Below are 113,515 nucleotides of genomic sequence, written 5' to 3' on the forward strand. Positions count from 1 at the left end.
CGAAACAGGCTTTGATATCGTCTTGCGAGTGCCCACACAGATTGTCTGATAAATTGTTAAAGAGCAGTGAGTTAGCAACCTTTCGGTGGGTAACTCGAGGTGCGCATATTACGCTTTCCTCACTCAGAGTCAACTACTTATTTCGTTGAATTTCTCTGTTCTCTTTGCCGGCCACTCAGTGACTTGATTCGCTGTGTGCCGTCTCGATGGATGCGCATTATAGGGAGTCGAATTTTTTGCACAACTCTTTTTTCGCCTTTTTCTACTGTTTGAATACTTTTCGCTCCTTACGGGCAGATCTTGCACGATCTCCGCGATTTTCGGCCCGAACCAGCAGGCTGTCTGGTTGTAATTCCACCAGCAAAGGATAGTATTGCCGGTAAATTATGATCTTATTACGAGGCTTTTGTTATGTCTGACCCTATTCGTCCTTACCTAAATTACACTCCGATCCTTGGCCAGAAGGTAATGATCGATAGATCGAGCGTAGTGATCGGCAATGTTTTGCTCGGTGATGACGTCAGCGTGTGGCCGTTAGTTGCTATTCGTGGCGATGTAAACCAGGTCAAAATTGGTGCTCGCACCAATATTCAGGATGGAAGCGTCTTGCATGTCACCCATCAGTCCGAATATAACCCTGCAGGTAACCCTCTTATCATCGGCGAAGACGTGACCATCGGACATAAAGCGATGCTTCACGGCTGCACGATTGGTAATCGCGTATTAGTCGGGATGGGTTCGATTCTGCTGGATGGCGCGGTAATAGAAGATGATGTGATGATTGGCGCTGGTAGTTTAGTTGCGCCTAGTAAAAAATTAGCCAGCGGTTATCTTTATATGGGAAGCCCAGCTAAGCAGATTCGTCCGTTAACCCCCGCAGAGCTGGAAGGATTGATTTACTCGGCAAATAACTATGTGCGCTGGAAGGATGATTACCTCGCTGAAGAAAACTAATGCCACCTTTTCTTCTTGTCTTCTATCTATATAGAGGGAAACAATAGACTCTCTCTATATAGACATATATCTGATACCTAAATAAAACGCTGCCCGATACCAATCAGTGGCTAAGTTCTTCGCTCAAAAGCGCTAATACCGGCGTAATCTCCGGCATCACTCCATGCCAGAGATAAAACGCATGTGCTGCCTGCCCTACCAACATTCCTAAACCATCCGCATACTGCGTTGCTCCCAACGCGGAGGCCCATGCAAGGAAGGGGGTATCTCCCTGTTGATAGAACATATCGTAACAACGAGTGTTTGGGGCAATAAGGGAACCAGGGAGTGCGGGAACGTCGCCATGAATACCTGAAGCTGTGGCATTAATAACAAGATTGAAACGCTGGCCTTCAAGATCTGCCATTTCTCGTGCTTCTATTTCGCCAAGGTGCCTAAACACTTCGGATAACTGCTGCGCCCGACTAAAAGTTCGGTTAGTCATAACGATCTTACAACCAAAAGAAAGCAGAGGCAGGATCACGCCCCTCGCAGCGCCACCGGCACCGACCAGCAGGATACGATCCTGTGGTCTAATCAGATCCAAACGTTCCAGATCGCTGAGCAAACCGATACCATCGGTGTTGTCTCCGAGTAAACGACCATCTTCCAATACTTTTAACGTATTCACCGCACCAGCAAATTCGGCACGCTCAGTTAACTCCGCCGATGCCGCATAAGCCCGCTCTTTAAATGGCGTGGTGATATTTGCACCTTTCGCCCCCTGAGCAAAAAAGCTCGCCAGCGTTGTTTCGAAATCATCGTGAGGAGCCAGCACCGTTCCGTAATGATGCTCGATCCCCGTTTGGGCGGCAAAAAGGGCATGTATACGTGGCGACTTACTATGGGCTATCGGATTGCCAAAAACTGCAAACGGTTGTTCCAATTTCTTTCCTTAACCTTGACGGTAACGTTCACCGGTGAGGGCATCACGAATTTCAGATGGATTTAAACGCCCCCCCACCAGCCCAGACAATACTGCCAGTTCGGTTCCAAGTTGTTTTCGGACCTCTTCTTCCGTACGGCAAGGCTCTAGCCCACTAAGGTTCGCGCTGGTTGAAACCAGAGGCTTTCCATAATAGGTACATAACTGTTGTACTAAAGGATGGTCGCTAACCCGAACGGCCAGAGAGTCAAAGTGCCCCGTCAGCCAACGCGGCGTGGTTTCCCTAGCTGGAATAACCCATGTCACCGGACCGGGCCAGCTAGCAAAGAGTGTTGCTCGTTGCGTTTCATCTAACTGCGAGTCATCAATATAAGGCAAGAGTTGCTCATAATTGGCTGCAATCAGAATCAGCCCTTTCTGCCAAGGACGCTGTTTTAACGCCAGCAAAGCATTTACCGCTTTTTCACTATCGGGATCACAACCCAGGCCGAATACAGCCTCAGTTGGATAGGCAATAACGTCTTCTTGCTGCAAAGCTTGCAGCACACCTTCAAAAAGGGAGATATCTTCTTTACACATGGGTTCTTACTCGATTGCCACTGGTTTTCCACATAACTTGCTGGCACAAAAACGCTTCACGCCTTGCGCAGTGCGTTTTTCCATCAGAAGCGGGTAGTGGCAATGAGCACATTCTCCGGCTATAGGTTGCTGATTAAGCGCAAATTGGCAGTCAGGATAGCGATTACAAGCGTGAAAAACCTTCCCAAAACGAGATTTTCGCTGCAACAGTTTTCCCTTACCGCATTGTGGGCAAGTAATAGATGTTTCATCAGGTTTATCGATAACTTCGGTATGGTCGCATTCAGGATATTTACTACAGCCAATAAACATACCGTAGCGCCCTTGTCGTAACACCAATACCGCCTGACACTTCGGACATTCCTGCCCTTCCAACACTTTAACTATGTGTCCGTCCGCCTGCGCCTTTAACGGCCGCATATATTGGCATTCGGGGTAATGGGAACAACCAAGGAACGGGCCATGACCACCGCTGCGGATCACTAATGCTGACCCACACTCAGGGCAGGACCCATTATCCTTCGCAGTTGCAGTTTTTGTCATAACGCTTTCTCTAATCGATTAATCTGCGCCAATATTACCACTTAGTGCAGATAACCCTCATTGACTTCAAAGAGCAAGTCTTCCATCTGCTGATAGGCATTTTCATATTCAGGCACGTTGAACAGCACCATCAGCACCACCCATTTAAGATCTTCCAGATCAAACTCGGCTGAATCGAGCGCCATGATACGATCAATAACCATTTCACGGGTATCGAGTTTTAGCACATTAATTTGTTCTAGGAATAGGATAAAACCACGGCATTGGACGTCCAATTTCATGATTTCTTCAGGAGTATAGATCCGAAGCGCCAATGGGTCGGCACTGTACTGATAAGGCGCTATTTCACCTTCCTGTAAATCAGCCAACGCCTCCAGCCAATTCAATGCGTTATAGATGTCTTCGCGATAGAAACCCGCGTCCGCAAGATCGTCAGTAATTTTGTCCTGATCGGCGAGCATTTCGGTGTCGTTATGCATGTATGTTTCAAATAGGTACATCAAAACGTCGAACATGGCCTGCCCTCCTTATTCGGACATAGCCGCCGGGTACAGCTGCGATCCACCCTGCTAACTCCAGCTCGAGTAATTTCACTACGATTTCTGGCACAGTATGGCCGGCACGTTCGGCGACGACATCAATGGGTGTCACCTCATATTCTACGTTAGCCAACACATCGGGAAATGGCAATTCAAGTTGCGGTTCTGGCGCAGAAATAATTTCTTCCATAGGCAAAGGTAGCCAATGTAACGAACTTCCCAGTTGCTCAATTACCTCTCGCGGATGGCAAACCAAGTTCGCTCCTTGCTGAATCAGCCAGTGTGTCCCTTCACTCCCAGAGCTATCGAGTGAACCAGGTAAAGAGAAAACTTCCCGACCTTGTTCCAAAGCATACCGAGCCGTAATCAAAGAGCCACTTTTACGCGTTGCTTCAACGACGATCACCCCCGCGCTTAACCCACTTATAATTCGGTTTCTCCGAGGAAAATGAGCTGCAATCGGTAATGCCGTAGATAAAAATTCAGAAACCAGCGCTCCCCCATTTACCTCAATTTCTTGTGCCAATCGCCCGTGCCGCCTGGGATAAATATTGGCAAGGCCACTCCCTAAAACCGCAATAGTTTTACCGCCACAGCTCAATGCTGCCTGATGGCAAATACCATCAATTCCTAACGCCAACCCGCTAGTGATCGCTAGGCCACTTTGAGCAAGTTCCGCAGCAAAATAACGCCCCCAACGCTCCCCGTAATGGCTGTAACTCCGACTGCCAACCATCGCTATCTGCGATGCAATCAATACCTCTTTATCTCCAGAAACAAACAACAGCAAAGGTGGCGATGAGATCGACATTAACTGTGCTGGATAGCCAGGCTGCCCATAAACCAGTAAGTGGTGGTCATACTGCTCCAGCCAGGATAACGTCTTCTCAATATAACTAGGGTTTACGCCCCAGAATTGTTGAATTTGTTTATCATAAAGCCCCGATTTCCGCAGGACTTCAGCGCTGATATCACGGAGTTTTAGCAACCCTATCCCTAGTAAGTGACTTTTGCTCGTATCAAGCCCGCGAACTCCGTTGATCCTTAACCATAGCTCCGTTGCTAACATTCCCCCTCCCTGGCGGATTTGTCTGTCAACACCAATTTGTTCAATTGGTAGCCGATGCTGTCAATCGGAGCCAAAAATGTCTAGAATAGAGACTGAATATCATTCACCAATCGGACGCAGATCTAGATATTTATGTCAGTATTACAGGTGTTACATTACCCAGACGACCGGCTGCGCAAAGTTGCTGCGCCGGTAAAAGAAGTCAATGCAGAAATCCAACGCATCGTGGACGATATGTTCGATACCATGTACGCAGAGGAAGGCATTGGGCTTGCCGCTACGCAAGTAGATGTCCATCAGCAGATTATCGTTATCGATGTTTCTGAAAACCGCGATCAGCGCCTGGTCTTAATCAATCCTGAGTTGCTGGAAAAAAGCGGTGAAACCGGTATTGAAGAAGGCTGCCTTTCTATTCCTGAGCAACGCGCCTTGGTTCCTCGTGCAGAAAAAGTCAAAGTCAGAGCCTTAGACCGTGATGGAAAACCTTTTGAACTGGAAGCAGACGACCTGTTAGCAATCTGTATCCAGCACGAAATGGATCATTTGGTTGGCAAACTGTTCGTGGACTATCTGTCGCCTCTGAAGCGTCAGCGTATCCGCCAAAAGCTGGAAAAACTGGCTAAGCTCAACGCGCGCGCCAACTAATCCTTTTTATGCAGGAAACCAAACGTGTCTGATTCATTGCGGATTATTTTTGCCGGAACTCCTGATTTTGCAGCGCGTCATCTTGACGCGCTGCTTTCTTCTAAGCACCTGATTGTCGGGGTTTTCACTCAACCCGATCGCCCTGCTGGTCGAGGTAACAAACTCACCCCAAGCCCAGTAAAGGTTTTAGCTGAGCAACACAATATTCCTGTTTTTCAGCCAAAATCTCTGCGGCCAGAAGAAAATCAGCATCTGGTAGCCGATCTTAACGCCGATATCATGGTCGTGGTGGCTTATGGCCTCATCCTGCCAAAAGCGGTGTTGGATATGCCACGTTTAGGCTGTATCAACGTACACGGTTCTCTGCTGCCCCGCTGGCGTGGGGCTGCGCCAATCCAGCGTTCACTCTGGGCTGGGGACAAAGAAACCGGTGTCACGATTATGCAAATGGACGTCGGCTTAGATACCGGCGATATGCTGTATAAAATTGCCTGTGATATACAGCCGGAAGATACCAGCGCGAGCCTATACGACAAACTCGCTAAACTTGGGCCACAGGGTATGCTGGCCACGCTACAGCTGTTAGCGGAAGGTAAAGCCAAACCGGAAGTACAGGATGAAAGTCTGGTCACTTATGCGGAAAAACTGAGTAAAGAGGAAGCCAGGCTGAACTGGTCACTTTCTGCTGCTCAGCTAGAACGCTGCATTCGCGCCTTTAATCCCTGGCCGGTTAGCTACTTTGTCATCGACGAACAGCCGGTGAAAGTTTGGCAAGCTCATATTCTACCCGCAGCATCTCATACTTTACCCGGCACCATAGTACAGGCTGATAAACAAGGTATTCAGGTAGCAACGGCTGACGGCGTACTGAATATGACTCAGTTGCAGCCAGCAGGGAAGAAACCGATGTCGGCGGCAGATTTGCTCAATTCACGACGCGAATGGTTTACCATCGGTAATCAGTTGGCATAACCGACAAGTTTTAACAACGACTTCATCGCCCGATACTTCACTATCGGGCTATTCTTTCCCTTTATTTTGCTGACATTTGTCAGCTTTTTTGGCTATGAAAAACACATATAACCTCCGCAGCATCGCTGCCAAAGCAATTAGCCAGGTACTGGATCAAGGGCAATCCCTCAGCACTGTCCTTCCTGGCCTACAAAAAAATATCTCCGATAAAGACCGCGCGCTGTTGCAGGAGTTGTGTTTTGGTACTTTACGCGTGCTGCCGCAGCTGGAATGGTGTATTCAGCAACTAATGGCACGCCCGATGACAGGTAAACAGCGGGTCTTCCATTACCTGATCATGGTGGGTATTTACCAATTGCTACATACCCGGATTCCACCTCATGCGGCATTGGCTGAAACGGTAGAAGGCGCCGTAGCCCTAAAGCGACCACAGCTTAAGGGTTTGATTAATGGCGTATTACGCCAATTCCAACGCCAACAGGTAGAATTGTTGGAACGCGCGGCCAATAATGATAGCCGCTATTTGCATCCAAGCTGGTTACTGGCTCGAATTAAAAAAGCCTACCCGGAACAATGGCAGCAAATCATCGATGCCAACAATCAAAAACCGCCGATGTGGCTGCGCGTTAGCCGCTTGCACCATAGCCGAGCTGATTATCTGGAATTGATGAAACAAGCGGATATTGAAGCGGAACCTCACGCTGAATACGCCGATGCCGTTCGTTTGATCACGCCATGTGCGGTAAACGATCTGCCTGGTTTTGCGCAAGGTTGGGTGACGGTGCAAGACGCCTCGGCTCAAGGTTGCGTTGATCTGCTCGATCCGCAGAACGGCGAACAGATCCTCGATTTATGCGCTGCGCCCGGCGGTAAAACCACCCATATTCTGGAAGCCGCTCCCAAAGCGCACGTATTGGCAGTAGATATTGATGAACAACGTCTTAGCCGCGTAAAAGAAAACCTGCAGCGCCTGCAACTGAATGCGGTGGTTAAAGTCGGTGATGGTCGTACACCTGATGACTGGTGCGAAGATAAGCTATTTGATCGTATCCTTTTGGATGCGCCTTGCTCTGCCACTGGCGTCATTCGTCGTCATCCAGATATCAAATGGCTGCGCCGTGACAGCGACATTGCCGATCTTGCCCAATTGCAGTCAGAAATTCTTGAGGCTATTTGGCCGAAGCTGAAGAAAAATGGCGTGATGGTTTACGCAACCTGCTCAATCTTGCCGGAAGAAAACCAACAGCAGATTGCCGCATTCTTGCAGCGCCATCCGGAAGCACGTTTAGTCGATACAGGCTCAGAGGCTCATCCCGGCAAACAAAACCTTCCTCACCCGGAAGACGGTGATGGCTTCTTTTACGCTAAGCTAATTAAAGGCTAATCAAACCTCAGAGTAGCGGTTATTGTTAGGCCTTCGAGCCTACTTTCAGGGTAAACAGAGAACGCGATGAAAATAATTATTCTCGGTGCGGGACAGGTTGGCGGGACGCTGGCAGAAAATTTGGTCGGTGAAAACAACGATATTACCGTTGTGGATACCGATACCAATCGGCTTCGTCAATTACAAGACAAGTTCGATCTGCGCGTAGTTCAAGGTCACGGTTCGCACCCACGAGTGCTGAGAGAAGCCGGCGCAGAAGATGCAGATATGTTGGTTGCAGTCACTAACTCTGATGAAACCAACATGATCGCCTGTCAGATCGCCTACTCATTATTTAATACGCCTAACCGTATCGCTCGTATTCGCTCTCCTGAATATATCCGTGAATCTGAGAAGCTTTTCCTACCGGAAGCCGTCCCAATTGATCATCTTATATCGCCGGAACAGCTAGTAATCGAATATATCTATAAGCTGATTGAATATCCTGGCGCACTTCAGGTAGTTAACTTTGCCGAAGGTAAAGTCAGTATTGCCGCAGTAAAAGCTTATTACGGCGGCCCTCTGGTGGGTAATGCCTTATCTTCACTACGCGAACATATGCCGCATATTGATACACGAGTCGCAGCTATATTTCGTCAAGACCGACCTATTCGTCCACAGGGTTCAACTATTATCGAAGCTGGGGATGAAGTCTTTTTTGTCGCCGCCTCCCAGCACATTCGCGCAGTAATGAGTGAATTACAGCGACTGGAAAAACCCTATAAGCGAATTATGATTGTTGGCGGTGGTAACGTCGGCGCCGGATTGGCACTGCGATTAGAAAAAGACTACAGCGTAAAATTAATTGAACGTGACCCGCAGCGAGCCGCTGAATTAGCGGAGATGTTACACGACACTATCGTATTTTATGGTGATGCCTCAGATCAGGAATTATTAGCCGAAGAACACATTGAGCAAGTCGATGTATTTATTGCCATCACCAATGATGACGAAGCTAATATTATGTCTGCCATGCTAGCCAAACGCATGGGGGCAAAAAAAGCCATGGTACTCATTCAACGCAGTGCTTATGTAGATTTAGTGCAAGGCAGTGTGATTGACATTGCCATTTCACCACAGCAAGCCACGATTTCCGCACTGCTCGGCCATGTGCGTAAAGCAGATATTGTTAGCGTATCTTCGCTGCGACGTGGCGTAGCTGAAGCTATTGAAGCCGTCGCTCATGGTGATGAAAGTACATCTAAAGTAGTAGGACGAGTGGTTGAAGATATTAAATTACCGCCGGGTACAACGATTGGCGCTATTGTGCGTGGAGATGAAGTTCTTATTGCTAATAGCAGCTCGGTTATTCAACAAGGTGACCACGTTGTGATGTTTATTACCGATAAAAAATTCGTTCCTGACGTTGAACGCTTGTTCCAGCCAAGTCCATTCTTCTTATAAGGCTATAATCTTAATTTCAGGGACGAGTGAATTAATTAAAACTATTCCCATGGGAAAGGATGAAAAATTTCCTATAATTCTTGAGGTACAGGGACTTCTGTTAGTTAAGATTGTTTCGTTTAATTTTGAAGGGGTGTTGCTATGAGCTTTATGAAAGAATTTCGTGAATTCGCCATGCGTGGAAATGTGGTTGATTTGGCGGTCGGTGTTATTATCGGTGCCGCTTTTGGGAAGATTGTTTCCTCGCTGGTAGCAGATATTATCATGCCACCTCTAGGACTGTTATTAGGCGGCGTGGACTTCAAACAATTCCATTTCGTACTACGTGAAGCCCAAGGTGCGATTCCTGCAGTTGTCATGAATTATGGTTCATTTATTCAAAGCATTTTTGATTTCGTTATTGTTGCACTAGCAATCTTCTCTGCAATTAAGCTGATGAATAAAATGCGTCGCGAAAAAGCAGAAGAACCAGCGGCCCCTCCGGCCCCAACTACGGAAGAAAAGTTATTAGCCGAGATTCGTGATTTATTAAAAGAACAACAAGCTAAATAATCACAACTCCAGTACGCCAAAAGCCATCGTTAGATGGCTTTTTTATTCCTTAAAACCAGAAGGCCAGTGGTAAAAAATCTGCTGATTGTTTGCCACTGGCCTCCCAGTTACCGCCTTTCGCGTGTTTTGTTTTACGCTGATAACTGCCTTTCCCTTTACTATTTTTCTCTATTCTCTGCCTGAACAGTGGGTCATGTAGCAAAGCTTCCAGAGCATTATCTTTAATTTTGCCTTTTGTATGACGATAAGCAGTCATGGTAGATCCTCATTGTGATAAACATTGTTTGAAAACGTTCGAATGATACTGCTGTTCGCTCAGTAATGAAATAACCTGACAAACAAATTTAGCTTCGCGTGGTTTCGTCCGTAGCGCCTTGCTCCAGCGCTTCTAAGATCGAACAATACGTGCTGGTATGGTGGCTACCGCAACAGGCATCGCTTAAACGTTTGAGAGATTCTCGCATTTTTTGCAATTCTTTAATTTTCCCCTCAACTTCACTGAGTCTGGAATCGACGATCGATTTGGATTCCTGACAGGTATGATGCTCAGGATCGACTCGGATCGATAATAGTTCCGCGATCGTTTCCAGCGTAAAACCTAACTGTTTGGCATATCGGATAAAGCGTAAACGTTGCAAATCCTGCTCGTCATATAAGCGATAGCCGCCTTCAGTACGAGTACCGTGTTCCATCATTCCCTGTTTTTCATAATATCGCACCGTATCAGGTGTGACATCGGCTAGCTTGGCCAACTGCCCTATTTTTAACATTCTGATTCTCCAGACAGCTTTTCGGATAATGACAGCTGATAATCACCGCGCAAAAAATCGGTATTCAAGCCCACTTGTTTTAACTTCAATTCGAGTAAAGCCAGTCGCGTCGCTAATTTCCGATACTCGGCCTCATTGCGATCTCATTTCGCGAGTAGATGAACAATAGTCAGTGCTTCTTGCCGATCTTGTAACTCGACGGGAATATAACCAGCATTTTTCAGAATTCGAAAACTGGCCCTAAGCTCAGTAGGAATATGAGTATCAGGAGCACACCAAAGCCGGGCAAATTTTCAAGTTCACCTTTTTTCTGCGTATCCAGTATGCACCTTTCAGACCATTCATCAATTAATGACATACACGTAGTACCCCCCCGCTTTAGCCGATATACATAGCATAACGTATTAGGATGCAGATAATAAGCGAGAGAAATAATCAGGAAGAACAGCGAAGAGGGCCTGACTTTAGACTGGGCTTTCAATAGACGTAAAAAAACCGGGCAAGCCCGGTTTTTTTACGCGTTCACAGATTACTCTGCAGCTACTACTTCTGCTTCAGACGCAGCACGATCAACCAGCTCGATGTAAGCCATCGGAGCGTTGTCGCCTGCACGGAAGCCACACTTCAGAATGCGAGTGTAACCACCGGCGCGGCTCGCGAAACGCGGGCCTAGCTCGTTAAACAGTTTTGCCACGATCTCGTTATCACGAGTACGGCGGAATGCCAGACGACGATTAGCAACGCTGTCGGTCTTGGCAAGAGTAATCAGCGGTTCAACAACGCGACGCAGCTCTTTCGCTTTCGGCAGGGTCGTCTTGATGATCTCATGACGAACCAAAGAGCCGGCCATGTTACGGAACATAGCCTGGCGATGGCTGCTGTTACGGTTCAGTTGACGACCACTCTTACGATGGCGCATGACCTTATCCTTCTCAGTAAAACCTTAACCTGTGATCCGGTTACTCGTCAGCAATACTTGCTGGCGGCCAGTTTTCCAGGCGCATGCCCAGAGACAGACCACGTGACGCAAGCACGTCTTTAATCTCAGTAAGAGATTTTTTACCCAGGTTCGGCGTTTTCAGCAACTCAACCTCGGTACGCTGTACCAGATCACCGATGTAGTGTATAGCTTCTGCCTTGAGGCAGTTAGCAGAGCGGACAGTCAATTCCAGATCGTCAACAGGGCGCAGCAAGATCGGATCGAACTCTGGCTTCTCTTCTTTAACTTCCGGCTGACGTACATCACGTAGGTCAACGAAAGCTTCAAGTTGTTCAGCCAAGATAGTGGCCGCACGGCGGATCGCCTCTTCAGGATCGATCGTACCATTGGTTTCCATCTCGATGACCAGCTTGTCCAAGTCGGTACGCTGTTCTACACGCGCTGCTTCAACATTGTAGGCAATACGCTCTACAGGGCTATAGCATGCGTCTACTAACAGACGACCAATTGGGCGCTCATCTTCTTCCGAATGAATTCGGGCAGAAGCCGGCACATAACCACGACCGCGCTGAACTTTGATACGCATGCTAATAGATGCGTTTTCATCGGTCAGGTGGCAGATCACGTGTTGCGGCTTGACGATTTCGACATCACCATCATGGGTGATATCGGCTGCAGTCACAGGGCCAATGCCAGACTTATTCAGGGTAAGAATAACTTCATCTTTTCCTTGAACTCTCACCGCCAGCCCTTTCAGGTTGAGCAGGATCTCCAGGATATCTTCCTGTACGCCTTCTTTGGTGCTGTACTCATGCAGTACACCATCAATCTCAACCTCGGTCACCGCGCAACCCGGCATAGATGAAAGCAGAATACGGCGCAGTGCGTTGCCGAGAGTATGGCCAAAGCCACGCTCTAACGGCTCAAGGGTCACCTTGGCGTGCGTCGAACTGACTTGCTCGATATCTACCAGGCGCGGTTTTAGAAACTCTGTCACAGAACCCTGCATTGTGTCCTCTCTTTGGTACTAAGCTTTACTTGGAGTAAAGCTCGACGATCAGGTGTTCGTTAATGTCCGCAGACAGATCAGTACGTTCAGGAATACGTTTGAACACACCTTCCATCTTAACAGCATCAACTTCCAGCCAAGTCGGCTTTTCACGCTGCTCAGCCAGCTCCAAAGCTGCCTTCACACGAGACTGCTTTTTAGCTTTCTCACGGATGCTGACTACGTCATTCGGAGATACCTGATAAGAAGCGATGTTAACAACGCGACCATTTACCATGATAGCTTTATGACTAACCAGCTGACGTGATTCAGCACGAGTTGCGCCAAAGCCCATACGGTAAACTACGTTGTCCAGACGGCCTTCCAGCAATTGCAACAGGTTTGCACCTGTGTTGCCTTTCAGACGTGCTGCTTCTTTATAGTAGTTACGGAATTGACGCTCCAGAACACCATAGATACGGCGAACTTTTTGTTTTTCACGTAACTGCACACCGTAATCAGACAGACGCGGTTTACGCGCACCATGCTGACCAGGTGGTTGTTCAATCTTACACTTGGTGTCAATCGCGCGAACGCCAGACTTAAGGAACAGGTCTGTGCCCTCACGACGGCTCAGCTTGAGCTTAGGACCCAAATATCTTGCCATTTTCTCTCTCCAACAAACCTAAAAGCAACGTTATACGCGGCGCTTTTTCGGCGGACGACAACCGTTATGAGGAATCGGAGTCACATCAGTAATATTAGTGATGCGGAAACCAGCCGCGTTTAACGCGCGAATAGTTGACTCACGACCAGGACCAGGTCCTTTAACCATAACTTCCAGGTTCTTAATACCGTATTCTTTCACTGCTTCTGCGCAGCGCTCTGCTGCAACTTGCGCTGCAAACGGAGTAGATTTACGAGAACCACGGAAACCGGAACCACCGGCTGTTGCCCAACCCAAAGCGTTACCCTGACGATCAGTAATGGTAACGATGGTGTTGTTGAAAGAAGCATGGATATGAGCCACACCGTCAGAGACTGTCTTTCTTACACGCTTGCGTGCACGAATAGGTGCCTTTGCCATTATTCAATCACCCCGATTATTTCTTGATCGGTTTACGCGGACCCTTACGGGTACGTGCGTTGGTCTTAGTACGCTGACCGCGAACTGGTAGACCACGACGATGACGCAAACCACGATAAGTCCCAAGGTCCATCAGACGCTTGATGCTCAGGGTCACCTCACGACGCAGATCACCTTCTACAACGTACTTGGCAACTTCGTCACGCAGCTTCTCGATTTGCTCTTCAGACAGCTCACTGATCTTAACATTTTCAGCAATACCCGCAGCGACACAGATAGCCTGTGAACGGGTCTTACCGATACCGTAGATCGCGGTTAAAGCGATAACAGTATGTTTCTGATCAGGAATGTTAATGCCTGCTATACGGGCCACTATGCACTCCTACTATTTTATACGGCAATACCATTCTGAAAAGCCCGTTTTCAGGATACTCAAATAGCATTGCTGTCACATACAAAAGATTGGCTGGCTAATCTAGCCAGCTCAACCCAACTTTGCAAGAAAAATATGCAAGATAAATCAGCCTTGACGCTGTTTATGCTTTGGTTCGGCACTGCAGATTACGCGAACGACACCGTTACGCTTAACAATTTTGCAGTTACGACATAATTTCTTGACGGAAGCACGAACTTTCATTTTTACTCTCCGTAACTTCTCAAACATATCTGATTAGCGATTATAGCCTTTCAGATTTGCTTTCTTCAATGCAGACTCGTACTGACTCGACATCATTAGAGTTTGCACTTGAGCCATAAAGTCCATGATGACCACAACTACGATTAGTAGTGAGGTACCACCAAAGTAAAATGGTACTTTCATCGCGTCACGCATGAACTCCGGGATCAGGCAGATGAAAGTAATATACATCGCACCAATTAAGGTCAGACGCGTCATTACTTTATCGATGTACTTCGCCGTTTGCTCTCCCGGACGAATTCCTGGCACGAATGCACCGGACTTCTTCAGGTTATCTGCTGTTTCACGCGGGTTAAACACCAACGCCGTGTAGAAGAAACAGAAGAAGATGATTGCAGACGCATAGAGTAACACATAAAGCGGCTGTCCCGGCTGCAAATACATCGAAATAGTCGTCAGCCAGTTCCAACCTGTCCCGCCCCCAAACCATGATGCAATCGTGGCAGGGAACAGAATTATGCTGGAAGCGAAGATTGCGGGAATAACCCCAGCCATATTCACTTTCAACGGTAAGTGTGTGCTCTGTGCTGCATAAACACGACGACCTTGTTGACGTTTCGCATAGTTAACGACGATACGACGTTGACCACGTTCGATGAAAACAACGAAGAAGGTTACTGCAAACACTAATACTGCAACCAACAGCAACAGGAGGAAGTGCAGGTCGCCTTGCCGAGCTTGCTCGATGGTATGACCAACTGCCGGCGGGAGACCCGCGACAATACCAGCAAAGATTATGATTGAGATACCGTTACCGATACCGCGTTCAGTAATCTGTTCACCCAGCCACATCAGGAACATAGTCCCGGTAACTAGGCTCACAACAGCGGTAAAATAGAAGGCAAAGCCTGGATTTAATACCAAACCTTGCATCCCAGGCATATTCGGTAGACCGGTAGCAATACCGATCGACTGGAATATAGCCAATACCAACGTGCCATAACGGGTGTACTGACTAATCTTACGACGGCCAGCCTCCCCTTCTTTCTTTATTTCAGCTAACGCTGGATGAACCACCGTCAGCAGCTGGATAATAATTGACGCCGAAATATACGGCATAATACCCAGGGCAAAGATCGAAGCACGACTGAGAGCACCACCAGAGAACATGTTGAACATTTCAATGATGGTGCCTCTCTGCTGCTCGAGCAATTTGGCAAGCACAGTGGCATCGATACCAGGAATCGGAATAAAAGAGCCGATACGGAAAACAATAAGCGCACCGATAACAAACAAAAGTCTGCGCTTCAGTTCGCCTAATCCGCCTTTAGCACTTTGAAAATCTAATCCTGGTTGCTTAGCCATCTGCTACTTATTCCTCAATTTTACCGCCAGCAGCTTCGATAGCAGCACGAGCGCCTTTGGTGACACGCAGACCACGCAGAGTTACCGGACGAGTGACTTCGCCTGAAAGCATAACTTTCGCGAATTCAATCTGGGTACCAACAACGTTAGCGGCTTTCAGCGTGTTCAGGTCGATTACGTCGCCTTCCACTAAAGCCAGTTCAGACAGACGAACTTCTGCCGTGATCATTGCTTTGCGAGAGGTGAAGCCGAATTTCGGCAGACGACGATATAACGGCATCTGACCACCTTCAAACCCACGACGTACGCCACCGCCAGAACGTGAGTTCTGACCTTTGTGACCACGACCGGCGGTTTTACCCAGGCCAGAACCGATACCACGACCTACACGCTTAGGCGCATGCTTGGCACCATCAGCCGGAGACAGAGTATTTAAACGCATCTGTTACTCCTCAACTTTAACCATGTAGGAAACCAAGTTGACCATACCACGCACAGCAGGAGTATCCTCACGCTCTACAGTATGACCAATACGACGCAGACCTAAACCGAGTAGAGTTGCCTTATGCTTTGGCAAACGACCGATGCTGCTTTTTGTTTGAGTTACTTTAATAGTCTTTGCCATGGTTATTTCCCTAGAATTTCTTCGACGGACTTACCACGCTTGGCAGCGACCATTTCTGGGGATTTCATATCTTCCAGAGCTGAAATAGTTGCACGAACCACGTTAATCGGGTTAGTGGAACCATAGGCTTTGGCCAATACGTTATGAACCCCTGCAACTTCCAGAACGGCGCGCATTGCACCACCGGCGATGATACCGGTACCTTCGGAAGCTGGTTGCATGAATACGCGAGAACCCGTGTGAGCACCTTTAACAGGGTGCTGCAGAGTGCCGCCATCCAGAGCAACGTTAATCATAGCGCGACGGGCTTTTTCCATCGCTTTTTGGATCGCTGCTGGAACTTCGCGTGCTTTGCCGTAGCCAAAACCAACGCGACCGTTACCATCACCAACTACTGTCAGTGCGGTAAAGCTGAAAATACGGCCACCTTTTACGGTTTTAGATACGCGGTTTACCGCGATCAGCTTTTCCTGCAGTTCGCCAGCTTGTTTTTCGATGTGTGACATCTTACACCTCTACCTTAGAACTGAAGGCCAGCTTCACGGGCAGCATCTGCCAGTGCCTGGACTCGACCATGATATTGGAAACCGGAACGGTCAAAGGATACTTTAGTAATCCCTTTTTCCAATGCGCGCTCAGCAATAGATTTGCCTACAGCTGCTGCGGCATCTTTGTTGCCGGAGTACTTCAATTGCTCATTGATAGCTTTTTCTAAAGTAGAAGCTGCTACCAAAATTTCAGAACCGTTTGGTGCAATAACCTGCGCGTAAATATGGCGTGGGGTACGATGTACCACCAGGCGAGTCGCACCCAGTTCTTTGAGCTTGCGGCGTGCGCGGGTCGCACGACGGATACGAGCTGCTTTCTTATCCATAGTGTTACCTTACTTCTTCTTAGCCTCTTTGGTACGCACGACTTCGTCGGCGTAACGGACACCCTTGCCTTTATAAGGCTCAGGACGACGGTAGGCACGCAAATCTGCCGCAACCTGACCAATCACCTGCTTATCAGCGCCTTTCAGCACGATTTCAGTTTGGGTCGGGCACTCAGCAGTGATGCCAGCCGGCAATTCATGGTCAACTGGATGAGAGAAGCCTAAGGCCAAATTCACCACATTGCCTTTAACTGCGGCACGGTAACCTACGCCTACCAGTTGAAGCTTTTTAGTGAAGCCGTCGGTAACACCAATAACCATTGAGTTCAGCAGTGCACGAGTGGTACCCGCTTGGGCCCAACCGTCTACAGCGCCTTCGCATGGAGCGAAAGTCAGTGTATTTTCTTCTTGCTTAACAACAACGGAGCTATGGATGGTACGAGTCAGCTCGCCGTTTTTACCCTTTATCGAAATAACCTGACCGTTGAGTTTTACCTCTACGCCGGCAGGAATGACGACGGGTGCTTTTGCAACACGAGACATTCTTTCCTCCCGAATTAAGCTACGTAGCAGATAATCTCGCCACCAAGACCAGCTTGGCGAGCTGCACGATCGGTCATAACACCTTTAGAGGTAGAAATAACAGCGATACCCAAACCGGCCATAACTTTTGGCAGCTCATCTTTTTTCTTATAGATGCGCAGACCTGGACGGCTGATACGTTGAATGCTTTCTACCACTGCCTTGCCCTGGAAGTACTTAAGTACTAAAACCAGTTCAGGCTTGGTGTCGCCTTCGATTTTAAAATCTTCAATAAAACCTTCTTCTTTCAGAACTTTGGCAATTGCCAGTTTCAGTTTGGAAGAAGGCATGGTGACCGCTACTTTGTTCGCGGCTTGACCGTTACGGATACGGGTCAGCATATCCGCGATCGGATCTTGCATGCTCATCTGTATTTACTCCCGTGATTCAATTGGTGAAATTACCAGCTAGCCTTTTTAAGGCCCGGGATTTCACCGCGCATTGCGGTTTCACGGACTTTAATACGGCTCAACCCGAACTTCCGCAGGAAACCATGCGGACGACCAGTTTGGTTGCAGCGGTTACGCTGACGGGACGGGCTGGAATCACGCGGCAGAGACTGCAGCTTCAGAACAGCATCCCAACGTTCTTCATCGGATGAGTTCACACCAGAGATAATAGCTTTTAATTCCTCGCGTTTAGCGCGGTATTTGTTAGCTAGTTTCACGCGAACTACTTCGCGTGCTTTCATTGATTGCTTAGCCATCAGTAACCCTACCTTACTTGCGGAATGGGAAGTTAAAAGCAGCCAACAATGCACGGCCTTCATCATCGGATTTCGCAGTAGTGGTAATGGTAATATCCAAACCACGCACGCGATCGACTTTATCGTAGTCGACTTCCGGGAAGATGATCTGCTCGCGCACGCCCATGCTGTAGTTACCACGGCCATCGAATGACTTAGCGGACAAGCCACGGAAGTCACGGATACGTGGAACAGCAATGGAGATCAGTCGCTCTAAGAATTCCCACATGCGTTCGCCACGCAGGGTTACTTTACAGCCGATCGGATAGCCCTGACGGATTTTGAAGCCTGCAACAGATTTGCGGGCTTTGGTGATCAACGGTTTTTGACCGGAGATTGCTGTCAAGTCAGCTGCTGCGTTATCCAGCAGTTTCTTGTCAGCGATCGCTTCACCAACACCCATGTTCAGGGTGATCTTCTCGACCCGAGGGACTTGCATGACAGAGTTGTAGCCAAACTGAGACATCAGTTGTTTGACCACCTCGTCTTTGTAGTAATCATGCAGTTTCGCCATCGTATTACTCCAAATTACTTGATAGTTTCGCTATTAGACTTGAAGAAGCGTACTTTTTTGCCGTCTTCGAATCTAAAGCCTACACGGTCAGCCTTACCGGTTGTCGCGTTGAACAGCGCAATGTTAGAAACCTGAATAGCAGCTTCTTTTTCAACAATGCCGCCTGGTTGGTTCAGGGCCGGAACCGGCTTCTGATGTTTTTTAACCAGGTTGATACCTTCAACAATGACCTTACCAGCAGACAGGACATTCTTTACTTTACCGCGCTTACCTTTGTCTTTCCCGGTTAGCACGATAACTTCGTCATCACGACGGATTTTCGCTGCCATGGTTCGCTCCTTAGAGTACTTCTGGTGCCAGAGAGATAATTTTCATGAACTTCTCATTACGCAGTTCACGAGTTACCGGCCCAAAAATACGCGTGCCGATTGGCTGCTCGCTGTTATTATTTAAAATAACGCAAGAATTGCCATCGAAGCGAATGACAGAACCGTCCGGGCGACGTACACCCTTCTTGGTGCGCACCACTACCGCCTTCAGCACATCGCCTTTCTTCACCTTGCCACGAGGAATTGCTTCCTTAATGGTGATCTTGATGATGTCGCCGATGCCTGCGTAGCGACGGTGCGAGCCACCTAGAACCTTGATACACATTACGCGACGTGCACCGGAGTTGTCGGCCACGTTCAGCATAGTCTGTTCTTGGATCATGTTAGTGCTCCGCTAATGTCAACTACTACTTTAGGACCCAGAATAGGTCGTTTAAAAGCCCCACTAATGAGGGCGCGGCATTATAACACCGGTTCCAAATTATGGGTAGAAAAAATAAACGGCTCACTTTCTGAGCCGTTTATTCTATGCGAGTTGGCTACTCTATTACAGAATCGCTTTCTCTACAACGCGAACAAGGGTCCAAGACTTAGTCTTTGACAATGGACGGCATTCGCGGATTTCTACCACGTCACCGATTCCACATTCATTGTTCTCGTCATGTACATGCAATTTCGTCGTACGACGGATGAATTTCCCGTAAATAGGGTGTTTCACCACACGTTCGATAGCAACAACCATGGATTTCTCCATTTTGTCACTAACTACGCGACCTTGCAGAGTACGAGTTTGGTCAGTCATTACGCACCCGCCTTTTCAGTCAGTAAAGTCTTAACACGTGCGATATTACGACGCACTTGTTTCGACAGGTGAGTTTGTTGCAGCTGGCCACTAGCCGCCTGCATGCGCAAATTAAATTGCTCACGCAGCAGGTTGAGCAGCTCAGTGTTCAGCTCTTCAACGCTTTTTTCACGCAGCTCTTGTGCTTTCATTACATCACCGTCTTAGTTACAAAGGTGGTTCCGACAGGCAGTTTTGCTGCCGCGAGCTTGAATGCTTCGCGAGCAGTTTCTTCCGGCACACCAGCCATTTCAAACAACATTTTTCCTGGCTGGATCAGGGCAACCCAATACTCTACGTTACCCTTACCTTTACCCATACGCACTTCGAGCGGCTTCTCAGTGATCGGTTTGTCCGGGAATACACGGATCCAGACCTTACCTTGACGCTTAATTGCACGTGTCATCGCACGACGGGCTGCTTCGATTTGACGAGCCGTCAGGCGGCAACGGCCACAAGCTTTCAGGCCGAACTCACCGAAGCTAACATCCGTACCCTGCGCCAGGCCACGGTTACGGCCTTTGTGCATCTTACGGAATTTTGTACGCTTTGGTTGTAACATCAGCGATTCTCCTTACTTGCGGCCTTTACGCTGCTGCTTTTTAGGTTGAGCAGCCGGTTCCGGTTGTTCAACAGCAGCCATACCACCCAAGATCTCACCTTTGAAGATCCATACCTTAACGCCGATTACACCATAAGTGGTGTGCGCTTCAGATGTGTTGTAATCGATATCCGCACGCAGAGTATGCAACGGAACACGACCTTCACGGTACCATTCGGTACGCGCGATTTCAGCACCGCCAAGGCGGCCGCTTACTTCAACTTTGATACCTTTAGCGCCAAGACGCATTGCGTTCTGTACAGCACGCTTCATAGCACGACGGAACATAACGCGACGTTCCAGCTGTGAAGTGATGCTGTCAGCAACCAATTTTGCGTCCAGTTCCGGTTTACGGACTTCGGCGATGTTAATCTGCGCAGGAACGCCAGCGATATCCGCTACGACCTTACGCAGTTTTTCGACATCTTCACCTTTCTTGCCGATAACGATGCCAGGGCGAGCAGTGTGAATAGTCACACGGATACTCTTCGCTGGACGTTCGATAACGATGCGAGAAACGGAAGCTTTCACCAGTTCCTTAGTCAGGAATTGGCGAACTTTAAAGTCGCTGTCCAGGTTGTCAGCGAATTCTTTGGTATTCGCATACCAAGTAGAGTTCCAAGGTTTGACAATACCCAGGCGAATACCGTTAGGATGTACTTTCTGACCCATTGCTAGTCTCCAGAGTCTCAGCGATCGGACACAACCACAGTAATGTGGCTGGTGCGCTTCAGGATGCGATCTGCACGACCTTTTGCACGAGGCATAATGCGCTTCATGCTTGGGCCTTCGTCTACGAAGATCTTCGTGACTTTCAGATCATCGATGTCAGCGCCATCGTTGTGTTCTGCGTTAGCAATGGCAGACTCCAGTACCTTCTTAACCAAACCAGCAGCTTTCTTGTTGGTATAGGCCAGAGTTTCCAGAGCTTGCGACACTTTCTTACCGCGAATCAGGTCCGCTACCAAGCGAACCTTCTGAGCAGAAGAACGAGCGTGGCGATGTTTAGCGATAGTTTCCATCTCTTCCTCCTACCTTAGCGCTTTTTAGCCTTTTTATCGGCCGCATGGCCGCGATAAGTACGGGTCGGCGCGAATTCACCCAATTTGTGACCGACCATTTCATCGGAAACAAAGACAGGAACGTGCTGACGACCATTATGGACAGCGATGGTCAAACCGATCATATTTGGAAAGACCGTTGAACGACGGGACCAAGTCCGAATAGGCTTCTTGTCTCCGCTTTCCACCGCTTTCTCTACCTTCTTCAGCAAGTGCAGGTCAATGAAGGGACCTTTCTTGAGAGAACGTGGCATGGCTTATCCTCTAATTATTTTTTACTACGGCGACGTACGATGAACTTATCAGTACGCTTGTTGCTACGGGTCTTCTTACCTTTGGTTTGAACGCCCCACGGGGTTACCGGGTGCTTACCAAAGTTACGACCTTCACCACCACCGTGTGGGTGATCTACCGGGTTCATCGCAGTACCGCGAACGGTAGGGCGAATACCACGCCAACGACTTGCACCTGCTTTACCCAGCACACGCAGCATGTGTTCAGCGTTACCGACTTCACCTAAGGTGGCGCGGCAATCAGCTTGAACCTTGCGCATTTCGCCGGAGCGCAGACGCAGAGTAACGTAGGAACCGTCACGAGCAACGATCTGAACGTATGCACCAGCAGAACGAGCCATCTGGCCGCCTTTACCTGGTTTCATCTCTACGTTATGAACCGTTGAACCAACTGGGATGTTGCGCATAGGCAGGGTGTTACCTGTCTTGATTGCAGCATCAACGCCAGATTGGATCTGGTCACCAGCTTTCAGGCCTTTTGGCGCCAGGATGTAACGGCGTTCGCCGTCTTTGTACAGAACCAGCGCGATGTTCGCGGAACGGTTCGGATCGTATTCCAGACGCTCAACCACTGCAGGGATACCATCTTTGTTGCGTTTGAAGTCAACCAGACGATAATGCTGCTTGTGGCCACCACCGATATGACGGGTGGTGATACGGCCATTGTTGTTACGACCACCGCTTTTGCTTAATTTCTCAAGCAGCGGGGCATAAGGTTTACCCTTGTGCAGCTCAGGGTTAACCACTTTAACAACGTGGCGACGACCCGGAGATGTAGGTTTACATTTAACAATTGCCATTGTTTACTCCTCCGACTTACTCTGCGCCGCCGATGAAGTCCAGATTCTGGCCTTCTTTCAGGGTGACGTAAGCTTTTTTCCAGTCGCTACGACGACCAACACGCTGACCGTGACGCTTACTCTTGCCTTTAACCAGCAAGGTGTTAACGTCTTCAACTTCGACTTCAAACAGTTTCTGCACTGCAGCTTTAATTTCTGCTTTGGTCGCGTCGATGGCAACTTTGAGAACGATGGTGTTACTTTTTTCCATCGCAGCGGACGCTTTTTCAGATACATGCGGCGCGCGCAGTACTTTCAGCAGACGTTCTTCACGAATCATGCCAGCATCTCCTCAACTTGCTTCACAGCATCAGCAGTCATAACCACTTTGTCGAAGGCGATCAGGCTAACTGGATCGATACCTGCTACATCGCGAACATCAACCTTGTACAGGTTGCGAGCTGCCAAGAACAAGTTCTCGTCAACTTCACCAGTTACGATCAGCACATCTTCCAGAGCCATATCTTTCAGTTTCTGTGCCAGCAGCTTAGTTTTAGGCGCTTCTACAGAGAACTTCTCGACAATGATCAGACGATCTTGACGTACCAATTCGGACAGGATGCTTTTCAGCGCGCCGCGGTACATCTTTTTATTTACTTTCTGACTGTGGTCCTGAGGCTTAGCAGCAAAGGTCACACCACCTGAACGCCAGATCGGGCTCTTTACAGAACCTGAACGCGCACGGCCAGTACCTTTCTGACGCCACGGTTTTTTACCGGAACCAGTTACTTCAGCGCGGGTCTTCTGAGCACGAGTACCTTGACGGGCACCTGCTGCATAAGCAACAACAACCTGATGTACCAGCGCTTCGTTGAAATCACGACCGAAGGTAGTTTCGGAAACAGTCAGCGCGCCTTGCGCGTCTTTCAATACTAATTCCATTGCTATCCCCTTACGCCTTCACAGCTGGTTTAACGATCAGGTTGCCACCGGTTGCGCCCGGTACAGCACCCTTAACCAGCAGCAGGTTGCGCTCAGCGTCAACACGTACTACGTCCAGGCTTTGAACGGTTACACGCTCGTCACCCAGGTGGCCAGCCATTTTCTTGCCTTTGAACACTTTGCCCGGAGTCTGGTTCTGACCGATAGAACCCGGAACGCGGTGAGACAAGGAGTTACCATGGGTAGCATCTTGGGTACGGAAGTTCCAGCGCTTAACAGTACCGGCAAAACCTTTACCTTTAGATGTACCTGTAACATCGACTTTCTTAACGTCTGCGAAAATTTCAACGCTAATTTCTTGACCAGCAGTGAATTCTTGACCTTCTGCAAGGCGGAATTCCCACAGACCACGGCCAGCTTCTACGCCAGCTTTAGCGAAGTGACCCGCTTCCGGTTTGGTAACGCGGTTAGCTTTTTTAGCACCGGTAGTTACTTGAACGGCACGGTAACCGTCGTTCTCCAGGTCTTTGACCTGAGTTACGCGGTTTGCTTCAATTTCGATAACGGTTACTGGGATTGAAACGCCATCTTCAGTGAAGATACGAGTCATGCCCACTTTTTTACCGACTAAACCAATCATTGTTTCAACCTCTCAATCGCTCAATGACCTGATTAACCCAGGCTGATCTGCACGTCTACACCGGCAGCCAGATCCAGACGCATCAGAGCATCAACGGTTTTCTCGGTTGGCTCAACGATGTCAACCAGACGCTTGTGAGTGCGGATTTCGTACTGATCGCGCGCATCTTTATTGACGTGCGGAGAAACCAGAACGGTAAAGCGCTCTTTGCGGGTCGGCAGCGGGATCGGACCGGTGACCTGCGCACCAGTGCGCTTGGCAGTCTCGACGATTTCCGCAGTTGATTGATCGATCAAACGATGATCAAACGCTTTCAGGCGGATACGGATTCTTTGGTTCTGCATGAGACCAGAGCTCCAATTATTTATAAACATAAATGATTACTACTCAGACCCATTTCGATTGATGGGAGAGTGTAATCGTTCAACATATAACCCCCAAATCGGGAGTATTGTTCGGAAGTATCACTTAGCTACTCCCGACAGATTAAATTCAATCTGACCAACCAAGATTAGGCAGGCACGCGCATTATACGTAAATTCGGGCAGTAAGCAAGTCACTGTTGAAAATCTATGCGAGAACTTACGTATTTAGCCATTCACCGCAAGTTTTAGTGAATTTATTTATTATCACATCACGTTACTATAGGTGAGTAACAATTATTGGCCAATACAGGGAGAGTGAGAGTTGGTCATCCATCATATTCGCAAAGGGACTATGCCATGGCTCATCATTGCCGGAGTATTCTACTACTTGTTATCGCATGTTTCATGACTCAGGCAATAGCGAGTACGCGCTCGCTTTTTCCCCTTCAGGCCTACAACCAAAGCCCAACCTATTGGTTTCCACCCAACGCCCCCGATTATATCAAACCGTTAGTTCCCGCCAGACTTCAGCAACAGGCTCATCAAAACCTGCTCAAACACTATTTCGGCGGTAACCCTACCTCTTCTTCACCTTGGGATGAACACTATGTTCAGCAAAGGCTACCGGATAAAGGAACGGATAGTATCGCTTCTTCTATAAAGAAAATGCTAGAGCGCTTTGACAATGTAGATGCCAAGGGAGATAGCATTAATTACGGCAGTAATTATCGTCCCTATACACAAACGTGGATTGATGCCATTCGTACCAATGTGCAGCTGACTCAGTTCAAGAGCCTGTATTTTCACGCGGAACAGAGAGGAATAACTGTACGTCCAACGATGGTTAGAGTGCTCCCTACCAATGATCCCAGCTTTTATAGTGATACTATAGCTGGTGAAGGTTACCCTTTCGATAACCTGCAAGAATCGCGGCTGCACATTGGAACACCCATTTATGTCATTGGGCATAGTACCGATACTCTGTGGAGTTTCATTATGAGCCCAGACTTACAGGGATGGGTGCTGTCTGATTCTATTGCCTTTGCCGATGATGCTTTTATCCAACTATGGCGAAGTGCCGCAAGAAAAAAGATGGCGGTAATAACCGACTTCAACGTAGCGTTAACTGAACCACATCAATCTCGTATTTATGCTAGCGATGACATAGGCAGCATTCTCCCGCAGCTTGATGCCCAACACCTGATGATTCCGGTGGTTAACAATCGGCAGCAGGCAGTTATACACATCGCCAGAGTAGCACCCGACAAAATAAGCACTCTACCGCTCACTGCAAACCGTAAGAATTTTTCTTTACTGATTCAGCGTTCACTAGGTCGCCCCTACGGATGGGGAGGTTTATACGGATACAACGATTGTTCGAGCGAATTAAAGAATCTGATGACCGCATTCGGGTTTTGGTTACCCACTCATTCCTCAAAACAAATCACTCAGGGAAAAACCGTTGATTTAAGCCAATATCCACCAAGCGAGCGCTTGGATTTTCTGGCTAAGCATGGTCGGCCGTTTATGACTCTCATTCATATTCGGGGACATATTATGCTGTACGTGGGAAACACTGATACTGATGAAGAACGACCGATGACCTTTCAAAACATATGGGGCTTAGGGCCGGAAGACCATAGCAGGAGATCTATTATTGGGCAGTCAGTTCTGTTCCCTTTATTGCTTTCTTATCCAGAAGATCGCTCTCTGGCATCTTTGGCGGCAGGACCGATATTTCAGATCAGTTATCTCGACCAGCCTACCTATATCGATAAATCATAGTGCATAGTACTAGTAAGTTAAGTACCGCAGCCTGCCTCATTAAATAGACAAAAAGTGAGTACCGATGAGATACTCACTTTTTATTATCCCGGCATTGGCACAACATCTTAGTTAGCTCACCCTAGCTGCGCCTGAGAATAATTCTGTATTCCTAAGCGTTCTATCAGGCTCAGTTCTGTTTCCAGCCAATCAATATGTTCTTCTTCATCAACCAGAATTTCTTTAAGCAGATCACGCGTGACATAATCATGTATCGAATCAGCATAAGCGATACCTTCACGTAAATCTTTGGCGCCGCTTAATTCCAGAGCTAGATCTGACCTGAGCATCTCCTCTACGTCTTCGCCAATATTGATTTTGCCTAAATCCTGTAGATTAGGAATCCCCTCGAGAAACAAAATTCGCTCAATGTAACGATCTGCATGTTTCATCTCATCGATAGATTCGTGGTATTCCTTATCATTCAGACGGATAAGTCCCCAGTTTTTAAACATTCGCGCATGCAGGAAGTATTGATTGATGGCAACCAGCTCGTTTCCGAGTAGTTTATTGAGATGAGAAATTATTTTTTTATCGCCTTTCATAGATAAACCCTCCGCTTCCAGTACTAAAAGTGTAGTACCAGATGGCAAAGAGTGGGGAATCTTATCCCGCCTATGTATTAAGCAACGTCATTCATTTCTGGAATATTGGCACACTCCTCGATCAAAATCTCTCTCGCCTGCCGAATACATTTTCCGCAATCAGTTCCGATTGGAACCAGTTGGCGTAGTTGCTTCAAAGTATGGGGATGATGCTGTCGAACAGCATTGCGGATGACTTTATCAGACACTCCATTACACAAACATACGTACATATAAGGCTCACTTCTTAACCAATGCCGTAAGTGTAAATGGGAATGCTTTTTATTTCAATTAAGATTATTTTCTTTTGATATAAAAAAAGGGCGCCTGAGCGCCCTTCTAACTTAATCAGTAAAGAAATTAAGCGATTACTTTAGCAACAACACCAGCGCCTACAGTACGGCCGCCTTCACGGATTGCGAAACGCAGACCGTCGTCCATCGCGATTGGGTGGATCAAGGTAACTTTCATGTTGATGTTGTCACCTGGCATTACCATCTCAACGCCTTCTGGCAGTTCGATAGTACCGGTCACGTCAGTTGTACGGAAGTAGAACTGTGGACGGTAGCCTTTGAAGAACGGAGTATGACGGCCGCCTTCGTCTTTGCTCAGAATATAAACTTCTGAATCAAAGGTAGTGTGTGGTTTGATAGAACCTGGTTTAGCCAGAACCTGACCACGTTCGATATCTTCACGCTTAATACCACGCAGCAGAACACCAACGTTCTCACCAGCACGGCCTTCGTCCAGCAATTTGCGGAACATTTCAACGCCAGTACAAGTAGATTTAACAGTATCTTTGATACCGACGATCTCTACTTCTTCACCAACTTTAACGATACCGCGCTCTACACGACCAGTTACAACAGTACCACGGCCGGAGATGGAGAATACGTCTTCGATAGGCAGCAGGAATGGCTTGTCGATAGCACGTTCTGGTTCTGGGATGTAAGAATCCAGGTAGCCAGCCAGTTCGATGATTTTAGCTTCCCACTCAGGAGCGCCTTCCAGTGCTTTCAGCGCTGAACCGCGAACTACTGGAATGTCGTCGCCTGGGAAATCGTAAGTAGACAGAAGTTCACGAACTTCCATTTCTACCAGTTCCAGCAGCTCTTCGTCGTCAACCATGTCGCATTTGTTCATGAATACGATCATGTAAGGAACGCCAACCTGGCGACCCAACAGGATGTGCTCACGAGTCTGTGGCATAGGGCCATCAGTTGCAGCAACAACCAGGATAGCGCCATCCATCTGCGCAGCACCGGTGATCATGTTTTTAACGTAGTCGGCGTGACCTGGGCAGTCAACGTGCGCGTAGTGGCGAGTCGGGGTGTCATATTCAACGTGAGAAGTGTTGATGGTGATACCACGAGCTTTTTCTTCCGGAGCGTTATCGATCTGGTCGAATGCACGAGCGTTACCGCCGTAGGTTTTAGCCAGTACGGAAGTGATTGCTGCAGTCAGGGTAGTTTTACCATGGTCAACGTGGCCGATAGTACCGACGTTTACATGGGGTTTGGTACGTTCAAATTTTTCTTTAGACACGACTATATTCCTTACTCTTGTGCTCTCCCACTTATGAGAGAGCACTGGATCATTGTTTTAAACCCGAAAGCTTATTTGCCACGGGCTTCGATAACGGCTTTAGCGACGTTGCTAGGTGCTTCAGCATACTCCAGGAATTCCATGGAGTAAGAAGCACGGCCCTGAGTCTGAGAACGCAGGTCAGTAGCATAACCGAACATTTCAGACAACGGAACCTTGACGCGAACGGTTTTACCGGTAGCAGTATCTTCCATACCTTCGATGATACCGCGACGACGGTTAAGGTCGCCCATTACGTCACCCATGTAATCTTCTGGGGTTTCGACTTCAACCTTCATGATTGGCTCAAGCAGAACTGGTTTAGCTCGTTTGAAACCTTCTTTAAAGGCGATAGAACCGGCTAATTTAAACGCCAATTCTGAGGAGTCAACGTCATGGTAAGAACCGTAATGCAGACGAATTTTAACGTCAACAACCGGATAACCTGCCAATGGACCAGCTTTCAGCTGTTCCTGGATACCTTTATCAACGGCTGGGATGAACTCTTTAGGAATAGAACCACCAACGATTTCGTTGACGAACTCATAACCTACGCCACCCGGTGGCAACGGAGACATGTCGATAACAACATGACCGTACTGACCACGACCGCCTGATTGTTTAGCGTGCTTACCTTCCACGTCCTTAACGGTGTCGCGGATGGTTTCACGGTAAGCAACCTGAGGTTTACCGACGTTTGCTTCCACGTTAAATTCGCGGCGCATACGGTCAACCAAGATATCCAAGTGCAGCTCACCCATACCAGCGATGATAGTCTGACCAGATTCTTCGTCAGTCCAAACGCGGAATGATGGATCTTCTTTTGCCAAACGACCCAATGCCATACCCATTTTTTCTTGGTCGGCTTTGGTTTTTGGTTCAACAGCAACAGAGATTACTGGCTCTGGGAACTCCATACGTTCCAAGATGATAGGATTAGCTGGGTCACACAGAGTGTCACCAGTAGTCACATCTTTCAGACCGATCGCTGCTGCGATGTCGCCTGCGCGAACTTCTTTGATCTCTTCACGTTTGTTGGCGTGCATCTGTACGATACGACCCAAACGCTCACGCTGTGAACGTACTGAGTTCAACACGGTGTCGCCGGAGTTTACAACACCAGAGTACACGCGGAAGAAGGTCAGGTTACCCACAAACGGGTCGGTAGCAATTTTGAACGCCAGTGCAGAAAACGGCTCGTTGTCAGATGAATGACGAACAGCCGGGGTATCTTTACCATCGTCCAGAATACCGTTGATAGCTTCAACATCAGTTGGAGCCGGCAGGTATTCGATAACCGCATCCAGCATCGCCTGTACGCCTTTGTTTTTAAACGCAGAACCACAGGTAACCAGAATAATTTCGTTGTTCAGAACGCGTTGACGCAGAGCTTTCTTGATTTCTACCTCGGTCAGCTCTTCGCCGCCCAAGTATTTGTCCATCAGCTCATCTGAAGCTTCAGCTGCAGATTCAACCAGGTTCTGGTGCCATTCTTTAGCCAGCTCAACCATGTCAGCAGGGATATCTTCGTATTCGAAGGTAACGCCCTGATCAGCATCGTTCCAGTTGATCGCTTTCATTTTCACCAGGTCGATAACGCCGGTGAATTTCTCTTCTGCGCCGATTGCCAATTGCAATGGAACTGGATTCGCGCCCAGACGAGATTTGATCTGACCAACAACTTTCAGGAAGTTAGCACCCATACGGTCCATTTTGTTAACGAACGCGATGCGTGGAACTTTATATTTGTTAGCCTGACGCCATACGGTTTCAGACTGCGGCTGAACACCACCAACAGCACAGTAAACCATTACAGCACCATCAAGAACACGCATGGAACGTTCTACTTCAATGGTGAAGTCAACGTGTCCTGGGGTGTCAATGATGTTGACGCGGTGTGGCTCAAACTGCTTAGCCATACCAGACCAGAAGGCCGTGGTTGCAGCAGAAGTGATGGTAATACCACGTTCCTGCTCCTGTTCCATCCAGTCCATGGTGGCAGCGCCGTCATGAACTTCACCGATTTTATGGTTTACACCGGTGTAGAACAGAATACGTTCGGTAGTGGTGGTTTTACCGGCGTCGATGTGAGCACTGATACCGATATTACGATAGCGCTCAATGGGTGTTGTACGAGCCATTTGATTCCTCTATTCCTAGGGCGTTCAAGTTCAGTTAACCCATGCGGGTTGGCTAATTGAAGCGCCCGCATGGTTAGCATTACTACTGCGTGGTAATTACCAGCGGTAGTGGGCGAACGCCTTGTTGGCTTCTGCCATGCGGTGAACGTCTTCACGTTTCTTAACAGCAGAACCTTTGTTCTCTGCTGCGTCAGACAGTTCATTCGCCAAGCGCAGAGCCATGGATTTATCACCGCGTTTACGAGCAGCATCAACGATCCAACGCATTGCCAGGGCATTACGACGAACCGGACGAACTTCTACTGGTACCTGGTAGGTTGAACCACCAACGCGGCGAGACTTAACTTCTACAGTCGGGCGCACGTTATCAAGAGCAGTTTCAAACGCTTCCAGGTAGTCTTTACCAGAACGCTGAGCCAGGGTTTCCAGCGCGGTATAGACGATTGCTTCTGCAGTAGATTTTTTACCATCTACCATCAGGATGTTTACAAATTTGGCCAGTAACTCAGATCCGAACTTAGGATCTGGCAAGATTTTACGTTGACCAATAACACGACGACGTGGCATGGAAATACTCCGTTGTTAATTCAGGGTTGTCCAAAACTCTAAGAGTTTATTTTGACATTAAAGTGAAAATGTTTGGCCTTACTTAACGGAGAACCATTAAGCCTTTGGCTTCTTCACGCCGTACTTAGAACGAGCTTGCTTACGGTCTTTAACACCTGAGCAGTCAAGCGCGCCGCGAACGGTGTGGTAACGCACACCTGGCAAGTCTTTAACACGACCGCCACGGATCAGGATCACGGAGTGTTCCTGAAGGTTATGACCTTCACCGCCGATGTAGGAGGTGACTTCAAAACCGTTAGTCAAACGCACACGGCAAACTTTACGCAGTGCGGAGTTAGGTTTTTTCGGGGTGGTGGTATATACGCGGGTACATACACCACGTTTCTGCGGGCAGGCTTCCAGTGCAGGAACGTTGCTCTTAGCAACCTTCATGCTACGTGGCTTGCGAACCAGCTGGTTAATCGTTGCCATTATTAAAAAAGCTCCTGGGTTTTTGCTTCGTAAACACGTGATAAATCCCCCTCGTATGCACTAAGGGCAGAGTACGAGGACGCAGAATTTTATGGCTGACTACCTAAGGTGTCAAGAAATATACAGCATTAGTCGTATTACCATGCCAAGTGTTGACGATGTTTAGTGGTTAAATCGACGAAGTGATTATAGCTGATTGCCGGTATTTTGTCTGAATTTTGACCAACCAAACCTCGCGCGGCCAGATCATTTTCCAGAACAAAGAGAGAAGCTGAGTTATTTAACAATATGTTAAGAACATCAGCGTCTTTTAACGTCGCTAGAACGCCATCCTGCAAAAACAGAATGGCATCTTCGTCGGAGGTCAATCTCAACAGCGCGGATAAATCGCATTGAAAAGGCGAACGGCTGACGGTATACAACATATTTAGTATCCTGATACGGTCAAAATGTCAGCACAACGTCGTAAGCGGCTAACTGTTGGAGTAACTTTTCTGGCGCTAAGACTTCAACATCCAACACCCAATCTTTGACCTGAGCCAGACCGCGTTGCCGTAATGCCTCTGCGCACATATAACACTTTTCTACGTCATAAAGAGGTAAGACACCGAAAGTGGCAATATAGTTTCTGGCCAGAATTTTTTCCGGCTGTTGCTGCGGAAGTAACTGGAATACGCCATCCGAGACAAAAAACACGCCGATATCTTCGCAGAGAGCCGAAGTCGCCAAAAGCGCGTCTAGTCCTTCCCGGCCGCTCGCGTTTCCGTGTGGGCCTTGAGTGAAAACAAAAGCGATAGATTTCATGCCCATCTCTAAAATTGCGCGATCAAAATTGAACAACGCGGTCACAGGTCAGCGCTGCTTCCGCCAGCGAACCCAATCCACTCAGAGTAAAACCGGGCTGTAGATTGGCGGCGGCCAGATCAAGCTGCTCAGCCTCATGCCGATCGCAAACTCCTCTCCGCAGCGCCGCTGCCACGCACACATTGAGCTCAATCCCATTCTGCTGCGCCAGTTGTTGCCACGCACGCACCAGATCAAACTCATCGCTGGCAGGCGAAGTCAGTTGATTGGCGTTCAACACCCCTTCCCGATAAAAAAAGATGCTGACCAATTGATGGCCCGCCGCCAGTAACGCCTGCGCAAACTGATAAGCACTGCTGGCCTGCTGAGTGCCATAGGCAGGGCCGGTAACCAATAGGCAATAACGCAGCATTAGCGCTCGTGCCCGATAAGATCGCCACTTTTGAACTGACGAATATACAGATAAACCGTATGCTTCGAGATATTCAGCCGCTCCGCCACCTGGTTAATGGCATCTTTAATATCAAAAATACCCTTCTCATAAAGATTGAGCACCACCTGGCGATTTTTCGCATTGTTGGACACATTGCGATCCGCATTCACCTCTTCAATGGTGAATTCCAGCGTTTGTGCCACCAAGTCATCCACCGATGAAGCAAAGTTGACGGAAGAAGGAACTTCCTGCGTTTCCGGTGGCATAAATGTCTGAATAATTTGTGAGAAAGGTACATCCAGATTCATGTTGATGCACAGCAAGCCGATCACTCGCTGATCGCGATTACGAATTGCGATAGTGACAGATTTCATCAATACGCCGCTTTTTGCGCGAGTGAAATAGGCACGGGAGACGCTACTGTCCGCACCGGCCATATCATGCAGCATACGCAGCGCGAGATCGGTTATCGGCGAACCAATCTGACGACCAGTATGCTCACCGTTGGCAATTCTGACGGCTGAACATTTAAGATCTTCCAGCGAATGCAGAACAATTTCACAATGTCCGCCAATCAACATGGCCAGGCCATCAACAACGGCCTCGTATGATTTCAGTATTTCATAATCCGTTTGACTGAACGGACGTTCATCCAGTAAATCCAGTTCACTGGTTTCGCCAGTTAAAAGCGAATTAGACATCGAAGACACCACCCTCTAGGTAGAGCCTGTCTCAATAGCAACGGGCAGACTCATAACTCAATATCTTGGAATATAAGCTTAGCAAATATGCCAAAGCTAAATCCTTGCGTTTGTGCGTGGTATTGACGTTAAGCCCACAACCCATAAGCGTCAAGTTATCAACGAGCAGAAGCGCAAAATGAATCAACAGAATACAAAAAAAAACCGCCGCGAAAGCAATTCGCAGCGGTCTGTGCTGTTCGCCAAAGCGACACTAAGCTATTTCTGAATTATTTTTTGGCTTTAGCTTCAGCTTCTGCCGCAGGTTTTTCAGCAGCGGCGTCGGCTTTAGGTGCGGCTTTCACATCTAGCAATTCAACGTCGAATACCAGAGTAGAGTTAGCAGGGATCCCCGGAACGCCGGTTTTACCGTAGGCCAGTTCTGGTGGGATGACCAGAGTGATTTTACCGCCTTTCTTGATTTGCTTCAGACCTTCAGTCCAGCCTGGGATGACGCCGTCCAGACGGAAAGACAGTGGCTCGCCACGTTTGTATGAATCATCAAAGACGGTGCCGTCAGTCAAAGTACCTTTGTAGTTAACTACTACGGTATCGCTGTCTTTCAGTGCGTCGCCTGCGCCTGGTTTTTCAACTTTATACAGCAGGCCGCTTGCGGTTTTCTTCACGCCTTTTTCTTTAGCAAAGGTATCGCGGTACTTGGTGCCTTTATCTGAATTTTCTTTCGCATCTTGTTCCATCTTGGCCTGAGCCGAGGATTTCACACGAGCTTCAAAACCTTGCAGGGTTTTTTCAATTTCTTCGTCAGTCAGCTTAGATTTATTGGCAAAAGCGTCCTGAACACCGGCGATCAGCTGGTCTTTATCCAGTTTGATACCCAGTTTTTCTTGTTCTTTCAACGAGTTGTCCATATAACGACCTAAGGATGCACCTAGTGCATATGCAGATTGTTGGTCGTCATTTTTGAACTTGCTGTTAGTCGTTGCTGCCGCGTCAGGAGTTTTTACTGCTTCAGCAGCCATAGCCTGAGTTGCATTCAGGGTCAATGCCATGGTTGTAGCCAGCAAGGTTACTTTAAACAATGATTTCATCCATTTCTCCAATGGCCCAGGGCTTCTTACCCCAAGCAACGATTGTGTAAGTTTCAGTACTATAACTGCCGGAGCGAAGACAAAACAATCTCCGAATCTACAGTATGCAGTGATATTTCGACTTTTTTTATCACAAGAAGTTTCCTTTTTATTGTTCTCAGTCTCTGCGCAAGGCATTCCGCAGCGTTTAGAGGTAGAATCTCTGGCATCGCTGTCGTTCCGGCATGCGGCCATCGCGGCAGGAATCGATGACAGAATCGTCGTTAGTAGTTATGAGAGGAAATACTATGGAAGCGTCTTTGTTCGAACAACGGCTTGAAATGCTGGAAAGTCGTCTGGCGTTTCAGGAAGTGACAATTGAAGAATTGAATTTGATTGTGACTGAACACCAGATGGAAATGACCAAACTACGGGAACACCTGCGTTTGCTGACCGATAAATTACGGGCCTCTCAGCCTTCAATGTTGGCATCACAGGCAGACGAAACGCCCCCGCCTCACTACTGAGGTTGATTTGCGGCACAAAAAAGCCAGCCTTACGGCTGGCTTTTTCATTGACGAGCGTGATGCCTTAGTGGCAACCACAACCGCCTTTACCGCAACCGCCGCCCTGTTGAGCTTGGTCATGACCGTGATCATGGTCGTGATCGTGGTCGTGACCGCCGCAGCAGCCGCCGCCGTGTTCATGGTGATGATCGTGCTCACCGTGTACGTGACCGTGTTGCAGTTCTTCTGCCGTCGCTTCGCGAATGGCAACAACTTCAACGTTGAAGTTCAGATCCTGACCCGCCAGCATATGGTTACCATCAACCACAACGTGCTCGTCTTCCACTGCGGTAATTTCTACCGGTACTGGACCCTGATCGGTGTCAGCCAGGAAGCGCATACCGACTTCCAGCTCGTCAACACCCATAAATACGTCTTTCGGTACGCGCTGAACCAGATTCTCATCATAGTTGCCGTAACCGTCATCAGCACTTACACGCACATCAAAACGGTCGCCCGCTTCGTGGCCTTCCAACGCTTTTTCCAAACCAGAAATCAGGGAGCCGTGTCCGTGCAGGTAGTCCAACGGCGCACTCACCGGAGACTCATCAACTAACACACCGTCTTCTGTACGTACCTGGTAAGCCAGGCTGACCACTAGGTCTTTTGCTACTTTCATGACATCTCCTACCCTTGGAACAAAAATTGGCACAGATTGTAGCGGAAATCTGAACCCCTGTACCCTTCAGCATAAAAAATCGCTGAGGATAACGCTACTTTGGATCAAAAATACCGATAACTTGCTCTTTCGGGCGGACATGCTGATTGACCTGCTCGTCAGTTTGACGCTGATGATGGCCACACTTCACACATTCCACGACTTCCACCTGATCTTCACGCCATAAAGCGAGAGTATCCATAGCTTTACACTGCGGGCAGGTAGCACCAGCAATAAAACGTTTACGGGTTACAGACATGCTGATTTCTCCGGTTTACTCGTGTTCATCCCAGCCATCAAGCTGCCTGCTTTCATGCAGCATTTCTCGTTGGAAAATATCTTCCAGCTCGCGCCGGGCCTCTTTGACTCTGGAAATCTGCGCCACATCGCCATGGTGCGGCGGCATCAGCTCACGCAGCATACGCATATCTAAACGACGGAAATGCTGCTGCGCCCGATAAGCCTGATGCGGGTGCATACCCAGTTGTCGTAATGTTTTGCGCCCCAGTTCCAGCGCACTGGAGAAAGTTTCGCGGGTAAAATCCTTCACGCCGCTTTGCAATAATTCATGTGCTTCCACACGGCCTCTGGCACGGGCCAGAATATGCAGATTGGGGAAGTGTTGCTGACATAAATGCACCAATGTCATGGTGTCTTCCGGCTCGTTACAAGTAATCACTATGGCTTTGGCTTTCTCTGCGCCGGCGGCGCGCAGCAGTTCTAGTTCGGTTGCATCGCCATAATAAACCTTATAACCGTACTTGCGCATCACGCCCACGGCGCTAACATCCCGCTCCAATACGGTAATTCGCATTTTGTTTGCCATCAGCAAACGGCCAATAACCTGTCCGAAGCGCCCAAAACCTACAACGATAACCTGCGGATCGTTGTCTTCCACGAAAGGTTTTTCGTCGCTTTCTTCCGGGGCGTTATAACGGCGAGACAAAATACGATCGATACCTTGCATCAATAACGGCGTAGTCATCATTGATAAAGTCACGACCACCAGCAGCAGCGCGAGTTGATCGACACTTAATACATGCTGACTAAAAGCCGCAGAGAACAGTACGAAGGCAAACTCGCCGCCCTGACTTAGCACACCGGCAAACTGAAGCCGCACCGAACGCCGTAGGCCAAAGGTTCTGGCCAACCCGTAAAGCACCGTGGCTTTGATGGAAACCAGCGCCAATACGCCAAGTAATACTTCCAGCAGATGGGTAAAGATAACGCCAATATTCAGCGCCATCCCCACTGAGATAAAGAACAGGCCCAGCAATAAGCCTTTAAAAGGCTCAATAGCGATTTCCAGTTCATGCTGAAATTCACTTTCCGCCAGCAGAATTCCGGCGATAAATGTCCCTAACGCCATCGACAGGCCCAGCGCATCCATAAATAGTGCCGAACCTAGCACGACCAGAAGCGCGGCGGCGGTAAACACCTCACGCACACCGGAAGCAACAATATAACGAAATAACGGGCGTAGCAGGTATCGCCCTCCGATAAGCATGCCGGCAAAAGCGGCCACTTTCAGAGCGATTTTCGCCCAATCATTAGCTCCCCCACCGCCGCCCGCCAAAATCGGAATCAGCGCCAATGCGGGAATAACAGCCATATCCTGAAATAACAATACGGAAAAACCAAGTTGGCCGCCTTCGTTACGGTTCATCCCTTTTTCACGCATAAGCTGAAGCGCCATTGCGGTTGAAGACATGGCTAAACCAATGCCCCCCATCACCGCAGCCTGCCAAGCGAACTGAGTGAAATAGAGCAACGCGCCCAAAACCGTCGCTGTGATGATCACCTGCCCTGCTCCGACGCCAAAAATCGAGCGCCTCAGTTGCCAGAGTTTGGCTGGATTCAGTTCCAGACCAATGATGAACATCAGGAAAACAACGCCTAGCTCCGAAAAATGCAGAATCTCATCCACATCGCGAATAAAACCCAGCCCCCACGGGCCAATAGCGATCCCGGCAATCAGGTATCCCAATACCGCTCCAATACCCAATCGTTGTGCGATAGGCACCGCAACGACCGCGGCAAACAAAAACAGTAAAATGGCGGTTAATAGCGCCGAGCCTTCCATAATTATGGCCCCCTTTGTGGCAACGGAGAAGCTAACCACTCGGCGTAGGCCTGCGCATGGTTGGACAGCACTTCCGGCTTTTGCCGACGCGCCCAGTAAACAATCATCGGGGTTATCCAATGCATATGACACATAGCTGCAGTCAATTCGAACGGACGCAGAATGTCATCCATCGGGTATTGGTTATAGCCGCCGACTCGATATGCCCCTTCCGGCTCGCCGGTGGTAATCACCGAACGCCAGTATTTTCCCCGCAGAGCATGACCTCCGATGCCATTGGCAAACCCGCGCGCCAGTACGCGATCCAACCATTCCTTTAGTAAGGCCGGACAACTATAGGTATAAAGCGGATGTTGAAAAACAATGACCTGATGCTCACGCAGCAGCTGTTGCTCGTGATGAACATCAATAAAGAAATCCGGATAATGTGCGTAAAGATCGTGCACGGTGACATGCGCTAGCTGCTTTACCGGTTGCAGTAAAACCCGATTGGCGACCGAGTCCTGTGATTCCGGATGGGCATACAGCAGCAAAACCTTCGGCGGCTGTGACATCATTCCCCTCCAAAGCGTCGTCAGGGTGCGGGTTTTCCGTTACCATGCGTCGCAAGACTTAAAATAGGGCGTTTAACGCCCTGTTTGTACCCAAAGTAAAGTAGTGGGTATTGCAGATAGGCTAGAAGTTAATGCCTCTGCGACCTCAGGTACTAAGGGTTACCTTAATATAATGATAATTTAACATACTCTAAACATACGGCACTCTATGATTGTTTTCTCTTCGCTTCAAATTCGACGCGGGACTCGCGTCTTGCTGGACAATGCTACAGCAACCGTCAATCCGGGCCAGAAGGTTGGGCTGGTCGGTAAAAACGGCTGTGGCAAATCGACCCTGCTGGCGTTGCTGAAAGGCGAAATGAGCGCCGATGGGGGCAACGCCACTTTCCCCAATAACTGGGCTTTGGCCTGGGTTAATCAGGAAACCCCGGCACTAGATATGCCTGCGATAGAGTATGTTATCGACGGCGACCGCGAATTTCGTCAGCTGGAATCCGAATTACAGGCCGCCAACGTAAAAAACGACGGTCATGCTATTGCTACGGTACATGGGAAACTCGACGCCATTCAGGCCTGGACCATTCAGTCCCGCGCAGCCAGCCTGCTACATGGCTTAGGTTTTTCGCAGGATCAGTTACAACAGCCCGTTCGTTCTTTCTCTGGCGGCTGGCGAATGCGCCTCAATCTGGCACAGGCTCTGGTATGTCGTTCTGATTTGCTGCTACTGGATGAACCAACCAACCATTTGGATTTGGACGCCGTGATCTGGCTGGAAAAATGGCTGAAAAGCTATTCCGGTACGCTCATCCTGATTTCCCACGATCGGGATTTCCTCGATCCTATTATCGATAAGATTCTGCATATTGAACAGCAGTCGCTGAATGAATATACCGGCAACTATTCCTCTTTCGAACGCCAACGCGCGACCAAGCTCGCTCAGCAGCAATCGATGTACCAGCACCAGCAGGAAAAAGTCGCGCATCTTCAACACTATATTGACCGTTTCCGCGCTCAGGCGACCAAAGCTAAGCAGGCACAAAGCCGAATTAAAATGCTCGAACGCATGGAAATGATTGCACCAGCGCACGTTGATAACCCGTTCCGATTTAGCTTCCGCACGCCGGAAAGCCTGCCCGACCCGCTATTGCGAATGGAGAAAGTCAGCGCCGGCTACGGCGACAAAACCATCCTGCAATCTATTAAACTAAATCTGGTTCCCGGCTCCCGCATCGGTCTGCTCGGACGCAACGGGGCGGGTAAATCTACGCTAATCAAATTGCTGGCTGGCACGCTGGAACCACAAAGCGGTGAAATCGGTCTGTCGAAAGGCATAAAACTAGGTTACTTCGCTCAGCATCAGTTGGAATTCTTACGTGCAGATGAATCCCCACTGCAGCATATGAGCCGTTTGGCGCCGAAAGAGCCGGAACAGCAACTGCGGGATTATCTGGGCGGCTATGGCTTCCAGGGTGATCAAGTCACCGATCCGACCGCTCGTTTCTCCGGTGGAGAAAAAGCACGTCTGGTATTGGCACTGATTATCTGGCAGCGCCCTAACCTATTGCTGCTGGATGAACCGACCAACCATCTGGATTTAGATATGCGGCAGGCACTCACCGAGGCGCTGATTGATTTTGAAGGCGCATTGGTCGTTGTTTCCCACGATCGTCACTTATTGCGTTCTACAACTGACGATTTGTATCTGGTTCACGACGGCAAAGTCGAGCAATTTGACGGCGATCTAGAGGATTATCAGCAGTGGCTGGTCGATTTACAGCGTCAGCAGTCACAGCAAGGTAGCCCGGAAAAAGAAGTCTCTGGAAATAGCGCCCAGCAGCGTAAAGACCAAAAACGCCGAGAAGCCGAGTTCCGCACGCAAACCCAGCCGCTGCGTAAGCAAATCATGACGCTGGAAAAACAAATGGATAAGTTGAGCGCCGAACTGGCCGCCGTGGAAGATGAACTGGCGGATTCTGCGCTGTACGATATCTCCCGCAAGAGCGAGTTGACCGAATGTTTGCAGCGGCAGAATCAGGTGAAATCCAAACTGGAAGAAACCGAAATGAATTGGTTGGATGCTCAGGAGCAGTTAGAGAATCTAACTAAGGAATTTTAATAAAACTAAGCAGTTAAAAGCTGAAAATTGCCGCTATTCATGGATGATCGCGGCATGAAAAAGATTGATATCAGTATTATTGTACCGGTGTTTAACGGCGAAGCCTACCTTGCCACGCTGCTCGACTCATTGAGCAGTCAGTCAGGTGTATCTTTCGAAATCATTGCTATCAATGATGGCTCCACCGACGGCAGCGCCGCCATACTGACGGATCGCGCCCACCGTCACTCTCATCTCCGCGTCATACATCAATCCAATCAAGGTTTATCCATTGCCCGCAATCAGGGCATTGCTCAGGCAAAAGGGCAGTGGATAGCATTTGCTGATTGCGATGACTGGCTAGCGCCGAACGCACTGCAAATATGGCTACAACAGGCCAAAGAACAACAGTTGGATCTACTGATTGGCAACGGCTATCGTTTCTGCGGCGAACCTACTCAGCAGAGCGTCAACCCTTTATTCCCCGCACAACGCTGGCAAAAGACGCTCACCGGAAAACAATGGATTATCGACAGCGTCGCACAAAACAATTGGCTGCATTTTTGCTGGCTACAACTGATCCGTCGGGAGCTAATCCAAACGCATCAATTAACCTTTACGCCTCATCAACTCCATGAGGATATTTTATGGTCCACACGGCTGGGGTTAGTCGCACAGCGCGTAAATTACTGCCCTGAACCGCTTTATGGCTATCGCACCGCGCCCCATTCCATCACCAGAAAACACTGTTTTCATCTACGAATGTTACGAGCGGAGAGTTATCTCGATATTATCAGCGAATTAGTCCGTATTGCGGCGCAATCAGAGTCTGCACTAAGCAAAGCACTGTTACGCCACGCTAATCGAGAAAGCGGCCATCTATTAGGCTTAACCCGTTGGGGAACAAGAACCTGCGCAGAGCGTAGCCAGCTTGCCAGGCGTTTCAAAGCATTAGGATTGGAAATGCCCTTAATCCAGGGAGCGATCGGCCTGCGGGATTTCTGGCGTGCGCTACGCTGCATTATCATTTTCCGTCGCTACGCCAGACAACACCCTTAACTTAAGGCCGATAAAACGGTTTATCACCGAGGATTGTGGCTCGGTGCATAATCCGACGCTCCGGCAAATAATCCGCATTGGCGTAATGCTGGGTAACCCGATTATCCCAAATAGCCACGTCATCCTGCTGCCAACGCCAGCGTACCTGAAATTCTGGCTTCGTCGCGTGAGCAAACAGGAATCCCAACAATGCCTCACTTTCTTTAGCGCTCAATCCGGTGATTCTTGTCGTAAAACCTTCATTAACGAATAACGCCGGACGGCCACTGACCGGATGAGTGCGTACCACCGGATGCAAAAGCGGCGGATTCTTCTCTTTCGCCAGTAGCCAGCGTTGATGATCTTCCAGCGTCGCCCGATGCTTATGCTCAGGGAAGGATTTAGTGAAATCATGCTCGGCCTGCAATCCCGCCAAAAGCTGCTTAAACGGGGCAGATAGCGCCTCGTAGGCCGCCATGCCGCTGGTCCATAGAGTGTCGCCGCCGGTTGCAGGTAGATGCTTCGCCGCCAGAATCGCGCCCAACGGCGGGTTGGCGATGAACGTCACATCCGTATGCCAGTTATCATTATCCGGCGGATTATTATCGTGAGTATCCAGTACGATAATTTCCTCACACTCTTTGGCGTGTGGATAAACGGGATGAATATGCAGATCGCCGAAACGCCCCGCCAAATCTCGCTGCTGCAACGGCGTTATCGGCTGATTACGCAGAAAGAGCACCTGATGTTTGAGCAACGCATGATAAAGCTGCTCAAATTGGCTATCGCCCAATGGGCGGGAAATATCGATATTTTCAATTTGTGCACCGATATAAGGCCCAAGCGGATTGACCACTAAACGTTCGTTCATTGTTGCACTCCGTACCAAGGGGTTAAGCGGCGTTGAATCGCCCGAAGCCCTAATTCCATGCTGAAAGCGATTATTGCGATTACGCCGATACCAGCGATAACCACATCCGTTGCTAAAAACTCGCCGGCAGACTGCACCATAAATCCCAGACCCCGCGTGGCGGCAATCAGCTCAGCGGCGACTAAAGTCGACCATCCCACGCCCAGACCAATGCGGATGCCAGTTAGAATCTCTGGTAAAGCGCTCGGCAATACCACATGTCGTAATACTTGCCAGCGGCTGGCACCCAACGCTTGCGCGGCTCTGACCCGCACCTGCACTACGCTGCGCACACCGGCTACCGCCGCCAGAGTAATTGGCGCAAAAATGGCCAAATAAATCAGCAAAATCTTGGATGTCTCACCGATGCCAAACCAAATCACCATCAGCGGTAAATAAGCTAAAGGAGGTACTGGACGATAGATTTCAATCAGCGGATCCAATATAGCGCGTACCGTCGGGCTTAATCCCATAGCAATGCCGGTTGGTACTCCCAGCGCGATTGCCGCCAATAAAGCCACCATAATGCGCCCAAGGCTGGCGGCTAAATGCTGCCACAGCGTGGCATCCATAAAGCCTTTTGGGCTGGCAATGGTCATGAGCTGATGCAGAACTTGCTGCGGCGCGGGAAGAAATAACGGGCTAATCAGTTGCAACGCCGTAATGCACCACCAAATCACGAATATCAGCGCTAACGTCAGCAAACTTAGCCATAAACTGCGGGGCAATAACGGCTCGAGAGAGCGAGCGTATCGGCGACTAATTCGCGCTGAAGGTGCCGTCTTCTGTGCCGAAGAGCGCAATGTGCTGTGCAGGCTCATATCAAAACCTCTCGCTGCTGGAATACCTTACTCAGCACATATTCACGCTGAGCAATGAATTCTGGGTCTGACTTAATTGAGCGGCTGGCTTCTCCACGGGCATATCGCTGACCAAAATTGAGCGTCAACCGTTCCACCACCTGCCCCGGCCCTGGGGATAACAGCAGTAGCTCGCTGGCTAAAAAAACAGCCTCCTCAATATCATGGGTAATTAACAGTATCTGCTTACCGGTATCGCGCCAAATATTCAGTAATAGCTCTTGCATCTGCTCACGCGTGAATGCATCTAGCGCACCAAAAGGTTCATCCAACAACAGCAAGCGCGGATCAACCGCCAATGCACGAGCTATTCCGACGCGCTGGCGCATACCGCCAGAGAGTTGCCAGATAAAATGATGCTCAAAGCCGGTTAATCCGACCTTGCCCAGCATTCTCAATGCCTTTTCACGTCGCTGAGAGGGATTCATTCCAGCCAGCTGAAGGCCGAATTCCACGTTGCTAATCACATCTCGCCATGGCAGCAATCCTTCATGCTGAAACACCACGCCGCGATCGGCACCCGGTCCAGTGACCGGTACACCGTCTAAAGTGATACTTCCCGCCGATGGTTGAATAAAGCCAGCAATCAGGTTCAATAACGTGGTTTTTCCGCATCCTGATGGCCCAAGCACCACCACCAGTTCGCCGGAGGCAATATTTAACGACACGTCGTTTAATGCCGCTTTGCCTTGATATTCCACACTCAGGCCGCTGACGTTTAGCATCGGTGCTCCTAAGGCTGCGGCGCAGCTTGTACCGCTTTAACAAAGCGGTCGGTAACGTAATCGCTGTAATCTTCAGCAACCTGCGGAATTTTCCCCTGCGCGTTCAGGAAGGCGGCAGTATCGGCAATCGCCTTATCCACGGGTTTTCCCAGTTGGGTAATTTGATCGGCGACCGGTAAATAGGTATTTCCCTTCACTAATTCGGGAATTTGAACTTCCGGCACTCCACTCAAACGGGAAAGCTGCTGTAGATTTTGCGCATTTGTCAGCCATTGGTTCGGTTGAGACAAATAAGCCTGCTGTGCATCCAACGCGCTACGGGCAAAGGCGGTCACGACTTCAGGATGCGCCTTCGCGAAATCTTTTCTCACCACCCATACATCCAACGTTGGCGCCCCCCAGCGACCTACTTCAGCTGAATCGGTCAACACTTGGCCTGTTTTCGCTAATTCGTTTACCGTAGGCGCCCAAACATAAGCGCCATCAATATCTCCGCGCTGCCACGCCGCCGCGATGGCCGGCGGCTGTAAATTCAGGATAGTGACTTGGTCGGGCTTTATTCCCCAATGCTTTAACGCCGCCAACAGGCTGTAATGCGTTGTAGAGATAAAGGGAACCGCAATGCGTTTGCCGATCAGATCCTGCGGCGTCTTGATGTCTTTTTTCACCACTAAAGCTTCGGAACTACCGAGTTGAGAAGCCAGTAGAAACACTTCAATGGGAACCTGCTGACTGGCGGCAACGGCCAATGGGCTGGAACCCAAATTGCCAATTTGTACGTCGCCAGAAGCCAGAGCGCGCACGACGCTGGAGCCACTGTCAAATTTACGCCAATCAACCTTGGCTCCGGAGAGTTTGGCAAAGCTGTTTTCAGCCTGCGCCACTTTCGCTGGTTCGGCAGCAGTCTGGTAAGCCACGGTAACATCCACCGCGTGGGCAGCAGTCGTTGCCAGCGACAACACCAGCAAGCTCAAAGAGACAGGTTTGAACGCCATGGTTTGCTCCACTTGGGTCAAGTTGCCATTCAGTGACATCACTGCGGCAGGAGCGCAAAAACGCTCGGTATCAACAGTTGTACCCAAGAGAGACAGCAACATAAAAGAATAAAAAAATATTTTTTATTCTTTTAGTGAATAATGAAATAGCAGAATTGAGGTCGAGCCAATAAGGGGAACAGAGGTGAGTCTCGCTGGCACAGACCCTGAGGGAAATAACCCATGAGTCTGCGTCAGCGAATAAAACCCGAGGTATTTAATTACAACACAATCTCACCTTGCAAAAATATCTTGGCATAACCGGCAATCACCGTGCGATCGCCTTTCAAGGTACAGAACAACTCGCCTCCCCGATGCGATATCTGGCGAGCATGGAGAGTATGTTTACCTAAACGCGCAGCCCAATATGGCATCAAAGTACAGTGTGCCGAGCCGGTCACCGGATCTTCATTTCCACCCAACGTAAAGAAGCGCGAAACGAAATCTACTTCATCGCCGGGGGCGGTAACGATCACACCACGACCCATTTTTTCGATCAGTTCGCCAATATCAGGTTGCAAATCACGTACCTGCTGTTCCGACGCCAATACCACTAATAGTGATTTTGCCTGCAACACCAGCTGAATTTCCACGTCCAGCAGCTTAGTTAAAGTGTCTGGCGTAGCAATAGCTTGCGGCGGCAAAGAAGGGAAATTTAAGGATAACAGTTCGAAATCTTCGGCTTCGCGCTTCACATAAAGCTCACCGCTGGCAGAACGAAAGACAATGTCACTCAAGGCCGGATTGACATGGCTGAACATCACATGTGCCGCTGCCAGCGTGCCGTGTCCGCACAAATCCACTTCCCGCGTTGGCGTAAACCAACGAATCGCAGTTTGATCCCCATCATCCCAAATAAAACTGGTCTCAGGTAAATGCAATTCCGCAGCAATGGCTTGCATTTGCTCTGTTGTTAACCGACGTTTTAGCAGGCAGACACCGGCCGGATTACCCAGCAGACCCTCTCCGACAAAAGCATCTACGTGAAAATAGTTAAAATCGCTCAAACCGATATCCTATAGCAGCAAAGTATTGATGTGATTAATGCCAGATCAGGAGTACACAGGCCGCCGTCAATATTCCCATCGAGACATTAAAGGTAAACCAAGCGCGGCGGCTACGCAGCATTTGACCGATCACACTACCGAAGCCCAACCAGACGATACCGCACACCAAATTGACCAAAAACATACCCAAGCTAATCATCACGATGGAATGATTATAGGCGGCACCGGCCAGACTAAAGCTGGCAACCGAGCCTAATCCCATCAACCAAGCTTTTGGATTAAGAAATTGTAGCAGCCAGCCTTGATACCAGCGCATCGGTTTAGGCGGCACAACGTCAGTTTCGAGTTTTTGATAGGCAGAAGTGGCGACTTTCCATGCCAACCACAGTAAATAGAGGCTACCCAGAACTTTCAATGCCAGATGCAGCGAAGGGTAAATCAAAATCAGGCTGCCCACGCCGAATGCCACGAACAACAGTACGCTTTGCATTCCCAACATAATGCCCAACATCAGCCAAATGGAGCGAGTAAAGCCAAAGTTAGCGCCAGAAGCAGTCAACAACATATTATTCGGACCAGGCGTGATTGCGGCAACCCAAAGAAAACCCAACATCGAAAGAAATAAACTTAGCTCCATGAAACGGGTGCCTCTCACCCTTGAAATAGATGCGATATATCATTGAAGCTAACAGTGTGATATTGATCATACAAGAGCAATAGCATGATTTAAATTCATCTTATGTATGAGATCTTTCGCCCGCTAGCCGGTGCCAGTAACCCACATTTACAGACTCTGTTACCCCGCCTGATCCGGCGTCGAATCCGTCTCCAGCCGTTTTGGCAGCGCCTAAACTTGCCCGATGGAGATTTTGTCGATCTCGCCTGGAGCGAAGATCCAGAACTCGCCAGAGAAAAACCCAGAGTCGTCCTGTTCCACGGTCTGGAAGGCAGCTTCTACAGCCCTTATGCTCACGGCCTGCTGCATGCCTGTCGGGAGCAGGGCTGGCTCGGCGTAGTCATGCATTTTCGCGGCTGTAGCGGAGAACCTAATCGTAAATCCCGTATTTATCATTCCGGCGAAACGGAAGATGCTCGCTTTTTCCTGCGATGGTTAAGGGAAAGCTATGGTCAGGTGCCAACCTCCGCCGTCGGCGTCTCTTTGGGCGGCAATATGCTAGCCTGCTATTTGGCGCAACAGGGGGAAAATAGCCTGTTGGAAGCTGCGGTCGTGGTTTCCGCCCCACTTATGCTGGAACCTTGTGCCTACCGTCTGGAACAGGGATTCTCACGGCTCTATCAACGTTATTTGCTCGATCAACTCAAACTTAACGCGACCCGTAAATTATTAAGCTATCCCGGCAGCTTACCGCTGGATTTATCCCAGCTAAAAAACTTACGCCGGATACGCGATTTTGATGACGTCATCACCGCCCGAATACACGGTTTTAACGATGCGCTGGATTATTATCGCCGCTGTAGCGCCTTGCCTTTATTACCGCAGATCCGCACGCCGCTGCTGATTATTCACGCTCAAGACGATCCTTTTATGACGTCAGACGTTATTCCCGATCAAACGGCATTACCGTCAAATATTGAATATCAGTTGACGAAACACGGCGGCCACGTCGGTTTTGTCGGCGGCTCGATAAAGCAACCGAAAATGTGGCTGGAACAGCGTATTCCGGCCTGGCTATCCCCTTATCTGGAGCAAGAATGATTATTCCATGGCAACAAATAGACAGCGCTACGCTGGAAAATTTGATCGAAGCTTTCGTACTACGCGAAGGAACCGACTATGGCGAACAGGAACGATCGTTGGAACAAAAAGTGGCCGACGTACGCCGCCAGTTAGTCAGCGGCGAAGCCGTATTGGTGTGGTCGGAACTGCATGAAACCATCAATATTATGCCTAAAGCGCTATTTCGCGCCGGCTCAGAAGAGCAAGAATAATCCGTCACTAACGCTGCAATGTCACTGTGGTGTCCAACGTGATGTCACAGTGAAACAAGATGACAAAACCGCCGCTTTGCCCTAAAAGTAACTATCAGCTATTTTTCTTCGGCCATTATCCCCAGCTCATTACTGGCAGATAAAATCATAATAATCCTTTGAAAAATAAAACAATAACTCAGCACCCTACGGAGCAGAACCCCTATGTCAGCCAAACATCCGGTGATTGCAGTAACAGGCTCAAGCGGCGCAGGAACCACAACGACAAGCCTAGCTTTTCGTAAGATATTTCAACAGCTAAACATACGAGCAGCCCAAATCGAAGGGGACAGTTTCCACCGTTACACGCGCCCGGAAATGGATGCAGCGATCCGCAAAGCACGGGATCTTGGCCGCCACATTAGCTATTTTGGGCCTGAGGCGAATGATTTCGGTTTACTGGAGCAAAGCGTATCTGAATATGCCGAGCACGGCCGAGGACGTTCACGCAAGTATCTGCATACTTATGATGAAGCCGTTCCCTACAATCAGGTGCCAGGAACTTTCACGCCTTGGGAGCCACTGCCAGAACCCACCGACGTTTTATTCTACGAAGGTTTACACGGCGGCGTAGTCACCGAACACCATGATGTAGCTAAACATGTAGATCTGTTGGTTGGCGTTGTCCCTATAGTGAACCTTGAATGGATACAGAAACTGGTTCGGGATACCGGTGAGCGCGGCCATTCACGAGAAGCGGTGATGGATTCCGTGGTACGTTCGATGGATGATTATATTAATTACATCACACCTCAGTTTTCCCGAACTCATATCAACTTCCAGCGGGTGCCAACCGTAGATACATCCAATCCTTTTGCAGCCAAAGCTATTCCGTCTTTGGATGAAAGTTTTGTGGTGATCCATTTCCGCGGGCTGGATCAAATTGATTTCCCTTATCTTCTGGCGATGCTGCAAGGCTCATTCATTTCCAATATCAATACATTGGTTGTTCCCGGCGGAAAAATGGGGCTGGCAATGGAGTTAATTATGGCTCCTTTAGTACAACAATTATTGGAAGGAAAGAAAATCGGCTGATTCCGGCACTGCCAATCAATAGGTAATCTCTAATAAATTAAGGCGGCTATCATTTGATAGTCGACTCTTATCAATTAATAATCCATATAAAAATAATAAACAAAATCATAATTAAACACACCAACAAATTAATCACTTTTATTTAAAATAAAACAGTGCTAGTTTTTATTCGCCCATTCCTGTTTCATATCCAATAAGCCATGCCGGACAAACTGAAGGAATATATAAATGGAAATAGCGGATATTGGCCATACAGCACTGATAGAGATCAATAGATTAAGAAGAAATGGGAACCGCGTATTTTCAAAATGTGAATATAACAATCCGACCGGCAGCCATAAAGATAGAACATTCATTCATATAATAAATGAATTAGAAAGTAATAATAGAATTACTAAAGGAATGACATTAGTCGATTGCTCCACCGGAAATGGCGGTGCGTCATTAGCCTGGATAGCCCAGAAGAAAGGCTACAAGGCAGTGATATTTATGCCGGAAGGTATGACTCAGGAAAGAAAAAATCAAATTTTAAGTTTCGGCGCAACCATTATAGAAACACCTAAAGAGGCATTTTTATCCGGCGCCACCGATAGCGCCAATTTATTCGTTAAAAATAATCAAAAAGGCTCGTTTTTTATCGATCAGTCTAGCTCACTTCTGAATAAATCGGCCTGGTATCAATGCGGAAATGAAATCAGCAACGAACTAAAAGAAAAAGGAATTATTCCCGATTACTTTGTTTGCTCCATAGGAACCGGCGGTACGTTTTCAGGTATTGCCCGCATTCTAAAATCTGATTTTGTATCACTTCAAACCATAGCTATTGAGGTAGAAAATTCAGCGCCTCTATATGCAATACGCCACTCGCTGGATTTTACGCATCGAAACCACAATCTGATGGGGTTGGGCTCTGGATTTGTATCGGGTAATACCGACATCGAATTAATAGATGAGATTGTCACCGTCAACGGGAAACGGTCTTGGGATAAAATGAAAGAATATAACGAAAATGAAAGACTCTATATTGGACCAACCGGCGGAGCCAATCTGGTTATATGTGAAGATTTACTTAAAAGAGTTAGAAATAAGAACATTGTGACCATATTTTTCGACAGTGCATGGAAATATAAAAGCCGCTGGGATGGAGTTTATCCTGAATACATAGAGTAAAAATTAATTATCCGCATAACTATCTTTATAAATTAAAACACTTCCGATACACCATATAAATAGAGGTATAAGTCATGTTACTCAAAGAAATCTATCGGAACGCCAGAGTGGTTTCTTCCGGAAATCATTTGACTACGGTAAACGAATTTACCGATCAAATTCCGGCTCTGCGCCCCGAAGCCTTAATTGAAGTGGCTTACTCCATCATTAGGAAAATGGATCTCTCAGTAGATAAAATTGTGACTGAAGAAGATAAAGGTGCCCCTTTAGCCACCGCCATCTCGCTTTTTACTGGAATTCCGCTGGCCATTGCACGCTGGTATCCCTATAGCCTGAATGAGGTTAACCAACACCGGGTAAACCTAAGTTCGGAATACTTTGAAGGCTCCTTATACCTCAATGGTGTTTGCGAGGGCGATAGAGTCACGATTATCGACGATACGCTTAGCACCGGAGGAACTGCAATTTCCTTGGTTGAATCAATCAGGTCTTGTGGTGCAGAGGTTTCCGGTATTTTTTGCGCGGTCGAAAAGATTCAGCAAAATGGAAGGAATAATGTAATGAATAAAACCGGACTCATGGTTAACAGTACGATAAAGATTTCTATTGAACAAAATAAAGTCACCGTAATTGAGCCATAAAGGATTATCTTCGTGTCAAAATCATTTATAGGTATCATTATCGGCCTAGTATTCTGCTTAATTAGCGCAGCATTTGATGTCTATGTTGCCTATATTACCCAGTCTATTAACACTATGACATTGGTGTTCTACTGTTTTATCTCATCCAGCGTACTGTTTTTTGCTATTTCTTGTTATCGAGGTCTGCCTTCGCTTTATATAAAGATAAAATCCAATGTGGATCTGGTCTTTTTGGTTAATATAGCCGTCATATTAAATTGGGGTGGGTTATTCTATGCGCTTCGTTTTCTCGAACCGGCTGTTGTCGGCATTGTTTCCGTCGCCTGCGGGCCAGCGCTAACAATTATTTTCTCATCCTATCTTCTCTCCCACTGGCTAAAAGAGAATGATCCAATAGAGAAAATTGAGTACACAATCTCGTACTTGGTTCTAATTACCGTTTTTATTATGCTTTTCAATTCATTTACCGGTAGCAGTGGGTTAACAACCACCTCTCCGGCTCAGCGCTTGATCGGCATTACCAGCGTGAGTCTTTGCGCTATTGGTACGGTTCTATATACCACAGTGTCAAAGAAGATGTTTCTGTATGGCTGGCACACCCATGAGATCCTAACGGTAAGGAATATCATTATATTACTAATCGCCATTATTTATTTAAGCAACAATAGACATTTATTACTAATCGATAAATATCACGTAGTACCTATCTCTATGCTTATTATCGTAGGGCATATTCTTCCTGTTTATCTTATTCAAAGAACCATATTCTATTTGACGCCCATTCAGGTGTCGCTAGTTTTATTAACACTGCCTATTTTCACATTGCTATTACAGTACCTCGACGAACGTATTCTGATTTCATCAAGTAGTATTTTTTCATTAGGGTTCATATTGGCAATGTTGCTGTTTTTGTCCGTTTATAAATTAAAGACCACTCGATAACATGGAGTTAAACATGATTAAAGTCGTCATTGTTGATGGTTTTTCTTCCGGAAAATTTCTGGCGAAGGAACTATTTGATGCGGGTTGCTTGCTATTACACATTTCGTCTAGCGCTGATTTACATGATTACTACTATTATGGGTTTGATTATTCGATCTATTCGTCATTACTCACCCATCAAAACGTATCCGATACCAGCCAAGATGTTGCGCTATTCGCCCCCGATTACATCATTGCTGGAGCTGAAAGTGGCGTTTTGCTCTGCGACGAACTAAATCACCGCTTTGGTTTGCCCTTTGCCAATGACTATAACCATAGCGAAGCCCGCAGAAACAAATATGCCATGATTGAAACCATTACCCATGCCGGTTTAGCTGCCGCACGACAAACCACGGCCAGCGAATGGCCAGCTGCCGAGCGCTGGATTAAATCTCATAACGGCTACCCCGTCGTACTAAAGCCGTTGGCCAGCGCTGGCTCTGACAGCGTATTCATTTGCCATTCTCTGGCAGAGGCTGAAGACGCATTTGTTCAAATAATTGGCAACTACAACAAATTAAATGCTGTTAATCAGCAGGTGTTAATACAGGAATATCTCGACGGCGTAGAATACGTGGTCAATATGGTTTCACTGATGGGCAGACCGCTGGTAACTGAAGTTGTCCGTTACACTAAACTTCGCCTTGCTTCAGGACGTATTCTTTATGATATCGATGAAATTCTGGATTCATCCTTCGAGCATTATCAGGCGCTGGTTAGTTACACTCGCCAAGTAATTGAGTCATTAGGAATTCGCAATGGTCCTAGCCATGCAGAAGTGATGTTAACAACGTCGGGGCCTAAATTAGTCGAGGTCGCCGCCAGAACGGACGGAATTCTGCGTCCTACCATATCGGCACGCACCACCGGATTGGGGCAAATTAGTGCCACGGTTATGGCAATCACCGCGCCAACACAGTTTCTGTCATTTACCGAATGCCATCCGTCATACCAGCTACAAAATTACTCTTACAATATTGGCCTAATTAATAGACATAAAGGTATCTTCCATCAGGAGGATTTTTTATCCGAACTTCTTACTTTACCATCTTTTTCATTGGCTGATTTTTATGTAGAAGAGGGTGATGCTATTGGGGTCACTCAGGATGTTTTCAGCCAGCCAGGCGCTATTTATCTGGTTCATTCTGACGCAGAAACCATTCACAATGACTATCTAACGATCAGGCGTCTGGAAAACGACGGTGTTTACCTTAAAAATGCATAGGAATAAATACGATACTGCCTGATAGGAAATCAAAAAATTGGAACGCGGCGAGTGACTGAAATATATGAATAGCGGTGAGTAAGGGAACAGCGAGGGGATTTAACGGTTTAAGATGTTTGAGTCTTTGAGTCTTTGAGTCTTTGAGTCTTTGAGTCTTTGAGTCTTTGAGTCTTTGAGTCTTTGAGTCTTTGAGTAGCAGTTTCCAGATAAACAGGTAGTGATGCAAACGATTCTGTACGGATATTAATCCCAGAAATACAACGCCCGGAGTGAATAAGCCGGGCGTTGATAAATATGGTCAGGTCAGAGAGCGAATTTCAAAGCTGTGGGTGATTTTTGCAACCTTACCCAACATCAGGGCTACCGAGCAGTACTTCTCGGCGGAAAGCTCAACGGCTCGCTCGACGACTTTTTCGGTCAAATCTTTACCACTGACGACAAAATGCAGGTTAATCAAGGTAAACAGGCGGGGGGCTTCCTCCCGACGCTCGGAGGTCAATTTTACTTCGCAGTCGCGCACGTCGTTGCGCCCTTTTTGCAAAATGGATACCACATCGATAGCGCTACAGCCACCGGCCGCCATCAGTAACATTTCCATCGGGCTTGGGGCTTTATCTCCGGCGTTACCATCCATTAAAACCTGATGACCAGAGGCGGATTCACCCAAAAAAGTCAGACCTTCAACCCATTTTACTCGTGCCTGCATACCCGTCACTCCCTATTAGTTTTTCCGAATCAGACTACTCTTTCATTCATAAAGTGGCAATGTAACCCGACCCTCATCATGCTGAAGCGATACAACACAAGACACTGGCCTCATCCTGTGCTACAAACAGAGCCGAAGAGATGTTTCTTAGAATAAAAAGGGTAGAGATCAAGACTCAGTGAAGGGTCTCTATCTGAGATGTATATTGGCTATACCTTTCGGTAGTTGAGCAAATTAATATGCTAATAGAAAGTGTATTTTATAAACACGCCGTACGGGGAACTCTGAGCCCTGTTAAGTTAGGCAGCGATAACAACAGAGGATAACAGCGAATGGTTCTCGGCAAGCCACAAACAGACCCAACTCTCGAATGGTTCCTGTCTCATTGCCATATTCACAAGTATCCATCGAAGAGTACGCTGATTCACCAGGGTGAAAAAGCCGAAACGCTTTACTACATCGTGAAAGGTTCCGTTGCGGTTCTGATCAAAGATGAAGAAGGTAAAGAAATGATTCTCTCCTATTTAAACCAGGGGGATTTCATCGGTGAGCTTGGATTATTTGAAGAAGGCCAAGAACGTAGTGCTTGGGTTCGTGCAAAAACCGCCTGTGAAGTGGCTGAAATTTCTTACAAAAAATTCCGTCAGCTGATTCAGGTTAATCCAGATATCTTGATGCGTCTGTCTTCGCAGATGGCGAATCGCCTGCAAATTACATCCGAGAAAGTGGGCAACCTTGCTTTCCTTGATGTGACCGGGCGTATCGCGCAAACGCTGCTTAATCTGGCAAAACAGCCTGATGCCATGACACACCCAGATGGGATGCAGATTAAGATTACTCGCCAGGAAATTGGCCAGATTGTTGGCTGCTCCCGCGAAACCGTAGGTCGAATCCTGAAAATGCTCGAAGATCAAAACCTGATCTCTGCGCATGGTAAAACGATTGTCGTTTACGGCACCCGTTAACTACCTAAAAAAACCGGTTCCCTGTGCTTAACATGGCGCCGGTTTTTTCTTTGTCTGCATATGATAGACGACGGATATTGACCTGATGTGGCGTCGGCTGATTTACCACCCAGAAGTAAACTATGCATTACGGCAAACGCTGGTGCTGTGTTTGCCTGTGGCGATCGGTCTGTTGCTCGGCAATTTGCAGCTTGGCTTGTTATTTTCTTTAGTCCCTGCCTGTTGCAATATCGCTGGCCTGGATACTCCGCATAAGCGCTTCACCAAACGCTTAGTCGTTGGCGGAACTTTATTCGCCCTCAGCAGTTTTCTGATTCAACAATTCCTGCTGTGGCATATTCCCCTCCCCCTGATTATGTTTGGCCTGACTCTCATTTTGGGCGTTAACGGAGCCATCAGCCCCCTGCACGCCCGTTTATTGCCCGCTGCGTTAGTCGCTGCGATATTCACACTGAGCATGATTGGTCGCTTCCCAATTTGGCACACTCCGCTACTTTTCATTGTCGGCACCGCTTGGTACGGGCTATTTACCGGCCTGTGGTTCCGCCTGTGGAAAGAACAGCCGATGCGAGAAACCCTGAGCCAGCTATATCGCCAGTTAGCCGATTATTTAGAAGCCAAATACAGTTTACTGACTCAGCATATCGATCCGGAAACCGCATTACCGCCGTTACTACAACGCCAGCAGGGCGTGATGGATTTGATAACTCAGCTTTATCAGCAACTTAACATGCTGCCTCATGCTCACAAAATCGAGCAAAAGCGGCTGCGATTAATGTTTCAGGTGGCGCTGGACTTACAGGAGCACATTACCGTCAGCCTGCACCAACCGGAAGAAGTACAAAAACTGGTGGAACAAAGCCATGCGGAAGCGGTCATCCGGCGTAATGCGCAGGTCATTGCTCATCGTTTGCGGGTCGTCGCTGATAATATTCTGTATCATCGCCACGAATTACAGCGTTTTACCATGACCAACGAGCTGGCAGCGCTGGAAAAAATCGCCGGACAGCACCCCGATAATCCAGTTGGCCAGTTTTGTTATTATCATTTCCGTCGCATCGCGCGCTTGCTGCGTAACCAACGGCCGCTCTATCGGCGAGATTTAATGTCGGACCAACACCGACTGCCATTCTGGCCAGCGCTCGCCAGTTACCTTTCGTTTAAATCCGTCGCGCTGCGTAATGCCGGCCGTCTGGCCGTTACGCTGGCCGTCGGCAGCAGTTTGGGAATGGCATTTAATCTGCCTAAACCCTACTGGATTTTATTGACCGTGATGTTGGTCACCCAGAATGGCTATAACGCGACGCGGGTGAGAATTCAGCACAGAGCCTTGGGAACGTTGGTCGGACTGGTTATTGCCGCCGGTCTGCTGCAACTTCAGCTTCCTCAAGGTGCCACGTTGGCGATTATGCTGTTTATTACGCTAGCCGCGTATTTGGTTCTGCGGAAAAACTACGGTCTGGCGGTAATTGGGCTGACTATTACCGCAGTGTATACGTTGCAACTGCTGGCACTGAATGGCCTGCATTTTCTGGTTCCGCGCCTGATTGATACTCTGATTGGCTGTGCACTGGCCTTTGGTAGCACCATCTGGCTGTGGCCGCAGTGGCAAAGCGGCCTGCTGCGTAAAAACGCCCATCAGGCACTGGAGAGCGATCAAAATATCCTGCAGTTGTTACTCAAAAAGGCACCGAATCTTGGCGAGCTAGCAAATGAACGCATGCAGGTTAATCAAGCACATAACGCGGTATTTACTTCACTTAATCAGGCAATGCAGGAGCCGGGCTTTAACTCCCGTTATCTGGCTGATATGCGTCTCTGGGTGACTCACAGTCAGTTTATCGTCGAGCATATTAATGCAATGACAATTCTGGCACGGGATCATTACATGCTGACGGAGAAATTAGCGGAAGATTATTTACAGCGCTGTGAAATTGCGTTGCAAAGCTGTCAGCAGCGGTTGGAATACGACGGGCCGAGCAGCGAAAATAGCTTTATGCGTCCGCCAGAGCTGCACCCGGATATGCCAATCACCGAAATGGAACGCCATCTCAGGCGCATTTTGTCCCATCTAAGCGTGATGCACACCATCTCGTCTTTGGCCTGGCGACAACGACCACATCATGGCATTTGGTTGAGCAGGAAGCTTCGGGATAGCTGAGTGTCTAAAAAACACTAGCGGAACATAACTGAGGAATAAATTTCCGGATTGATGAGGCGTCCGGATTGCAGGACGCCACTGACTAATTTTTGGAGATGCACATCTTGCGGTTGGCCAACGCAAAGCTGATTCATTCTCCCTCTGCCTCTGTGGTGACCACGCAACAAAGCGGCGACTTGCCGTTATTCAGCTTCTAGAACTGCGGCAACTGCCTGCGCAAATCGCGCCATACCCTGCTCAATATCTTCTAATTCAATGACTAACGATGGCGCAAAACGCAGCACATTCGGCCCAGCGTTTAAAATCATCAATCCGTTAGCCGCTGCTGCGGTCAGGAAATCACGCGCCCTCCCATGATACTGAGGCTTCAATTCAGCGCCGATCAGTAATCCCATCCCGCGAATATCGGTAAACAGATCGTATTGCTTCCCGATAGCCATTAATGCCTCCGCAAACAGGTCGTGACGCTGCGCGATGCCATCTAACACCTGTGGGGTATTAATCACGTCCAGCGCCGCTTCTGCCACCGCACAGGCCAAAGGATTACCACCGTAAGTCGTACCGTGGGTGCCAACGGTCATCACCGATGCAATTTCCTCAGTTGTCAGCATTGCACTAATTGGGAAACCGCCACCCAGTGCCTTCGCTGTGGTCAGGATATCCGGCGTAATGCCGTAGTGCATATAGGTGAACAACTTGCCGCTGCGCCCCATGCCGCTTTGAACCTCATCAAATACCAACAATGCCTGATGACGATCGCACAGTTCACGCAGCCCCTGCATGAATACTGGATCTGCCGCAGTGATGCCGCCTTCTCCCTGAATCGGCTCCAATACTACGGCACAGGTATGATCGTCCATCACCGCTTTAACCGCGGCTAAATCGTTGAAAGGCAAGTGAATAATATCAGCTGGTTTTGGGCCAAAACCGTCGGAATATTTAGGCTGCCCACCGACTGATACGGTGAACAACGTGCGTCCGTGGAAAGCATTATGGAAAGCGATAATCTTGGTTTTATACGGACTATGGCGCTTAATGGCGTAGTGGCGCGCCAGCTTGAAAGCGGCTTCATTGGCTTCGCCACCGGAGTTGGCAAAGAACACCCGATCGGCAAAAGTAGCGTCAATCAGCTTCTCAGCCAAGCGTAATGCGGGTTCATTGGTGAAAACGTTGCTGGTATGCCACAAGGTTTCCCCTTGCTGATGCAGCGCAGCAACCAACGCTGGATGGCAATGTCCTAGAGCCGTGACCGCAATTCCGCCGGCAAAATCAATATACTCATTGCCTTGCTGATCCCAAACCCGACTACCTTTTCCTTTAACGGGAATAAACTGAGCTGGTGCATAAACCGGTAGAATCACTCGATCAAATGTGCTCCGATTTACCGCTGATTTTTCTGTCATTCCGCTGTCCGCCTTGATGATACGCGCTGATACCGCTCGCCATTAGTGAAAATATAATCACAAAATATGCATAAAAAATCACAAACAGGCAAATAAAAAACGCGACGAACACGAAAACAATCGCAATGCATTAATTTTTAAGGAAATTATCTAGTAGCTGATGACCTTGTTCGCTGAGGATGCTTTCCGGATGAAATTGCACTCCTTCCAGCGGCAGCGTGCGATGGCGTATCCCCATAATTTCATCGATCGCACCGTTTCCCTCGGTCCACGCCGTCACTTCAAAGCAATCTGGCAGAGTTTCTGGGGCGATAACCAGAGAATGGTAGCGAGTCACAGTAAGTGGCTGATTTAACCCACGGAAGACACCTTGGTTATTATGGCTAATCGCCGTGGTTTTCCCGTGCATAACCTGACGCGCTCTCACGATACTGGCACCAAAAGCTTGTCCCAGCGCCTGATGCCCCAAACACACGCCTAGAATCGGCATTCTACCGGCAAAATGGCTGATTGCCGCTAGCGAGATACCGGCTTCGTTTGGCGTACAAGGGCCGGGCGAAATCACCAGATGGGAAGGAGAAAGCCCTTCTATATCATCGAGTTGTAGTTCATCATTGCGTTTTACCAGCACCTCTGTACCCAATTCGCAAAAATACTGGTAAAGGTTGTAAGTAAACGAATCGTAGTTATCAATCAGTAATAGCATTTCAATCCAACCTAACTCATGACCCTGCCATCTTACTGATTTTCACGTCATTCGTTGATGAGTTTATCGCAAAACCTAGCGTTTACGACCGCCGGTAATCGAACCCAATACGCCGCGCAAAATTTGCCGCCCCAAATCTCGCGCCATACTTTTCGCCGCAGTTTGAACAATACCATCACGCTTGCCGCCGCGCGGGCCGGTAGAACCAAACAGTAAATCGTTCAATCCAGCCATCAGCCCACCGCCAGCTTCCGCCGGTTCATTAGGCGATGACGTCGCTGTTCTGCCCGCTTCGGCAGCCTGCCCAACCGTAGAAAAACCGTCTGCGGCCAATTTTTCATAGGCGGATTCCCGATCCACCATTTCCTCATAACGACCATATAACGGTGAATGATTCAACGCGTGATTACGAGCCGCATCATCTAAAGCGCCCATTTTCGATTGCGGCGCTATCACCATCGCCCGCTCCACGATGTTTGGTCGTCCCTTTTCATCGAGAAAAGAGACTAAAGCCTCACCCACGCCCAATTCGGTTATGGCTTGTTCCGCACTAAAAGCTGGATTGGCTCGCATCGTTTGTGCTGCCGATTTTACCGCTTTCTGATCGCGATGAGTGAAAGCGCGTAAAGCGTGCTGCACCCGATTACCGAGCTGGCCGAGAATCTGATCGGGAATATCTAGCGGATTTTGCGTAACAAAGTAAATGCCTACGCCTTTTGAACGAATTAAGCGCACCACCTGTTCAATTTTGTCTAGCAACGCGGTTGGCGCATCGTTGAACAGCAAATGAGCTTCGTCAAAAAAGAACACCAGCTTCGGTTTCTCTATATCACCCACTTCTGGCAACTGTTCAAACAATTCCGCCAGCAACCACAGCAGGAAAATGGAATAGAGTTTCGGTTGGTTAATTAGCTTATCCGCAGCCAGCAGGTTGATAATCCCCTGCCCATTGCTATCTACGCGCATTAAATCCTGAATATCCAGCATGGGTTCACCGAAGAACTGGTTCGCCCCCTGCTGCTCCAAGGTCAATAAACCGCGCTGAATCGCCCCAACAGAAGCCGGAGAGATATTGCCATACTGGGTGCGGAAATCTTTGGCGTTATCTCCCACAAACTGCACCACGGCGCGCAAATCTTTCATATCCAGCAGCAATAAACCCCTGTCATCGGCAATTTTAAATACCAATTGCAGCACGCCGCTTTGCACATCGTTCAGATCTAACAAACGTCCTAGCAGCAACGGTCCAAGATCGGAAATCGTTGCCCGAATCGGATGCCCTTTTTCACCAAAGATATCCCACGGAATAATCGGGCAAGCCTGCGGCTCCCAGTCATTGACGCCAATCGCGGCCAAACGAGCCAAGAGTTTTTCCGATCCCACACCTTCGGCACCCATACCGGACAAATCGCCTTTCACATCGGCTAAAAATACCGGTACGCCAATGTGGGAAAATTGCTCGGCCATTTTTTGCAATGTCACCGTTTTACCGGTGCCTGTAGCACCGGTGATCAAACCATGCCGGTTGGCCAGAGCAGGCAAAATCGCTAGCTCACCGGTTGCAGAAGCGGTTCGGCCTCCAGTTTTAGCAATGACTAACGGCTGCTCACTCATTTGCCTTCACCTTTTTTATTCTGAAACGATAGATTTATGCCGAAATTATAGGCGCGAATCTCAGTAACATCCTCTGTTTGCCAAACCGCAGACCCACGCCTGCGAGTCAGGTATCTAGCTATAAAAATACCGTACCACATGGAAGAACACCGGGGCGGCAAAACATAAAGAATCAATACGATCCATCATGCCGCCGTGCCCTTCAATCATGGCACCGAAATCTTTAATTCCGCGATCTCGTTTGATCGCCGACATACACAAGCCGCCTGCAAAACCCAATAAGGTAATCAGCAACGAGATTAATCCTGCCTGCCAGAAGCTAAACGGCGTCGCCCACCATAAACTGGCGCCAATCAGGCTGGCACTGAGAATTCCGCCGATAAAACCTTCCACAGTTTTATTCGGGCTTAATTTCGGCACAATAGGACGTTTGCCAAATAACTTACCGAATACATATTGCAGAACGTCAGAAAGCTGCACCACTATCATCAAAAACAGCAGCAGTTTGATATTTTGGTTTTCATAGCCGGGAATATTCAACATTAACAGCGCTGGCGCATGGCTAATACAGTAAACCGCAATCATCATGCTCCACTGAATTTTTGCCGTTCGCTCGAGGAAATGCTGGGTATCACCGGATAAAGCAATGCGGGTTGGAATAAATAGAAAAGCGTAAACGGGAATAAATACCGCAAATATCCCGTAGGCTTCCATACCTACCAATAAATATTGTACCGGCAACATAATGAAGAAACACCAAAACAGCGCTTCATGATCGCCGCGTCGGGTTGGCGTAAGAGTGATGCATTCTCGCAGGGCAAAAAATGACATCAGAGCAAATAATACCACAGAACCAATAGTGCCCAGCGCCATCGCCAGCACGGAAATAATACACATCAACCACCAGGCTCGAATGCGGGCATTCAGGTTTAAAATAGTGCTACGTGCCGAAGGAGAAACGTTCACGCGGGAAAGAATAAAACCAATCAAACTGGCGATCGCCAATAAACCGAATAAACCGCACAGCAGCAATTTTAATTCATTATCAAACGCCATCATGGTGCCATTTCCTCTAGTGCCGCTTTAATTCGCGCCAGAAAAGCCGCTTTATCTTCTCCCTCCTGCAAACCTGTAACCGGTACGCCAAAGGTCGCTGAGCAAATAAAAGGCACCACCAGTTTGGAACCTTTTGGTAATACGCGATTGAGGTTTTCCAGCCACACGGGAACCAATTCAACGTCCGGGTATTGGCGAGCTAAGTGATAAACCCCACTTTTAAAGCTTTGAATATTCTCTCCATCACCGCGCGTGCCTTCAGGGAATAAAATCAGCGACTGATTGCGCTCCAGCGTCTCTAGCAGCGGCGTCAGCGGGTTTTTGCGCGCTTCGGCACGACCTTCTACCGTACGGCGCTCCACCAGCACCGCGTGGAAAACATACTTCGCCAGATAACGGCGTAAGCGGGTTTTCGACCAATAATCCGCTGCTGCCACTGGATGAACCTGACTGCGCAAATGGCGCGGCATGCTCGCCCAGATCACCAGCCCATCTAAATGACTGGAATGATTGGCATAGTAAATTCTAACCTGTTTATCGGGTAACGGAGCAAGCCAGCGGGATCGAATTCCGGTCAGCAAACGGCATAAAGACACCAGAATGGTCGCTACCATTTTGCTACTGAGAATAAAAGGAAACTTAATCATTAGGTGGCAATTCCTTCCGCTGGAGTTCATTCATTACCGCGCGAGTACGTAAAATCGCGGTAACAATGGCGCCGAGGCCAATAACCCACAGGCAGAGATATAAAATCCATTGGTTATAGGCAGGTACAACGGCGGCAATCACTGTGCAAAGGGTTAACAGAGCCATACGATGTTGTTTAGCCATTGGCCCACTGAATTGTTGATCTAAACCGCAGCTACCGCCCAACACGCGGACATAGGCCGTCATCGCGGCGAATAGAGCGGCGGCCCAGCTCAGCGTTATCGCATCGGTAAAAGCGGTTAAACCGTAGCCCACGCCAATTAAAATCAAAGTATCCGAAATGCGATCCGGTAAATCGTTATACACCGCGCCCACAGGACTACGTAATCCGCCTTCTACCGCGACCATGCCGTCTAATAAATTGCAGATTAACCGAGCCTGAATCATCAAAGCCGCGACGATAAGCAACAGACCGCTGACCAGCGCTGAATCCTGACGAAAAGCGTAGAAGAAACTGAATCCAGCCAATGCAGAAAAGAGAATGCTAAAGAGGGAAATGCCGTTGGGCGTTGCGCCACGCTGTTGTAATATTCTGGCGAATGTCGTCGCCCACGCTGTATTTCTGGCACGTATTGGCCGACGATCTTTAATATCCTGATTCATAGTCAATTAACTACCTTGTCACCGCAGAAAATAATCCATACAACCCTGCTCGGCTAATGACTCAGATACCATTGTGGTGATTCCTGGGCTATCCCAATATGGATTCTATTCCGGCCAACGTTATCCCTAACCAAGTTAGGTTAATATACAACAAAGATGTGGCAATAATGAGGATTAAAAAAGCGGTGAGGATCGCACTTAACTCAATGCTAAGAAAGGGATGATTGGGTGGAATTAACGCTGATAGTAGAGAAAACCCCGCAGCTATTTATTACAGCAACGGGGTTTTGAGAACTAAGGTAAAACTTTAGCTGACAAGATAGTAATAGGTTTAACCGGCACGTTTTGGTACGGCCCGATATTTTCCGTTTGCACCTGCGATATTTTATCGACGACATCCATGCCTTTTACTACTTTGCCAAATACCGCATAACCAAAATCACGTTGACCATGATCGAGGAATGCATTGTCCGCCACGTTCAGAAAGAACTGGCTGGTTGCGCTGTCTTTATCGGCGGTACGTGCCATAGAAATGGTGCCGCGCAGATTACGCAAGCCGTTATCCGCTTCGTTCTTGATTGGCGCATTGGTCGCTTTTTGCTGCAAATCCGCAGTAAAGCCACCGCCCTGCACCATAAAGCCTGGGATCACACGGTGGAAAACCGTGTTGTTGTAATATCCGCTATTAACATAATTAACAAAATTCTGGGTGGAAACCGGTGCCTTCTGATTATCGAGCGCTAATTCAATATTCCCTGCCGAAGTGGTCAGCAATACATGGGGAGCAGCGGCTGCAAAAGCGGCTGGAGCCATGGCAGTCAGGGAGATCAGCGTAGCGAAGGTCACTAAAGTACGTTTAAACATTACGGTTCCTTTCTCTTAGAGACAAACAACGGAAAAGCGCCTTGATTCTAAAGAGCTGTCCCCCTTAGCGCTACCCATTTACCAATATTTACTTAACACAACGGACATTTCTGATAAAAACTCGTGTAATTGCAGTTAATGCCCGAAATAAGCCGTTTATCAATCCAATATAAGTGAATAGTTTTGCAGGCCAGATCACGCCTTGCCCACCCATTTTTATTTCATCCGCCGTTTTTGCGAGCTCCATCTCGTTTTGATTTTGGTTAATCGTTAATCATCTACAAATGAGAGCGCTCTCATTTTAAGTTTACCCAGTCAGAGTTACGCGATAATAAACATTGCGACAGGATGTTTAGTGAGGAATATCTGTCGGTAGAAAACAATAGCTACCCATAGAAATTAGCCAAATACCTCCTCATAGCGTCCTCTGATACATCAATGACGAAAAACCGGCGAGCGCAACGGATACAACTCGATGAATAGGTAAGACCGAGGAAACGACACATTGCTCATCGCTTTGGTTGATACCCATAACATTTATCAATTGCCTTGGTCATGTGGGATTCAGTCTCTACGTGATCGAACTTTACCCTCGCCAGAGCCGTTTGGAGGCCAACAGTGAAAAAGTTTAAAATCGCCATTATTGGTGGCGGCAGCAGTTATACGCCGGAGTTAGTTGACGGTTTGATTCAACGAATCAATGAGTTACCGGTGACAGAATTAGCACTGGTTGACGTCGAACAGGGACGTCAAAAAGTCGAAATCATCGCCGCACTCACCGAGCGTATGCTGGCACGCCACGGCCTGGAGCAGGTTAAGGTCAGCGTACACTTCTCACTGGATGACGCCATTCGCGATGCCGATTTTGTTCTGACCCAATTCCGTGTCGGCCAGCTCCCTGCTCGCGCCACGGATGAACGTTTGGGATTGAAATACAACCTGATTGGGCAGGAAACCACTGGCGTCGGTGGTTTTGCTAAAGCGCTGCGCACCATTCCGGTGATGATGGACATCGCTCATCGGGTGGAACGTTTGGCTCCCAATGCCTGGATCATTAACTTCACGAATCCGGCGGGCATCGTCACCGAAGCGGTTTCTCGCTATACCAAAGCAAAAATCATTGGCCTGTGTAATGTACCAATCAGTATGCATCACATGATCGCCAATCTGCTTCACGCGCCCTACGAAGATATTCAACTGCGCTTTGCCGGACTGAATCATATGGTTTGGGTGCATGAAGTGCTGCAACGGGGCAAAGATGTGACCGCCGACGTGCTGAAAATGCTGTGCGACGGCGCATCGCTGACCATGAACAACATTAAAGAAGCACCGTGGCCACCAGAATTCCTGCGAGCAATGGGTGCAATTCCTTGCCCATACCACCGTTATTTCTACCAAACGCAGGATATGCTGACCGAAGAAGTGGCGGCAGCAGCCGAGCGCGGCACCCGTGCCGAGCAGGTGATGCAGGTGGAGAAAGAGCTGTTCGAACTCTATGCCGATCCAGCGCTAGATACCAAACCGGAGCAACTCAGTTTCCGCGGCGGTTCTTTCTATTCGGAAGTTGCCCTAGAGCTAATTCGGTCGATTTATAATAATCTGGGCACGCAATTAGTAGTGAATACTGCAAACCGTGGTGCAATTCGCGGTTTAGCAGACGATGCTGTGGTAGAAACTAACTGTATCGTTGATGCTCAAGGCGCACATCCGCTGACATTTGGTCAATTACCCGACTCAATGAATGGATTAATTCAGCAGGTGAAAGCCTATGAGCGATTAACGATCGAGGCTGCGGTCCATGGCGATCGTAACAGCGCATTACTGGCTCTGGTTACCAACCCACTGGTTGCCAATGCCAGTATCGCTCAGCCTCTATTAGAGGAGGTTTTGGAGGCCAATAAGCCTTATCTACCTCAGTTTAAATGATGTAAAGGGATAACACCCCGCTTTCAACCGCCAGTTTTGCTGGCGGTTGAAGTTTGGAAAAACAGGAGCAGCACATGGTTACACTGGAAGACGTCGCGGTACTGGCCGGGGTATCCCGAGCTACGGTTTCCCGCGTGGTCAACGGTGATACCAACGTCAAACCCCTGACCCGCGAAAAAGTCGAGCAAGCGGTGGCCGTATTGGGTTATACCCCCAATCCTGCGGCGCGCGCATTGGCCTCCAGTCACTCTAATACTCTCGGGTTAGTCACCACCTCTTATCGCGGTGGATTTTTTGGCGCGTTGATGGATTTTGTACAAACCGAAGCCGAATCTCACGGAAAACAATTACTGGTGACCCAAGGGCGAGACAACGCCGAGAAAGAATGGCAAGCCATTCAACGACTGTTTAACTTACGCTGCGATGGGTTAATTCTGCACGTTCGCTTCCTCAGCGATGAGCGGCTCAGACAATTGGCGGCCACCCAACGCCCTTTTGTGTTACTGGACAGACTGGTACCTGGTCTGGAAGAACGCTGCGTTATCTTTGATCATCGCCGCGCCAGCCAGATTGCCACACAGGTTTTGATCGACGCCGGACATAAACGAATCGCCTGCATCAGCGGTTCCGCTGAACGCCAATCTAGCCAATTACGACTACAAGGTTTTCTGGATGCGATGACCGCAGCCGACTTAACGCCGGTCGCCTGCCTGCAAGGGGTTTACGATCTGGAAAGCGGCTATCTGCGGGCGGATGAAGCGCTGCGACAATCTCAAGCTCCGACGGCGATTTATTGCTGTAATGAAGAAATGGCTCTGGGCGCATTGCTGGCTATCAACAAGCATCATTTGCAGGTTCCGCAAGATATCTCTCTGTTGTGTTACGACAGCGGCGAACGAGCGCCTTTTGTTTCGCCAGCGCTCACCAGCCTGCATTTCCCCATTGTCGAAATGGCTCAGTACGCCACGCGTTTGTTGATTAACCCACAAACACCCGCGATGAGCTTCGTCCCCACGGTGATAACCCGCGAATCCGTATTACCGCCGAAATAAGCCGCAGGCGTGACAGCGACCAAGCCGCCACGCCCTTGGTTATCTAAGCGTTTCTATCAGAAAGTGACGTTAAGCTTTGCCCAAATAGTTCGTCCAGGCTCATTCACCGGGGTATTAGCTGAATAGCCAAAGCCGCTATTACCCGCCAAATTAAGATGCTCGCTGTAATTCTTATTCAGCAAATTATCAATACCAGTACTCACTTTTACCTTCGGGTTAAACTTATAGGCCACGTTGGCCGAAAGTACGCCAAAACCGGCGCTGCTGGCAAAATCCTTCCCGACCACGTTACCTTCGTTAATGGCGACCCGGTGCTGGCTACTGACCAAACGCCACAGCGCAGTGCTGCTCCAGTTACCGTTCTCATAAGTCAGACCTAATCGGGCTTCTAATGGTGAAATCTGCGGTAATGGTCGGCCGTCGGTATTATTTTGCCCACGGGCGTAAGCCAGACTGGCATCGGTTTTCCAACGGTCACTAAAGGCATAAGCCATCCCGGCCTCACCGCCCATAATGGTGGCGTCGATGTTGTCTGCCTGACTGATACGCAGATTCTTAGGATCGTATTTAAACAGAATGAAATCATTAACCTTCCCAGCGTAGGCCGAAACCCAGGCGTTAAATTGTTCACCGCTATACTGGCCGCCGATATCCAACTGGGTAGTTTTTTCGCTTTTCACACCGTCAAAAGCGCTGGCAGAACCGGTAGGCCCAAAGGTCGGTGAAAATAGCTCCCAGAAATCGGGGAAACGTTCGGTATGACCGATGCCCGCATACAGCATCACCGGCGAATCGGCCAGATTATGCTCAAAGCGGATAAAGCCGGCGGGTAGCGTGGCAGTGCGCTCCGGCTCATCAGCGCGTTTATAGTTAGTGACTGCATGATGATCGAGGCGAGCACCAGCGATCGCTTTATCCTGCTCATTCATTTCCCAAGTCAATTCACTAAACACGCCGTAATGAGTGAAACTGGCGTTTTTGCTCCAGTGGGTTTTATTGTTTTTACGATGAGTGTCGGTTTGCACATCGCCTCCGGCCTCCAGTTTACTATCCTGCCAGAGCCAGGTTCCCATCATGCGCCCGCCGATGGTGCGGCGATCCAAATTACTGGACATCGCCATATGCGGCGGCGTGCGTAACGTACTGTTATCCATCACATGATTGACGTAGTTGTAATAGATTTTGGCTTCGATTTTATCCAGCACCTCACCAATATGATTTTTCTCAAAACGTACCCCTAAGCTTTCTCGTTTAAACTGAGAACCATCCATACCGCGTCCAGCGTACCGTGCCTCACCATCTCCTTTACCCATAGTCATTTCCAGCAGCGTGTCTTCATCCGGCGTCCAGCCCAAGGCCAGATCGGTATTCCATTTATCCCAGCGGGATGGCACCCGATTGCCTACGCCGTCTTTATAATCGCCAGCCTGGGATTGATTACCCATCATGCGCAAATAACCCTGCTCGCCGCCTAAACTCACGTCGAGATTTTTGTCCCAACGGCCGTTGGAACCCACCAGCAGACTGCCATTACCGGTCACGCCGGTTTGTTCAAAGCGTGGCCGCTCACGTTCAAACAGCACGGTGCCCGCAGATGCACCCGCGCCCCACAGTACCGACTGCGGCCCTTTTACCACGGTCAGCAAATCGTAGCTTTCTGGCGAAATATAAGAGGTTGGCGCATCCATTCTCGATGGACAGGTGCCAAGCGTCTCCGCACCGTCGGTCAGAATCTTCAGGCGGGAACCAAACATCCCGCGAAATACCACATCACCATTGGTGCCGCCGTTGCGAATCTGAGAAAAACCGGGAATGGTTTTCAGATAATCGGCACCGTCGCTGGCCGGAACCGGTTGGCGCGGCGTTTTAGGCGATGTCACTAGGGTTAATGGTGAATGCTGCGGCGCGGTGACGGTAATCACTTCGGCATCATTCGGTTGATTCACAGTATTCGACGCAGGCTGATGATGAATATCAGACGCGCTGATGGCGCTGAAAACCAATAATGAATAGGAGGATGCTATGGCGTAAGCCAGTTTGTTTTTTTTGCAGGTGTTATATTTGTTAGACATTATTATTCCTAAAACGAAATAGGTTCATCCGGCAAGGTTTTATCCATACCATAAGAGTGGTTATTTTGTTGTTTTCACTATCAGGAATAAAAAGCTGGCGGAGCGCGTGGCTGTAATTCGGAATAAACGTCTTTGGTGATAATAGGTTCTGAAATAAACAAAACCGGCAACGTTGCGGCCAATAAAGTAACGCTGCGAATATCAGGTTTATCCGTCGCATTCAGTAACGGCAGATGGATCAGCAGCAAGCAATAATCACAGGCCGCATGGTTCATCATCGGCGCATGATTCGACATCGGCATCATAATGTCGGAATGATTCATTGCCTCCATCGATACCGAAGCATGATGAGAGTGGGATGGAGGTGCATGATAATCAGACATGGCCGAGTCATCGGTGTCGATGTTCGGTAGCCGCGCGGCTGAATCCGCGTTTTGAGCAGCGGCCAGCGTTATAGACACCATCGGTGCTATAAACAACATTAATATTGCGAATATCCCCAACCAGGCAGAAAAACGCTGTCGCTGATAACCTGTCCGGCTCAACGGTACGCGCTGCCCAAGGGTGTAAATCCCTTCACCAAAAAAATCCCTTTATCCGGATGAATAATAAAATATCGATTTCATGACCTCAGAGCATTCCAACCCTGATATTTCCCGCACTGAAGATAGCGCTGACTCGAGCCATAATAAAGGCGAGAGCTTACTGGAAATAAGCCCATTTGGCGGTTATTAACGCATTTTATTTGTGATGACTCGCCATTTTTCATCACTAATTTTCATGTATTGCACTAAAATTCAGATACAAGTCACAAAAATGAGCCATGCCTGTGCTAGGATTCGCCGCCTTAGCGCTGAAAACCGATTTGGTTCCGTTTTAGCCCTATGCCAGTTAATCCTAACTCGTCTTTTATTACTGACACGCAGGCCCTATCTATGAACAACAGTAATCGTATTCGGCTCACATGGATCAGTTACTTTTCTTACGCGCTGACTGGTGCGTTAGTTATCGTCACTGGGATGGTGATGGGCAACATCGCAGATTATTTCAATCTGCCAATTGCCAGCATGAGTAACACTTTTACCTTTCTTAACGCCGGCATTCTAATCTCTATCTTCCTGAACGCCTGGCTGATGGAAATTATCCCGCTGAAACGTCAACTTATCTTCGGCTTTATTCTGATGCTGATTGCCATCGCTGGCTTGATGGTTGGCCATAGCCTGATGATATTCTCCGCGAGTATGTTTATTCTCGGGGTGGTTAGCGGTATTACCATGTCTATTGGTACCTTCCTGGTAACCCATATGTACGAAGGCCGTCAGCGCGGTTCACGCCTGCTGTTTACCGACTCCTTCTTTAGTATGGCAGGGATGATTTTCCCGGTAGTCGCGGCGATGCTGTTAGCTCGTAGCGTTGAATGGTATTGGGTTTATGCCTGTATTGGTCTGTTGTACCTGGCTATCTTTGTGCTGACTCTGTTCTCCGAATTCCCGGTTCTGGGCCACAAAGCGACCGACGCGGGCAAACCCGTAGCGAAAGAAAAATGGGGCATCGGCGTTTTGTTTCTGGCGATTGCGGCTCTGTGCTACATCCTGGGTCAGCTCGGCTTTATCCAGTGGGTTCCGGAATACGCGACCAAAACCTTCGGCATGGACATCGGTCAGGCTGGTCAACTGGTCAGTAACTTCTGGATCTCTTACATGATCGGGATGTGGGTATTCAGCTTTATCCTGCGCTTCTTTGACCTGCAACGTATCGTTACCGTACTGGCCGCACTGGCTACCGGTGCCATGTACATGTTTGTGTCTGCCGAAAGCCCAGAGTACCTGAGCTACTACATTCTGACTCTGGGCTTTGTTTCCAGCGCGATTTACACCACCCTGATTACTCTTGGCTCACTGCAAACCAAAGTTTCCTCACCGAAACTGGTTAACTTTATCCTGACCTGCGGCACCGTGGGAACCATGCTGACCTTCGTGGTAACCGGGCCTATTGTGGCAGAGAAAGGCGTTCACGCAGCGCTGGCAACGGCTAACGGCCTGTATCTGGCAGTGTTTGTGATGTGTCTGGCCTTGGGCTTCTTTACCAAGCACCGTAGCCACGGCCATGTGACTCACTAACGGTCGGTAATAAACACATTACCCTCATCATAAAATAGTCACCATTATTACCGCCTTCCCAGCCAGCACCGTGGGAGGGCGGTTTTATTTCTCGCGACGAAAATCAATAAGTTCTTCATTCCCTAAATATATCCGACTTTGCGCTGGCAGCGTCTGCGCAATAATTTTCCCCGCGCGCAGAGAATAGCGCACCGGCACTTGCCGCCTGACCGCTTCAAACCCATTTTCAGCTGGAAGAATGATCAGATTAGCCTGATACCCAATGGCTAAACCGTAGCCACTTAAATTCAACGTTCTGGCACTATTGTGAGTAATTAGATTCAGCCCGTCATTAATTTGCCCGTAGCCCATTAGCTGGCAAATATGCAGCCCCATATGTAGCACTTGCAACATATTGGCAGTGCCTAGCGGATACCAAGGATCAAAAACATCGTCATGGCCGAAACAGACATTAATCTCTGATTCCAGCATCTCTTTAACGCGCGTAATCCCCCGCCGCTTAGGGTAGGTATCAAAACGACCTTGCAGATGGATATTGACCAACGGATTAGCAACAAAATTAATGCCGGACCGCTTTAATAGTCGGAATAAACGCGAGGTATAAGCGCCATTATAGGAATGCATAGCGGTGGTGTGGCTGGCAGTGACCCGAGCGCCCATCCCTTCTTTATGAGCCAGCGCGGCGACGGTTTCCACAAACCGCGACTGTTCATCATCAATTTCATCACAGTGTACATCCACCAGCCGCTGATATTTCTGCGCCAGTGCGAAGGTCTTATGCAAAGATTCCACGCCGTATTCGCGGGTGAATTCGAAATGTGGAATCGCACCCACCACATCGGCTCCCAAACGCAATGCTTCTTCCAACAAGGCTTCCCCATCGGGATAAGACAAAATCCCTTCCTGCGGAAAAGCCACGATTTGCATATCGACCCACGGGCTCACTTCTTGCTTCACCTCCAGCATAGCTTTTAGCGCCGTCAGGCTGGGATCGGAAACGTCCACGTGGGTTCGGACATGCTGAATACCGTTGGCTATCTGCCATTTCAGCGTTTGCCAGGCACGCTGTTTGACATCCTCGTGAGTCAACAACGCCTTGCGCTCTGCCCAGCGCTCTATGCCTTCAAACAGCGTGCCGGACTGATTCCACGCCGGCTCTCCCGCCGTTTGCGTGGTATCTAAATGAATGTGTGGCTCAATAAAAGGTGGCAAAATCAGCCCGCCCTCCCCATCCAGTACCTCATCGCCGGAAGGCGGTTGAGTGAGCTGCTCATCCATGCCGATAATTTTGCCCTGCGACAGGTTAAACTGCCATAAACCGGGGCGATCGACGCGCCGCACACTGTGGATCATTCGCACCTTCTTCCCAACCATCATTCCCCCTGCTGATCTAACCGCTTTGGCGGTAAAAAATATCGCTTTCCTTTAGCTTACCTAACTCGCTTCCCCACGTTGCCTTTTATTTATTTAAGGTAAAAAACCACAGAACTGACACCATTCAGCTAAAGATGAATGAAATCCGCAACTTATCAAAAAACGTTATAAATCATCAAACTACCACCTTAGAGGTATATGAGGGGCAAATTGATTTACATCAATAAGCGCAATAGCCGGGAGATTAAGGTAAGCGTAGAAAACTAAAAATTGAGGCAAAAATGAGCAAAGTCAAACTTGCCGTCATCGGCAACGGGATGGTCGGCCATCGCTTTATTGAAGATCTACTCGATAAAGCAGACAAAGACGCATTCGACATCACTGTATTCTGCGAAGAGCCTCGCATCGCTTACGATCGAGTTCATCTCTCCTCCTATTTTTCTCACCATACCGCTGAAGAGCTTTCTCTGGTGCGGGAAGGATTTTATGAGAAACACGGTATCAAGGTATTAGTAGGCGAACGGGCTATCACTATTAATCGTAAAGAGAAAGTGATCCACTCCAACAGCGGTCGCACTCTCTATTACGACAAACTGATCATGGCCACCGGCTCTTATCCGTGGATTCCACCGATTAAAGGCAGCGAAGGTCAGGATTGTTTCGTCTACCGTACGATTGAAGACCTGAATGCCATCGAAGCCTGTACCCGCCGCAGTAAGCGCGGTGCCGTGGTCGGCGGTGGTTTGCTGGGCCTGGAAGCCGCAGGGGCTCTGAAAAATCTGGGTGTAGAAACTCATGTAATTGAATTTGCCCCAGTATTAATGGCCGAGCAGCTTGATCCTATGGGTGGGGACCAACTGCGGCAAAAAATTGAACGCATGGGCGTTCGAGTCCATACCGGTAAAAACACTCAGGAAATCGTACATAGCGGCACCGAAAGCCGTAAAACGATGGTTTTTGCCGACGGCACCTCGCTGGAAGTGGACTTTATCGTCTTCTCTACTGGTATTCGCCCGCAGGATAAACTCGCTCACCAGTGCGGTCTGGCTACGGCGCGCCGCGGTGGGATTGCCATCAACGATTACTGCCAGACCTCTGATCCAGATGTTTACGCCATCGGTGAATGCGCATCATGGCAGGAGCGAACCTTCGGTCTGGTTGCTCCGGGCTATAAAATGGCGCAGGTTGCCGTCGACCACCTGCTAGGTCGGGATAATGCCTTCCAAGGCGCGGATATGAGCGCCAAGCTGAAACTGTTGGGCGTAGACGTCGGCGGCATCGGTGATGCTCATGGCCGCACCGAAGGCGCTCGCAGCTATGTGTATCTGGATGAAAGTAAAGAAATCTACAAACGTCTGGTAGTCAGCAAAGACAACAAAACCCTGCTGGGCGCGGTGCTAGTGGGTGATACCAGCGATTACGGCAACCTGTTGCAGTTGGCGCTGAACAAAATCACTTTGCCGGAAAACCCAGACAGCCTGATTTTACCGGCTCACGCAGGCAGTAAACCGGCTATCGGCGTAGACTCTCTGCCGGAAACGGCTCAGATCTGCTCCTGCTTCGACGTCACCAAAGGCGATATTATTCAGGCAGTCAATAATGGTTGCCATACCGTGGCAGCTATCAAGTCGGCGACCAAAGCCGGTACCGGCTGCGGCGGTTGTATCCCACTGGTCACTCAGGTACTTAATGCTGAACTGAGTAAGCAAGGGATCGAAGTTAATCACCATCTGTGTGAACACTTCACTTATTCCCGTCAGGAGCTTTATCACCTGATTCGCGTAGAAGGGATTAAATCCTTTAGCGAGCTGCTGAGCAAATACGGTAAAGGCTACGGGTGTGAAGTGTGTAAACCGACCGTTGGCTCGCTGTTGGCATCTTGCTGGAACGATTATGTGTTGCAGCCTGAATTAACCCCGCTGCAAGACACCAACGACAACTTCCTCGGCAATATCCAAAAAGACGGGACTTACTCAATCATTCCACGTTCCGCCGGCGGGGAAATCACTCCAGAAGGTCTGGTCGCTATCGGGAATATCGGACGGGAATATAACCTGTATACCAAAATTACGGGTTCACAGCGTATTGGCCTGTTCGGTGCACAGAAAGACGATTTACCGGCAATTTGGGCCAAGTTAATCGACGCTGGCTTCGAAACCGGCCACGCCTATGCCAAAGCCTTACGTATGGCAAAAACCTGCGTGGGTAGCACTTGGTGCCGCTTTGGCGTCGGTGACAGCGTAGGCTTCGGCGTAAAGCTGGAGCATCGCTATAAAGGCATTCGAACCCCGCACAAGATGAAGTTCGGCGTTTCTGGCTGTACCCGTGAGTGTGCTGAAGCGCAGGGGAAAGACGTCGGTATCATTGCAACGGAAAACGGCTGGAACCTGTATGTGTGCGGCAACGGTGGCATGAAACCGCGCCACGCCGACCTGCTGGCCGCCGATCTGGACGAAGCCACGCTGATGCGTTATCTCGACCGCTTTATGATGTTCTACATCCGCACCGCCGACAAACTGCAACGCACCTCGGTGTGGCTGGAGAGTCTGGAAGGCGGCATCGACTATCTGCGTTCAGTGATTATTGACGACAAACTCGGCATTAACGATCAGTTAGAGGCCGATATTGCCCGTCTGCGCGAAGCCGTCATCTGCGAGTGGAAAGCCACCGTGGAAAACCCAGCGGCCCAGGTCCGTTTCGCCCACTTTATCAATAGTCCATTACGCGACCCGAATATTCAGGTGGTGAGTGAGCGTGAACAACACCGCCCTGCCCGCCCTGATGAACGCATTCCGGTGCGGATACTTGAATTGGAGAATAACTAATGAGCCAGTGGATCACTGTATGTCCATTAGAGGTCATTTTAACCGGCACCGGCGTCTGTGCGCTGGTTGGGGAAGAACAGGTGGCGATATTTCGCCCTTACGAAGATGAGCAGGTTTTTGCCATCAGTAACATCGATCCTTTTGCCGAAGCTAGCGTGCTGTCTCGCGGATTGATAGCCGAACATCAAGGTGACCTGTGGGTCGCCAGCCCATTGAAAAAACAGCATTTTCGTCTACATGACGGCTTCTGTTTAGAAGATGAAAGCCGCTCTGTACGTCACTTTGACGTTCGAGTACGCGACGGCATGGTGCAGGTGAAAGCTTAAGCGATCTGATGCGGCGACACGGTAAATATTATCGCGTCGCCGACGATTAAAAGAATTATTTTTATTTTTGGAATCAACTATGTACGCAGATACTTTGAATAAATGTGCCGCGAATGCAGAGCGCATCGCAAAACTGGCAAAAGAAAGCCCGCTGGGCTTTTGGATTAGCTCGGCAATGGCGGGCGCCTACGTTGGGCTAGCCATCATTTTGATTTTCACCTTAGGCAACCTGGTCGATCCGGCGCTGCGCCCTTTAGTCATGGGTGCAACCTTTGGCCTAGCGCTGACATTAGTCATTATCGCTGGTTCAGAGCTGTTCACCGGTCACACCATGTTCCTGACCCTCGGCGTCAAAGCCGGCACCATCAAATCCAGCCAGATGTGGAGTGTATTGCCACAAACATGGCTAGGTAATCTGCTGGGCTCAGTATTTGTCGCTCTGCTGTATTACTACGCTGGCGGTAGCCTATTACCGGTAGATACCAGTCTGGTTCACGCCGCAGCATTGGCTAAAACCACCGCCCCGGCCATGACCTTATTCTTCAAAGGCGTACTGTGTAACTGGCTGGTTTGTCTGGCAATCTGGATGGCAATTCGCGTCGAAGGCGCAGCCAAATTCATCGCTATCTGGTGGTGTTTGCTGGCCTTTATCGCTTCAGGCTACGAGCACTCCGTCGCCAACATGACTCTGTTTGCTCTGTCTTGGTTTGGTAATCACAGCGAGGCTTACACCATGAGCGGCATCGGCCACAACCTGCTGTGGGTCACTCTAGGTAACACTCTGTCCGGTGCGGTCTTTATGGGTCTGGGTTACTGGTACGCTACGCCGAAAGATCAGCGTCCGGCTGCGGCTAGCGCCACTGCGCCACAAACCGCCAAGTCATAATTGCGACTGCCAGCCCTGCTTCGGGGCTGGCATATGCCGCCACAGAATGAAGGATTGCTGATGGATTACCTACCGATTTTCTGCCAACTGCACCACAAAGACTGCCTGCTGGTCGGCGGTGGCGATATTGCCGAACGCAAAGCGCGCCTCCTGCTGGACGCTGGCGCAAGGCTAACCGTCAACGCCTGTGAGTTTTCACCTCAGTTTCACCTGTGGGCGGAACAAAACCGGGTAACGCTGGTGCATGGGGAATTTGCCCCAGAATTATTGGCAGAAAAGTGGCTAGTGATTGCTGCCACCGATCGGGTTGAGGTCAATGCGCTGGTATATCAAAGCGCCAATCAGCAACGAATTTTCTGTAACGTGGTGGACGATCCTAAACGCGCCAGCTTTATCATGCCGTCGATCATCGACCGCTCGCCGATCATGGTTGCAATCTCCTCCGGCGGTAAAGCACCGGTTCTGGCGCGCCTGCTGCGTGAAAAACTGGAAGCCATGCTGCCACAGCATCTCGGCCAGCTCGCTCGTTTAGCTGGGAATCTGCGTCTGCGAGTCAAACGGCAGTTCTCCGCTATGACCGCCCGCCGTCGTTTCTGGGAAAAACTGCTGTCTCACGACCGGTTGGCACAGTCTCTGGCCAATGACGACCAAACTCAGGCTAATCAATTAGTGGAGCAACTCTTTAGCACGCCATTAGAAGATCGCGGCGAAGTGATTCTGGTCGGCGCAGGCCCAGGCGACGCTGGTTTACTGACGCTGAAAGGTTTGCAGCAAATCCAACAGGCCGATGTAGTGATTTATGATCGGCTGGTTTCCGATGAAGTGATGAATCTGGTACGCCGTGACGCCGAGCGTATTTTTGTTGGTAAACGCGCCGGACATCACTGCGTACCACAGGAGCAAATCAATCAGATCCTGCTGGAACAAGCGCAGCAAGGTAAACGTGTGGTGCGGCTGAAAGGCGGCGATCCCTTTATCTTTGGTCGCGGCGGCGAAGAGCTGGAAACCCTGTCCGGCAGCGGCATTCCTTTCTCGGTGGTTCCGGGCATTACTGCCGCATCCGGCTGTTCAGCCTACAGCGGTATTCCTCTGACTCATCGGGATCATGCTCAGAGTGTACGTTTGGTCACCGGTCATGCCAAAACCGACGGTCAGTTGGATTGGGATAATCTGGCGGCAGAGAAGCAAACACTGGTGTTTTATATGGGGTTATCGCAAGCGGGTGAAATACAGCAGCAGTTGATTCGCCACGGCATGAGCAGCGAAACACCAGTCGCTCTGGTTGAAAACGGAACCTCGCGTCGTCAGCGTGTAGTCAGTGGGGAGCTCAGTCAATTAGCGCTGCTATCTCAGCAGGTTAGCAGTCCAAGCCTGATTATTGTCGGTAGCGTGGTCAGTCTACGGGAAAAACTGAACTGGTTTTCATCCCAAGAGCAAACCAACCAAAATATGCAGCAGAAACAGGCTGAACAAGTCGGTTAATCCCGATAGCGATAAGAATTGACCATAAAAAAGGGACGAGCTTATCGTCCCTTTTCTTATTGATGCGATTCAGTGAGGAAACGCTCTTGAATCGTTACCGCTTACGGATGAGCGACAAAACCAATGGCTTCGTACACTTTCGCCAACGTCTCTTGCGCACGCGCACGCGCTTTAGCAGCGCCGTCACGCATGACTGACTGAAGGTAGGCCTCATCATTGCGATACTTATGATAACGCGCCTGAAGCTCGCTCAGCATGCCAGAGACCGCTTCTGCCACCGCACCTTTCAAGTGACCGTACATTTGGCCTTCAAACTGTGCTTCCAGCTCAGAAATAGACTGGCCGGTCACGCCAGACAGAATATCCAGCAGATTGGAAACCCCTGCTTTTTCCTTCACGTCATAGCGAATTACCGCCGGTTCATCGGAATCGGTCATCGCGCGTTTGATTTTCTTAACCACAGATTTGGTGTCTTCCAGCAGTTCGATAACGTTATTGCGGTTATCGTCTGATTTAGACATTTTCTTGGTCGGATCTTGCAAAGACATCACTCGCGCGCCGGCTTTAGGAATAAAAGGCTCAGGAATCTTGAAGATGTCACCATAAATCGCGTTGAAACGACCGGCGATATCGCGGCTTAATTCCAGATGTTGTTTCTGATCTTCACCGACCGGCACCTGATTGGTTTGGTACAGCAGGATATCCGCCGCCATGAGCACCGGATAGTCAAACAAACCGGCGTTGATATTGTCCGCATGGCGCAGTGACTTGTCTTTAAACTGAGTCATGCGGCTCAGTTCGCCGAAATAGGTATAGCAGTTCAGCGCCCAGCCCAGTTGAGTGTGCTCGGGTACGTGAGACTGAACAAAAATAGTACTTTTTTGCGGATCGATACCGCAGGCCAGATACAGCGCCAGCGTATCCAGCGTTCTTTTTCTCAGTAAAGTCGCGTCCTGACGGGCTGTAATGGCATGCAGATCCACGATGCAATAAATGCAATCATAGTCATCCTGCATCTGTACCCACTGACGCAGAGCACCCATGTAGTTGCCAATGGTCAGTTCACCGGACGGCTGAGCGCCGCTAAATACAATGGGTTTACTCATTTTACGCTTCCTGATTTTTTAAAGATGACAGCCCAATTGTGGGCAACAGATCGGCAAAGTGCGTTAAAACACGATCGGGATGACTCGTGGTAATAGATTCGCCATAGTTATATCCGTAGGTCAGCCCTACGCAAGGGCAACCGGCGGCCTGCGCGGCCATAATGTCATTGCGGGAATCTCCGACAAACAGCAGTTCGCTGGCGCGCAAACCCAGTTTTCCCAGCATCAGATACAGCGGAGCCGGGTGAGGTTTCTTCTCGACAACATCATCCCCACCAATAACCAGGGAGAAATAATCTGCGATACCTAAAGAAGCCAGCAGCGGTGCGACAAACGGCGTCGGTTTGTTGGTAATCAACCCCATAGGCCGACCGGAGGCGGCTAATTGCGCCAAAGTGTCTTTTACCTGAGGAAACAGCTGGCTACCGCGTTCTACTGTCTGCGCGTAGTAACCATCAAAGAGTACGCGAGTGCGCTGGCAAATCTCACCCTGAGGCTCTACGCCAGCCCAGCGCAGCGCGCGCTCAACTAAAACGTCGGCACCGTTGCCTATCCAGGTGGAAACTCGCTCCAAACCTGCTTTAGGCAACCCCTGATGCTCTAATGCCATATCCATCGCACTGGCCAAGCCCGGCGCACTGTCAACCAAGGTGCCGTCAAGATCAAAAGCCAGCCCGCGGATAGAGTTAAATTCAGTCATGAGCAGCCATCGCCAGCTCGCTGCGCATTGCGTCAATCACCGCAGCGTAATCAGATTCACCAAAAATAGCCGAACCGGCAACAAACATATCTGCACCGGCAGCGGCGATTTCACGAATATTATCGACCTTCACACCGCCATCGACTTCCAGACGAATGTCATAACCGCTGGCATCGATACGTTGGCGCACTTGACGCAATTTGTTCAAGGTTTCGGGAATAAACGACTGACCGCCGAAGCCTGGGTTAACGGACATCAGCAAAATCACATCCAGTTTATCCATGACATAATCGAGGTAGCTCAAAGGCGTTGCAGGGTTAAATACCAAACCCGCCTTACAGCCGTGGTCTTTAATCAATTGCAGAGTGCGATCGATGTGTTCGCTGGCTTCAGGATGGAAAGAGATATAGCTGGCACCAGCTTTAGCAAAATCAGGAACGATGCGATCGACAGGCTTAACCATCAGATGTACGTCGATCGGCGCGGTAATACCATAATCACGCAGCGCCTGGCACACCATGGGACCCATCGTCAGATTGGGAACGTAATGGTTATCCATCACGTCGAAATGAACCACATCAGCGCCCGCAGCAATCACCTTCGCGGTATCTTCACCTAACCGGGCAAAATCTGCCGACAGAATGGACGGGGCAATCAAAAACTTTTTCATCCGCTTCTCCAAACTTTTTATCGGCCCCACAAAGCGCACATAGGCTTCGTGAAGCACGAGGGTTTGTATCCTTACCAGGCGGGAAATCCCACTTAGCTGTACAGCGCCAAAAGCTCGTTCACTTTGCTACGACCAAGAATATTACGGCTGATAGTGCGGCGCGCTTTCACCACATGCAATGACGCCTGATGATACCAATCCCGCGTCAATTCAGTATCGTGATTAGAAATAAGCACTGGAATCCGGTTTTCAGATGAAAGCTGATAAGCCAGACGAGCCAGATTTTTTTGATCTGCAATGCCAAAGTTATTGGTGTGATACGCCGTAAAGTTCGCCGTTGCAGATAGCGGCGCGTAAGGCGGATCGCAATAAACAACGGAGCCGGAAGCTGCTTTTAGCAAGGTTTCCTGATAGTGCTCGCAGACAAAAACCGCATTTTTAGATTTTTCCGCGAACCAATACAACTCGGCCTCAGGGAAATACGGTTTTTTGTAACGCCCGAAAGGTACGTTGAACTCACCGCTCAAATTATAACGACACAGACCGTTATAACAATGACGATTCAGATAGAGGAACAACAATGCGCGCCGGTAAGGATCTTCACAGGCGTTAAACTCTTGCCGAATAAGGTAAAACTGATCGGAATTGTTGTACTCATCAGTAAATAAAAGACGAGAGTCGCGCACAAAATCATCCGTGCGTAACTTCACTATGTTGTAGAGGTTGATTAGGTCGCTGTTGATATCGGCCAAAATATACGATTCATACTCAGTGTTCAAAAACACTGAACCCGCACCTACGAATGGCTCAATCAAGCAGTCTCCCGCTGGCAGATGGCGTCGAATGTCATCAACCAGCGGATATTTCCCACCAGCCCATTTTAAAAAAGCGCGGTTTTTCTTCATGCCGTCAGTTAGCTACTTAATAATTCAGAGCCGCAGATTGTACTCTGTTTCAGACAGCACATCAGCGCACAAATAAAAATGATTTATTTTTTCAGGTCTTGCTGCACTTGGTGCACAGGTTTGACCCACGGTTTTTTCGCCTGAACGTCGGCTGGCAAGCTCGAAATCGCCTTCTTCGCTTCCGCTGAAGTAGCATAATTTCCACTGACCAACACGTACCAAGGCTTACCATCACGTTTAGTTTCGTAAACCTGATAGTGAGTTAGTTTTTGCTGTTTCGCATAGGCATTCAGCGTATCGGAACGAGAGGCACTACTTAACTGTAAGGTAAAGTGGCTACCTGGCGCGTTCTTCAATGCTCCACCGCTGCTGGCTGTTGTCGCAGTATTTTTGGCCGCTGTACTACCAGTACCCGCTGCTGAGGTATTTTTATGCGCATTGGCCACAGGTTTAGCGGCAGTTTTCTGCGCGGGACGCGTGGTGTTATCACGTACTGCCGGCGTTTTGATCTCTTTTGAAGAAGATACGGTAGCCGGTGCTGTTGGCAACGTGGATGTCACTGCGCCATTCATATTCTGTGAAACCGAATCCACCTGCCCCTGCTGCTGAGACAGTGCATCAGACATGTTTCCCGGTAAATCAACGCGCTGGGTTGGCGCATTACCATTAGCCATTGGCTGTGCTTCAGTCGGGGTGGATGAAACCGGCGGAGCCGTCAACTCTTGCGGCTGGCCGCTATTCTGTACGCCGTTGCCGTCATGACCATCGCTGCTGTTGCTCGCCGTACTCGGCTGAGCACCACTGCCGTTGGTCAGTGAAGAAGAATCAGAAAGATTGATATCTCTGGCCGCAACGTTAGGGTTCTGCTGAGAAGCTTCATGCTGCGTTGGCGCTTTTAACGCGGAACCGATAGCAATGATGATCAACAGCAACACCAAAATACCGATACCAATCATCAAATGCTGGCGTGAGAGAGCAATTTTTGGGCCGTTCGAAGTCTTGCGCGAACGCGTAGGGCGGCGATCGCTGGTATCAGGCTTCAGATCGTCTTCCGGTTTTAACTCATCCATCTAAACCCTCCAACTCGAGGCAAAAGCCTACCGTTGCATACAGCGACGGTCCGGCAGATTAAGTTGACTGACAACAAAGAGACCAGAACGGACCTTTGCGAAGAATATGATGTTTATAGCATACAACATCATAATACTTATGCCATTTACCCTGCCAGACACTCGGCAATAGAAGCAAGGACTATCTCGTGAGAGATACCGCCGCGTACCTCTGATTTACCAATAGCAGTAGGCAGTACCAGCCGGAGTTCACCCGCCAATACTTTTTTATCGCGCATCATGTGCGGCAGATAAGATTCTGGTGTCATCTCCTGCGGGCCGCTGACCGGTAAACCGGCACGGACCAACAGTCGTTTAATTCGTTCAATATCACTGGCAGAGAACTGGCCGATTAATCGGGCGGTTTCCGCAGCCATAACCATACCTGCGGCAACGGCTTCGCCGTGCAACCACACTCCGTAGCCCATTTCGGCTTCGATAGCATGGCCATAGGTATGACCTAAATTGAGTAACGCACGCAGCCCATTCTCTTCTCGCTCATCGGCAGCAACCACTTCGGCTTTCAGCTCGCAGCAGCGGCGGATGCAGTAACCCAGCGCATCCATATCCAGCGCCAGCAACGCGTCGATGTTGTTTTCCAGCCAAACAAAGAATTCGGAATCGAGAATGATGCCATATTTGATCACTTCGGCCAGACCGGAAGCAAGCTCACGAGATGGCAAAGTTTTCAGGCAGTCGAGATCAACAATTACCGAAGCGGGTTGGTAAAACGCTCCGATCATGTTTTTGCCTAACGGGTGATTAACCGCAGTTTTTCCGCCCACAGATGAGTCCACCTGAGAGAGAAGTGTGGTAGGGACTTGAATAAAGCGGACGCCACGCTGATAACAGGCAGCGGCAAAACCGGTCAGGTCGCCTACTACACCACCGCCTAAAGCAATAAGCGTAGTATCACGACCGTGCGGTTTTTCCAGAAGGGCAGAAAATACCTGCTCCAGAACGCTGAGAGATTTATACTGCTCGCCGTCAGGCAGAATCACCTGATCAACTCGAATACCGCCTTCCTCCAGCACTGCCCGGATAGAATCCAGATAGAGAGGAGCCAGCGTTTGGTTGGTAACCAGCATTACCTGATCACCCGCCTTCAGCGGTTTAAAAGAGGCCGGATCGTTAAACAATCCTGCGGCTATCGTAATAGGGTAGCTACGCTCCCCTAACGTGACAGTAATCTTCTCCATGTCGCGCTCAGTGACCTTCTTAACGTAACTTAACTGACACCCGAAGGCATAAGTAGAAAGCTAAAATCAATTGCTTTCCAGCATGTTGATGATCTGGTTAGCAACAACTTTCGCGCTTTGATCGTCGGTGCGGATGGTGACATCTGCAATTTCTTCGTACAGCGGATTACGTTCTTTTGCCAGTGCTTCAAGCACTTCACGTGGAGGCGCATCAACCTGTAACAACGGACGTTTTTTGTCGCGTTGAGTACGAGCCAATTGCTTCTCGATCGTGGTTTCTAGGTACACCACAACGCCACGGGCTGACAAACGGTTACGGGTTTCCTTAGACTTCACAGAACCACCACCGGTCGCCAGAACAATGCCCTGTTTTTCCGTTAGTTCATTAATAACTTTTTCTTCGCGATCGCGGAAACCTTCTTCACCTTCCACGTCGAATACCCAGCCCACGTCAGCTCCGGTACGTCGCTCAATTTCTTGATCGGAGTCGAAGAACTCCATATTGAGTTGCTGAGCTAACTGACGACCAATAGTGCTTTTGCCGGCACCCATAGGCCCAACCAGAAAGATATTGCGTTTCTCTGCCATGTTTTTGGTATTACTAAGACTATTCGTTAATGATAACCCGCCCCGCCAATCACACCAGCGGCGGGACCTAAACTGAAACCTCATAAGCGATAGTGCGAGATCAGACGGAAAATTATCTCAGCACTTCTGGTAGTTTGGCAACCGAATAAATCGTTGTACACGTCGTGGGAGGGAAACCATACGTTTTTATCGGCGTATCAACGTTACTTAAAACCTCGGAGCTCAATTCGGTAACCCTTGTAAGCTAAATCCGTCGCAGCGTCAAACTTAGAAGCCCCCAATCACACAAAAAGTTGTAGAACATCATCAAGAATAGACCCTTTTTATCTATTGCCTACCCAAGCGCGCTAAGTGTTAATTAATCGTGGTGTGATGAAAATGACCAACTCCCGCCTGCTCTGCGCGTTGGCATCCTGTTTAAACAAATTGCCCAGCAGAGGAATATTGGACAAAACCGGCACTTTATTTGCACCCTGAGTATTTTTTTGCTGAAAGATACCACCCAGAACAATCGTTTCACCGTCATGAACGGTAATTTGCGTCTTAATTTCCTGTTTATCGATCGCCAGTGCCTCACCTTCACCGCGTTTAATCGCCATTCCGGGCATATTCTGGCTAATTTTTAATTTCAGAGTAATTTTTCCCCCAGCCAAAATTCTCGGTGTGACTTCCATTCCTAATACGGCTTCCTTAAATTCAACCGTGGTTCCCCCATTTTTGCCATTAGCGACATGATAAGGAATATCAGTACCTTGTTTGATGCTGGCGGTTTGCTGATGAGAAGTCAGCAGCCGTGGGCTGGCAATGATTTCCACCTGGTTTTCTTGCTCCAAAGCGCTTAGCTCCAGATCCAACAACCGGCCACTAATACGCGCCACGTGGAATCCGGCGGTCAATGCGCTGTTTTGAATAGGTAAACCGACGTTAAAATTATTGATTCTGAGTGGGGAGCTTTGGCCCTCACTGGCAGGTAACCCCCAGCGAACGCCCAGTTCATGCAGGCTTTCACTGCCAATGGTGACGATATGGGCAGCAAGTTGCACCTGCTGTAGTGGCGAATCCAATTCTGCCAGCCAGGACTTCATAACTTCAATTGATTCCGCGGTATCACGAATCAGCAATCTATTGGTTCGTTTATCCGCCATCACCCGCCCCTGATCGGATAGTAATCCGCCCTGCCCGTTATTCAGACTGGCGGCAACATCCTCCACGCTGGCATGCTGCAAGATATGCGAATAATTGCTGAGTAAATCAGGTTCCACTGTTTTTCTGGCCTGAGCCGCAGCTTCGTCAACCATTAACCTTTCTGAAGCTTCCTGTCTGGTCATTACCAACAAAACATTCCCTTCCTGCTCAGCAACCAGATTCCCCATTCGCATGACGGTTTTTAACGCCTGCGACCATGGAACTTTTTCCAAGCGTAAACTCAGGCTACCGCCGACGCTGGCGGACGTCACCAGATTCATATTTTGATAATCGGCTAGGGCTTGCAATATAACGGGTACCGGAGCCTGCTGAAATGTCAGAGAAACCGAGGACTCGCCAGCTTCACTGCGTGTTAATACGCAGAGGATAAATAGCAAGGATAACCCCGCCCAACGCAAAAATGTTATAAAATACAACGTGGTTAAGCAAAATATGGGTAAATACATAAGCAAACATCCTTTTAATGCCGTTGTTTCATCCTTTATTACCCGGCTCCATTAGAAACCAAGATACCGGCGGTGATATCATCTTGCAGGAACCGTCCATTCCGCTGTAACTCATATTGATTTGCCGCAGTCCAATGTGCGCTACGCGCCAGTTACTCTGAATAAATTCGCCTTCAGCCAAACGGCGCCATTCACCATTCGATTTTTCCAACCAGACACGATATTCACCCGGTGCACCAACTATCCCTCGCAGTGACCATTGGCTCATGGCTGCATCAGCACTCTCTCGGCAGGAAAGCGTGATTACCGGTTGGAACGGATTACGGAGTGGAGCAAACTCAGAAGTGGCTCGACTGACCGCCATCCTTGACGCTATTACCATCATCGACATTATTAAGAGTAAGTTTTTCTGACCGTTCCTTGTCATTCTCATCCTCCTCACGCTGGCCTCTCAACCTCAGTCTGAGATTTAATCCCGGCGTTTCCGCAGTAATATGTAAATGCTCTATCACAAACGGTGGATAAAGAGCGTTGAGGCTCCCCAGCAAGTGAATGGCTCCAGAGTAATCCATACTGAGAAGCCCCTCCCATTGCGATACTCCTGCCTTATTTTTGTTTTTTACCTCTATCTGTTGCCATCGTAATACCTGGCCACCGCTCGCAAGCATCCACTCTCCAATATGGCTGATTAAAGATTTAGTCGGGTTTTTAGCCATCTTTAGTTGCTGATGCAAATGCCACGCATCAAGCTGCTGTCCAAGCTGATCCAGCGTGGGCATCTGGGCTATTTCCTGTTGCCGCTGCATCAACACAATTCTTTTCTTTTCAATGTATTCTCTATCATTGCCCCTGAGCAGCAGCTCCGGTCTGATGAGCACGGCGTAGAGCGTAAAACCGATAAATAAGGTTGTAATAATTAACCAGAGATAAAGCACTACCCCAGGTTGACTCATCCAGCGTAGATAATAATTATTCATCGACCAGACTCCCCGAAACCCAGCGAACCTTGATCGCAAAACCACCATTGTTTTCTCGTTGCTGTATATCGTGAACCTGCGCGTTCTCCCAATGGCCTGCGGGTTTCTCCTTTGTCCCCGCTAATTTTTCATATAGCTGACCAATTGCCGGATAGTCACGACAGATGGCATCAAAATCTGTCATTTTTTGGTCATGTACTAATTGTGTAATCCAACAATCTGTCGGCATGGATTGAGACAGAGTATTCAACAGCACGAGATAATACTGAGTTCGACGGGAGATTTGCCTATCACGGTGGTGATGGTTTTTGAGTTTTTGTAACTCAGTCACCCGTTTTTGAATTCGTTGATACAACGAGTCCAGCGCGGCTTGACGATGGGATAATCTGCCGATCTCCGCCCCACGCTCAACCCTTTCATAACGCAACAAAAAAGTGATACACGCCAATATCAAAGCTGTCATTGCTAAATGTCCTAACAGCAAATTTCGCCATAAACGATAGCGTGCCTGCTGTCGGCTAACGCGCCAGGGTAAAAAGTTAACCTGATACATCGATGTCCTCCGGGCGAATCGCTAACCCTCCCGCTAAAGTAAAAGCTCCGGGCAATATAGGAAGTGGTGGCTGTTGTTGCCTAAAAGCAATAAAAGGAGACCAGGGGAGCGTATTCTCGGGGATAGGTTCATCACCAATGCTACTGTAATAAACGCCCAAAGCGGGGCCACCGGCTGGCGGGTTTAATCGATGTAATTCCACCAAAATATCTGTGGTATTACCTCCCTCCTGCGCCGTAATCAAACCATAGCGAAAAGGCATATCCACAGAGGTAGCCCATAACCATTCCCGCTCAATACGATGAAGTAATAGATGTCGAGGCGGTAATTTGGCGGCTACGGCCATATAACGAAGCGCGCAAGGTGAAATATCAATCGCCTCAGGCATGAAGTTTGCCTGCTGCAGGCAATCCTGCCAGCGAGAAATATCCTGCTGGCGAGCTGCAGTGATTAACAACTGCCGTTCATCGGCGCTATTTGTGCGGTAATCCAGCGCCAGAGTTTGGCTACTCAAAGGAAACTGCCGAGCGGCGGCGTTATAAATAAACTGGCTGCGCTCAGGTTCTCTCAGCCGTTTATCCGGGCGAGGAAAGCTTTGCTGTAATATGCGCTGAACCGGCAAGGCAATACGTAAAGAAATATGTCTTGGTAATTGCCGGCGTAAATGCGAAAGCAACTCGCTCAGCGCCTCTAAATGTTGTAAATTCCCATTCAGTAAAACGCCGTCCGGTAATGGCTGTTGCCACCAATGGCGCAGTTGCCAGCCATATCGTCGCCTCAATACCGCTAACGCCCGGACGCAGTTCATTTGAATATCCAGCCCAACCTGCCATATTTTCTGTGCGCACATCTTCATCGACCTCCATATCGAGAGAGCATAAAAGAACGTATCCACGGTGCATGGCTTGCCTTTATACTACGGCGCGGTTGTTTATAAACTGCCCAAATGACATTGAATGGGAAATCTCAGGTGAAGTTCGTAAAGTATTTTTTGATCCTTACGGTGTGTTGCATTTTACTGGGAGCAGCCTCGATATTTGGCCTGTACAAATATATTGAGCCTCAGCTACCCGACGTTGCCACGCTGAAAGACGTCCGGTTACAAACACCGATGCTGGTGTATAGCGCCGATGGCGAATTGATCGCCCAATTTGGTGAGAAACGCCGAATTCCTCTGTCTTTAAAGCAAATTCCGCCTGAAATGGTGCATGCCTTTATTGCGACGGAAGACAGCCGTTTCTATGAGCACCACGGCGTTGATCCGGTCGGTATATTGCGTGCCGCTTCCATCGCTTTAGTTTCTGGCCGTGCCTCTCAGGGGGCTAGTACCATCACCCAACAACTAGCAAGAAACTTCTTCCTTAGCCCAGAACGGACTTTGATGCGTAAAATCAAAGAGGCCTTTCTGGCCGTTCGTATTGAGCAGTTACTGACTAAGGATGAAATTCTTGAGCTGTATCTGAACAAAATTTACCTTGGTTACCGCGCCTATGGAGTCGGCGCTGCGGCACAGGTGTATTTTGGCAAAGAAGTCAATCAGTTAACTCTGAGCGAAATTGCCATGATCGCCGGTTTGCCGAAGGCACCGTCGACCTTTAATCCGCTTTATTCGCACGATCGTGCCGTATCGCGTCGCAATGTGGTGTTATCCCGCATGCTGGATGAGAAATACATTACTCAGGCGCAATACGATCAAGCACGCAGTGAACCTCTAGTCGCTAATTATCATGCGCCAGAAATCGCCTTCTCAGCACCTTATCTGGCTGAAATGGTGCGTCAGGAAATGATCAAACGTTATGGCGAAAATGCCTATACCGATGGTTATCAGGTTTACACCACTATCACCAAAAAACTCCAGTTAGCCGCCGTGGATTCTCTACGATCCAACGTTTTGGCCTACGATATGCGCCACGGTTATCGCGGCCCGTCAAACGTGCTGTGGAAAGTGGGTGAAGCCGCCTGGACGCAGCAACAGATTGTCGACTCGTTAAAAACCCTACCGGTTTACGGCCCACTGCGCCCTGCTGTCGTGACTCAGGCGACGCCTGAACAGGCGACAGCTATGTTAGCCGACGGCAGCAGCGTCACGTTGCCAATGGCCGGGATGCGTTGGGCGCGGGCGTTTAAATCCGATACAGCTCAAGGCCCTACGCCAAAACGTGTGACTGATGTAGTGCAAGCTGGACAACAAATCTGGGTGCGTCAGGTAGGCGATGTCTGGTGGCTGGCACAGGTGCCGGACGTGAACTCCGCATTGGTTTCTATCGATCCCAACAATGGCGCAATTAAAGCGTTGGTTGGCGGTTTTGACTTTAACCAAAGCAAGTTTAACCGTGCAACTCAGGCATTACGTCAGGTTGGTTCGAATATTAAACCGTTCCTGTATACCGCTGCGATGGATAAAGGCTTAACGCTGGCGACCATTCTCAACGATTTGCCGATTACTCGTTGGGATGCCGGTGCAGGCACTGACTGGCGGCCGAAAAACTCCCCGCCGAGCTACGATGGTCCAATCCGCTTACGTCAAGGCTTAGGTCAATCGAAAAACGTCGTTATGGTGCGAGCCATGCGCGCCATGGGCGTCGATTATGCTGCGGAATATCTGCAACGTTTTGGTTTCCCTGCGCAGAATATCGTACACTCCGAGTCGTTAGCGCTGGGTTCAGCGTCCTTTACACCATTGCAGGTAGCGCGCGGTTACGCGGTGATGGCAAACGGTGGTTATTTGGTTGACCCTTACTTCATCACCAAAATCACCGATGAAGCCAATAATGTCCTGTTCGAAGCCAAACCGAAGATTGTGTGTAATGACTGCAATCTGCCAGTTATTTACGGCGATACGCAGCGTTCTGTGGTGCTTTCTGACGACAACGTAGAGAACGTGGCAACCTCGCAGAATAATACCGCAAGTACCGTTCCGATGCCGGAGCTAGAGCAGGTTTCGCCGTCTCAGGTTAAACAAGATAGCAACCAGCAGTATGCTCCGCACGTTATTAGTACTCCCCTGGCGTTCCTGATTAAAGATGCGATGAATACCAACATCTTCGGCGAACCGGGTTGGATGGGAACCGGCTGGCGCGCGGGTCGCGATCTGAAACGACACGATATTGGCGGTAAAACCGGTACGACGAACAGCTCGAAAGATGCCTGGTTCTCTGGTTATGGCCCGGATACCGTGACGTCAGTGTGGATCGGCTTTGATGACCATCGCCGTAACCTCGGTCGCAGTACTGCTTCTGGCGCTATTCCAGACCAGATCGCCGGTGGTGAAGGTGGAGCGAAAACCGCTCAGCCTGCGTGGAATGATTTCATGAAAGTCGCGCTGGAAGGTATCCCAGAACAGAAAACAACGCCGCCTGCAGGCGTGGTTACCGTGGTTATCGATAAACGTACCGGCAAGCTGTCTGACGGCGGTCCAGGTAGCCGACCTGAGTACTTTATCGAAGGAACACAGCCGACGGAGCACGCAGTTCAAGAAGTGGGTACGACGCTCATGGACAACGGCCAGAGCCAAGAATTGTTCTAGTCGGGAGCAACGCTAACCGGAAACGGTTTTAACGGTATTCGCGAATAAAAAACCGGCCAGCTTTCAGAATTGGCCGGTTTTTTTCATTCAAAAATAGAAAGTTAACGTGAAAGAGTAGAATTAAAGAAGGCCTGAGCGAGGAATAACGCGCTCACATTACGCGCCTCATTAAAATCAGGATCTTTCAGCAACTCCATCATATTCGCAATCGGCCAGCGCACCTGAGGCAAAGGTTCCGGCTCATCTCCTTCCAGACTTTGCGGGTACAAATCTCGTGCGACGACAATATTCATTTTGCTAGAAAAGTAAGATGGGGCCATCGTCAGCTTGGTCAGATAATCAAAACGCTTTGCACCAAAGCCAACTTCCTCCATCAATTCACGGTTCGCCGCATCCAGAACATCTTCCCCCGGATCGATTAACCCTTTGGGGAACCCCAACTCATAGGATTCAATTCCCACGGCATATTCGCGAATCAACAACAGATCGTGACCGATAATCGGCACGATCATAACCGCCTCGCGATTTGAGGGGCGCATTCGTTCGTAAAGACGACGGACTCCGTTACTAAACTCAAGATCGACCGCCTCTACGTTGAATAACCGGGAGCGGGCAACCGTTTCGACGTTAAGAATTTTAGGTTTTTGCAGGTGTTTCATGATAGCCCCGAATGAATAGCTCACCTCTAATATGACGTTTTATTAGGGCGTACCAGCCTGCCAAAATGTGCTTCAGGCCAATCTTTTCCTGTCCAGAATAATGCTAACGTCTTGGGTGCAGGGATAGTTATAAAACTTGATCACATTGTGCGTTAATGAGAACCTTTATCGCAACGCCGTTAGATATAATTTACCTGTTTTTAACATGACAATCGGTTTAGTCAAAATTTAGTCGGTTAAAAACTGGCCTATTTAGGCAGCAAAAACGTTAAAATATGAAGATGAAAATAGGAATATGCTGATATTACCCGCGTATTACGCCTGTTATCTTTGTCGCCTAACAGGCCGTTGAAGAGCCCCTACACCAGATTATATCGCTGAGCAGAATGCCGCTATACTCGCTCACGAAATAACTCTTCCGTATGCCTCGACACGATTTTTATGCATAATATGCATTCTTTCATAGAGTTAACGAGGTTGGGTAGCACTCGGATGGGGATGGGATGAGCACAATAGTGTTGATATTGGCCTTACTCTTGACCAGCCTTATCGCTGTTGGATTGCTATGGTGGTTCAAATATCACCGAACCTCTACCGTTCCCGCGGCGCTCTCGTTTGTAAAACCCACGCATCGTACCCTTACGCCTGAAGAACGCGTCGCAGTCGAAAATTATCTGCTTAATCAATCCGAAAATGGCGCCTTCAAAGCGCTGCCGGGTCTAGATTCACATCTGGATCAAGGGCATTCGTCTTCGTCTAACGGGCTGGCGTTGATTCCGGAAAGCGATAATGTCTATGCCGTAACCCGGGCGATTACCCGCTACGGCGTGGCTAGCGATGAACCGAATAAATGGCGTTACTACCTTGATGCCACCGAAGTGCATTTACCGCCGTTCTGGGAACAATTCATCGCACAGGATAATTACGTCGAAGTCATTCAGACAAAAACTATCCCATTGGTGATCTCTTTAAATGGCCACTCACTTAAAGATCACACGTTGGAAGCCCCAACACCGCGAGTCACCCAATCTGCGCCACAAAATGCGTCTATCCGCAAAGAAGACAGCGAACACGTTGCCTTGGTCAATATTCGCAAGGAAACACCGGAAGAACATGCGATTTATGGGCCTACCGGCCTGAAAGAAGCGGCGACCATCTGTTTGGCTTTGCTGCTTCTATTCCTCAGTTTGATTAGCCCTGGGGTAGTATTGCCATGGTTGATTCTTGTCGCGATCGCCCTGCTTTCTTGGGCCTGCTGGAATTTATTCCGGCCACTTTCGGAGTCTGATTTAAAGGAAGTTCATTGCCTGAGTGGTACACCTAAGCGTTGGGGATTATTTGGCGAGTCCAATCAAGGGCAGATGAATAACATCTCTCTGGGTATTATCGACCTGATTTATCCGCCCCACTGGCAGGCTTATTTCGCCCACGATCTGGGTAAAAAAACCAACGTTGATATTTATCTAAATCGGCAGGTCGTCCGTCAGGGACGCTATTTATCCCTGCATGATGAAATGAAAAATTTCCCGTTGCAACGCTGGGGCAAAAACCTGACGTTAATGTTAGGTTCATTAGCGATTCTGATATTGCTGGTCGTTTATGTCCCGCTCGGTCTGCCGCTAAAACTCAGCATGGCGTGGATTCAGGGTGCGCAAAGCCAGCAGGTTACTAGCGTACAGGCTTTGGAAAAGATGCCGCTTCGCATTGGCGATATGCTGAAAGCTCAGGGAACGGGTATGTGCTATGTGCCGCCTAACGCTCTCGGCCCGCATAATTTTGCTTTTACGCCTTTCGATTGCTCCAGCATTTACTGGAATACCGCATCTCCGCTGCCACAGCCTGAGTCAGAGACTATTGAAAAAGCCGCTGCGCTGCTGGCGACGATCAATCAGCAGTTGCACCCGCAAGACAGCAGCGATCCTAACGTTAACCCACAGTTAGCGACCGCGATTGAAAAGTCCGGGATGATTCTGTTGAATAACTTTTCAGACATTGTGTTAAAAACCAAAGAGTTATGCAAAGGCGAAGCCGATTGTGTGCGTCTGAAAAATGCTTTGGTCAATTTGGGCAACGCCAAAAATTGGGCGGCGCTCACCAAAAAAGCACAGTCTGGCGCGCTCAAAGGCATGAACGTGCTATTACGTCCGGTCAGTGCCGATGCGTTGGAAAGTTTGGTGAATACCGCTACCTCTTCCTTCGTTTACCGCGAAACTCAACTGGCTACTGAGGCATTAAATAGCCCGCCGCCGGGCGGTTTCCTGATTACCAGCGATGAAGGCAAACAGCTAGTCAGCCATCCTATTCCTGCCGTCCCGCTGTTTGATTACAGTGCGCTAGAGCAGTGGCGGGAACTTCAGCGGCTCTCTGGTTTGCTGTTGAATACGCCGTTTAAAGCTGAAGGCGTCATCACTAACATTACCGTGGATGCCAACGGTACGCGTCATATTGCTCTGCATAGCGAACCGGACGTCATCACACTCAGCCGCTATTTAAGCACCAGCCTGTTGTTATTCGCCTTGATTATTTGCCTAGCCGTCAACGGTTATCTGGTAATTAAGCGCATGCGCCAAAATCGCACCCGCATGGAAGATATTCAGCGCTATTATGATAGCTGCTTTAGCACTCACCTTACCGCTACGCCTTATCTTCGCTAAGCGCCAGAATCCGCCTGCGCAGCATCAGCCACGCGCAGACCTTGTCATTTTGGTATGCTAGGCTAAATGTTATCTGCAAAATCTTCCGTCGCTGTTCCCTCTCAAACAGCCAGAACGCCTGCTTATTTTATTGGAGTGACCATGCCACTGAATGTTAACTGGCAAAATATTGATACCGTATTATTGGATATGGACGGTACTTTGCTGGATCTGGAGTTCGACAGCTATTTCTGGCTAAAATTGGTGCCTGAAACGCTAAGCCAGCAGCGGAATATCCCTTTGGAGCAGGCCAAGACAATCATTAACGATGAATACCACGCGGTGCAGCACACCATGAACTGGTACTGCTTCGATTACTGGTGCCAACGGCTAGATCTGGATATTTATGCCATGACGACACAGGTCGGATCGCGCGCCAGTTTGCGGCAGGATACACTGCCGTTTTTGCAGGAATTACGCGATTCTGGGCGGAAAACCATTTTACTGACCAACGCTCACCCCCACAGCCTGAAGACTAAAGTTCAGCATACCGGTCTGGATCAGCACCTTGATTTATTACTTTCCACCCATACATTTGGTTATCCGAAAGAAGATCAGCGTTTGTGGCAGGCCGTGGCTCAACATATCGATTTTGACCCCGCCAGAACTTTATTCGTGGATGACAGCGAAGCCATTTTGGACGCGGCAAAAACCTTTGGTATCCGTTACTGTTTGGGCGTTGAAAACCCTGATTCAAGCTGCGCGGGCAAAGTGTTTCAAAGCCATCCCGCCATCAGCGACTATCGCCAACTGTTGCCAGCCATTCGGCACCACAGCGCGGCTTAGCAGACAGGAGATTCTGTGAAAGAAAAATCGGTTCCCGATGACGCCGTTCGTTTGGATAAATGGCTATGGGCTGCGCGTTTTTACAAAACCCGCGCAATGGCCAGAGATATGATTGATGGCGGTAAAGTTCATTACAACGGCCAGCGGGGGAAACCCAGTAAACTGGTTGAATTGAATGCGGAAATTCGGTTGCGGCAGGGGAATGACGAGCGCACGGTTCGAATTCTGTCCATACACAGCCAGCGGCGCGGTGCGGCGGAAGCACAGGCAATGTATGAAGAAACGGAAGCCAGTATCGCCAATCGGGAGAAAGTGGCTCAGGCGCGTAAACTCAACGCTCTAACCATGCCTCATCCGGATCGACGGCCGGATAAAAAAGAGCGTCGTAACCTGATCAAATTTAAATACGGCGAGTCGGAATAACCGGCTGCCTTTAAGAGAGAAAACTATGTCTAATCACGACCAATTACACCGCTATCTATTCAACCATCATGCGGTACGCGGCGAGCTGGTAACCGTTAATGAAACTTATCAACAGATTATCGCGAACCATGATTACCCAGCGCCGGTTAAAAAGCTGTTGGGTGAACTGTTGGTCGCGACCAGCCTGTTGACCGCAACTCTGAAATTTGACGGTGATATCACCGTACAGCTGCAGGGCGATGGCCCGCTGACTCTGGCCGTAATCAATGGCAACAACCAGCAGGAACTACGCGGGGTGGCTCGGACCAACGGCGAAATTGCCGAAGACAGCTCACTGAAGCAAATGATTGGTAATGGTTATATGGTCATTACCATTACGCCAGCTAAAGGTGAACGTTATCAGGGCGTTGTTGGCTTGGAAGGCGACACTCTGGCCGAATGTCTGGAAAGCTATTTCATGCAGTCCGAACAGCTACCGACTCGCCTGTTTATCCGTACCGGCGACGTCGAAGGTAAAGCGGCGGCAGCGGGTATGCTGTTGCAGGTTCTGCCTGCCGAAGAACGAAATGAAGACGAATTCGACCATTTGGCGCAGCTGACAACCACTATCAAGGCGGAAGAACTGTTCACTCTGCCAGCCAATGAAGTGCTGTATCGCCTGTATCATCAGGAAGAAGTGACTATCTATGATCCGCAGAATGTCAGCTTCCGTTGCACCTGTTCCCGTGAGCGTTGCATGGACGCTTTAGTAACTCTGCCAGTTGAAGAAGTGCAGGAAATGCTCGAGCAGGATGGTCAGATTGATATGCACTGTGAATATTGTGGCACTCACCATATATTTGACGCTGTAGATATCGCCAATTTGCTCAGCGGAAACAGCCCGTCTAACGATCACATCCATTAATTATTCTGTTCTTTCCGGGCACATTTCCCGTGCCCGGTGACTCCTGCCGTTTCACGCTTGCTATAATTCGTGTGCTATCTCTCATAACCTAGCTAAAAATAGGTCATTTATTAAAATCTTTGATAGCAATCGCTGTTAATCGAGACTGAGGATTTACAATCGGTGGCATAAAAATAAGACGACCCTAGGAGTTAGACATGAGTGTTAAAGGAATCACCCCGCAAGAGCTCGCCAATTATGGCATCCATAATGTAAGCGAGATTGTTTACAACCCTAGTTATGAGCTTTTATTTCAGGAAGAAACCAAGCCTGATCTGCAAGGCTATGAGCGCGGGACTGTCACCAATTTAGGCGCTGTCGCCGTTGATACTGGCATTTTTACCGGCCGCTCCCCGAAAGATAAATACATCGTTCGCGACGCCATCACTCAAGATACCGTGTGGTGGGCCGATCAGGGCAAAGGTAAGAATGATAATAAACCGCTGAGTCAGGAAACCTGGACCCAGTTGAAAGGGCTGGTTACCGAACAATTATCCGGTAAACGTCTGTTTGTGGTTGATACTTTCTGCGGTGCTAACGCTGATACTCGTTTGAAAGTGCGTTTTATTACCGAGGTTGCGTGGCAGGCACACTTCGTGAAAAACATGTTTATCCGCCCTACCGATGAAGAACTGGTCAATTTTGAGCCTGATTTTATCGTGATGAACGGCGCTAAATGTACGAACCCGAACTGGAAAGAGCAGGGTCTTAACTCCGAAAACTTCGTGGCATTCAACCTGACCGAACGCATGCAGCTGATTGGCGGTACCTGGTACGGCGGCGAGATGAAGAAAGGTATGTTCTCAATGATGAACTACCTGCTGCCGCTGAAAGGCATTGCGTCCATGCACTGCTCTGCCAATGTGGGCGAGAAAGGCGATGTAGCGATCTTCTTCGGTCTGTCTGGCACCGGCAAAACCACCCTATCTACCGATCCTAAGCGTAAACTCATCGGCGATGATGAACACGGCTGGGATGATGACGGCGTATTTAACTTTGAAGGCGGCTGCTACGCCAAAACCATCAAACTTTCCGAAGAAGCAGAGCCCGATATTTATCACGCGATTAAGCGAGATGCTCTGCTGGAAAACGTCATGGTACTGGCCGATGGTACCGTTGATTTTAACGATGGATCGAAAACGGAAAATACGCGAGTTTCCTACCCGATTTACCATATCGAAAACATCGTTAAGCCTGTATCCAAAGCTGGCCACGCAACCAAGGTCATTTTCCTGACCGCCGATGCGTTTGGTGTTTTACCACCGGTATCTCGTTTAACCGCCGATCAAACCCAGTATCACTTCCTGTCTGGCTTTACCGCCAAGCTGGCCGGTACCGAACGCGGCGTAACAGAACCGACGCCAACCTTCTCTGCCTGCTTTGGCGCGGCTTTCCTGTCACTGCATCCAACTCAGTATGCCGAAGTACTGGTAAAACGCATGCAGGCAGCGGGCGCTCAGGCCTATCTGGTTAACACCGGCTGGAATGGCACAGGTAAACGTATCTCGATTAAGGATACGCGTGGGATTATCGATGCCATCCTGAATGGCGATATTGATAAAGCTGAAACATTCACCTTACCAATCTTTAATCTGACGGTACCGACGGCGTTGCCGGGCGTGAATCCAGCGATTCTGGACCCGCGTCAAACCTACGGCAGTCTTGAGCAGTGGCAGGAAAAAGCTGAAGATCTTGCAAAACGCTTCGTGACCAACTTCGATAAGTATACCGATACGCCAGCTGGCGCAGCTTTAGTCAGCGCCGGGCCAAAAATCTAATCTGTTTTACTTATGCAAAAGGGCACGATATTCGTGCCCTTTTTTGATCTTGCTGATGTTAAGCGTTCACACCGTCAGCCGTGTTTGCCCGATGCTACCGATTTCACGTCTAAGGGCAATGGCAGGTAAGCGCGAATACACAACCCGCCCTTCTCACTGGTGCCGATATCCAGCATACCAGAGTGAGCATCAAGAATGCGCTGCACGATTGCCAGTCCCAGACCGGTGCCGCTGGTGCTACGAGCGCTATCGCCGCGAACGAATGGCTGGAACAGATGCTTCAACTCTTCCGGTTTGATACCTGGCCCATCGTCTTCCACCTGGAACCAGGCGCGCTGTAGTTCAGTGCCGCTGCTCACTTTTATCCAGCCATTGCCATAACGAGCGGCGTTAACCACCATGTTCGCCAACGCACGTTTAATCGATAGCGGATGTACTTCCACCTTCACTTCACCGTCGCATAAATCTGTTTCAATTTCCCGCTCATATCCGCTTTCTGCCGCAATGACTTCGCCCAAAATGGCGTTCAGATCGCAGGTTTCCGTCGGCATTTCCTGTCCGGTGCGCAAGTAGTCAATAAACTGTTCGATGATGGCATTACACTCTTCAATATCTTTATTAATAGATTCAGAGAGATAACCATCCTCTTCCGCCATCATCTCCGTCGCTAGGCGAATTCGGGTCAGCGGTGTACGTAAATCATGGCTGACACCCGCCATCAGCAGCGTGCGGTCATCTGCCAACAGTTTCACTCCGGAGGCCATTTGGTTAAATGCCCGGGTTACCGAGCGCACCTCAGACGCGCCATATTCCCGCAGTGGCGGCGGAATATTGCCTTTCCCCACCTGTAGCGCCGCGTGCTCCAGCTCCACCAAGGGTCGATTCTGGATGCGGATAAACAGCCAAGCTCCGCCGACTGCCAGCAGCATAATCGCTAGCGTATAACGGAACAGCGGCGAGAAATCACCCTGATGAATTTCAGTCAAAGGAACGCGCACCCAGATGTCTGGCGATAGCCAGGTTTTCAGCCAGACGACCGGCGAGTTTTTATTGACCTCAACCCGCACATCCGTTGGTCCCCCAAGCTGCTGGGCCATTTGATCACTGAGAAACTTGTAATGCTGAGCCCAACGCAGGCCACTCTCCTCCGCCGCAGCGTTGGTATACAAAGAAATTCCCAACTCACGGTAGATTTCACGCCGAAAAGCGGGCGGAACCTCCAGTAGCGTGCCGTCTTCCAGTTGCAGCCGGTCGGTCATCAGCATACGAACTTCGTAAGCCAGAACCTTATTGAACTGCTGCAAGCTGGGCAAAATGGCAAAGTTCAGTACCACTAAATAAGTGGTGACCAGACTGACGAACAGCAAGGTCACAATCAATAACAGGGTACGGGCAAACGAGCTACGCGGAGAAAAGCGCCATCGCCTCATGCTTTACTGCCGTCCGGTACGAATACGTAACCCAAGCCCCAAACGGTTTGAATATAGCGTGGATGAGCAGGATCTTCTTCCACCATTCGGCGTAGACGAGAGATTTGAACATCGATGGAACGTTCCATGGCACTGTACTCACGGCCACGAGCCAGATTCATCAATTTATCGCGGGATAACGGCTCACGCGGATGGCTCACCAATGCCTTCAGCACGGCAAACTCGCCGCTGGTCAATGGCATAGGTTCATCTTCGCGGAACATTTCGCGGGTGCCCAAATTCAATTTGAATTTGCCGAAGGAGATAATCGCCTCTTCCTGAGAAGGTGCGCCCGGCAGTTCATTGGCCTGACGGCGCAACACCGCACGAATACGCGCCAACAGCTCACGCGGGTTAAACGGCTTAGGAATATAATCATCCGCACCGATTTCCAGGCCAACAATACGGTCAACTTCTTCGCCTTTCGCCGTCACCATAATGATTGGCATCGGGTTACTCTGGCTACGCAGGCGGCGGCAAATAGATAGCCCATCTTCGCCCGGCAACATCAGGTCCAGAACCATCAGGTGGAATGATTCACGGGTTAGCAAGCGGTCCATCTGTTCAGCATTGGCTACGCTGCGGACTTGAAAACCTTGCTCAGTCAAATAGCGTTCCAAAAGCGCACGCAGGCGCATGTCATCATCGACGACCAGAATCTTGTGATTCTCTTGCATTTTATTACTCCCAAAGGCTGTATTGCCCGACCTGAATATTGTTAGAAAAACTCACGCTAACAGACAGCTATTTATGGTATATATTCTAGTCGAAATTGTTACAAAGCTTATTGTTCTACCTAATAATCAACACTTTTCGTCAAATGGCAGATACCGAATCTCTAAGATCCAGTAGGTTGCCTCACCGTTGGGTGTCTGAACCCTGATTTCATCATCTACCTGTTTACCAATCAAGGCACGCGCCACCGGCGAGTCAATTGAGATCCATTTTTTGGCCGGTTCGAATTCATCTGGGCCAACTAATCGAAAAATCCGCTCTTCTCCCAGTTCATTTTCTACCCTAACCCAAGCACCAAAATAAACTTTTCCTTCCTGACGCGGATCGGGATCGACGATTTTCAACACATCCAGACGTTTGGATAAAAAACGTACCCGACGATCGATTTCCCGCAGGCGTTTTTTCCCATAAATATATTCGGCATTTTCAGAACGGTCGCCCATTGCAGCCGCTTCTGAAACTGCCTGCGTCACCCTTGGCCGTTCTTCTCGCCATAGATATTTTAGTTCGAGGTCCAGAGCCTGCCAGCCTTCGCGGGTGATGTAATTACTTTTCGACATTCTCTTATCCACTCAACACGGGTTGGGTATTCATTCATCCAATATAACGTAACTTATCATCATTACGCTGTCTTCCCATCAGGTTATGCCAGGTTGTTTACTCGAGCTATGCCTCAAATCTTACCCATTCCGACGGTCATAACTTCACATTAAGACAGACTGTGTTGACTTTTTATACTGCGAGTTATAAAGATTAATACGCGCAGAAAAGCGCTCAAGAAACATTGATTAACATGATGTTATATATGGATTTATTTCAAATCACGGAGGATTTTAAAATGGAAATTATTATTCTTGAAACCAAGCTACCAGAGCAGGATAAACCTCGACCAGCTGCCGAACAATAACGGCCAAGCCCTCCCTAAAATATTAGGGAGGTTAGCTCATACTGACGTTTATATAACAATTTATGATCTGGAGAGCGAACCATGGAAGGTACCAACAAGCCTTTATTACTGCCCAATACGGTAATTTTAGACAAGACGGCCTCGCGAGCAGGAGTGACGCTAACTATTGCAGACCTCAATCAATGGGATAACTTCAAGCGCCTGCTTGAATGCTGTGACGGCACGCAAACCACACCACAAATCGCTACACACCTATCACTCGACATTACCACCGTTAATCATACTTTGGCATCTCTGGAGTCCGCAGGCTTCATCTGGTGTCTACCAGCGTATCAGACCATTCCTACGCCGCTTTTTTTGGCGGAATTCAACCGCTGGCTGCCCATTTGGGTGCATAAGATGTATGACCAACAGATATGGCAAGATTTGTATGATGGTAAAGAGTCGGCATCGGTGCTCATCGGCTGGGCGCAGGAAAATATGCATTACACTCGCAGCGTTATGTCGCATATGCCTCGGGCTATTCACTATGCCGATGACCAAATCGGGCATGATGTCCAATTTCGCCATCTCAGCGAAGAGTGGGATCATTACCGGTTATTTATGGCCGCTTGCCACGATGTGGGTATCGATCAGGCTCAGTTGGATCAAAGCCCGCCGCTTGCCAGTACCACCAGCATTACACGTTTTATGGGTAATGTGGCTCAAATGGGAACGCTGGTGTACAACGCCTGTGAAGCCTTGCTGGAAGCCACCACACAAAACGGACAATCAGTGATCGATTTCTATCAAACGGCCGGCGATCGGCTAGAACTTCCTCAGGCATTCACCGATAAGCTGATTCATCATTTAATGGCAGATCAGAAGTTTGAACATATCGATATCTTCGAACACTTGCTGGAAGGTCATCCGACATTACCGGCACAGAAAGTTACTCAGATTTTCACTAGCTGTCATCGGCTCGCCAATTGGTTTGAGATATGGCATGACGATATTTATCAGCATTATCACTCATTGCCGCTTTCAGGCACTCACTGTGTCTCTACATCATCCGACCAGCTTTCTGGTGCCCACTACGCAAGTTCAACCATATAGGAAAGGGTTAACTTTATGGATAATACCGCGACAGCCCCAGCGCTCCCCCTTCTGACTCCCCAGGATTTATCTTTTCCCGCTGACGCTTGGAACATGATTCAGCCCGAAGAGATGAATGAACAGTTTATCGCCGTGACGACTTCGCTGCGTGGCTGGCTGAAAGGTGACGCAATGAGCGAATACTATGGATTAACGCCTCACTGCTGCAAACTCGCCGTTGAAATGTGCCATCTGCTGTATGGATTAGATAAAGCGCTAGTACGATGCGCTGCGGAAACCGAAGATAAGCAGCTTCAGGAGCTTTTTATTCTGCATGCTTTCCATGCTCATCGAATGAAAAACACTTGGGACAATATTTGTCATGAGCTGACCCAAAAGTCTCTGGCTGAACTAGAGCCATTGACCTCAACCTTAATGCTGCAGCTCACGCTGGAGAATATCGCCGCTAAAGATCCTCTGGCTTTTGCCTATGCCATAGATCTGTTTGGATCACCTGGTTACATCGACTCTATTGAACCGGTAATGGCATTCTTTAACCGGCTTTTGGATAACCCGGAAATTATTGCTCACCTTACTACGTGGAAATCAGAGTCTATTGATAATGCCACCTCTTTCGCCAGTATTCCCGTGACCAAAGTCTACGGATATCCCCTTACGGGCAGCTATGGCAAAGCCTGTTGTGATTTTATCGGTGCGCGCCTGCAACGAGATATCGACACTAGCTTGATTAATCTGGCGGCTCTGGGGGATCAATTTCATTTGTTTTATCGCGGTGTGCAGGTTTTTTATGTCGAGAAGGCATTCCCCTTCCCTCAATTGCACATGAATTGGTTACACAGCGCCTAATGCCACCAGCACCACAATCGGTGAATACTGGAGAAAATCATGCTGTTAAAAAATTCCGTTGTGGTTGAATATCCTCGCGAACGAGTTTTGCGTCTCACCTCTAGGCTGCAGGTAGTTGAGCTGGTTCATAATGATATCAATGCATTTTTTGCCGAAATACTGTCGAGAAACCGAGACCCAGAATCCGCGTTGACAGAAACAGGATGCAGCGCCGATTTCAACCGAGATTTTATGGCATTTCTGCATAAAAACGTTCTGCTCTATGCCATTCCTATTGATGCTGATTATATTACTGCCGCAGATGCCGCTGAGCTGATAAGCAACGAGCTGAATCATTGGGCAGATATGCTTTATTTCGATCCATTCTGGTCAACAATGGAAAACCCGACGACAGCGACAGATCTGAATACGCTTTATGCTTGGGCAATAGAAAACTATCACCATACTCACAGTGTGATCCGACATTTAGGGGTCGCGCTATCTCATACTCAGAATAAATTGGTCGTGGACAAACTCATTACACATTTGTCTGAGGAGTGGGATCACCCTTATCTGTTCAAACTTAGCGCAATACGTTTCCGCCGTGCTTATCAACTACCCGCATTGGAAGAAACGCTGTTGCCGTTACCCTGTACTCAGTCTCTTTGCACGCTATTGCAATTTGCCGCTAGACGAAGTTTTTTCGCCTACAAAAGCTGCGTAGCCGTACTGGAAAACACCGCTCGACGAGTCAATGAGACCCGCTCATTTTATCGAAATATCGCCGTGCAAAACGCGTTAGATTACAGCGTGGTTGAACCTTTCGTTATCCACGCAGAAACGGATGAAAACTATGATCACCTTAATTCATTAAGTCAGTTTTCTGCTCACAGTCCGCTTTTAGCCATAGCTTGCGTGGAAGAAGCCTTACGGTTGGCTTATCGCTTTGCAGAGGCACTCCATCTGTGGCAGCGCCATATGATGGATTTGTACCTCACTCACCCTTTAGGTGAAGGCCATCGAACTCGACAACCAGCCTAGGTGGCAGGGTATATATCGTTGTGGATAAATACTCGCCGTTACGATCGATCTCTATTATTTTTGCCGGGTCGTCATTGGCCTATTACATGCTGATGACGACTCTCGCCACTTATCTCTATGATTACCTGAACTTATCTGTAGCCACTGTTGGCACCATCATTTTTGGCTACGTTTTTACCTCACGTCTGGCAAAGGTCGCTTTGGGGCCTTGGTTCGATCGATTAACTCTACGCACTAGCCTGACGCTTTCTTTAAGCACCGCCGTCGTCGGTTTTTTACTGGCCGCATCAGATAAACTGATAGGTATCTTTGCCCCTTGGTGCCTGTGTATTGCTGGCGTGGGCGTTTCTTCTATCGTATTGCTAACCCACTCAGCTATTGCGCGCCAAAAACAGGCTTCATCCGACGCTTCTCACGCTCCTGCCGATTATTCATTTATCTACGTGCTTATGCATGGTTCGGCATTAATCGCCCCTGCCATTGGTTTTAATATATTGCTCCATTATCCCGGTCGGCTGTATTGGGTTATTGGTAGTTTCTATCTCGCTCTACTGCTATTTTGCCGCTTTTTTCTCTCTGAACCTCATCCCCCGTCAGTTGAGAAAGACAAACCAATCGTTATAGATTTTCTGATCGCCTTCAAAAAACAGCATTACTGCCGATTCTTGCTGATCAACAGCCTACTATGGATGCTTTATGCTCAGTTTTTTTCCACCATTCCACTCTACGTACACGAAATATTAGGCGCAGGAAGCACTATCACGCGGTTCTACATGGTCGAAGCCTTGTCTGTGATGGTGCTGCAATACTGGGTCAGCGCCCATATTAACCCACGAATTCAAGCTTATTTTCCCAAGGTGGCATTAGCGGCGTTTTCTCTGTCTTTCCTGCTGATTTACTACGCCCATAACATGGTTTTCATCCTGCTGGCAGGCTGTACTTTTGCCTTTGCACTAATGGTTTTTATGCCGTGCTCAAACGCGGTTAATGCCTCATTCGCCGAGCCGGGGCGTTTCGCTACCTACTTCGGACTGGTATCACTGTCTGCCACTCTGGGAGATTCGCTAGGCAGTATATTGGGCATGGTCTGCTTCGATTTGTTACTGCAAAACGAGATGCTAAAACACTACTTTCTCTGGCTCGCTGGCATTACCGCAGCACTGGCAATTCTCTGTCGCAATCCGTATAACTGTCCTTTCTGATTTCCCTATTCATCTATCGAACTGATACCAGACTTATGAATGAACCACTGAGCCGCATTATTGCAAGCGAACTACAGGCCCGGCCGGAGCAAGTCATCTCCGCTATCCGCCTGCTTGATGAAGGTAATACCGTGCCCTTTATTGCACGGTATCGTAAGGAAGTTACCGGCGGGTTGGATGATACCCAGTTGCGCCAGTTGGAAACCCGTCTGGGTTATCTGCGTGAATTGGAAGACCGCCGTCAAACCATTCTCAAATCCATTGAAGATCAAGGCAAGCTAACTGAGCAACTCGCCGGTGCCATTAACGGCACCATGAGCAAAACCGAGCTGGAAGACCTTTATCTACCTTATAAACCGAAGCGTCGCACTCGCGGACAGATTGCAATTGAAGCCGGCCTAGAACCTCTTGCCGATAGCTTGTGGAGCAATCCGCGGCAAGAGCCTGAGTCCGTTGCTGCCACCTATATCGATGCTGAGAAAGGCGTTGCCGATACCAAAGCCGCTTTGGATGGCGCACGTTACATCCTGATGGAGCGTTTTGCCGAAGACGCTACACTGCTGGCTAAAGTGCGTCAGTATCTATGGAAAAATGCGCACCTCGTCTCAAAAGTAGTTGAAGGAAAAGAACAGGAAGGGGCAAAGTTCCGCGATTATTTCGAACATCATGAACCTATCGCTCAGGTACCTTCGCATCGCGCATTGGCTATGTTCCGTGGCCGTAATGAAGGCGTACTGCAACTGTCTCTGAATGCCGATCCGCAGTTTGAAGAACCACCGCGTGAAAGCCAGGGTGAACAGATTATTATTAATCATCTGGATCTGCGCCTGAATAATGAGCCTGCCGATGCGTGGCGGAAAGCCGTCATCAACTGGACATGGCGCATCAAAATTTTACTGCATCTGGAAACCGAACTGATGAGTACCCTGCGCGAGCGGGCGGAAGAAGAAGCCATCAACGTGTTTGCCCGTAATATGCAGGATTTGCTGATGGCGGCACCTGCTGGCATGCGCGCCACCATGGGTCTGGATCCAGGCTTACGTACCGGAGTCAAAGTCGCTGTGGTTGATGCCACCGGTAAATTAGTGGCTTACGACACCGTTTACCCTCATACCGGTCAGGCCACCAAAGCCGCCGCCAGCGTCGCTGCGCTGTGCATCAAGCATCAGGTTGAACTGGTGGCTATTGGTAACGGCACCGCGTCTCGGGAAACCGAGCGCTTCTTTACCGAATTGCAGCAGCAATATCCGGCGGTTACCGCACAGAAAGTGATTGTCAGTGAAGCCGGCGCCTCCGTTTATTCCGCATCTGAGCTGGCAGCCTTGGAATTCCCCGATCTGGATGTCTCTATCCGTGGCGCGGTGTCAATTGCGCGTCGCTTGCAAGATCCGCTGGCCGAGCTGGTTAAGATCGACCCGAAATCCATCGGGGTTGGTCAGTATCAGCATGACGTTAGCCAGAGCCAATTGGCTAGAAAACTGGATGCGGTGGTTGAAGACTGCGTAAACGCCGTGGGTGTGGATCTCAATACAGCATCGGTGCCATTACTCACCCGTGTTGCCGGTTTGACGCGCATGATGGCGCAAAATATCGTGAACTGGCGTAATGAAAATGGCCGTTTCCGTAATCGTGAACAGCTATTGAAAGTCAGTCGCTTGGGGCCAAAAGCCTTTGAACAATGCGCCGGCTTCCTACGTATCAACCACGGCGATAACCCGTTGGACGCCTCGACGGTGCATCCTGAAACCTATCCGGTCGTCGAGCGTATTCTGGCTGCGACCGAACAGGCGTTACAGGATTTGATGGGCAATCCAACCGTACTGCGCAACCTGCAAGCCAGAGATTTTACTACCGAGCGTTTCGGTGTGCCGACAGTGACAGATATTCTTAAAGAGTTGGAAAAACCGGGTCGCGATCCGCGTCCTGAGTTTAAAACTGCTACCTTCGCCGACGGCGTTGAAACCATGAACGACCTCACCGTGGGAATGATTCTGGAAGGTTCAGTGACTAACGTCACCAATTTTGGTGCCTTTGTCGATATCGGCGTCCATCAGGATGGTTTGGTGCACATTTCTTCACTGGCAGACAAATTTGTCGATGACCCGCATAAAGTGGTGAAAGCCGGCGATATCGTCAAAGTGAAAGTAATGGAAGTCGATTTGCAGCGTAAACGTATTGCTTTAACAATGCGTTTAGACGAGCAACCGGGAGAAATCAATGCCCGACGCGGCAGCGCTGACAATAGCGCTAAACCTCGTCAGGGAGGACGCAATAGTCAAGATTCTCGCGATAGATCGCCCGCCAAAGGACGAGCTGCAAGCACTATCGGCGCAGGCAACAGCGCAATGAGCGACGCGCTAGCCGCAGCCTTAGGAAAAAAACGCTAATCCAACCGCGCCGCTGAGTCTTGTCAGCGGCGTTTTTCCTTCCCAGTTCGCGCCCTTCTCCCTGCTATTCTGTGATATGTCTTTCATAATTTTTTGGTCTATAGAAATGAAATTTTATATTCATAGATGATTAACAGAAGCTAATCATCTATTTTCTGAGTCCTTCATAATTTTCTATTTGTGTTGTACTTCTCAAAATAAATGAGGCGACTAAGGCAACCCTAAGGATTTATTAAGAAACATAATAGATAAGATTAACTAAATATAAATCCAGATATTAATTGATTCAAATCATGGTGAATTACAGATAGTGTAAATTAGAATTATTATCTTTAAGATTGGTAGCATTTGTAAATTCAAATACAATTCATTAACCATTTTAACCGGTTACTCTCATTTGCGAATGCCGCACTTTAGTGCTAAAAAAAGAAGATATCTGCCTAGAGCATATTATTCCTAATGTCGTAACGAATATTTACCATTAGGTTTTTGATTGCCGTTGAATACGAGAACGATTCTCACTATCATTATTGTGTCTATTATCGATTAGCGCTACCGCCCGCAGTTCAAGGGCTACCGCTAATAGCCCGATTCCTCTGGCAGATAATATGATAGTCGCACCTGGCGTTGAGCTGGTTAGTCCGCCATTTTGTTGCCGATAATGTCATCTTTTATTATCACGAGGGTTATATGCATCTTCTTCCTCAACGCGCTTATAAGATTCTGGGATTCTCTCCCGAAATCAGCCCGGCTTATCGACAGAAATTATTGTCGCTCGGCATGTTACCCGGTTCATCATTTAATGTTGTACGTCTAGCACCATTAGGCGATCCCATTCAGATAGAAACTCGCCGCGTCAGTTTGGTATTACGTAAAAAAGATTTAGATTTTCTGAATTTGGACCTACAGCCTTAATTTTCTGGTTCCTTTCTTTTTATTTTGTCTGCGGCTCGGTTGGGTATATCACCTGGTCTGGATTAATTTTAATTTACTCATATTACGTTGGATCATGAAAGCACTCACAATCGGCTTAATTGGCAACCCCAATGCAGGTAAAACTACGCTGTTCAACCAACTGACCGGAGCGCGTCAGCGCGTAGGTAATTGGTCTGGGGTCACGGTAGAACGGAAAGAAGGTCATTTTTCCACAGCGCAGCATCAGGTGACTTTGGTTGACCTACCCGGCACCTATTCCCTGACGACCATCTCTGAACAAACCTCGCTGGATGAACAAATTGCCTGTCACTACATTCTCAGTGGCGAAGCCGATCTGTTAATCAACGTAATAGATGCGTCGAATCTGGAACGTAACCTCTATCTGACATTGCAGCTGCTAGAGCTGGGCATTCCATGCATTATCGCGCTGAATATGCTGGATATCGCCCAAAGTCAGCGAATCAAAACTGACGTGGATGCGCTGTCTAAGCGCCTTGGTTGCCCGGTCATTCCGCTAGTTTCTACTCGTGCAACAGGTATTGCCGAGCTGAAAGCCAGCATCGATCAATATCAGCCGAATACCAACAGAGCTCTGGTGAACTATCCGCCGCAGTTGCTGGAAGAAGTTGAAAAACTGACGTCGGCCATGCCCAGTAGTTTGCCAATGCAGCAACGGCGCTGGCTGGCATTGCAAATGTTGGAAGGTGATATCTACAGTCTGGCACGCTCCGGCGTTTCGCCCGCTTTGCTGGCAGAATCTCGCCAACGGCTGAAAGATCAACAGCATGAAGATCCCGAACTGGTGATTGCCGACGCTCGTTACCAAAGCATCGCAACGCTGTGTGATGCGGTAAGTAACGCGCAACAAGCTGAACCTAACCGTCTGACTCAAATGCTGGATAAAGTGATTCTGAATCGTTGGCTCGGCGTACCCATTTTCCTGTTTGTTATGTATTTGATGTTTGTATTGGCGATCAATATCGGCGGGGCGCTACAGCCAATTTTTGATATCGGCTCATCGGCGATATTTATTCAGGGCCTACAATGGGTTGGCTATACCCTGCACTTCCCCGAATGGCTAACGATATTTCTGGCTCAGGGAATTGGCGGCGGGATCAACACCGTATTACCGCTGGTACCGCAAATCGGCATGATGTATTTGTTCCTATCCTTCCTCGAAGATTCTGGCTACATGGCTCGGGCGGCTTTCGTTATGGACCGCCTGATGCAGGCTCTGGGGCTACCGGGTAAATCCTTCGTGCCGCTCATCGTCGGGTTTGGCTGTAACGTCCCGTCAATTATGGGCGCACGTACCTTGGACGCTCAGCGCGAACGCCTGATAACCGTCATGATGGCCCCCTTTATGTCCTGTGGTGCACGTCTGGCTATTTTTGCCGTCTTCGCCGCCGCTTTCTTCGGGCAGGATGGTGCCAGCATCGTATTCTCCCTGTATCTGCTCGGTATCGTGGTCGCCATTCTTACCGGTTTGGTACTCAAGTACACCATCATGCGCGGCGAAGCTTCTCCCTTCGTGATGGAACTTCCGGTTTACCACGTTCCTCACTTGAAAAGCCTGCTGCTACAGACCTGGCAGCGTCTGAAAGGCTTTGTGCTGCGCGCCGGTAAAGTCATCGTTATCGCCAGTATTTTTATTGGCGGATTGAACAGCTTTACCTTCAGTGGGAAAGCCGCCGATAGCATTAATGACTCAGCGTTGGCCTCGGTCAGTAAAGTGCTCACGCCGTTGCTGACGCCAATGGGCGTACACGCCGATAACTGGCAGGCCACCGTGGGTTTGGTTACCGGTGCTATGGCGAAAGAAGTCGTGGTGGGAACATTAAACACGCTGTATACCGCTGAACAAATTAAGAATGAACCTTTTGATGCAGAAGGCTTTAATTTGCTGGATGAACTCGGCGGAGCGGTAAACGAAACCTGGCAGGGTTTAAAAGATACCTTCAGCCTGAGCGTGTTATCCAACCCAATCGAAGCCAGCAAAGGTGACGGTGAGATGGAAGCCGGTTCAATGGGCATGATGAGTAGCAAATTTGGTTCCAGCGTGGCGGCCTATAGCTACCTGATCTTTGTTTTGCTCTACGTTCCCTGCGTTTCCGTTATGGGCGCGATCGCCCGTGAGACCAGCCGCGGCTGGATGACCTTCTCCATTTTGTGGGGACTGAACGTGGCTTACTCACTGGCAACGCTGTTCTATCAGGCCGCAACCTTTAGCAGCCATCCACAGCAAAGTTTGGCTATTATCGCGGCGGTCATCGTCTTTAACATCTTGATATTGTTCGGCCTGCGCCGTGCTCGCAGCCGGGTAACCCTCCGCCTACAGAATCGACAGCCCGCAAGCTGCTGCCAAAGCAGCAGCGGTCGCTGTCATTAATCAGGGAGAAACCAATTATGGCCAGCTTGATGCAACTGCGTGACGCCATTGCCCTGAACGGCTGTATGGAAGCTAGCCAGCTAAGTCAGCAGTTGGCCGCGCCGCTACCTTTGGTAGAAGCTATGCTAGAACGGCTGATTGCTATGGGAAAACTGGAGCGGATTGAGCAGGATAATCGCGGATGCCTGAGCGGTAGCTGTAAAAGCTGCCCGGAAGGCCAGAAATGCAACACCGTGGTGTATCAGTTAAAAACGCACTAAAGAAAAAGGTGATGTCAGCAATGGCATCACCTTTTTATTATTCAAAGATAATTACTTATACACATCTGCGGTAGCGTCAAATTTTTTCTTTTCATTCTCCGAGATGATGACGTAGTACTTACCGCCTTTTTCATCGGCTTTAGCCGACAAATCCTGCTTCACATCCATTGGAGACGTGGCTTCGCCAGAAGAAGAAATGGTGCCAATTTTTTCGTAGCCTTTGTCTTTCGCTTCTTCTTTTGTAATTTCTTTCGCTGCCAAAGCGCCAAAAGACAACCCACCAACAACCAGAGCAACCGCTACATTTTTCAATAATTTCATGGTAATACCTCGCATTAAAGTAATAGGTGCGTGTACAGAAAAATTGAGCCAAGTAATAACGATATGAGTTAGATTTGATTTGTATTGATGCACCCGCAGGAAGGGTTCATCCCCAGAGGAAGGGTTACAGAGAAACCGGTGCGATAAACTGCCCGTTCTGTAGCACCTTATCTAACGCTTCTAATTATTGGGTAGATTCAGTATTTAGCCACTAAATGACCTATATATTTCGATCCCGCCGAGGTAATGGCAGGGATAGCCCTTCCCCCGACGGCGTGACTCAATTAAGGAGCCAGAGCAATCTCAGCGGAAAAATTAATGATTAACTGTGCAAAATCATCAGGGTGAGAGATAAATGGAGCATGAGCCGAGCCTTTCATCACTATAGAGCGACTTTGAGGTAAAGCATCATCCAGCAACGCGGCAACTTTGCGCGGCACCAGACCATCCAGATAACCATAAATACGCAGTAACGGGACAGAACAAGCCGCCAGCTCCTGACGTAAATCCACCGTGCGCAAAATTTCCAAGCCACCGGTCAATACTTCCACCTCTGGCATTTGATGATTCAATACCACCGATTTCAGCAAGCGAGCATCCTGACGGGCGCTTTCCGTTCCCAGCGTTTGTAGCGCCAAGAAACGTTCAACGGTACGCTGGAAATCTTCCGTTAGCTGCTGCTGGAAACCCGCCAGCACTTCTGGGCGAATCCCCGGCCATTCGTCATGGGCGGTAAAACGGGGGGAAGAAGAGACCGTAATCAGCCCACTCACGCGCTCCGGGTGGCTCAGGGCAATCTGACTCGCCACCAGACCGCCCATTGACCACCCCAGCCACAGCGCCTTCGCTGGAGCCTGTTTCAGTACAATATCAGCCATCTCATCCAGCGACATCGCACCATAACCTCGGCTACGTCCATAGCCCGGTAAATCGACCAGATGAATGCGAAAATGCGGGGCAAGCCGCTCAATCATGCAACGCCACACCTCGGCGTTCAGCCCCCATCCGTGCAGCAGCACAAGATCGCGATCGCCTTCGCCGCAGGTCTGCCAATAAAGCTTTGTCATCGGTTATTATCCTGTTGCCTTCACCATCAAGGAAGATGCCTATGCTAACAATCACCGGGCTATGTTGGCTATGCCGACAACCGTTACATCTGGCTTTTCACGGAATTTGCTGTTTCTGTTTACGCCATTTACCCATGCCGCCCCCCTGCTGTTTCATCTGTGGTTTGCCCTCATCACAGCCCGAACTACCCTGCGGTCGCTGTCTACAGCAACCACGGCCCTGGCAGCGGATACTGTTCATCGGGGATTATCAACCGCCGTTAAGTACACTAATAAAAATGCTGAAATTTAAGGGCTTTTCACAATTAGCGCCGGTTCTGGCCCGCTTGATATTCTTACGCTGGCGAGCGATAAAATACGCTGATAGTGCGGCAATCAAGCCTCAGCGGTTGATCAGCGTGCCGTTACATCACCGGCGCTGCTGGCAGAGAGGTT

Annotated in this window: 126 protein-coding genes and 1 pseudogene (1 of these 127 cut by a window edge); 41 read left to right on the forward strand and 86 right to left on the reverse strand. The window is 49.0% G+C overall.

The window, feature by feature from the left end; all coding sequences use genetic code 11:
* Positions 1–411 precede the first annotated feature (411 nt).
* The gene (locus AD970_RS04725) at positions 412–954 is read left to right on the forward strand and encodes a gamma carbonic anhydrase family protein (protein ID WP_049597193.1); all 543 of its coding nucleotides are present in this window, start codon (positions 412–414) and stop codon (positions 952–954) included.
* 103 nt (positions 955–1,057) lie between these two features.
* Here AD970_RS04725 and aroE read toward each other — a convergent pair whose 3' ends face one another.
* Genes aroE through dprA form a run of 5 tightly spaced genes read right to left on the reverse strand, consistent with a single transcriptional unit; the run spans position 1,058 to position 4,609 of the window.
* Positions 1,058–1,879, reverse strand: a complete 822-nt coding sequence (gene aroE / locus AD970_RS04730; RefSeq protein WP_049597194.1) for a shikimate dehydrogenase — start codon at positions 1,877–1,879, stop codon at positions 1,058–1,060.
* Between the two features lie 9 nt (positions 1,880–1,888).
* Positions 1,889–2,458: an L-threonylcarbamoyladenylate synthase type 1 TsaC gene (gene tsaC / locus AD970_RS04735; RefSeq protein ID WP_049597195.1), complete on the reverse strand. Its 570-nt coding sequence runs from the start codon at positions 2,456–2,458 to the stop codon at positions 1,889–1,891.
* Positions 2,459–2,464: 6 nt separating this feature from the next.
* Positions 2,465–3,001: a DNA topoisomerase family protein gene (locus AD970_RS04740; protein WP_049597196.1), complete on the reverse strand. Its 537-nt coding sequence runs from the start codon at positions 2,999–3,001 to the stop codon at positions 2,465–2,467.
* Between the two features lie 41 nt (positions 3,002–3,042).
* Complete coding sequence (locus AD970_RS04745; protein WP_049597197.1) at positions 3,043–3,516, reverse strand: DUF494 family protein; 474 nt, start codon at positions 3,514–3,516, stop codon at positions 3,043–3,045.
* Positions 3,488–4,609 (reverse strand): DNA-protecting protein DprA, encoded by a 1,122-nt coding sequence (gene dprA / locus AD970_RS04750; protein WP_049597198.1) that lies wholly within the window; start codon positions 4,607–4,609, stop codon positions 3,488–3,490. Before dprA ends, AD970_RS04745 begins: the two co-directional genes overlap by 29 nt.
* A 132-nt stretch (positions 4,610–4,741) precedes the next feature.
* Between dprA and def the strand changes: the two genes are divergently transcribed.
* The 5 genes from def to mscL all read left to right on the forward strand — a co-directional run bounded on the left by def (position 4,742) and on the right by mscL (position 9,605).
* Entirely contained in the window at positions 4,742–5,254 is a 513-nt protein-coding gene (def, locus tag AD970_RS04755) for a peptide deformylase (RefSeq protein ID WP_049597199.1), read from the forward strand.
* Between the two features lie 24 nt (positions 5,255–5,278).
* A complete protein-coding gene (gene fmt, locus AD970_RS04760) occupies positions 5,279–6,226 on the forward strand; it encodes a methionyl-tRNA formyltransferase (RefSeq protein ID WP_049597200.1) in 948 nt (315 codons plus the stop codon).
* A 94-nt stretch (positions 6,227–6,320) separates the two neighbouring features.
* Positions 6,321–7,610, forward strand: coding sequence for a 16S rRNA (cytosine(967)-C(5))-methyltransferase RsmB (gene rsmB, locus AD970_RS04765; RefSeq protein ID WP_049597201.1), 1,290 nt, complete (start codon positions 6,321–6,323; stop codon positions 7,608–7,610).
* Positions 7,611–7,676: 66 nt separating this feature from the next.
* Complete coding sequence (gene trkA, locus AD970_RS04770) at positions 7,677–9,053, forward strand: Trk system potassium transporter TrkA (RefSeq protein WP_049597202.1); 1,377 nt, start codon at positions 7,677–7,679, stop codon at positions 9,051–9,053.
* A 141-nt stretch (positions 9,054–9,194) separates the two neighbouring features.
* Positions 9,195–9,605, forward strand: a complete 411-nt coding sequence (mscL, locus tag AD970_RS04775; RefSeq protein ID WP_049597203.1) for a large-conductance mechanosensitive channel protein MscL — start codon at positions 9,195–9,197, stop codon at positions 9,603–9,605.
* Positions 9,606–9,654: 49 nt separating this feature from the next.
* Here mscL and AD970_RS04780 read toward each other — a convergent pair whose 3' ends face one another.
* The 31 genes and pseudogenes from AD970_RS04780 to rpsJ all read right to left on the reverse strand — a co-directional run bounded on the left by AD970_RS04780 (position 9,655) and on the right by rpsJ (position 24,562).
* Complete coding sequence (locus AD970_RS04780; protein ID WP_049597204.1) at positions 9,655–9,861, reverse strand: alternative ribosome-rescue factor A; 207 nt, start codon at positions 9,859–9,861, stop codon at positions 9,655–9,657.
* Positions 9,862–9,949: 88 nt separating this feature from the next.
* Positions 9,950–10,375, reverse strand: a complete 426-nt coding sequence (zntR, locus tag AD970_RS04785; protein ID WP_049597205.1) for a Zn(2+)-responsive transcriptional regulator — start codon at positions 10,373–10,375, stop codon at positions 9,950–9,952.
* Positions 10,369–10,733 (reverse strand): annotated as a pseudogene (locus tag AD970_RS18685) (DnaJ family domain-containing protein). Before AD970_RS18685 ends, zntR begins: the two are co-directional and overlap by 7 nt.
* Before the next feature lie 171 nt (positions 10,734–10,904).
* Positions 10,905–11,294 (reverse strand): 50S ribosomal protein L17, encoded by a 390-nt coding sequence (gene rplQ, locus AD970_RS04790; RefSeq protein WP_049597206.1) that lies wholly within the window; start codon positions 11,292–11,294, stop codon positions 10,905–10,907.
* Between the two features lie 40 nt (positions 11,295–11,334).
* A complete protein-coding gene (locus AD970_RS04795) occupies positions 11,335–12,324 on the reverse strand; it encodes a DNA-directed RNA polymerase subunit alpha (protein WP_002438685.1) in 990 nt (329 codons plus the stop codon).
* Positions 12,325–12,349: 25 nt separating this feature from the next.
* A complete protein-coding gene (gene rpsD / locus AD970_RS04800; protein WP_002218949.1) occupies positions 12,350–12,970 on the reverse strand; it encodes a 30S ribosomal protein S4 in 621 nt (206 codons plus the stop codon).
* A gap of 30 nt (positions 12,971–13,000) precedes the next feature.
* Entirely contained in the window at positions 13,001–13,390 is a 390-nt protein-coding gene (gene rpsK, locus AD970_RS04805) for a 30S ribosomal protein S11 (RefSeq protein WP_002218948.1), read from the reverse strand.
* 16 nt (positions 13,391–13,406) lie between these two features.
* Positions 13,407–13,763 (reverse strand): 30S ribosomal protein S13, encoded by a 357-nt coding sequence (rpsM, locus tag AD970_RS04810; RefSeq protein ID WP_004702348.1) that lies wholly within the window; start codon positions 13,761–13,763, stop codon positions 13,407–13,409.
* A gap of 147 nt (positions 13,764–13,910) precedes the next feature.
* Positions 13,911–14,027, reverse strand: coding sequence for a 50S ribosomal protein L36 (rpmJ, locus tag AD970_RS04815; RefSeq protein WP_002227352.1), 117 nt, complete (start codon positions 14,025–14,027; stop codon positions 13,911–13,913).
* 33 nt (positions 14,028–14,060) lie between these two features.
* Positions 14,061–15,392 (reverse strand): preprotein translocase subunit SecY, encoded by a 1,332-nt coding sequence (gene secY / locus AD970_RS04820; protein WP_004718611.1) that lies wholly within the window; start codon positions 15,390–15,392, stop codon positions 14,061–14,063.
* A 7-nt stretch (positions 15,393–15,399) separates the two neighbouring features.
* Positions 15,400–15,834 carry a 50S ribosomal protein L15 gene (rplO, locus tag AD970_RS04825; RefSeq protein ID WP_004718608.1) on the reverse strand — a complete coding sequence of 145 codons (435 nt, stop codon included), beginning with the start codon at positions 15,832–15,834 and terminating at the stop codon, positions 15,400–15,402.
* A gap of 3 nt (positions 15,835–15,837) precedes the next feature.
* The gene (gene rpmD / locus AD970_RS04830) at positions 15,838–16,017 is read right to left on the reverse strand and encodes a 50S ribosomal protein L30 (RefSeq protein WP_012147215.1); all 180 of its coding nucleotides are present in this window, start codon (positions 16,015–16,017) and stop codon (positions 15,838–15,840) included.
* A 2-nt stretch (positions 16,018–16,019) separates the two neighbouring features.
* Positions 16,020–16,523: a 30S ribosomal protein S5 gene (rpsE, locus tag AD970_RS04835; RefSeq protein WP_049597207.1), complete on the reverse strand. Its 504-nt coding sequence runs from the start codon at positions 16,521–16,523 to the stop codon at positions 16,020–16,022.
* Positions 16,524–16,537: 14 nt separating this feature from the next.
* Positions 16,538–16,891, reverse strand: coding sequence for a 50S ribosomal protein L18 (gene rplR / locus AD970_RS04840; RefSeq protein ID WP_049597208.1), 354 nt, complete (start codon positions 16,889–16,891; stop codon positions 16,538–16,540).
* Positions 16,892–16,900: 9 nt separating this feature from the next.
* Complete coding sequence (gene rplF, locus AD970_RS04845) at positions 16,901–17,434, reverse strand: 50S ribosomal protein L6 (RefSeq protein WP_049597209.1); 534 nt, start codon at positions 17,432–17,434, stop codon at positions 16,901–16,903.
* Between the two features lie 14 nt (positions 17,435–17,448).
* Positions 17,449–17,841, reverse strand: a complete 393-nt coding sequence (gene rpsH, locus AD970_RS04850) for a 30S ribosomal protein S8 (protein WP_049597210.1) — start codon at positions 17,839–17,841, stop codon at positions 17,449–17,451.
* A gap of 32 nt (positions 17,842–17,873) precedes the next feature.
* Complete coding sequence (gene rpsN / locus AD970_RS04855) at positions 17,874–18,179, reverse strand: 30S ribosomal protein S14 (RefSeq protein WP_049597211.1); 306 nt, start codon at positions 18,177–18,179, stop codon at positions 17,874–17,876.
* A 13-nt stretch (positions 18,180–18,192) separates the two neighbouring features.
* Positions 18,193–18,732 (reverse strand): 50S ribosomal protein L5, encoded by a 540-nt coding sequence (rplE, locus tag AD970_RS04860; RefSeq protein ID WP_004718595.1) that lies wholly within the window; start codon positions 18,730–18,732, stop codon positions 18,193–18,195.
* Between the two features lie 14 nt (positions 18,733–18,746).
* Positions 18,747–19,061, reverse strand: a complete 315-nt coding sequence (rplX, locus tag AD970_RS04865; protein WP_004709242.1) for a 50S ribosomal protein L24 — start codon at positions 19,059–19,061, stop codon at positions 18,747–18,749.
* A 10-nt stretch (positions 19,062–19,071) separates the two neighbouring features.
* The gene (rplN, locus tag AD970_RS04870) at positions 19,072–19,443 is read right to left on the reverse strand and encodes a 50S ribosomal protein L14 (protein WP_049597212.1); all 372 of its coding nucleotides are present in this window, start codon (positions 19,441–19,443) and stop codon (positions 19,072–19,074) included.
* 165 nt (positions 19,444–19,608) lie between these two features.
* Entirely contained in the window at positions 19,609–19,863 is a 255-nt protein-coding gene (gene rpsQ, locus AD970_RS04875; RefSeq protein WP_004718590.1) for a 30S ribosomal protein S17, read from the reverse strand.
* Positions 19,863–20,054: a 50S ribosomal protein L29 gene (gene rpmC / locus AD970_RS04880; RefSeq protein WP_005159843.1), complete on the reverse strand. Its 192-nt coding sequence runs from the start codon at positions 20,052–20,054 to the stop codon at positions 19,863–19,865. Before rpmC ends, rpsQ begins: the two co-directional genes overlap by 1 nt.
* Entirely contained in the window at positions 20,054–20,464 is a 411-nt protein-coding gene (rplP, locus tag AD970_RS04885; protein ID WP_038242806.1) for a 50S ribosomal protein L16, read from the reverse strand. The genes rpmC and rplP overlap by 1 nt, the downstream gene beginning before the upstream one ends.
* A 12-nt stretch (positions 20,465–20,476) precedes the next feature.
* The gene (rpsC, locus tag AD970_RS04890) at positions 20,477–21,175 is read right to left on the reverse strand and encodes a 30S ribosomal protein S3 (RefSeq protein ID WP_004718588.1); all 699 of its coding nucleotides are present in this window, start codon (positions 21,173–21,175) and stop codon (positions 20,477–20,479) included.
* A 17-nt stretch (positions 21,176–21,192) separates the two neighbouring features.
* Entirely contained in the window at positions 21,193–21,525 is a 333-nt protein-coding gene (gene rplV, locus AD970_RS04895; RefSeq protein WP_004391423.1) for a 50S ribosomal protein L22, read from the reverse strand.
* 14 nt (positions 21,526–21,539) lie between these two features.
* The gene (gene rpsS / locus AD970_RS04900; RefSeq protein WP_002213430.1) at positions 21,540–21,818 is read right to left on the reverse strand and encodes a 30S ribosomal protein S19; all 279 of its coding nucleotides are present in this window, start codon (positions 21,816–21,818) and stop codon (positions 21,540–21,542) included.
* Positions 21,819–21,832: 14 nt separating this feature from the next.
* The gene (rplB, locus tag AD970_RS04905; RefSeq protein WP_025376653.1) at positions 21,833–22,657 is read right to left on the reverse strand and encodes a 50S ribosomal protein L2; all 825 of its coding nucleotides are present in this window, start codon (positions 22,655–22,657) and stop codon (positions 21,833–21,835) included.
* Between the two features lie 16 nt (positions 22,658–22,673).
* On the reverse strand, positions 22,674–22,976 hold the full coding sequence (gene rplW, locus AD970_RS04910) for a 50S ribosomal protein L23 (RefSeq protein ID WP_049597213.1): 303 nt from the start codon (positions 22,974–22,976) through the stop codon (positions 22,674–22,676).
* Complete coding sequence (rplD, locus tag AD970_RS04915; protein WP_049597214.1) at positions 22,973–23,578, reverse strand: 50S ribosomal protein L4; 606 nt, start codon at positions 23,576–23,578, stop codon at positions 22,973–22,975. The genes rplW and rplD overlap by 4 nt, the downstream gene beginning before the upstream one ends.
* A 10-nt stretch (positions 23,579–23,588) precedes the next feature.
* Positions 23,589–24,218: a 50S ribosomal protein L3 gene (gene rplC, locus AD970_RS04920; RefSeq protein WP_049597215.1), complete on the reverse strand. Its 630-nt coding sequence runs from the start codon at positions 24,216–24,218 to the stop codon at positions 23,589–23,591.
* Positions 24,219–24,250: 32 nt separating this feature from the next.
* Complete coding sequence (gene rpsJ, locus AD970_RS04925) at positions 24,251–24,562, reverse strand: 30S ribosomal protein S10 (RefSeq protein ID WP_004718576.1); 312 nt, start codon at positions 24,560–24,562, stop codon at positions 24,251–24,253.
* Positions 24,563–24,940: 378 nt separating this feature from the next.
* Between rpsJ and AD970_RS04930 the strand changes: the two genes are divergently transcribed.
* Entirely contained in the window at positions 24,941–26,368 is a 1,428-nt protein-coding gene (locus AD970_RS04930) for a C40 family peptidase (RefSeq protein WP_049597216.1), read from the forward strand.
* 116 nt (positions 26,369–26,484) lie between these two features.
* On the opposite strand, the gene bfr is transcribed toward AD970_RS04930, so the two are convergent.
* From bfr to fkpA, 11 genes are all read right to left on the reverse strand, one after another.
* Positions 26,485–26,952: a bacterioferritin gene (bfr, locus tag AD970_RS04935; protein WP_049597217.1), complete on the reverse strand. Its 468-nt coding sequence runs from the start codon at positions 26,950–26,952 to the stop codon at positions 26,485–26,487.
* 77 nt (positions 26,953–27,029) lie between these two features.
* The gene (gene bfd, locus AD970_RS18690) at positions 27,030–27,224 is read right to left on the reverse strand and encodes a bacterioferritin-associated ferredoxin (protein WP_071665759.1); all 195 of its coding nucleotides are present in this window, start codon (positions 27,222–27,224) and stop codon (positions 27,030–27,032) included.
* Between the two features lie 127 nt (positions 27,225–27,351).
* Entirely contained in the window at positions 27,352–28,536 is a 1,185-nt protein-coding gene (tuf, locus tag AD970_RS04940) for an elongation factor Tu (protein WP_049597218.1), read from the reverse strand.
* Between the two features lie 71 nt (positions 28,537–28,607).
* A complete protein-coding gene (fusA, locus tag AD970_RS04945; RefSeq protein ID WP_049597219.1) occupies positions 28,608–30,716 on the reverse strand; it encodes an elongation factor G in 2,109 nt (702 codons plus the stop codon).
* A gap of 96 nt (positions 30,717–30,812) precedes the next feature.
* Entirely contained in the window at positions 30,813–31,283 is a 471-nt protein-coding gene (gene rpsG / locus AD970_RS04950; protein ID WP_004702306.1) for a 30S ribosomal protein S7, read from the reverse strand.
* Positions 31,284–31,379: 96 nt separating this feature from the next.
* Positions 31,380–31,754, reverse strand: coding sequence for a 30S ribosomal protein S12 (rpsL, locus tag AD970_RS04955; protein WP_004718567.1), 375 nt, complete (start codon positions 31,752–31,754; stop codon positions 31,380–31,382).
* A 137-nt stretch (positions 31,755–31,891) separates the two neighbouring features.
* Positions 31,892–32,179, reverse strand: coding sequence for a sulfurtransferase complex subunit TusB (gene tusB / locus AD970_RS04960; RefSeq protein WP_049597220.1), 288 nt, complete (start codon positions 32,177–32,179; stop codon positions 31,892–31,894).
* A 19-nt stretch (positions 32,180–32,198) separates the two neighbouring features.
* Positions 32,199–32,564: a sulfurtransferase complex subunit TusC gene (gene tusC, locus AD970_RS04965; RefSeq protein WP_157045465.1), complete on the reverse strand. Its 366-nt coding sequence runs from the start codon at positions 32,562–32,564 to the stop codon at positions 32,199–32,201.
* Positions 32,565–32,580: 16 nt separating this feature from the next.
* Positions 32,581–32,970 carry a sulfurtransferase complex subunit TusD gene (tusD, locus tag AD970_RS04970; protein ID WP_049597221.1) on the reverse strand — a complete coding sequence of 130 codons (390 nt, stop codon included), beginning with the start codon at positions 32,968–32,970 and terminating at the stop codon, positions 32,581–32,583.
* The gene (locus AD970_RS04975) at positions 32,970–33,692 is read right to left on the reverse strand and encodes a helix-turn-helix transcriptional regulator (protein ID WP_049597222.1); all 723 of its coding nucleotides are present in this window, start codon (positions 33,690–33,692) and stop codon (positions 32,970–32,972) included. Before AD970_RS04975 ends, tusD begins: the two co-directional genes overlap by 1 nt.
* A gap of 269 nt (positions 33,693–33,961) precedes the next feature.
* Positions 33,962–34,780: an FKBP-type peptidyl-prolyl cis-trans isomerase gene (fkpA, locus tag AD970_RS04980; protein ID WP_049597223.1), complete on the reverse strand. Its 819-nt coding sequence runs from the start codon at positions 34,778–34,780 to the stop codon at positions 33,962–33,964.
* A gap of 287 nt (positions 34,781–35,067) precedes the next feature.
* Here fkpA and AD970_RS04985 point away from each other — a divergent pair, with 287 nt between their 5' ends.
* A complete protein-coding gene (locus AD970_RS04985) occupies positions 35,068–35,286 on the forward strand; it encodes a protein SlyX (RefSeq protein WP_049597224.1) in 219 nt (72 codons plus the stop codon).
* Between the two features lie 64 nt (positions 35,287–35,350).
* Here AD970_RS04985 and slyD read toward each other — a convergent pair whose 3' ends face one another.
* The 4 genes from slyD to kefG form a co-directional block, all read right to left on the reverse strand.
* The gene (slyD, locus tag AD970_RS04990; protein WP_049597225.1) at positions 35,351–35,944 is read right to left on the reverse strand and encodes a peptidylprolyl isomerase; all 594 of its coding nucleotides are present in this window, start codon (positions 35,942–35,944) and stop codon (positions 35,351–35,353) included.
* 94 nt (positions 35,945–36,038) lie between these two features.
* Positions 36,039–36,242 (reverse strand): YheV family putative zinc ribbon protein, encoded by a 204-nt coding sequence (locus tag AD970_RS04995; RefSeq protein WP_049597226.1) that lies wholly within the window; start codon positions 36,240–36,242, stop codon positions 36,039–36,041.
* Between the two features lie 15 nt (positions 36,243–36,257).
* Complete coding sequence (kefB, locus tag AD970_RS05000) at positions 36,258–38,066, reverse strand: glutathione-regulated potassium-efflux system protein KefB (RefSeq protein ID WP_049597227.1); 1,809 nt, start codon at positions 38,064–38,066, stop codon at positions 36,258–36,260.
* 2 nt (positions 38,067–38,068) lie between these two features.
* Positions 38,069–38,620: a glutathione-regulated potassium-efflux system ancillary protein KefG gene (gene kefG, locus AD970_RS05005; RefSeq protein WP_049597228.1), complete on the reverse strand. Its 552-nt coding sequence runs from the start codon at positions 38,618–38,620 to the stop codon at positions 38,069–38,071.
* A 208-nt stretch (positions 38,621–38,828) separates the two neighbouring features.
* Between kefG and AD970_RS05010 the strand changes: the two genes are divergently transcribed.
* Positions 38,829–40,736, forward strand: a complete 1,908-nt coding sequence (locus AD970_RS05010) for an ABC transporter ATP-binding protein (protein WP_049597229.1) — start codon at positions 38,829–38,831, stop codon at positions 40,734–40,736.
* 54 nt (positions 40,737–40,790) lie between these two features.
* The gene (locus AD970_RS05015) at positions 40,791–41,774 is read left to right on the forward strand and encodes a glycosyltransferase (RefSeq protein WP_049597457.1); all 984 of its coding nucleotides are present in this window, start codon (positions 40,791–40,793) and stop codon (positions 41,772–41,774) included.
* Between the two features lies 1 nt (position 41,775).
* On the opposite strand, the gene tauD is transcribed toward AD970_RS05015, so the two are convergent.
* The 6 genes from tauD to AD970_RS05045 all read right to left on the reverse strand — a co-directional run bounded on the left by tauD (position 41,776) and on the right by AD970_RS05045 (position 46,926).
* Positions 41,776–42,624, reverse strand: coding sequence for a taurine dioxygenase (gene tauD / locus AD970_RS05020; protein WP_049597230.1), 849 nt, complete (start codon positions 42,622–42,624; stop codon positions 41,776–41,778).
* Complete coding sequence (gene tauC, locus AD970_RS05025; RefSeq protein ID WP_049597231.1) at positions 42,621–43,484, reverse strand: taurine ABC transporter permease TauC; 864 nt, start codon at positions 43,482–43,484, stop codon at positions 42,621–42,623. The genes tauD and tauC overlap by 4 nt, the downstream gene beginning before the upstream one ends.
* Positions 43,481–44,248: a taurine ABC transporter ATP-binding subunit gene (gene tauB, locus AD970_RS05030; protein ID WP_049597232.1), complete on the reverse strand. Its 768-nt coding sequence runs from the start codon at positions 44,246–44,248 to the stop codon at positions 43,481–43,483. Before tauB ends, tauC begins: the two co-directional genes overlap by 4 nt.
* A gap of 8 nt (positions 44,249–44,256) precedes the next feature.
* On the reverse strand, positions 44,257–45,243 hold the full coding sequence (gene tauA, locus AD970_RS05035) for a taurine ABC transporter substrate-binding protein (protein WP_049597458.1): 987 nt from the start codon (positions 45,241–45,243) through the stop codon (positions 44,257–44,259).
* Between the two features lie 260 nt (positions 45,244–45,503).
* The gene (locus AD970_RS05040) at positions 45,504–46,289 is read right to left on the reverse strand and encodes a PhzF family phenazine biosynthesis protein (protein ID WP_049597233.1); all 786 of its coding nucleotides are present in this window, start codon (positions 46,287–46,289) and stop codon (positions 45,504–45,506) included.
* Positions 46,290–46,323: 34 nt separating this feature from the next.
* Positions 46,324–46,926, reverse strand: coding sequence for a LysE family translocator (locus AD970_RS05045; RefSeq protein ID WP_049597234.1), 603 nt, complete (start codon positions 46,924–46,926; stop codon positions 46,324–46,326).
* 102 nt (positions 46,927–47,028) lie between these two features.
* Here AD970_RS05045 and AD970_RS05050 point away from each other — a divergent pair, with 102 nt between their 5' ends.
* The 7 genes from AD970_RS05050 (at position 47,029) to AD970_RS05080 (ending at position 53,330) form a co-directional block, all read left to right on the forward strand.
* Positions 47,029–48,006 carry a hydrolase gene (locus AD970_RS05050; RefSeq protein ID WP_049597235.1) on the forward strand — a complete coding sequence of 326 codons (978 nt, stop codon included), beginning with the start codon at positions 47,029–47,031 and terminating at the stop codon, positions 48,004–48,006.
* Positions 48,003–48,239 carry a YheU family protein gene (locus AD970_RS05055; protein ID WP_049597236.1) on the forward strand — a complete coding sequence of 79 codons (237 nt, stop codon included), beginning with the start codon at positions 48,003–48,005 and terminating at the stop codon, positions 48,237–48,239. Before AD970_RS05050 ends, AD970_RS05055 begins: the two co-directional genes overlap by 4 nt.
* Positions 48,240–48,443: 204 nt before the next feature.
* The gene (locus AD970_RS05060; RefSeq protein ID WP_049597237.1) at positions 48,444–49,313 is read left to right on the forward strand and encodes a phosphoribulokinase; all 870 of its coding nucleotides are present in this window, start codon (positions 48,444–48,446) and stop codon (positions 49,311–49,313) included.
* A 228-nt stretch (positions 49,314–49,541) separates the two neighbouring features.
* Entirely contained in the window at positions 49,542–50,483 is a 942-nt protein-coding gene (locus AD970_RS05065) for a cysteine synthase family protein (protein ID WP_049597238.1), read from the forward strand.
* A gap of 74 nt (positions 50,484–50,557) precedes the next feature.
* A complete protein-coding gene (locus AD970_RS05070; protein ID WP_049597239.1) occupies positions 50,558–51,124 on the forward strand; it encodes a phosphoribosyltransferase family protein in 567 nt (188 codons plus the stop codon).
* A 12-nt stretch (positions 51,125–51,136) separates the two neighbouring features.
* Positions 51,137–52,066 (forward strand): EamA family transporter, encoded by a 930-nt coding sequence (locus AD970_RS05075; RefSeq protein WP_049597240.1) that lies wholly within the window; start codon positions 51,137–51,139, stop codon positions 52,064–52,066.
* Between the two features lie 13 nt (positions 52,067–52,079).
* Positions 52,080–53,330 carry an ATP-grasp domain-containing protein gene (locus tag AD970_RS05080; protein WP_049597241.1) on the forward strand — a complete coding sequence of 417 codons (1,251 nt, stop codon included), beginning with the start codon at positions 52,080–52,082 and terminating at the stop codon, positions 53,328–53,330.
* A gap of 298 nt (positions 53,331–53,628) precedes the next feature.
* Here AD970_RS05080 and AD970_RS05085 read toward each other — a convergent pair whose 3' ends face one another.
* On the reverse strand, positions 53,629–54,036 hold the full coding sequence (locus AD970_RS05085) for an OsmC family protein (RefSeq protein ID WP_049597242.1): 408 nt from the start codon (positions 54,034–54,036) through the stop codon (positions 53,629–53,631).
* Positions 54,037–54,368: 332 nt separating this feature from the next.
* Between AD970_RS05085 and crp the strand changes: the two genes are divergently transcribed.
* Positions 54,369–55,001 (forward strand): cAMP-activated global transcriptional regulator CRP, encoded by a 633-nt coding sequence (gene crp / locus AD970_RS05090; protein WP_002212297.1) that lies wholly within the window; start codon positions 54,369–54,371, stop codon positions 54,999–55,001.
* An 85-nt stretch (positions 55,002–55,086) separates the two neighbouring features.
* Positions 55,087–57,162 (forward strand): YccS/YhfK family putative transporter, encoded by a 2,076-nt coding sequence (locus tag AD970_RS05095; protein ID WP_049597243.1) that lies wholly within the window; start codon positions 55,087–55,089, stop codon positions 57,160–57,162.
* Positions 57,163–57,344: 182 nt separating this feature from the next.
* Here the strand turns inward: AD970_RS05095 and argD are convergent, their stop codons facing one another.
* From argD to ppiA, 7 genes are all read right to left on the reverse strand, one after another.
* Positions 57,345–58,565 (reverse strand): bifunctional acetylornithine/succinyldiaminopimelate transaminase, encoded by a 1,221-nt coding sequence (gene argD, locus AD970_RS05100; protein WP_049597244.1) that lies wholly within the window; start codon positions 58,563–58,565, stop codon positions 57,345–57,347.
* A 130-nt stretch (positions 58,566–58,695) separates the two neighbouring features.
* Positions 58,696–59,271: an aminodeoxychorismate synthase component II gene (locus AD970_RS05105; RefSeq protein WP_049597245.1), complete on the reverse strand. Its 576-nt coding sequence runs from the start codon at positions 59,269–59,271 to the stop codon at positions 58,696–58,698.
* A 75-nt stretch (positions 59,272–59,346) separates the two neighbouring features.
* The gene (locus tag AD970_RS05110; protein ID WP_049597246.1) at positions 59,347–60,885 is read right to left on the reverse strand and encodes a helicase HerA-like C-terminal domain-containing protein; all 1,539 of its coding nucleotides are present in this window, start codon (positions 60,883–60,885) and stop codon (positions 59,347–59,349) included.
* Between the two features lie 114 nt (positions 60,886–60,999).
* Positions 61,000–61,944 (reverse strand): phosphatidate cytidylyltransferase, encoded by a 945-nt coding sequence (locus AD970_RS05115; RefSeq protein WP_049597247.1) that lies wholly within the window; start codon positions 61,942–61,944, stop codon positions 61,000–61,002.
* Positions 61,941–62,588, reverse strand: coding sequence for a lysophospholipid acyltransferase family protein (locus AD970_RS05120; RefSeq protein WP_049597248.1), 648 nt, complete (start codon positions 62,586–62,588; stop codon positions 61,941–61,943). Before AD970_RS05120 ends, AD970_RS05115 begins: the two co-directional genes overlap by 4 nt.
* Positions 62,581–63,252, reverse strand: coding sequence for a CDP-alcohol phosphatidyltransferase family protein (locus AD970_RS05125; protein WP_049597249.1), 672 nt, complete (start codon positions 63,250–63,252; stop codon positions 62,581–62,583). The genes AD970_RS05120 and AD970_RS05125 overlap by 8 nt, the downstream gene beginning before the upstream one ends.
* Positions 63,253–63,546: 294 nt before the next feature.
* Positions 63,547–64,116, reverse strand: a complete 570-nt coding sequence (gene ppiA, locus AD970_RS05130; protein WP_049597250.1) for a peptidylprolyl isomerase A — start codon at positions 64,114–64,116, stop codon at positions 63,547–63,549.
* 618 nt (positions 64,117–64,734) lie between these two features.
* On the opposite strand from ppiA, the gene AD970_RS05135 reads away from it, so the two are divergent.
* Both AD970_RS05135 and AD970_RS05140 read left to right on the forward strand, forming a co-directional pair.
* A complete protein-coding gene (locus tag AD970_RS05135; protein ID WP_049597251.1) occupies positions 64,735–66,042 on the forward strand; it encodes a 6-phospho-beta-glucosidase in 1,308 nt (435 codons plus the stop codon).
* Between the two features lie 74 nt (positions 66,043–66,116).
* The gene (locus AD970_RS05140) at positions 66,117–67,094 is read left to right on the forward strand and encodes a LacI family DNA-binding transcriptional regulator (protein ID WP_049597252.1); all 978 of its coding nucleotides are present in this window, start codon (positions 66,117–66,119) and stop codon (positions 67,092–67,094) included.
* A 56-nt stretch (positions 67,095–67,150) separates the two neighbouring features.
* Here the strand turns inward: AD970_RS05140 and AD970_RS05145 are convergent, their stop codons facing one another.
* Both AD970_RS05145 and AD970_RS05150 read right to left on the reverse strand, forming a co-directional pair.
* A complete protein-coding gene (locus AD970_RS05145) occupies positions 67,151–69,166 on the reverse strand; it encodes a TonB-dependent copper receptor (protein ID WP_049597253.1) in 2,016 nt (671 codons plus the stop codon).
* 80 nt (positions 69,167–69,246) lie between these two features.
* Complete coding sequence (locus tag AD970_RS05150) at positions 69,247–69,648, reverse strand: DUF2946 family protein (RefSeq protein WP_049597254.1); 402 nt, start codon at positions 69,646–69,648, stop codon at positions 69,247–69,249.
* A 453-nt stretch (positions 69,649–70,101) separates the two neighbouring features.
* On the opposite strand from AD970_RS05150, the gene tsgA reads away from it, so the two are divergent.
* A complete protein-coding gene (gene tsgA / locus AD970_RS05155) occupies positions 70,102–71,286 on the forward strand; it encodes an MFS transporter TsgA (protein ID WP_049597255.1) in 1,185 nt (394 codons plus the stop codon).
* Positions 71,287–71,370: 84 nt separating this feature from the next.
* Here tsgA and AD970_RS05160 read toward each other — a convergent pair whose 3' ends face one another.
* Complete coding sequence (locus tag AD970_RS05160; RefSeq protein ID WP_049597256.1) at positions 71,371–72,660, reverse strand: cytosine deaminase; 1,290 nt, start codon at positions 72,658–72,660, stop codon at positions 71,371–71,373.
* A gap of 281 nt (positions 72,661–72,941) precedes the next feature.
* Here AD970_RS05160 and nirB point away from each other — a divergent pair, with 281 nt between their 5' ends.
* The 4 genes from nirB to cysG all read left to right on the forward strand — a co-directional run bounded on the left by nirB (position 72,942) and on the right by cysG (position 78,179).
* Positions 72,942–75,485 carry a nitrite reductase large subunit NirB gene (gene nirB / locus AD970_RS05165; RefSeq protein WP_049597257.1) on the forward strand — a complete coding sequence of 848 codons (2,544 nt, stop codon included), beginning with the start codon at positions 72,942–72,944 and terminating at the stop codon, positions 75,483–75,485.
* Positions 75,485–75,811, forward strand: coding sequence for a nitrite reductase small subunit NirD (gene nirD / locus AD970_RS05170; protein WP_049597258.1), 327 nt, complete (start codon positions 75,485–75,487; stop codon positions 75,809–75,811). The genes nirB and nirD overlap by 1 nt, the downstream gene beginning before the upstream one ends.
* Positions 75,812–75,890: 79 nt before the next feature.
* Positions 75,891–76,697, forward strand: a complete 807-nt coding sequence (gene nirC, locus AD970_RS05175; protein WP_049597259.1) for a nitrite transporter NirC — start codon at positions 75,891–75,893, stop codon at positions 76,695–76,697.
* A gap of 60 nt (positions 76,698–76,757) precedes the next feature.
* On the forward strand, positions 76,758–78,179 hold the full coding sequence (cysG, locus tag AD970_RS05180; RefSeq protein WP_049597459.1) for a siroheme synthase CysG: 1,422 nt from the start codon (positions 76,758–76,760) through the stop codon (positions 78,177–78,179).
* Positions 78,180–78,280: 101 nt separating this feature from the next.
* On the opposite strand, the gene trpS is transcribed toward cysG, so the two are convergent.
* The 12 genes from trpS to pilM all read right to left on the reverse strand — a co-directional run bounded on the left by trpS (position 78,281) and on the right by pilM (position 88,488).
* Positions 78,281–79,285: a tryptophan--tRNA ligase gene (gene trpS, locus AD970_RS05185; RefSeq protein ID WP_049597260.1), complete on the reverse strand. Its 1,005-nt coding sequence runs from the start codon at positions 79,283–79,285 to the stop codon at positions 78,281–78,283.
* 1 nt (position 79,286) lies between these two features.
* Positions 79,287–79,985, reverse strand: a complete 699-nt coding sequence (locus AD970_RS05190; RefSeq protein ID WP_049597261.1) for a phosphoglycolate phosphatase — start codon at positions 79,983–79,985, stop codon at positions 79,287–79,289.
* Entirely contained in the window at positions 79,978–80,655 is a 678-nt protein-coding gene (rpe, locus tag AD970_RS05195) for a ribulose-phosphate 3-epimerase (protein WP_049597262.1), read from the reverse strand. Before rpe ends, AD970_RS05190 begins: the two co-directional genes overlap by 8 nt.
* Positions 80,656–80,747: 92 nt before the next feature.
* Positions 80,748–81,560: an adenine-specific DNA-methyltransferase gene (dam, locus tag AD970_RS05200; RefSeq protein ID WP_049597263.1), complete on the reverse strand. Its 813-nt coding sequence runs from the start codon at positions 81,558–81,560 to the stop codon at positions 80,748–80,750.
* Between the two features lie 83 nt (positions 81,561–81,643).
* On the reverse strand, positions 81,644–82,630 hold the full coding sequence (locus tag AD970_RS05205) for an SPOR domain-containing protein (RefSeq protein WP_049597264.1): 987 nt from the start codon (positions 82,628–82,630) through the stop codon (positions 81,644–81,646).
* A 146-nt stretch (positions 82,631–82,776) separates the two neighbouring features.
* On the reverse strand, positions 82,777–83,868 hold the full coding sequence (gene aroB / locus AD970_RS05210) for a 3-dehydroquinate synthase (protein WP_049597265.1): 1,092 nt from the start codon (positions 83,866–83,868) through the stop codon (positions 82,777–82,779).
* A 66-nt stretch (positions 83,869–83,934) separates the two neighbouring features.
* Positions 83,935–84,456 carry a shikimate kinase AroK gene (gene aroK, locus AD970_RS05215; RefSeq protein WP_004718471.1) on the reverse strand — a complete coding sequence of 174 codons (522 nt, stop codon included), beginning with the start codon at positions 84,454–84,456 and terminating at the stop codon, positions 83,935–83,937.
* Positions 84,457–84,803: 347 nt separating this feature from the next.
* Entirely contained in the window at positions 84,804–86,108 is a 1,305-nt protein-coding gene (gene hofQ, locus AD970_RS05220) for a DNA uptake porin HofQ (protein ID WP_049597266.1), read from the reverse strand.
* 28 nt (positions 86,109–86,136) lie between these two features.
* Positions 86,137–86,472, reverse strand: a complete 336-nt coding sequence (locus AD970_RS05225) for a DNA utilization family protein (RefSeq protein ID WP_049597267.1) — start codon at positions 86,470–86,472, stop codon at positions 86,137–86,139.
* Positions 86,447–87,085 (reverse strand): hypothetical protein, encoded by a 639-nt coding sequence (locus AD970_RS05230; RefSeq protein ID WP_049597268.1) that lies wholly within the window; start codon positions 87,083–87,085, stop codon positions 86,447–86,449. Before AD970_RS05230 ends, AD970_RS05225 begins: the two co-directional genes overlap by 26 nt.
* Positions 87,078–87,638, reverse strand: a complete 561-nt coding sequence (locus AD970_RS05235; protein ID WP_049597269.1) for a PilN domain-containing protein — start codon at positions 87,636–87,638, stop codon at positions 87,078–87,080. The genes AD970_RS05230 and AD970_RS05235 overlap by 8 nt, the downstream gene beginning before the upstream one ends.
* Positions 87,625–88,488, reverse strand: a complete 864-nt coding sequence (gene pilM / locus AD970_RS05240; RefSeq protein ID WP_049597270.1) for a type IV pilus biogenesis protein PilM — start codon at positions 88,486–88,488, stop codon at positions 87,625–87,627. Before pilM ends, AD970_RS05235 begins: the two co-directional genes overlap by 14 nt.
* 120 nt (positions 88,489–88,608) lie before the next feature.
* On the opposite strand from pilM, the gene mrcA reads away from it, so the two are divergent.
* Positions 88,609–91,164 carry a peptidoglycan glycosyltransferase/peptidoglycan DD-transpeptidase MrcA gene (gene mrcA, locus AD970_RS05245; RefSeq protein WP_049597460.1) on the forward strand — a complete coding sequence of 852 codons (2,556 nt, stop codon included), beginning with the start codon at positions 88,609–88,611 and terminating at the stop codon, positions 91,162–91,164.
* Between the two features lie 101 nt (positions 91,165–91,265).
* Here the strand turns inward: mrcA and nudE are convergent, their stop codons facing one another.
* On the reverse strand, positions 91,266–91,823 hold the full coding sequence (gene nudE, locus AD970_RS05250) for an ADP compounds hydrolase NudE (RefSeq protein ID WP_209429061.1): 558 nt from the start codon (positions 91,821–91,823) through the stop codon (positions 91,266–91,268).
* A 503-nt stretch (positions 91,824–92,326) separates the two neighbouring features.
* On the opposite strand from nudE, the gene AD970_RS05255 reads away from it, so the two are divergent.
* From AD970_RS05255 to pckA, 5 genes are all read left to right on the forward strand, one after another.
* Complete coding sequence (locus AD970_RS05255) at positions 92,327–94,477, forward strand: intracellular growth attenuator family protein (protein ID WP_049597271.1); 2,151 nt, start codon at positions 92,327–92,329, stop codon at positions 94,475–94,477.
* Positions 94,478–94,618: 141 nt separating this feature from the next.
* A complete protein-coding gene (gene yrfG / locus AD970_RS05260) occupies positions 94,619–95,302 on the forward strand; it encodes a GMP/IMP nucleotidase (RefSeq protein WP_049597272.1) in 684 nt (227 codons plus the stop codon).
* A gap of 15 nt (positions 95,303–95,317) precedes the next feature.
* The gene (gene hslR / locus AD970_RS05265) at positions 95,318–95,725 is read left to right on the forward strand and encodes a ribosome-associated heat shock protein Hsp15 (RefSeq protein ID WP_049597273.1); all 408 of its coding nucleotides are present in this window, start codon (positions 95,318–95,320) and stop codon (positions 95,723–95,725) included.
* A 25-nt stretch (positions 95,726–95,750) separates the two neighbouring features.
* Entirely contained in the window at positions 95,751–96,629 is an 879-nt protein-coding gene (gene hslO, locus AD970_RS05270) for an Hsp33 family molecular chaperone HslO (RefSeq protein ID WP_049597274.1), read from the forward strand.
* A gap of 197 nt (positions 96,630–96,826) precedes the next feature.
* A complete protein-coding gene (gene pckA, locus AD970_RS05275; RefSeq protein ID WP_049597275.1) occupies positions 96,827–98,446 on the forward strand; it encodes a phosphoenolpyruvate carboxykinase (ATP) in 1,620 nt (539 codons plus the stop codon).
* A gap of 74 nt (positions 98,447–98,520) precedes the next feature.
* On the opposite strand, the gene envZ is transcribed toward pckA, so the two are convergent.
* The 3 genes from envZ to greB all read right to left on the reverse strand — a co-directional run bounded on the left by envZ (position 98,521) and on the right by greB (position 101,210).
* Positions 98,521–99,876 carry a two-component system sensor histidine kinase EnvZ gene (gene envZ, locus AD970_RS05280; protein WP_049597276.1) on the reverse strand — a complete coding sequence of 452 codons (1,356 nt, stop codon included), beginning with the start codon at positions 99,874–99,876 and terminating at the stop codon, positions 98,521–98,523.
* Positions 99,873–100,592 carry an osmolarity response regulator transcription factor OmpR gene (ompR, locus tag AD970_RS05285; RefSeq protein WP_049597277.1) on the reverse strand — a complete coding sequence of 240 codons (720 nt, stop codon included), beginning with the start codon at positions 100,590–100,592 and terminating at the stop codon, positions 99,873–99,875. Before ompR ends, envZ begins: the two co-directional genes overlap by 4 nt.
* A 126-nt stretch (positions 100,593–100,718) precedes the next feature.
* Positions 100,719–101,210: a transcription elongation factor GreB gene (gene greB, locus AD970_RS05290; protein WP_049597278.1), complete on the reverse strand. Its 492-nt coding sequence runs from the start codon at positions 101,208–101,210 to the stop codon at positions 100,719–100,721.
* A 428-nt stretch (positions 101,211–101,638) separates the two neighbouring features.
* Between greB and AD970_RS05295 the strand changes: the two genes are divergently transcribed.
* The 8 genes from AD970_RS05295 (at position 101,639) to AD970_RS05330 (ending at position 111,692) form a co-directional block, all read left to right on the forward strand.
* Positions 101,639–102,652, forward strand: a complete 1,014-nt coding sequence (locus tag AD970_RS05295) for a hypothetical protein (RefSeq protein ID WP_049597279.1) — start codon at positions 101,639–101,641, stop codon at positions 102,650–102,652.
* A gap of 15 nt (positions 102,653–102,667) precedes the next feature.
* Positions 102,668–103,498 carry a hypothetical protein gene (locus tag AD970_RS05300; protein WP_049597280.1) on the forward strand — a complete coding sequence of 277 codons (831 nt, stop codon included), beginning with the start codon at positions 102,668–102,670 and terminating at the stop codon, positions 103,496–103,498.
* A gap of 39 nt (positions 103,499–103,537) precedes the next feature.
* Positions 103,538–104,518: a hypothetical protein gene (locus AD970_RS05305; RefSeq protein WP_049597281.1), complete on the forward strand. Its 981-nt coding sequence runs from the start codon at positions 103,538–103,540 to the stop codon at positions 104,516–104,518.
* 20 nt (positions 104,519–104,538) lie between these two features.
* Positions 104,539–105,720, forward strand: a complete 1,182-nt coding sequence (locus AD970_RS05310; protein WP_235786909.1) for an MFS transporter — start codon at positions 104,539–104,541, stop codon at positions 105,718–105,720.
* Positions 105,721–105,755: 35 nt separating this feature from the next.
* Positions 105,756–108,107, forward strand: a complete 2,352-nt coding sequence (locus tag AD970_RS05315) for a Tex family protein (RefSeq protein ID WP_049597283.1) — start codon at positions 105,756–105,758, stop codon at positions 108,105–108,107.
* 690 nt (positions 108,108–108,797) lie between these two features.
* On the forward strand, positions 108,798–109,022 hold the full coding sequence (feoA, locus tag AD970_RS05320; RefSeq protein WP_049597284.1) for a ferrous iron transporter A: 225 nt from the start codon (positions 108,798–108,800) through the stop codon (positions 109,020–109,022).
* Positions 109,023–109,116: 94 nt separating this feature from the next.
* Positions 109,117–111,432 carry a Fe(2+) transporter permease subunit FeoB gene (feoB, locus tag AD970_RS05325; RefSeq protein ID WP_049597285.1) on the forward strand — a complete coding sequence of 772 codons (2,316 nt, stop codon included), beginning with the start codon at positions 109,117–109,119 and terminating at the stop codon, positions 111,430–111,432.
* Between the two features lie 17 nt (positions 111,433–111,449).
* Positions 111,450–111,692, forward strand: a complete 243-nt coding sequence (locus AD970_RS05330; RefSeq protein WP_049597286.1) for a FeoC-like transcriptional regulator — start codon at positions 111,450–111,452, stop codon at positions 111,690–111,692.
* 51 nt (positions 111,693–111,743) lie between these two features.
* On the opposite strand, the gene AD970_RS05335 is transcribed toward AD970_RS05330, so the two are convergent.
* The gene (locus AD970_RS05335; protein ID WP_049597287.1) at positions 111,744–112,013 is read right to left on the reverse strand and encodes a YdgH/BhsA/McbA family protein; all 270 of its coding nucleotides are present in this window, start codon (positions 112,011–112,013) and stop codon (positions 111,744–111,746) included.
* Positions 112,014–112,297: 284 nt separating this feature from the next.
* Positions 112,298–113,080 carry a pimeloyl-ACP methyl ester esterase BioH gene (gene bioH / locus AD970_RS05340; protein WP_049597288.1) on the reverse strand — a complete coding sequence of 261 codons (783 nt, stop codon included), beginning with the start codon at positions 113,078–113,080 and terminating at the stop codon, positions 112,298–112,300.
* Between the two features lie 41 nt (positions 113,081–113,121).
* Between bioH and gntX the strand changes: the two genes are divergently transcribed.
* On the forward strand, positions 113,122–113,515 hold the 5' portion of the coding sequence (gene gntX / locus AD970_RS05345) for a DNA utilization protein GntX (RefSeq protein WP_049597289.1). The gene runs 293 nt beyond the window's last position; 394 of the gene's 687 nt are visible here — the first part of the coding sequence; its start codon is at positions 113,122–113,124; the stop codon falls past the right edge of the window.

The sequence above is a fragment of the Yersinia nurmii genome, from assembly GCF_001112925.1.
GTDB classification, from domain to species: domain Bacteria; phylum Pseudomonadota; class Gammaproteobacteria; order Enterobacterales; family Enterobacteriaceae; genus Yersinia; species Yersinia nurmii.

Excerpts from the sequence above, each read along its gene's own strand:
- AD970_RS04725 (WP_049597193.1), top strand. The coding sequence starts at position 412 with ATGTCTGACCCTATTCGTCCTTACCTAAATTACACTCCGATCCTTGGC.
- tsaC (WP_049597195.1), bottom strand. The coding sequence starts at position 2,458 with ATGTGTAAAGAAGATATCTCCCTTTTTGAAGGTGTGCTGCAAGCTTTG.
- AD970_RS04740 (WP_049597196.1), bottom strand. The coding sequence starts at position 3,001 with ATGACAAAAACTGCAACTGCGAAGGATAATGGGTCCTGCCCTGAGTGT.
- AD970_RS04745 (WP_049597197.1), bottom strand. The coding sequence starts at position 3,516 with ATGTTCGACGTTTTGATGTACCTATTTGAAACATACATGCATAACGAC.
- dprA (WP_049597198.1), bottom strand. The coding sequence starts at position 4,609 with ATGTTAGCAACGGAGCTATGGTTAAGGATCAACGGAGTTCGCGGGCTT.
- def (WP_049597199.1), top strand. The coding sequence starts at position 4,742 with ATGTCAGTATTACAGGTGTTACATTACCCAGACGACCGGCTGCGCAAA.
- rsmB (WP_049597201.1), top strand. The coding sequence starts at position 6,321 with ATGAAAAACACATATAACCTCCGCAGCATCGCTGCCAAAGCAATTAGC.
- trkA (WP_049597202.1), top strand. The coding sequence starts at position 7,677 with ATGAAAATAATTATTCTCGGTGCGGGACAGGTTGGCGGGACGCTGGCA.
- mscL (WP_049597203.1), top strand. The coding sequence starts at position 9,195 with ATGAGCTTTATGAAAGAATTTCGTGAATTCGCCATGCGTGGAAATGTG.
- AD970_RS04780 (WP_049597204.1), bottom strand. The coding sequence starts at position 9,861 with ATGACTGCTTATCGTCATACAAAAGGCAAAATTAAAGATAATGCTCTG.
- zntR (WP_049597205.1), bottom strand. The coding sequence starts at position 10,375 with ATGTTAAAAATAGGGCAGTTGGCCAAGCTAGCCGATGTCACACCTGAT.
- rplQ (WP_049597206.1), bottom strand. The coding sequence starts at position 11,294 with ATGCGCCATCGTAAGAGTGGTCGTCAACTGAACCGTAACAGCAGCCAT.
- AD970_RS04795 (WP_002438685.1), bottom strand. The coding sequence starts at position 12,324 with ATGCAGGGTTCTGTGACAGAGTTTCTAAAACCGCGCCTGGTAGATATC.
- rpsD (WP_002218949.1), bottom strand. The coding sequence starts at position 12,970 with ATGGCAAGATATTTGGGTCCTAAGCTCAAGCTGAGCCGTCGTGAGGGC.
- rpsK (WP_002218948.1), bottom strand. The coding sequence starts at position 13,390 with ATGGCAAAGGCACCTATTCGTGCACGCAAGCGTGTAAGAAAGACAGTC.
- rpmJ (WP_002227352.1), bottom strand. The coding sequence starts at position 14,027 with ATGAAAGTTCGTGCTTCCGTCAAGAAATTATGTCGTAACTGCAAAATT.
- secY (WP_004718611.1), bottom strand. The coding sequence starts at position 15,392 with ATGGCTAAGCAACCAGGATTAGATTTTCAAAGTGCTAAAGGCGGATTA.
- rplO (WP_004718608.1), bottom strand. The coding sequence starts at position 15,834 with ATGCGTTTAAATACTCTGTCTCCGGCTGATGGTGCCAAGCATGCGCCT.
- rpmD (WP_012147215.1), bottom strand. The coding sequence starts at position 16,017 with ATGGCAAAGACTATTAAAGTAACTCAAACAAAAAGCAGCATCGGTCGT.
- rpsE (WP_049597207.1), bottom strand. The coding sequence starts at position 16,523 with ATGTCACACATCGAAAAACAAGCTGGCGAACTGCAGGAAAAGCTGATC.
- rplR (WP_049597208.1), bottom strand. The coding sequence starts at position 16,891 with ATGGATAAGAAAGCAGCTCGTATCCGTCGTGCGACCCGCGCACGCCGC.
- rplF (WP_049597209.1), bottom strand. The coding sequence starts at position 17,434 with ATGTCTCGTGTTGCAAAAGCACCCGTCGTCATTCCTGCCGGCGTAGAG.
- rpsH (WP_049597210.1), bottom strand. The coding sequence starts at position 17,841 with ATGAGCATGCAAGATCCGATCGCGGATATGCTGACCCGTATCCGTAAC.
- rpsN (WP_049597211.1), bottom strand. The coding sequence starts at position 18,179 with ATGGCTAAGCAATCAATGAAAGCACGCGAAGTAGTTCGCGTGAAACTA.
- rplE (WP_004718595.1), bottom strand. The coding sequence starts at position 18,732 with ATGGCGAAACTGCATGATTACTACAAAGACGAGGTGGTCAAACAACTG.
- rplX (WP_004709242.1), bottom strand. The coding sequence starts at position 19,061 with ATGGCAGCGAAAATCCGTCGTGATGACGAAGTTATCGTGCTAACCGGG.
- rplN (WP_049597212.1), bottom strand. The coding sequence starts at position 19,443 with ATGATCCAAGAACAGACTATGCTGAACGTGGCCGACAACTCCGGTGCA.
- rpsQ (WP_004718590.1), bottom strand. The coding sequence starts at position 19,863 with ATGACTGACCAAACTCGTACTCTGCAAGGTCGCGTAGTTAGTGACAAA.
- rpmC (WP_005159843.1), bottom strand. The coding sequence starts at position 20,054 with ATGAAAGCACAAGAGCTGCGTGAAAAAAGCGTTGAAGAGCTGAACACT.
- rplP (WP_038242806.1), bottom strand. The coding sequence starts at position 20,464 with ATGTTACAACCAAAGCGTACAAAATTCCGTAAGATGCACAAAGGCCGT.
- rpsC (WP_004718588.1), bottom strand. The coding sequence starts at position 21,175 with ATGGGTCAGAAAGTACATCCTAACGGTATTCGCCTGGGTATTGTCAAA.
- rplV (WP_004391423.1), bottom strand. The coding sequence starts at position 21,525 with ATGGAAACTATCGCTAAACATCGCCACGCTCGTTCTTCTGCTCAGAAG.
- rpsS (WP_002213430.1), bottom strand. The coding sequence starts at position 21,818 with ATGCCACGTTCTCTCAAGAAAGGTCCCTTCATTGACCTGCACTTGCTG.
- rplB (WP_025376653.1), bottom strand. The coding sequence starts at position 22,657 with ATGGCAATTGTTAAATGTAAACCTACATCTCCGGGTCGTCGCCACGTT.
- rplW (WP_049597213.1), bottom strand. The coding sequence starts at position 22,976 with ATGATTCGTGAAGAACGTCTGCTGAAAGTACTGCGCGCGCCGCATGTA.
- rplD (WP_049597214.1), bottom strand. The coding sequence starts at position 23,578 with ATGGAATTAGTATTGAAAGACGCGCAAGGCGCGCTGACTGTTTCCGAA.
- rplC (WP_049597215.1), bottom strand. The coding sequence starts at position 24,218 with ATGATTGGTTTAGTCGGTAAAAAAGTGGGCATGACTCGTATCTTCACT.
- rpsJ (WP_004718576.1), bottom strand. The coding sequence starts at position 24,562 with ATGCAGAACCAAAGAATCCGTATCCGCCTGAAAGCGTTTGATCATCGT.
- AD970_RS04930 (WP_049597216.1), top strand. The coding sequence starts at position 24,941 with ATGGCTCATCATTGCCGGAGTATTCTACTACTTGTTATCGCATGTTTC.
- bfr (WP_049597217.1), bottom strand. The coding sequence starts at position 26,952 with ATGAAAGGCGATAAAAAAATAATTTCTCATCTCAATAAACTACTCGGA.
- bfd (WP_071665759.1), bottom strand. The coding sequence starts at position 27,224 with ATGTACGTATGTTTGTGTAATGGAGTGTCTGATAAAGTCATCCGCAAT.
- fusA (WP_049597219.1), bottom strand. The coding sequence starts at position 30,716 with ATGGCTCGTACAACACCCATTGAGCGCTATCGTAATATCGGTATCAGT.
- rpsG (WP_004702306.1), bottom strand. The coding sequence starts at position 31,283 with ATGCCACGTCGTCGTGTTATTGGTCAACGTAAAATCTTGCCAGATCCT.
- rpsL (WP_004718567.1), bottom strand. The coding sequence starts at position 31,754 with ATGGCAACGATTAACCAGCTGGTTCGCAAGCCACGTAGCATGAAGGTT.
- tusB (WP_049597220.1), bottom strand. The coding sequence starts at position 32,179 with ATGTTGTATACCGTCAGCCGTTCGCCTTTTCAATGCGATTTATCCGCG.
- tusC (WP_157045465.1), bottom strand. The coding sequence starts at position 32,564 with ATGGGCATGAAATCTATCGCTTTTGTTTTCACTCAAGGCCCACACGGA.
- tusD (WP_049597221.1), bottom strand. The coding sequence starts at position 32,970 with ATGCTGCGTTATTGCCTATTGGTTACCGGCCCTGCCTATGGCACTCAG.
- AD970_RS04975 (WP_049597222.1), bottom strand. The coding sequence starts at position 33,692 with ATGTCTAATTCGCTTTTAACTGGCGAAACCAGTGAACTGGATTTACTG.
- fkpA (WP_049597223.1), bottom strand. The coding sequence starts at position 34,780 with ATGAAATCATTGTTTAAAGTAACCTTGCTGGCTACAACCATGGCATTG.
- AD970_RS04985 (WP_049597224.1), top strand. The coding sequence starts at position 35,068 with ATGGAAGCGTCTTTGTTCGAACAACGGCTTGAAATGCTGGAAAGTCGT.
- slyD (WP_049597225.1), bottom strand. The coding sequence starts at position 35,944 with ATGAAAGTAGCAAAAGACCTAGTGGTCAGCCTGGCTTACCAGGTACGT.
- AD970_RS04995 (WP_049597226.1), bottom strand. The coding sequence starts at position 36,242 with ATGTCTGTAACCCGTAAACGTTTTATTGCTGGTGCTACCTGCCCGCAG.
- kefB (WP_049597227.1), bottom strand. The coding sequence starts at position 38,066 with ATGGAAGGCTCGGCGCTATTAACCGCCATTTTACTGTTTTTGTTTGCC.
- kefG (WP_049597228.1), bottom strand. The coding sequence starts at position 38,620 with ATGTCACAGCCGCCGAAGGTTTTGCTGCTGTATGCCCATCCGGAATCA.
- AD970_RS05010 (WP_049597229.1), top strand. The coding sequence starts at position 38,829 with ATGATTGTTTTCTCTTCGCTTCAAATTCGACGCGGGACTCGCGTCTTG.
- AD970_RS05015 (WP_049597457.1), top strand. The coding sequence starts at position 40,791 with ATGAAAAAGATTGATATCAGTATTATTGTACCGGTGTTTAACGGCGAA.
- tauD (WP_049597230.1), bottom strand. The coding sequence starts at position 42,624 with ATGAACGAACGTTTAGTGGTCAATCCGCTTGGGCCTTATATCGGTGCA.
- tauC (WP_049597231.1), bottom strand. The coding sequence starts at position 43,484 with ATGAGCCTGCACAGCACATTGCGCTCTTCGGCACAGAAGACGGCACCT.
- tauB (WP_049597232.1), bottom strand. The coding sequence starts at position 44,248 with ATGCTAAACGTCAGCGGCCTGAGTGTGGAATATCAAGGCAAAGCGGCA.
- tauA (WP_049597458.1), bottom strand. The coding sequence starts at position 45,243 with ATGGCGTTCAAACCTGTCTCTTTGAGCTTGCTGGTGTTGTCGCTGGCA.
- AD970_RS05045 (WP_049597234.1), bottom strand. The coding sequence starts at position 46,926 with ATGGAGCTAAGTTTATTTCTTTCGATGTTGGGTTTTCTTTGGGTTGCC.
- AD970_RS05050 (WP_049597235.1), top strand. The coding sequence starts at position 47,029 with ATGTATGAGATCTTTCGCCCGCTAGCCGGTGCCAGTAACCCACATTTA.
- AD970_RS05055 (WP_049597236.1), top strand. The coding sequence starts at position 48,003 with ATGATTATTCCATGGCAACAAATAGACAGCGCTACGCTGGAAAATTTG.
- AD970_RS05060 (WP_049597237.1), top strand. The coding sequence starts at position 48,444 with ATGTCAGCCAAACATCCGGTGATTGCAGTAACAGGCTCAAGCGGCGCA.
- AD970_RS05065 (WP_049597238.1), top strand. The coding sequence starts at position 49,542 with ATGGAAATAGCGGATATTGGCCATACAGCACTGATAGAGATCAATAGA.
- AD970_RS05070 (WP_049597239.1), top strand. The coding sequence starts at position 50,558 with ATGTTACTCAAAGAAATCTATCGGAACGCCAGAGTGGTTTCTTCCGGA.
- AD970_RS05080 (WP_049597241.1), top strand. The coding sequence starts at position 52,080 with ATGATTAAAGTCGTCATTGTTGATGGTTTTTCTTCCGGAAAATTTCTG.
- AD970_RS05085 (WP_049597242.1), bottom strand. The coding sequence starts at position 54,036 with ATGCAGGCACGAGTAAAATGGGTTGAAGGTCTGACTTTTTTGGGTGAA.
- crp (WP_002212297.1), top strand. The coding sequence starts at position 54,369 with ATGGTTCTCGGCAAGCCACAAACAGACCCAACTCTCGAATGGTTCCTG.
- AD970_RS05095 (WP_049597243.1), top strand. The coding sequence starts at position 55,087 with ATGTGGCGTCGGCTGATTTACCACCCAGAAGTAAACTATGCATTACGG.
- argD (WP_049597244.1), bottom strand. The coding sequence starts at position 58,565 with ATGACAGAAAAATCAGCGGTAAATCGGAGCACATTTGATCGAGTGATT.
- AD970_RS05105 (WP_049597245.1), bottom strand. The coding sequence starts at position 59,271 with ATGCTATTACTGATTGATAACTACGATTCGTTTACTTACAACCTTTAC.
- AD970_RS05110 (WP_049597246.1), bottom strand. The coding sequence starts at position 60,885 with ATGAGTGAGCAGCCGTTAGTCATTGCTAAAACTGGAGGCCGAACCGCT.
- AD970_RS05115 (WP_049597247.1), bottom strand. The coding sequence starts at position 61,944 with ATGATGGCGTTTGATAATGAATTAAAATTGCTGCTGTGCGGTTTATTC.
- AD970_RS05120 (WP_049597248.1), bottom strand. The coding sequence starts at position 62,588 with ATGATTAAGTTTCCTTTTATTCTCAGTAGCAAAATGGTAGCGACCATT.
- AD970_RS05125 (WP_049597249.1), bottom strand. The coding sequence starts at position 63,252 with ATGAATCAGGATATTAAAGATCGTCGGCCAATACGTGCCAGAAATACA.
- ppiA (WP_049597250.1), bottom strand. The coding sequence starts at position 64,116 with ATGTTTAAACGTACTTTAGTGACCTTCGCTACGCTGATCTCCCTGACT.
- AD970_RS05140 (WP_049597252.1), top strand. The coding sequence starts at position 66,117 with ATGGTTACACTGGAAGACGTCGCGGTACTGGCCGGGGTATCCCGAGCT.
- AD970_RS05145 (WP_049597253.1), bottom strand. The coding sequence starts at position 69,166 with ATGTCTAACAAATATAACACCTGCAAAAAAAACAAACTGGCTTACGCC.
- AD970_RS05150 (WP_049597254.1), bottom strand. The coding sequence starts at position 69,648 with ATGTTGTTTATAGCACCGATGGTGTCTATAACGCTGGCCGCTGCTCAA.
- tsgA (WP_049597255.1), top strand. The coding sequence starts at position 70,102 with ATGAACAACAGTAATCGTATTCGGCTCACATGGATCAGTTACTTTTCT.
- AD970_RS05160 (WP_049597256.1), bottom strand. The coding sequence starts at position 72,660 with ATGGTTGGGAAGAAGGTGCGAATGATCCACAGTGTGCGGCGCGTCGAT.
- nirB (WP_049597257.1), top strand. The coding sequence starts at position 72,942 with ATGAGCAAAGTCAAACTTGCCGTCATCGGCAACGGGATGGTCGGCCAT.
- nirD (WP_049597258.1), top strand. The coding sequence starts at position 75,485 with ATGAGCCAGTGGATCACTGTATGTCCATTAGAGGTCATTTTAACCGGC.
- nirC (WP_049597259.1), top strand. The coding sequence starts at position 75,891 with ATGTACGCAGATACTTTGAATAAATGTGCCGCGAATGCAGAGCGCATC.
- cysG (WP_049597459.1), top strand. The coding sequence starts at position 76,758 with ATGGATTACCTACCGATTTTCTGCCAACTGCACCACAAAGACTGCCTG.
- trpS (WP_049597260.1), bottom strand. The coding sequence starts at position 79,285 with ATGAGTAAACCCATTGTATTTAGCGGCGCTCAGCCGTCCGGTGAACTG.
- AD970_RS05190 (WP_049597261.1), bottom strand. The coding sequence starts at position 79,985 with ATGACTGAATTTAACTCTATCCGCGGGCTGGCTTTTGATCTTGACGGC.
- rpe (WP_049597262.1), bottom strand. The coding sequence starts at position 80,655 with ATGAAAAAGTTTTTGATTGCCCCGTCCATTCTGTCGGCAGATTTTGCC.
- dam (WP_049597263.1), bottom strand. The coding sequence starts at position 81,560 with ATGAAGAAAAACCGCGCTTTTTTAAAATGGGCTGGTGGGAAATATCCG.
- AD970_RS05205 (WP_049597264.1), bottom strand. The coding sequence starts at position 82,630 with ATGGATGAGTTAAAACCGGAAGACGATCTGAAGCCTGATACCAGCGAT.
- aroB (WP_049597265.1), bottom strand. The coding sequence starts at position 83,868 with ATGGAGAAGATTACTGTCACGTTAGGGGAGCGTAGCTACCCTATTACG.
- aroK (WP_004718471.1), bottom strand. The coding sequence starts at position 84,456 with ATGGCAGAGAAACGCAATATCTTTCTGGTTGGGCCTATGGGTGCCGGC.
- hofQ (WP_049597266.1), bottom strand. The coding sequence starts at position 86,108 with ATGTATTTACCCATATTTTGCTTAACCACGTTGTATTTTATAACATTT.
- AD970_RS05225 (WP_049597267.1), bottom strand. The coding sequence starts at position 86,472 with ATGGCGGTCAGTCGAGCCACTTCTGAGTTTGCTCCACTCCGTAATCCG.
- AD970_RS05230 (WP_049597268.1), bottom strand. The coding sequence starts at position 87,085 with ATGAATAATTATTATCTACGCTGGATGAGTCAACCTGGGGTAGTGCTT.
- AD970_RS05235 (WP_049597269.1), bottom strand. The coding sequence starts at position 87,638 with ATGTATCAGGTTAACTTTTTACCCTGGCGCGTTAGCCGACAGCAGGCA.
- pilM (WP_049597270.1), bottom strand. The coding sequence starts at position 88,488 with ATGTGCGCACAGAAAATATGGCAGGTTGGGCTGGATATTCAAATGAAC.
- nudE (WP_209429061.1), bottom strand. The coding sequence starts at position 91,823 with ATGAAACACCTGCAAAAACCTAAAATTCTTAACGTCGAAACGGTTGCC.
- AD970_RS05255 (WP_049597271.1), top strand. The coding sequence starts at position 92,327 with ATGAGCACAATAGTGTTGATATTGGCCTTACTCTTGACCAGCCTTATC.
- yrfG (WP_049597272.1), top strand. The coding sequence starts at position 94,619 with ATGCCACTGAATGTTAACTGGCAAAATATTGATACCGTATTATTGGAT.
- hslO (WP_049597274.1), top strand. The coding sequence starts at position 95,751 with ATGTCTAATCACGACCAATTACACCGCTATCTATTCAACCATCATGCG.
- pckA (WP_049597275.1), top strand. The coding sequence starts at position 96,827 with ATGAGTGTTAAAGGAATCACCCCGCAAGAGCTCGCCAATTATGGCATC.
- envZ (WP_049597276.1), bottom strand. The coding sequence starts at position 99,876 with ATGAGGCGATGGCGCTTTTCTCCGCGTAGCTCGTTTGCCCGTACCCTG.
- ompR (WP_049597277.1), bottom strand. The coding sequence starts at position 100,592 with ATGCAAGAGAATCACAAGATTCTGGTCGTCGATGATGACATGCGCCTG.
- greB (WP_049597278.1), bottom strand. The coding sequence starts at position 101,210 with ATGTCGAAAAGTAATTACATCACCCGCGAAGGCTGGCAGGCTCTGGAC.
- AD970_RS05295 (WP_049597279.1), top strand. The coding sequence starts at position 101,639 with ATGGAAGGTACCAACAAGCCTTTATTACTGCCCAATACGGTAATTTTA.
- AD970_RS05300 (WP_049597280.1), top strand. The coding sequence starts at position 102,668 with ATGGATAATACCGCGACAGCCCCAGCGCTCCCCCTTCTGACTCCCCAG.
- AD970_RS05305 (WP_049597281.1), top strand. The coding sequence starts at position 103,538 with ATGCTGTTAAAAAATTCCGTTGTGGTTGAATATCCTCGCGAACGAGTT.
- AD970_RS05315 (WP_049597283.1), top strand. The coding sequence starts at position 105,756 with ATGAATGAACCACTGAGCCGCATTATTGCAAGCGAACTACAGGCCCGG.
- feoA (WP_049597284.1), top strand. The coding sequence starts at position 108,798 with ATGCATCTTCTTCCTCAACGCGCTTATAAGATTCTGGGATTCTCTCCC.
- feoB (WP_049597285.1), top strand. The coding sequence starts at position 109,117 with ATGAAAGCACTCACAATCGGCTTAATTGGCAACCCCAATGCAGGTAAA.
- AD970_RS05330 (WP_049597286.1), top strand. The coding sequence starts at position 111,450 with ATGGCCAGCTTGATGCAACTGCGTGACGCCATTGCCCTGAACGGCTGT.
- AD970_RS05335 (WP_049597287.1), bottom strand. The coding sequence starts at position 112,013 with ATGAAATTATTGAAAAATGTAGCGGTTGCTCTGGTTGTTGGTGGGTTG.
- bioH (WP_049597288.1), bottom strand. The coding sequence starts at position 113,080 with ATGACAAAGCTTTATTGGCAGACCTGCGGCGAAGGCGATCGCGATCTT.